Below are 115343 nucleotides of genomic sequence, written 5' to 3' on the forward strand. Positions count from 1 at the left end.
AATCTGCAGGAGGCCGTGTCCAAGGGCGAGTTCCGAGAGGACCTCTTCTACCGCCTGAACGTGGTCTCCATCTTCATGCCGCCCCTGCGCGAACGGCGCGAGGACATCCCGCTCCTGGCTTCCCACTTCCTGGAGAAATACACCAAGGAGAACCAGGTCAACATCACCGGCTTCTCCGGTTCGGCCATGGACTACCTGACCGCCTACGAGTGGCCGGGCAACGTCCGCCAGCTGGAGAACGTGGTGGAGCGGTGCACGGTCCTGTCCAGGGGCGAGATCATCAAGGCCGAGGATCTGCCGCCCGAAATCAAGGACGAGGAGGCCCAGTTCAAGTCCGCCGTGGACCTGCTGCCCGGCAAGCTCAACCTGGCCGAGACCATGGACAAGATTGAGGGGGCCCTGGTGAAGCGCGCCCTGGTTCGCACCGAGTTCGTCCAGGTCAAGGCCGCCGAGATGCTCGGCCTGTCCAAGTCCAACCTGCAATACAAGCTCAAGAAATACGGCCTGGCCGGAAAGGCGAAATAACGCGAGCAAGTTCACTTAGGAGGACTCACATGTCGTCCGGTCCGATAACAAGACGTAAGTTCCTGGCTATGGTCGCTTGCGCGGCAGTGGTGCCATACGCGATGCTCAACCGGACCGAAGAATTAACCGTGACCAGGCAAACCATTGCTGTGCATACGCTGCCTACTCTCTTTTCCGGCTTCACCATCTGCCACCTCTCGGACCTCCACTCCCGTGAATACGGAGCCGGAAATCGAGAACTGCTCAGGATCATCGACGAACACAAGCCCGACTTGATCGCCATGACCGGTGACATGATCGACAAACGGCGCTGCGACGAATCCGTCTGCCTGCACTTGTGCCGTGAGGCAGCCCGCATAGCGCCTGCCAAGTTCGTAACCGGCAATCACGAAATGACCAACTTTCACCAAATGATACAACACCGCCTGAGGGATACGGGGGTCGACTTCCTGGACAACAGGAACACCATCCTGCAGCGCGGAGGGGACAAAGTATACTTGGCCGGAGCCGGGGAATACAATTATTATGGCAAACAGAGTATTAAATTTTCCATGAACGGCATCCCTGAAGACGCCTGCTCCATAGTCTTGTCACATCACCCCGAGATCATGGAAGAATTCAGCAATCGCAAAGCCAACCTCATACTCTCGGGCCACACCCATGGCGGGCAGATCCGCCTGCCCTTCGCCGGTGCTGTAATCGCGCCGGACCAATGGGTGTTCCCTCGCTACACTGACGGCCTATACCGTAAGGGCGGCACTGCAATGTACGTTAGCCGGGGCCTGGGAAACTCCATCATCCCACTTCGGCTCAACTGCCCGCCGGAGATCGCTTTTCTGACCCTTGAACCCGCCGCCTGAAACAAGTAGACAAGCAACATCCCTCTCCCACTTTAACAAGGTACAGACGATGTTTCTACTCGACGCCCCTTATGTTTCCGATTTCCTGCTCAAGTCCGTCAAGGGGTTGAACCAGCCCGTGCTCGACACGCCCGAGGCTCGGCGGTTTGCCGCCGGAGCCGGGATTGAGCTCATTGACGAAATCGAATTCGCGGCGCGCATGGCCATGGGCCAGCGCATCTACGCCAACTCGGAAAACGGGCTGGCCAAGCTGATGGACTGCGGCTGCAACGACGACCTGGCCAGGCGCATCGGCGTTTGCAAGGACAAGGCCCTGTTCCGCGAAACCGTTGCCGGGGTCCATCCCGACTACCGCTTCATGCGGGTCCCCCTGGAGGAACTGGAAACCGTCGACGTCTCGGCCATGCCGTATCCGTTCGTGGCCAAGCCCGCACGCGGCTTCTTCAGCCTCGGGGTGCACATCGTCAACACCCTTGAGGAGTGGCCGGACGTGGTCCGGGCCATTATGGCCGAGCGCGACGCCCTGAACCGGGAGTACCCCGAAGCCGTGGTGGATGCGGGCGAGTTTCTCCTCGAGGAGTCCCTCCGGGGCGAGGAGTACGCCATCGACGTCTACTTCGATGGAGCGGGCGAACCGGTCATCCTGAACATCCTCCACCATCACTTCGTTTCCGATGACGATGTCTCGGACCGCCTCTACTACACCTCCGCCTCGATCATACGGCAGTGGCTGGAGCCGTTCACGGCCTATTGCGCCTCCATCGGAGAGGCCTGCGGCCTGCGCGATTTCCCCATCCATCTGGAGGTGCGCGTGGACGAGGCCGGAGCGATCAACTCCATCGAGGCCAATCCCCTGCGCTTCGCCGGATGGTGCGTGGCCGACCTGACCTTCCACGCCTGGGGCTTCAATCCCTACGAATACTATTTCGCGGACAAGAGACCGGACTGGCCCGCGTTGCTGGCCGAACACGAGGGCCGGGCCTGCGCCATGGTCATCGGCGACGTGCCGCCCGGCGTGGACCGGGACGCCATCGTCTCGGTGGACCTCGACGGCTTCGCGGACATGCTCGGCGGCGTGCTGGAACTCAGGCCCATCGACCACTCCGAGTACCCGGTATTCGCCTTTGCCTTTCTCGGCCTGCCCGAGGCGGACCTAGACGGCCTCAAGGAGCGGGCCACGAGCGACTTCTCCCGGTTCCTGGTCACGGGCTGATCTCCCTTTTCCCGGCACAAAAAGCATTTCCCGTCTGGTGAAAGCCGCTGCGCCGTGGTACCGTGAAAGCGGGTTTCTCCATGAAAACCCGTCACGGAGGGAATCATGCGCGCAATCATCGCCGGGGGCACCGGCTTCATCGGACAATCGCTCATCACGGAGTTGCAGGAAAACGGCTGGGACATCGTGGTCCTGTCGCGCTCACCTGGCAAGGTGGCCTCGATTTTCGGCAGCGGCGTCATCGGCATGCGCTGGGACAACGGCGACTGGCCGGACCTGCTCGGGCCGGAAACGGTCATCGTCAACCTGGCCGGGGAGAACATCGCCGCCGGAAGGTGGACGCGGGCCAGGAAGGAACGCATCCTCAACAGCCGCATCAAGGCGGGCGAACGGATCGTGGAAGTGGTTCGCAGGAGCGGCGTCGCTCCGGCCGCGCTCATCCAGGCGTCGGCCGTGGGCTACTACGGCCCGCGCGGCACCGAGCTTATCGACGAGACCGCGGACTCGGGAGACGGCTTCCTGGCCGAGGTGACACGCCGCTGGGAGGCGTCCACCCTGGCGCTGGAGGAGATGGGCGTGCGCAGGGTGATCATCCGCACCGGCGTGGTCCTGGGCAACGGCGGCGCGCTTGAACGAATGCTGCCGCCGTTCCGGTTTTTCCTGGGCGGTCCCCTCGGCAGCGGGCTCCAGGGCGTGTCCTGGATTCACATGGCCGACGAGGTGGGTGCCATCCGCTTCCTGATGGAAAATGAAGAGACGTCGGGCGCGTACAATCTGACCGCGCCAACCCCGGTGCGTTTCCGCAAGTTTGCGCGCATTCTGGGCCAGACCCTGAACCGGCCCCACTGGCTCAAGGTTCCGGCCTTCGTCCTGCGGCTCCTGTTTGGCGACATGGCCGACGAGGCGCTCCTCTCGGGCCAGTTGGTGCTGCCCGCACGGCTGCTCCGGGCCGGGTACGGCTTCCGCTTCCCCAACCTGGAGGAAGCCCTGGCGGACCTGTTGGTCTGATCCCCCACTTGAATCCGCCGCCCCTCTCCTTTATGAAAGGGGTTGCGGTACGCTTTTGCGAGGAACTTTCACTCCATAGGGAGACTCATGCGCGGACAGATTCTGATCATCGACGACGAGGAAGGCATCCGGTTTTCCCTGCGAGGCATCCTCGAGGACGAGGGGCACGAGGTTATTGAGGCGGGGTCCGGCGAGGAGGGATTGGAACTGCTCGGCACGGACATCCCGGACATGGTCTTCCTGGACATCTGGCTGCCGGGCATGGACGGTCTTGAAGTGCTCGAGACCATCGCCGGACAGTACAAGGGACTGCCGGTGATCATGATTTCCGGCCACGGGACCATTGAAACGGCGGTCCAGGCTCTGAAAAAGGGCGCCTTCGACTTCATCGAGAAACCCCTCTCCCTGGAAAAGGTGGTCGTGGCCACCCGCAACGGCCTGGAGTTCTCCCGCCTGCGCCAGGAAAACCTCGCCCTCAAAACCCGCATCAACTCGGAGCAGCCCGTATCGCTCACCGGCGAGTCCGAGGCCATCAGGAATCTCAACGACGTCATCTCACGGGTGGCGCCCACCGAGTCGTGGGTGCTGATCACCGGCGAGAACGGCACGGGCAAGGAGATCGTGGCCCGGTCCATTCACAACCAGTCCGGGCGCAGCGACAACCCCCTGGTTGCGGTCAACTGCGCGGCCATTCCCGAGGAACTGATCGAATCCGAACTCTTCGGCCACGAAAAAGGCGCTTTCACCGGCGCGGAAAAGGCCCAGGTGGGCAAGTTCGAGCTGGCCGACGGCGGCACCCTGTTCCTGGACGAGATCGGTGACATGAGCCTCAAAACGCAGGCCAAGATACTGCGCATCCTCCAGGAGCAGGCCTTCGAGCACGTGGGCGGGCGCAAGACCATCACCGTGGATGTGCGGGTCATTGCGGCCACCAACAAGAACCTGCCCCACGAGATCGAAGCGGGCAATTTCCGCGAGGACCTATACTACCGGCTCAAGGTCTTCCCTCTGGAGCTGCCGCCCCTGCGCGACCGGTCCGGCGACATCCCCCTGCTCATCAAGGACTTCGAGGAGACGCTCATCCAGCAGCACGGCTTCAAGCCCATCGCCTTCACCCCGGAGGCCCTGGAGGTGCTCCAGCACTACCCCTGGCCCGGCAACGTGCGGGAGCTCAAGAATTTCGTGGAGCGCATGTTCATCATGTATGCCGGAGACCAGGTCACCCCGGACCGTCTGCCGCCCGAGTTTCAGGTCGCTGTCCCGGAAAAGCCGACACCGGTCCCCACCGAGCCCGATGCGCCAGCAGCCGAAGGCGGCTCTTTCGATGCGCTCATCGCGGACGGCCCCGCCGACCTCAAGCAGGCCCGCGCCGACTTCGAGGCCCGGTTCCTGGAGGCCAAGCTCAAGGAGTGTGACGGCAACATCTCGCAGTTGGCCAAGGCCATCGGGCTGGAGCGCAGCTCACTCTATCGCAAGCTCAAGGCGTACAAGATCCAGATCGACTAGATTCGCCCCACCACGGCGGAAAACACCCTTGCGGGCCCCTATCCCTTTACAGAACCGCCCATCGTGGTAATACTCGGGGAGAAGGGACGGTGCGCGGTGCCCGTCCCCCTACACGGAGGCTGAGGCATGGCTTGGGACCCGGAACGGTACGAGAAGTGGTTTGAAACGCCCGAAGGGACGTTCGCCCTGGAGCGGGAGATGCAGTTGCTGCAATCCGTCCTGGCGGGCTGGCCCCGGCGCGGCCACAAGCTGCTCGAGATCGGCTGCGGCACCGGCCTGTTCCTGGAGACCCTCTATCAGATGGGTTTCGACGTCAGCGGCATCGACTCCAGCCCGGCCATGATCATGGCCGCCCGCAAGCGATTGGGCAACAGGGCCGACCTGCACCAGGGTGACGGCGAACTGCTCCCGTTCTCCGACAACGAATTCGACTACGCCTTCCTCTGGTCCGTGCTGGAATTCACCTCCGACCCCAAGGCCATGCTAGAGGAAGCCCGGCGCGTGGCCGAAAAGGGACTGCTCATCGGCTTCCTGAACAAGAACTCCCTCTACTACACCCTGAACGTCAAGGGCTCCGGAGGTTCCCTGGACAGCGGACACTGGTTCACCTGGTGCCAGATGCAGGACCTGATCAAGGAAGCCACAGGCTTCAGGCACACCCTGGCCCGCTCGGTCCTGCCCGGCCCCATGCGCACCTGGAAGAATACCGGCCTGAGCCGCCGCCTCAATTCGACCCTCTGCCCTCCCTCCGTGGGGGCCTTTTCCGCAGCCAGAGTGGACTTCGTCAACATGAAGCCCCTCACGCCCCTGTTCGCCTGGAAGACCGAACCCGCCACGTAGCCTCGCGCCACGCGCGAGCCCCAGTACATCCAGCTTAAGATACTTTTACATTCTTTAACCGGTTTTCACGCCCGGTTAAAACCGTGTTTACGCCTTTCGCCTAGGGTTGGACCCGTCACAAGGCAAACAACCTATGGAGGATTCCATGCGAAAAAACACGACTCACAAATGCATGCGCCTCGGCGCACTCACCCTGATCATGGCCCTGTTCATGGCCGGAACCTCTGCCCTGGCCTTCGGCGGCCCCATGGACGGCCCAGGCCGCAAGGGCCACGGGGATTCCATGAAGGAGCACTTCCTCTCCCGCGTGGACTACACCATGCAGGAGCTCCAGCTCTCCCCTGACCAGCAGGCCAAGTACAGCACGATCCGAGCCCACATGGCCAAGGCCCTGAACGAGGCCGAAGCAAGGCGCAAGGCCACTCGCGAAGACATTCGCAATGAACTGAACCGTCCCACCCCGGACCTGCGCAAGGTGGCGGCGGCCATGAAGCGGGAAGCACGGATCATGCCCGACACCATGACCATGCAGATCGACAGCCTGCTCAAGGTCCACGACATCCTGAACAAGAAGCAGCAGGCCCGCCTGGTCGAGATGATCAAGGCGCACATGGGCCCCATTCCCATGCGCAACGCCGACGGCCAGCAGCAGAAGATGGGCCCCGGCGGCACGCCTCCCCAGGGCGGGATGCCCGGACGCGGCGGCCCTCAGGGCGGTCCGCAGGGCGGTTTCGACCCCATGTCCTAAAGACATAAGAATACGGACAGGCCGCAAGCACAAACGCAGCCTCCTCTCCTCATTGAACGGCACCCGCTTCTCCCGGCGGGTGCCGTCATTTTTTGGGGATTCAAACGATGTCCGGCTTTTAAAACCGGGGGTGCGGCTACTTGTGCACCGTAAGGACGCCCGCCCAGCCACTCATGAAAGGAATGCATTCATCATAGCCCCCTTCGCGCTCCAGGAAGGCGGCAGTACCGCCCCGCGCCATGAAATGCCGGAAGCAGGTGTGATGCGTCTCCCCGGCCATGCGCTCCACCAGCCGGATACCCCACCCGGTCCAGCGTGAGGTTCCCTTCGGCGGCAGGACGTAGTCGGCAACGGCGACCACCCCGCCGGGCCGGACCAGACGCATGGCCTCCCGGAAGATGGCCCGGGCCGTGGCCTCCGGCTTTTCGTGCAGGGCGAAGCTGAGGGTGACGCCACCGAACGCGCCCTCCGGCAACCCGGTGTCCGAAGCGTCACCGCGCAGAAAAGGGATGGCAGGATGCTTGCGGCGGGCCACTTCCAGCATGGCCCCGGAGACGTCCACACCCAAAGGGCGCAGGCCGCGCCGGGCCGCCAGCCCGGCCAGCAACCCCGTGCCGCAGCACAGATCGACCATGGTCCCGCCGCGCTCCAGTCCGAGGGCGTCGAGAGCCCCGGCATGCAACGGACGCAGGAACGGCCCGATCAGCGGGTCGTAGAGGGTGGCGTAACGGGCATATTCGTCCACTGGCGTCACTTGGGAAGCAACTCCCGGTTCACCTTGACCACCTTGGCGATGGCCGCTTCGTCGTACCCCTTTTGCCGGAGCAGTTCGAGCAGCGCCCCGGAGGCAAGCAGTTCGCGCATCCGGCGGTCATAGAGGTCCCGAAGACGGCGGCCTCTCTTATCGGGCGAAAACACTGGCCGGACCGTAAGCGAACGAATCGGCGAGATGACGAAAGGCGCGATGGGCAACCTGGAATCGTCCATGGCCCGTTTGAGCAGCAGGCTGTCCCCGAGAATGAAGGCCACCTCGCCCCTGTCGAGCAGGTGATAGGCGGAACTGAGATCGTAGACCAGCAGCGGGTCGACTTCCACCGGCAGGAAGCGGACGAGACCAAAACCATTGAGATAGGCGACCTTCTGCCCGGCCAGGGACGTGGCGTCCTTGAAGGGCGTGCACCGCCTGTAGGCTGCGGCCAGATCGTAGGAGATCAGGGGCACCCGGGCGGGAAGCGCGCCCCCGCCGTCGGCCCGGACGTCCAGGGCGCAGTCGACCCCGCCGCTCTTCACCGCCTCCAGAGCGCGGGCATAGGGCATGGGCCGATGGTCCAGGTCCACGTGCGCACCCTCGAAGACTTCCTTGAGGATATCCGTCAGCAAGCCGGTCCGCCCCGGCATGACGGCATGCCCGAGATACGGCATGCCGAAGACGCAGGTCTCGCGCCCCACCAACCGATCCTGTCCCCGGGCCGGAGCAGGCGCGGCGACCAGTGTCATAAGAAGAATGAGAAAGAGAGAACGCAGCATGTTTGGAGTATCCGGCAAAAGTCCGGGGAATTCAAGCCCGCCTGGGGCCCCCTTGACGAGGCCCCAGGCGGGGAGCTGCGGCGCAGGAGGAGTGGAGGGCATCCCTGCCGAAGATACTCGCCTATGCCCTGAAGAAGCAGCCTTCCCGAAGCTCGCCTACCGCCCTCCGGCCAACCGTCGCCAGCAGTCGCGTCCCCACGCAGCCTTTGCAAAACGATGAGACATGCGACTTCACCCACCGTCACCGGCAACATACCAGCCGTTTAGCTATCGCGAGCTTCATTTGACCTCTACTGTTACCGAATAGGGGCTATCTTGCGCAAAGGAGCCCTCACCCTGCATTCCTCCGCTCATGACCGTAATGCCATACGGAGAGGCTGTATACCTGCCCTGACCAAGCATCTTGCCCAAGGGAGCATGCTTTGCATTGGTCACCCCATAATCCAAAAGAGCGGCCTTGAACGTCCCATCATCATTAGTCTCCCCGGTCGCCGCAATCTCCCCTGAGAGGTTCTTGATAGTAACCGATGCATGGGCCAGAGGCGCTCCATTGCTAACGGCATGCACGATGTGAGTCGTCATGAAGCGGACGTCCCGTAATTTACCGCCATCTAGCTGCATGTTGATGCTTTCGCGCGACGCGCCGTCCTTCATCACATTATCCGTGAAGACTCCTGTGGCAACGAAATACTTGGCATCCGAACGAATCGTCCTGTATCCGGGGAACTCCTTCAGCCGGATGAACTCGTTGCCGGAGAACTCGGGATAGCCTTCAGAGGAACCATAAGAATCGGCGAGAAGAACATTGGCCCAAGAACTCGACATAGTGTTATGCTCAAAACGAAGACCCGAGGACTTGTTGTTGCCGCAGACGGCCACCGCAGGAACCTTAGCATTCCCATCCGCAGAGACACCCGTAATGACATTATCTTTGAAAAGCATCTTTTGCCCCTCATCTATGGCGGCCCAGACAGCACGCCCCCAACTGTCTCGTCCCTCTACGGAGCGGACGGCGCCCAAACAGACAAACCTGTTGTTCTCTATAAGAATATTATCTGCTCCCCAGTGAGTTCTATACGCTGCGGCGGCACTCGTTCCCTTGTACTCCGAGCTAAGTCTCGTCGTCATCACCTCGACATCGTTGCTCCGGACAATACCATTGGCAGTATTAGAAACCACACCTATGCCTATCGGGTGCATACCCACCCCTCTGATGACGTTGCCTTCGCAGAGCCAGTAGTCGTTCTCCCAATCTCCCTGGCCATAGTAACATACTCCGAAAGAGTTGGTTGCGACGCTGTCGATATTGATGATGTTATTCTGACAAACGGTCTTATCGTTTCCGGGAGAGATCCCCCCCTGTCTGACGCGTTCCAGGAAATTGTTGTACACTTCCATGTTGGAGCCCCGCTCAACGCCGATGGCTGAGAAGCCATGCTTGCGGTCGAGCACGACAGTACCCTTGTCACGAACCACGTTGTGGTGGATGCTCCCGCTCCCCCAAGGCATCACAATGGCTACCGTTTGCGCCGAATGATATTCCAGGGTCAGACCTGCCAACTCGATGTCGGCGATGCCGCGAGAGAGGTTTATGGGGCTGCTCCCTTTGAATTGTTTGTCTCCCTTCGAGACATTTTGGGATTGTACGATGCGGCCATTGATTACCGCGTTGTCGCTCCTATGATACCCCTCGCTCGTTACGCCGTGGCTCTTTCCTTTCGCGGCAGTGCCATACTCGACAGTATGACCATTCAAATCCAGAGTGATGTGTGCCCCCTTGAAAACAAACGCTGTGCCCTCGGAGGAGACGTCGTTTTGCAGAACGTATCGGGTACCAGGCTTGTCTAGGTCCATCGGACCGGATATAGGCTCCACCTGCTTTCTATCAAATTTATGATAGGTCACATCATCAAGACCCAGCTTTTCCCGGGCATGGGCATAATCGATAAAATCGACTTGGGCCAAAGCAATCTGCGGCGCAAAGCCCAAGATAAGGGTCAACGACAGAATCGAAGGGAATAGAATTCTTCTGAACACAATTAACGCCTCCTTAGATAATACAATCCCCAGCCTCTCTCCGGGAGGTTACCCCATTTCATTCGCACAGTGCTCCACTCCGGGAGTATCCCGGGTGCGGCCAACCTCCTGACAAGCGTTAAAACGCCTTCCCGTTCCAGTACATGCCTAGGCTAAAAGGGCTGATCTTCCAACTTAGATATGCAAAACCTATATTTGCCAGAGCTTTCCGACTGGATGCTGTCCACGTACTCTATTTCATGCCTCATCTGCTCGCCAAAACGCTGGTTTACCAATCGGTTAAGGTTATCCACACTATCGGAGGTCCAGTCAGAGCCCTTCACGACACGAAGGACAATGAAGTCGATGGCCTCCTGGATTATCTGCAATTGTTTCACGCCCTTCGCCTGCATGGCAAAATTCTCGGTCAATGATATGCCGGAAATATATTCCCCGTCTGGCGTGCGTACATAATCCGCAATGCGCCCCTCCAACGATTCGATTAACGGATATGAACGGCCACAGGAGCAGGGCTCGGAACGGATTCTCGCGGCGTCGCCAACCTTGTACCGAATTATTGGCATACCGTAGTTGGATAAATCAGTAACGACGACGGCCCCAACCTCACCGGGAGCCACGGGGATGCCGTTGGGGTCGACGCACTCGAGAATGATGGTGTCCATGTTGATATGCAGCCCTTCATGCGCCTCACATTCACTGGCGATAAGACTTACTTCCTCACAGCCGTACCGGTTGAAAACCTTGGCCTTAAAGGCCTCCTCTACGAGAGAGCGCTCAAAATCATGGAGCACCATTGCTGTCGAAATGATCCCTTTGGGCTGGTAGCACTGCAAGCCGTTTTGCTTCACGAACTTGGCGAAAAGATACAATGAATGGGCGTGCCCGAATAGCTGGGTCGGCCTTTTCTTCAAAAGGGCCTCGTGAAATTCGAGCATGGCTGCATGGTCCATTTTAAGCGTATCCAGGTAGACCATCCTTCCGAGCAGAGCATTGCGCAACCAGAGACGCCAGTTGTCCTTATAGGTGGGGTTTCCCCAAATGGCACCGATGGCCTCTCCCTGACGCCAGCCACACCACATGTCGTGGCGCACCGCACAAGCCCGCTTCCACTGCTGGCTGTCTTCGTCGATATACAGGGACAAGGAAACCCCGGTGGAGCCGGAAGTTGTCTTGTTGCGCAACTTGCTCCGATCATGAATGCCGGAAATCATATTGTCGCCTTGATTGCGGATGGCATCCTTGGTCAGAACCGGCAACTTGGACAAATCAGCCACAGTGGTGACGTCTTGCGGGCGCACTCCAGCCTCATCCATCATCTCCTTGTAATACTTTGTATTGTCATATGCGTGAGCTATCAGGCGGGTAAGCCTTGAATCCTGCTCAGCTAGAACAGCCTTTAAATCACGGTATGGAGCGTCTACGAGCTTTTTCAGGTGCCGCAAGTAGGGGGAGGATTCTTTCGCCGCCCAAAGGGGGGCAATAATGCCTCGGCTCACATGGGAAAAAAAATCTCTATTATACTTGACGCAATCACTCATAACAACTCCAATTTATTCAAAAATCGCAAAACCAATTTCACCGGCAGACTCAAAAAATTGCCATTATAGCGGAGCCACGCCGTGCGTGCCCGATAACGCACTCTTAAATTCAATCTCCGATTCGGGAATACTAAATATTACACCCTCCCCACCGCCAGAGGCAACATGCTTCCGAATGGAATAAATAACCCCTTCAAGAAGGATGCGACTGATGGACTCAGCGCAACTCACCAAATCATAAACAAAATACTTCTCGCATTCGGAGCCAACTTTACACGCGGATAGACGGCTCACGCCATCTTCAATCAGCCAGCCGGAGTGAATGAGGCTTTCTCCGCTTGTAACGGTGACAAGAGTATCTCCCGCATCAAAATGATCCAATGCCATCTTCAGGTGAACGGACTCTCTTTCGATGTTGCGACAGTCATCCCCAAGCAGGTCGTCATATCGATTGAAAGTAACCATATGGACGCAGGCCTCTAATGCTGACTCCATGGCAACCTTCTGCGTTGCAACAAAATAGCTCCGCGCCGAGGCCGCCCCCGATTTCCACCTCGGCAAAGCCTTTTGCAAGACAAGGCCCACACCGACAATTGCCGCCATCTTACCGGCCAATTTTCTTGGAATAGAATCTTTCCCGACTAGCCATGGCTGATCCAGGCCTGCCCGCTTTATCATGGCCTTAAGCCTTTCCTTAGCTATAAACGCGAGATATACTCTCCTTGAGAAATACAGCTTGGCCTGCGATACGGATTGGACTCCATTACTGAACTTGCTCTTGTAGGCGTCTTTTCCCGGCGTTAAATCCAATTTTTCATAACCTGACTCAATCAGGTGCTCCATCAGCTTGAGCAAATAGATTTTTCCTGGCGAATTCCTTGATTCGGCTGGATCAAACGTTGGCAACGTAAGATAAAATGTCGAGTCATCATGAAAGCCATAATGAATCGCAACAGGGCGTCCCTCTACTTTCATGACAGATAGATGCGACAACTCGGAATTCTTGAATGCTTCTTTCAAAAAGACACTTCGCAACGGATCCTGTCTAAATGGGGCTTTGCGATACAAGGCAATTTTTCGAAATTCATATTGATTGGCCAACGCCCCAACCAGTTCATTAACTTCGTCGGGAGAAGTGACTCGATAAAAAGAAAACCCAGCCCGCTTCAAAAACCTGTTCAATTGGTTCTTGTTCGACTTATTCTTTCTCAGCTTCCGATAACGCGCGTCATCCAACAGCGAATAGATTGGAGACTCCTCGCTCTCTAGGGAGACAAAAATATCATGGGCTTTGAGCACGTCGGAATGTCTCCATCCCGTGCCGAGTCCCGGAGGAAGCCACCCCCAATCCCAACACCCTGTCCCGATCAATCTTTTCAACTCTGTCAGACTGTTTATTATGAATTCTTCCAAGAAATTATCCAATGCCAAAAAGCCATGATATTCAGCCAAGTTCAAACCGACATGGTACAGCTTTCCAGTTCCCCCCTGGCGGCATACAAACAGCAAACCTACGAGCTCGTCATTGTCCCCTCTTCCAACGAAAAGTATCGGATCAAAATGTCTCAAATAGACTTTGAACCACGAGATGACAAAATCAGGCTCTAGAAAGACGGTGACATAGCCGCATTGGTCGGCGAGAGACTGCCATTCCTCGACAAAACGTTTATCCAGAAGCAGGCGTAACGCCTCTGAGTTTTGAAAAACTGTTAGTTCCATTTCCCTCTCGCAAGCAACGCAATAACAATTAATTTGCATATAGCTGTCGGCTCATGACAACGAAAGCAAACGCCATGGTCTTAAACAGCTGACGGGCTCTCTATGCCCACGCAAGAAAAACTCTTCTCACAAGGGCATTTCACCCAAGGTAATCCAGCTCCCCGCCCCCCGCTCAACAGGTCTTCTCCCCGGGCTTAACCAAGTACTTCAACAGGGATATAACCTTATCCGGGAGTACCATGCGCAATGCAGCCTTCCACGACCTTGTGGAAATGGGGTACATTGCCAAAGAGGCAAGCATCAGACCGGCTGCTTTAGCGCTTTTTTGCCTGCTCTTCTGAAACATTGCGTATGTGCAGCAAGTCATCCCCCAGGCCTCCAGAATTGCGGGGACGGCCAGACCCCGACGTATTTTCTTGTCTCTTAAATGCCTCTTCATAATATTGAATGCGGATAAAATCCGCTTTTCTCTATTGTCGGACATATTACCATGCCCGACGCGGTAGTACGTCAAGCATTCATCCAGAAAATCGAATTCATATGCCTGTGCCATCCTAATCCAGAGATCATAGTCTATCCCCATAGACAGGGTCTCATCAAATCCACCGATTAACTCCAGGCTGGTTCTTCGCACCATCGAAGAAGAAAAACAGATGAAATTGTCTACATATATCCTGTTCAATATCCTCCCCCGGTACAACGGGGGATGGTTGTATTCCGAAATAGCTCCATCTGGGTCTAGCAAACGCCGCTTGCTATAGACAACCGCGACATCCGGATTGTCGAAAAGGGGTATCATTTTCTCAAGTTTTGTTGAATCCCACATGTCATCTGCATCGAGAAAGGCAATGACTTCACCTGAAGATTCTCTCACGCCTCTGTTCTTTGCGACGGTCTGCCCGGCGTTCTCCTGATAAACATACTTGACCCCATATCGATCGACATACGGCTTGATCAGTTCAGCGGAATTATCTTGAGATCCGTCGTCAATAACGACAATTTCAGTGTTGTCGTATGTTTGGCCAATAGCCGAATCCAATGCGCATTGAATGTACCTGCCGTAATTGTATGTCGTAATCACAATGGAACATTTCACGCCATTCCCTCTCCACATCTCATATCAGCCTCCGGTTAACAGTCCGGCAGTACGATCGCCCTATGCAGCAACAATGTATAGCTATGCTCTGCTCTCAGATAACGCCAGGTCGCGCCTGACGAGATTCAGCATGATCGCGGTGTATGCAATAATCCAATACCATGTATAGCGGTACAACATGTGTCCCGCGAACCCTTGGAACAACAACAGCACAAGGCAGATCATATTTGCCTTGGCGTACTCGAACAGCCCGCTTTTCTCATATTTGATCACTGCGATGTTCCTTTTGATGCAACCAACCACCAGTGCCCCGAAAAGGATAATGCCCAAAATGCCCAATTCTCCCATCACCTGGCCGTATAAATTGTGTGAACGCAACCCATACGGCCCCCCGACGAGAGCGCGGGCGGTTGCGAATCCTCCCACACCGTATCCGATTGGCCGCCTGCACATCAGCTCGAACCCATTGACTAATCCGAGAATCCTGCTTTCTGCCGAGACGGTTGCGCTTTCCACAGTCTTTTCGGACATGTAGTCGAGTTCAATCTCGTCCTTGGAATAAATCGTACTGAGTATGCGCTCCTTTTGTGGGCCGGGCGTGAATGTCCAAATCACGACGAAGGCCACTCCCAGCAGGACAAAGTTTCGAAAAGAGTGCTTGTTGGCAAGAATGTAGATGACGGCAAGAAACGCCAAGCTGGCGAACCCAGTTCTCGAACCGGTCAGCACAACACAGACAGCCGAAAGGACAAACAACCCCAGGAGAAGGGGCTTGACAATGCGCCGGAACGGGATGGCCGAATCCCTGAATAACGCATAAGCGTAGGGGATGGTCAGGCAGACCGTTGAAGCGAAAGAGTTCGGATTGTTATACGTCTGCCCGATACCCACCATACGCACAAGTCCCATCCGGTACACGTACCGACCATTGGTATATTCTATTAATGATTTTAACTCATAGACGAAAAATATCATGACGACGGCGGTCATGAAGCAGGCGAACTCCTCCCTGGTTTTGACCGTATTCACCATCAAAAAAGAAACGAGGCATATTTTGAAAAATTTATACGATATATCCTGCCATGCCGCGAAATCATATGCCCAAAGTCCACTTGCCAGGACCAGCCCTAGGAATCCGAGCAGCATCTTGCCGCCTGAAAAGGGCATAAACTTGCCCTTATGGGTAAGGGCAAAGCAGATCAACATGGCGATTGCCCAGGTCTTCTCCAGTTTTATCAACTCTAAAACCGGATATTCTTCTGGCAACCGACAAATATAAATAAACAAATATCCCAACAACATCCAGCGCACGATTTATTCTCTGCTAGTTTTCTGTTCAATAATGATGGGAACAGGTGAACCGGTTATCTCCCAAGAAGAATTTCAAAACGGGATAGCCTTCCGCTGGCATGCGCTCTGAAAAGCGCCTCGGAACACCGTCCGGTCCAACTGCCGTAGTAGCCGAAGCTGACGTCAAAACGCTTCAAGGAATATAGGTCGTCACCGGGCACATTGAGACCGGGCATGGTGGTGGTCGCGGCTATGAAACCCGCTTTTTTCACCACTGAAATCACCCTATCGTCGAAATCGTTTCTCGTGCCGTTCGGATAGGAAAACAACGAAACCTTCGAATGGATCATATCTTCGAGCATCACCTTGCCCTCCCCGATCTCCCTCTGCAGTTCCACTTCGTCAAGTTGTGCCAGCAAAGGATGGCTGATGGTGTGAGCTCCGACGTCGACCCATTTGGACGAAGCCAACTCACGGCATTCGTCCGGAGTCATCATGACCCGTTCGACTCTCTTGCCCTCTGCGACCTTGCCGACAATTGCCAACCGGTCCTCATGGGACATTTTTTTCAAGGAAGCATGCAGTCGACAGGCCACTTCTTCCCTACCGGCCACCCCTTTCCAGGTATGCCGCCCCAGGCCCACCGAAGTCAGATCGGCCTCAGATGAACTTCCTCCAAAAACGGCCATGTCAAAATCGTAAAACCACAACGAGCCATTTCGCACGGCGTCCATTGCCACGAAAACGGTAGCCGGAACGCAGTATTTCTCCAAGATGGGATAGGCCGTGGTCCAGTTGTCCCGAAAACCGTCATCAAAAGTAACACATACGCAGTTTCTGCTCGAAACGCCTTCACGAAGACGGCTCACGGCCTGCTCCAACGAAATCACATCGAAATACTCTGACAAAACACGCATCTGTGCATCAAAGTCTTCGGGAGACACACTCAAAAAGCCATCTGGCGCAATTCGATGATACGTCAAAATGGCAATCCCATCCTGCGGCCGCACCAGGTTTGCAAAACAACATGCCAGTTGCTTTAGGCCCTGTTTGCAGCGTTGCCGAACATCCATGGTCGTCTTAACCTTCCATTCGTTCTTTTATCGTTTTCCTGGCGCGCAGCCCTTTTTCCAGCAACAAACTCTTCAAGTGCCTTTTGGAAAACAGCCAGCTATTGACGAAATCATTTGAGCCAGTCGCCCAATGCCGCTTGCTTTCATTGGCCTCTCCTAGAAGATGAAACAACGTAACACCATGCTCACAGGCAAAAGGATAAATTTCATACTTGAGCAACTCTCCCGGACGCAGCTTTGCAAAAGAAGGATCATAGCCGATTTTATAACCGACAAAGGTATTATCTCGAATATAGAAACAATTGAATGCCACGTCGGACTCGCCGAATTTCAGGAAAGAAACCGAAAAATCCGTACTGCTCTTTCCAAACAATTTCATGAAGAAATCACGATATTTCTCTGAGAAAAGCCCTGATCCATTTTGCTCCTGCCATGTCTTGGCTGACAAGCGCTGTAGGCGATGTAATGCGCTTTGATTAGTTAGTCTTACCTCTTCGGTTGCAACCTCATATTGTTTGTTCGCTTTTCTTTTCGTGCAGTTGAATGATTTGCGGAAGGAAGTGGAACAGCCTGATAGGAATGCGGGGAAACCATCCGGCATGCCCACGTAGAGCGAAGGGAACCGGTGTTCCTCGTAAACATTTGTGAAACCTTCCTGCCCCCTACTGATAAACCGCCAATCCTGGCCGGTTGTTTCGATGGCGGGCACATTCAGCAACTCAATCTCACCGGAAAGCGCTTCATCAATCTGCAGCAACAGTTTGGCATCCCCATACAGATCGTCCTCGAAAAGAAACGACACATAGGGAGTAAGGCCGTTGGCGGCATAGGAAAATTCATTGACGGTGATCGGGCCAATACGTCTGCGCCCCATTACTCCGGGCACGATTCCCACGACATCGCCGTCTCTCCGGATGACAACAATTCTGGCGTTTCCTTCGACACAAAACGCAGGGTACCAACAGTCGAACCATTGGTAGGAGACAAAAGGGAACCAGAAACCCTTCGCTTCCGCAAGCCTGTCCCAATCTCCCTGCAGAGCCGGCGAGTCGCTCCAATCGTCGATCACTTCCACTTGGTACTGCAATCCTCTTCTCCTTTTTCCAACCATGTCCTGGCAAGGGCACCATCAAAATAGGTAAGGTATCGATTGACTATAACGTCTTCCGCAAACAGCGCCGCAGCCCTCGACCTTGCCGCTTGCCCCATTTCCTTCCGCATGGATTCATTTTCAAGCAAAAGCCGTATGGATTCCGCCATCCCGGAAGCATCTTCAGAGGGGACGAGGAATCCTGTCTCACCGTCCACGACCACTTCACCATTGCCGCCGACATCCGTGGCCACGGCCGGGATACCCATGGCCGCGTACTCGACCAGTGCATTGGACAACCCTTCTGATCGGCTGGACAATACCCCGATCGACATCCCCCGTATCAACGGAAGAGGATTCTGGCACTCTCCCAGGTAATAAACGACGCCATTAAGCCCACGCTGTGCAATCGCCTCACGCAGCCAGACTTCCCGATCAGGCAGAGCCCGTCCCACTATCACAAACCTCACATCGGGGAGTTCGCCATGGATCAACGCCGCCGCATCCAAAAACAACGTATGGTTTTTTACCGGCTTGACGCTTGCGACAATGCCCACGATGAGTTCCGCATCGGGGAGTCCTTCGTCCACGCCATCCGCTCCAGGGCTCTCCCCCCTCAGATTGATGGGGTTCGGGATGACGGAGATCTTGACTGGATCGATCCATTCCTTTTTGCCCACGATGGCGCTGGCAGTAACACTGTTGGACAAAAAACGCGGGACAAGCCTGGATATGATCCTGGCCTGCCAGACAGATCTGGGAGTCCAGTCGTGTCCCATATTCCTTCGATTCCCGATCAATCGTCCTCTGACTCCGGCAAGGCTTGCCGCAATCGTTGCCACCAATTCTCCTTCCGGGAAATACGCCAGGATCAAATCCGGAGGGGACTCCCGGAACAGACCTGCAAGCATTGAAACCCGCCTCAAAAAACTGAACGGACCCGGCGGAATCGAGTCTTCAAGCACAACTGGCGACGTATTGACACCGGCAAAAGCTTTGTCCACCTGCGGCCGGTTCACGACCACGAACTGCATTTCATATCCCTGCCGGGACAATCTATCCAAGAGGAAGCTGACGTGTTGCTCTGTGCCACCGACAGCGCCATTCCAACTGGCGATGACTACGGAAATCCTTCTTGCCATCACATCACCCCCCTCCTGAAACGATGCGCCATCTTTCCGCGCCCAAAAACCATGTCACGAAGGAAAAGGCGAAGTACGTAATAGTCGGTTCCCGTATAAAGGTAGCCGAGCTTGGAAGTGGTCTTCTGCATTGCGATGGTAGCCATGTTCCAATCCAAATAAGCTCGAGTCGCTCCAAGGTCCTTCAAATAGGACAGGGCATGGTAATGCAGGGCTTGGTGAATCCCTTTGCCGTACCAGGAAGCCAAGGTCATAACATACTCGAAGACATACTCATCAGGCTTCAATCGAAATGCGCTTCCCGCCACCTTTTTCATGTGACGATTGGCCCACAACACGCTCACGGTTTCGTTATTATTCGTTTTGGCCAAAAACAGCACGTTGCCATCGAGCATCCCCCGCTTCCACCGCTCCAACATATTCCTTGCACCGAACGCTTCCGTCGAACAGATTCTATCAATATCCTGCTCGTCTCCAACAGTGAATTCAAGCGGGACCTTGGCCTCGGGCCGTGGCACGCTCCAAGTCGACAGGTCGACGACATCTATCCTCAACTGCCTGAGCCAGAATATCTCCTTACAGTTGCGCCACAGTCGGTATTTGTCCAACCGCTTTCCTGAAAAACGGTTTAACCGGTCAATGATGGAAAGCCTGCGTTCGGGTACACTTTGCCGCTCCCGCTGATTCCCCCTTTTCCCTCGCAGCAACTCCAGCAAGAAACCGCCCCCCAACCCCAAATGGACCGTGGCAAAAATCGACATGCGCGTCAGCACCCCGGTCACAGTTCCTCCATCGGTCAGTCGATACGATTCCCGGCAGATCAACGCCAGGTAGGCAGCGAGCGGAATCAGGAGGAGGCCTCCCAATAGTATGGGAAGGGACGTCAGCAATCCCAGCAGGATGAACACCGGCGCCGCCATACACAGCAGGGCGAAGGCCGGAGGCACCAGCGAATTCATGGAGAGCGAATCAGGATGCTTCCTCCACAACCGACACCGCCCTGCCCCGTAGCGCTGCATCTGACGAAACAGGCCGGGCAGAGTCTCTCTGGGATAATAGCTCACCTTGAGCTTCGGGCTGGTATACGATTTGAAACCAGCTTTCTCCACCCGAAGGTTGAATTCGACGTCCTCGCAGGCGTCAAAATCCTCGTCCACATACCCGATCGTCTCAAAAACTTCCCGCCCATAGGCGGCGCCGTTACTGACGGGACTGGCAAAGCCCTCATGCTCACCGTAAATAAGGGAGCCGCTTCCGTGCCCCAAACGAGATCCCCGAACAGAAGCCACTGCCTCCTGAAACGGCGTCCCCCCCGGAGCATCCAAGGTCTGGGGCCTTCCCAGGCAAGACGCGCCTGTCCGCTCCACTATTTCGGCGAGATTACGAAGGAGCTTGAAATTTGGGATATGACAATGCCCGTCAATCACTAGAAAATACTCGCCCTCGCCGTTCTTAAAACCGATGTTCCTGCCAGAACTGGATTTCCTGCCAGGATTGTCGAGCAACCTCACATTGCCGTACTGCTCGCAATAGCTGGAAACAATCTCCCTCGTCGCGTCCTCAGACCCGCCGTCGACCACCAGCACCTCAAACCTCTCCTCCGGGTAATCCTGGCCCAGAATCTGTTCAAGCGTGGCCGCGATGAATCGTTCTTCATTGAAGACAGGCACCACCACCGAAATAAACAAGGAACTGTTCACTGCGAGCAACCTTTACCCACTTGTTTCACTCTTGGGGCATCCGGGTTCGGCAACAGCCCCCGACAAGAGACACAAATTTGCCGAGCATTGCCACCTCCCCGAAGCACTAGGGCTACCGGACCACTCATCGTTCTACCCCGACAATTGCTGAATATAATTTCTTATACATTTCAGACTGTTGCGCGTATGTGAACGAACTTTCAACCATCTTTTTGCCGACTTCCCCCATACTACGGCGCAATTCACTGTCTGAGCACAACCGCCCTAAAGCCTTGCTAAGGGAAGCCGCGTCTTCCGGTTCGACTAGCAAACCGTTTTTCCCATCCTGAACCAACTCGGGAGTCCCGCCGACTCGTGTTGCCACCACGGGCTTGGAACAGGCGAAGGCTTCCAGGATAACGTTGGGGAGTCCCTCGGTCAGGGATGGAAGGCAAAAGATATCGACCGCCCGCATGACACTCACCATATCCTGACAAAACCCTGGCAAGAAGAATCGGCCTTCCAATCCTGCCTCCTGAACGGCTCGCTCCAGTTCATCGCGCAATACGCCTTCACCAAATACGGCAAAATATACGTCGTCCCGCTCCACCGCCAACCACTCTGCCGCCAGAATCAAGGTCCGCTGATCCTTTTCCGGGCTCAAGCGACCAGCAGAGACCACAAGAACTGCCCCCTCAGGCACCCCCAAACGGCTGCGGATGTCCGCTCCATCACCCTGACCCCAGTTACAAACATCAATGCTGTTGTGGATGACGGATATTTTGCCGGGGGAGACGCCGAACGAAAGGATCTTACGACGCTGCCCTTCCGAAACGGCAACCACATGATCCGCGAAATGCAGGAAGATCTTGTCGAGAAATTCGAAAACGCGAATCTTGAAGCTTTCCATAGTCCACCCCCGCGATACCGCGATCGTGGGAATGGAAACCATCCAGCATGCGATCCTCCCGAAAATGTTGCCCTTGTGACCATGTGTAACCAAGATATCGGCATCCGCCTCGCGCAGCATTGCGACGATTTCCTTGATGTTTCGCCAACTAAAAGGAGAACGGGTCGGAAGGGTCAGACAGCGAAAGCCGCGTCTCTCGGCTTGAATGCGCAGGTCGTTGGGACTGCCGTCCTCTTCGTAGCAGACCAGGACCATGTCGTAGCTCTCGGGCGGCATTCTCTGGAAATGCTCGAGAATCTGACGCTCTGGGCCGCCGACGAAATTGGAGTCCCGCAGGTGGACTATCGTCATTCTATGCTCCACGCCGGCTCCTTGCGGCTTTGTGCCAGGCGGCGTCGAGTACGGTCGAGATAGAATCCCAGGTGTACGTTTCGAGGACCTGCTGCCGACCTTCCCGGGCAATACCGGCATACTCCTTGCCGGAGGCGAGGATATCCGTCACGCAACTTGCGAACAAAGCCGGATCGTCCCTCAACAGCAAATGTATGTGGTCCTCAAGCGCCAGTCCTTCAGCTCCCACCCGGGTCGAAACTACCACTTTCTCCATGGATAATGCCTCCAGGATCTTCAAGCGGGACCCACCGCCGATACGAAGCGGAACTATGTACACGGCAGCATCCTCTATATACCCACGCACATCGTCGACGATGCCGGTAACTGTCACCCCCTCCGTCTGTTCCCATTGTGCTTTCAGTCCCTCGGGGGGGTAGCGTCCGACGACATAAAATTGCGCCTCAGGATTCCTCTCGCGGATCAGGGGGAAAATCTCCTCGACGAAATAAGATACGGCATCCTGATTGGGACGCCAGTCCATGGAGCCGGTAAACACAAGGTTGCCTTGCTTCTGCTTCCCTCCCCGGGGCGAGAAGTAGACCTCGTCAACGCCATTGGGGACCACCGAAACCCGCCCGGCGGGGGCATGGCGGCTAAAAAATTCCGCATCGTTGTCAGACACGCAAACAACATGGTCGTAACGGCCTGCAACATCCTTCTCGTAAGCGGCCATTTTCTTCCACTGCAGGTAAATGTAGGCCTTTTTAAGGAGATTGCCTTCGTTCTCGAAATAGCGCCCCCAGATTTGCGACTCGACGTTATGCGTGGAAAGGATGGTAGGGTAGACGCCCAGCAGGCTGCGAATATTTTCCGTATAGGGCGTCCACTCGCAATGGATTAGATCGATCTCGTTCTCATGCAAGATGTCGTTGACCTTGCCCATCATGGGTTCGGAATAATGCCGGGAAACGATGTATGGTTTGGAGGAAACCAAATTGCCTAGAAGCTCGGCGTAAAATCTCAACCCCCGTTTGGGAGTGAACGCCTTGTCAATAGGATGGCAGCGAATGTTCGGACATCCAGGAAGCTCAACCTGGTTGCCGTGAAACACATAATGAATAGTGTGAGACGCCTGTAGCCGGGAAAGCAGATTATAAGTCCTGAGCCGTTTCCCAGTATTGGTCGGGTGCGGAAAATCTTCATCTATCACAAGAACATTCATGAACTCACTCCAAGTAGATTCAAGGATCAGACCGTTGTTTCCAGCACCGTTTCAAGAGGAGCGAACCGGTACTTCCGGATCAGCTTCTGCAGCTTGCCCCAGGTCCTGCCAAGATTGACATAATGCCGGAAGCGCGACTTCAACCCTGCTCCGCAGACTCGAGGCTGCTCAGGATCTATCTCCCAAGGGTGAAAATACACCACTGCGGGACGGCCTTCCTCATTATTCAAACGTCCCATGGCCCTGTCGATAAGTGGGAACGGCAACAGACGAAAGTATCCTCCCCCGGAAAAGGGCAAATCCAACTTTTTCCCCATAAAGCGAAATGGGTACGTCGTTATCGGGAATTCATCCAAGCCGCCTGCTTCCCGATCGATCCTGTAAGGGAAACGGGGTGAATTCGGAATACCATACACGTCATGATAGATTGGGAACACGCTGGAATCGTAGGAAAACCCGACTTCTATCAAGATATCGAGAGCCCACATGGATCTCTCTGTGATGGAGTAACTCGGTGCCCGATACCCGGAGACACCCACCCCTGCTGTATCCTCCAGCAGCTTCTTCGAACGCGTGATATCCTCTCGAAAGGCGTCAGGGCCGATGGCGTAAACCAGCTGGTGCCCATACCCGTGGCAGGCCAACTCATGTCCGTCTGCCACAATGCGCCTCACAAGCTCCGGATCTCTCTCCGCCACCCAACCCAACACAAAAAACGTGCCCTTTACCCCATACATGGCAAAGAGGTCCAAGATTCTTCTCGTGTTGTCAGCCACCCTGAACGGATACGAATCCCAATCCTTCGGGTTGATAACCCTTTCGAAGGCGCTGACCTGGTAGAAGTCCTCCACGTCGACCGAGATCGCGTTGATAACCGGGGATTGGCTGTTGCATTCCATTAATTGCTCTCACAATGCATTGCGATTTTCATGTTCATCTGGGTATCGAATTCATCCGGCAATCTCGCTCCCGTCCGGCCTACTTGGGCAAATAATCCCGAATGACCGGATAAAAATCAGCCACAAACCGCTTCAAAACTAAAGAAGCTTCTTCGCTTCCGCTCTCCACCGGCATTGATAGCCGGACAAAAGCGGCATCTTTACGCATGGCGACCAAAGAATTCCATATTTCCGCCAGCTTCAGGGAGTATTCATTGGTGATGACGCGTCCGCTTACCTGAAACCAATAGTAGAACGATACGGTTGTCGCGCCCTTGCTCATGACCGAATTGACAACCTCAATCTCCCCTCCGTCCCGTAGCGGGACATCGACTGCCGTCATCGAGTCCAGGAACCAGCCAGAGCTTGGCAGGCAGTTCTTGGGTGAATGAATTCCCCCATCCCCCTTACGGCCGCCGTGATAACCTATGTACAGCGTCACCCTGTTGCCCATAGCATCCTCGTAATCTCGGGAAAGGTAGTCCGTTGGCCGCAAGATAGCCAGAACGCTCTTAGAAAAGGAGTCCTCCCTAACCATACGCCATTCCCCAACGGCAAGAGGAAACTCCGAAAAGGGCTTCTCAAGCAACACAGGCCGGGGTTTCACCAAGTGGATGTAGGCCCCCGCCGCAACCAACAGGCATAATATAAGCAAAGCTCTACGATTCATTGCGCTTCTCCCCGATTTTCAGGGCGGCCCCGAGCAGAGCCATGATTATCATGGCCACGAAAAAGACCATGAAGCCGGCAAACTCATGAAAAAAACCCTCGGCGGCCACTCGACCATAGTGTTTTGCCAGGATGCCTGTGACGAATACCCTAAGGATGTTTGTGGCCACCGCCACAGGCAGAGCCGAAAGAATGAGCACCCAGCGTTTCCAAAAATGACGCTGTGTCATGAAGGCAAAAGCCACGCTAAGCGCGATGAGCGACATAAGGGAACGTAGGCCGCTGCATGCGTCTGCCACCTCCAGCACGATGTTCGGTAGAATGATGATGTTGCCCTCACGCATGACAGGATACCCTGATGCCACTAAGCCCTTAACCGATACCTTAGCTACAAAAAGTTTGAGAGGCATTGTCATGGAATCATAAATAATCGCCGGGATGGGCACCATGAGTAAAAGATACAGCAACGGCAGTCTGACGGTCGTGAAGACCTCCCACCCCAAAAGGTAGATGACCGCACCCACGGTTATGACGACCATTGAGGAGCGCATGGAGAAATACTCGGTGGCAAGTGAGCCCAGCAGTAACTGCGCCACGCCGAACAGGACCACCAGGAGCCCCCAATTGGCAGGAACCACCTCGGCTCTGAGAATCCGATCCCGGTACGCCCAGAGAAAATAGCCGGAAACCAGAGGCACAAGGAATCCGTGGGAATAATTATCATCCCGCATCCAGTCGGCGACCATGTCGATGATAATCCGGTTGCACACCAGCCCCATGATCACGAAGTACGCGGCAACGTACCATTTATTCTTTTCCAGCCATTCGGAAACCGTCACGTGTCCTCCAGTGAAGTGCATCTATCTTACGATCGCTTCCGCCTAACCCTGCGGACGACTGATGCCCACCGTGACCGTCTTGGCCTGGTGGCGGATGGTGTCAATCGGCCGGGTCATCTCCTCAATGGCCTTGTTCAGGACCGTAAGGATGTCGGCCAGCCGGGCCTCGGCCATGCAGATGTCCTGGGACTGGTTGAGCAGCCAGAGCATGTAGTTGGCCAGACTGGACGCCACCCGGGCGGGCAGAGCCGAGTCGGTGGCCCCTGACGCCATGCGGTCCACGCACAGGTTGAGCTGCGTCAGGATGGCGTTGCGATCCCACTTGGACGGGTCCTCGATCATGGCGCCGATCATGGTCCGCGCCGTGCGGAAGGGCTCGGCGTGAGCGTCGATGGCCTTGGCGGCGGAGATGCCCCACCAGTGTCCGGCCACGGTCTCAAGCACGAAATCCAGGCCTCCGCCCACGCGGGGTACCTTGATGGTCGCCTCGGCCACGCCGTCGAAGCGATTCTCGTCCTCGGCGCAGAAAACGATGGGCGAGCCGTTGTGGGCCTTGAAGATGGTCGTCTCCTTGACCGTGTCCATGACCACCAACTCAGGCAGGTCCGAGGCCATGACCAGAGTCAGGGGCTCGGTGGACAGGTCGATGTGTTTCTTGTCCTCGGTCACGTCGCAGGGGATGGACTTGTAGCACAGCTCGGAGAGTTTGATACGCACCTCCTGGGCCGCAATGCAGTTGGCGCCGTTGCCCACCAGCGCCCAGTAGCGATGCACCGGGGCGTACTTCCGGGCCACTTCGGCGATGGCCTCCTTGTTCGCCAGCACGCTGTCGATGGCTTCCGGCAGCCCCTCCAGGGAATCCATGTCCCCGACGATGGCCTGCGCGTCCATGGTGCCGAGCACGTCGGCCAGCCACAGGGAAAGGAGCTTGCCCGCCGCCACCTGGGAGTAGAACGCCTTGGTGGAGGCCACGGCCATTTCCACGTCGCGCCCGTTGCTGGTGTAGATGTAGGAGTCCGACTTCTGGACCAGGGGCGAGTTGCGGCGGTTGACGATGCAGTTGACCCACGCGCCCTGGTCGCGGCAAATATCCACCACCCGGTTGGTGTCGGTGGTGGTGCCGGACTGGGAGACAGGGATAAGCAGCACGTCGTCCATGCGCTCGTCTCCGATGAAGCCGATGAGCTCGGAGCCGGTGTAGGACTCGATGGACAGGTCGCTGCCCTTGAGCGCGCGCCGCAGCAGCGAGGCCACGGCCATGGCGGCCACGGCGGCCGTGCCCTGGCCCACGCAGACGATGCGGGAGAGCGGCGTCGCGCCGCCGGTGATCCGCTCGACCAGGGCGGGACCGTTGCCGAATCCCTCCGGCAGGAAAGTCACGCTGCCGTTTTCACGCAGATACTTTCCGTGCAGGGTATTGCGCACCGAGTCCGGGGCTTCGTGGACCTCTTTCTCGATGTAGTGGTTGTATTTGCCCCGGAAGATATCCCGGGAAAAGATCTCGATTTTCTCCTCCTTGAGAGGCACGCCTTCCCCGTTATCCAGGTAACGGGCCTCGGGCACGGCGTCCACCGGGTCGGTATCACGCAGGATCACGGACACGCCGCCCTGCCGGTGTACGGCCATGGGGTAGGAGGAACGGGCCCGGGCGGCCATGCCGTAGGCCTCGCTGGCCACCAGCCAGCCATCCTGGGTCTTGCCCACGTAGAAGGACTGACCCGACCCTTTCTGGGCCAGGAACTGGGAGTCGAAATCGGAAAGGTTCTGCATGACCACGGCCAGGGAGCCTTCGCACCGCTTGAGCACACTGCGGAACCGCTCCTCGGCGCCGCCCTCCTCCGGTGCGTCCAGATGGAAGAGTACGGGCAGAATCTTGGCGTCCGTGGAGATGGCCGCAGGAATGTGCGCCCCCTTGGAGAGCACGGTCTCTTCCACCAGGGTCCGGTAGTTGTCCACGTCGCCGTTGAGCACGAACATGGTCTTTTCCAGGCCCGTGGACACGTCGCCCTCCACCAGGCCGTCCACAGGGTGGCAGTTGGGCACGGAAATGATGCCATTGGAGGCCCAGCGGGTGTGGGCAATGATGTTCAGGGTCTCGAGTCCCTCGGCCATGACCCAAAGCAGCTCGTCTTCAAGGATGAACTTGCGCAGGGCTGCGCCGTTGTCGCCGAGCTGGCCAACGAGCTGGGCCACCTTGTACAGGAAACGACAGGCAGTCCGGCCGTCGTCAAGCTTGCGCACCAGCACCTGCCGGGTGTCGGCGTTGGCGATGGAGCAGCGCTCCGCGAACTGCGCCTTCTGTTCCTTGGTCAGGCTCAGTTCCGGGTCGCAGTCCTTGGGCAGGATGAAGGCCACGGCTACGCCCGCGGAATCGCGCCCGCGCACCTCAAGCTTGTCGATGGACTCCAGGACCTGCTCCATGCCCCAGGCCAGGAAATGGCGGTCGCGCGCTTCGGTGTCGGCGCAGACACTGCCGGGCATCAGAGCCAGGGTGCGATCCACGTTCTGGAGCACTTCCTGGTCGATCTGCCAGAGGTAATCGTCGAGCTGTTCTCTCAACGCCTCGAGCTCATCCGTCCTCGGGCCCTGCTCCAGCTTGACCGCAGCCGCGTTGCGCAGGCTGCGGATGGAGTCGCGGACCGAAACGAGCGCTGCCTTCACCTCGGGATCGGCCACCAGCCGCATGTGCAGGCCGAAGGACATGAGGTCGTAGAAATGCTCGGCCAGCCTGGCCAGAGGCACGGACGCCTCCATCAGGTCATTGCCGGAGACCACGCCTTTGAAGACGGGCTCCAGATCGAGCACCCACTGGACATCGGTGTCCAGGGTCCACTGCCGGTTACTGAGAAAACTTGCGATGCCGCACATGGTTGTATCCTTGCTTAGCGCTTGTATTTGTCTTCAAAACGCACGATATCGTCCTCCCCGAGATAACTTCCGGTCTGGACCTCGATGAGTTCAAGGGGAATTTTGCCCGGATTCTCGAGACGGTGCACGTGCCCAAGGGGGATATACGTCGATTCATCCTCGCTCAGCACCAGTTCGGCGTCGCCGTTGACGACCTTGGCCGTCCCCTTGACGACCACCCAGTGCTCGGCGCGATGGAAATGTTTCTGGAGAGACAGGACCTCGCCCGGCTTGACCACGATGCGCTTGACCTGGAAGCGATCGTCCACGGCGATGGACTCGAAGCTGCCCCAGGGCCGATAGACCGTCTTGTGGGAGGTAACCTCCGCGCGTCCGGCGGCCTTGAGACGGCTGATGACCCGCTTCATGCCGTCCAGCTTGTCATGCGGGGCCACGAGGATGGCGTCCGGGGTCTCGACCACGGTGGTGTCCTCCAGACCGAGGGTTACCACCAGCCGGTCCGAAGAGCGCACGTAGCAGTTATGGGTGTCCTCGGCCACCACGTCGCCCAGCAGGCTGTTGCCCGACTCGTCCTTGTCGTGGATTTCGTGCAGGCTCGACCAGGTGCCCAGGTCCAGCCATTCCTGATCGATGGGCGCGACCTCTATGCCGGAGACCTTCTCCATGATCGCGTAGTCGATGGAGTCCGCCGGACACTGCTCAAAGGCTTCCTTGTCGAGGCGGATGAAGTCCAGGTCGTCGTAGCGTCCGGCCACGGCCTTCTCGCACGCCTCGAACATGGCCGGAGCATGCTCCTTGAGGGCGTCCAGATAGCTGGAAGCCTTGAACAGGAACATCCCGCTGTTCCAAAAATATTCGCCCGACGCGACGTATTGCTCGGCGGTCTCCTGATCCGGCTTCTCCACGAACTGCCGAACCTCGGCCACGCCGTCGGCCACGTCCGCGCCCTTGCGGATGTAGCCGTACCCGGTATTGGGGTGCGAGGGGGTCACGCCAAAGGTGACGAAACGCCCTTCCTCGGCCCGCAGGCACGCAGCCCGGACAGCGTCGTTAAGGTTGCCGTCCCGGCCGATGGCGTGGTCGGCCGGAGCCACGAACATGACCGGGTCTTCCTCACGGCAGAGAAAGGCGGCCACGGCCACGGCGGGAGCGGTGTTTCTGCCCACCGGCTCCAGGACCAATTGGCCGGTCACGGATTGCCTGCGCAGCTCCTCGGCCACCAGGAAGCGATGATCCTCGTTGCAGACGATGATCGGCCCCACGGCGTCCTCGAAGCCACGGGCGCGCTCCAGGGCCTCGCCGAAAAGCATGCGCCCCTCGGATACCTCGATGAACTGCTTGGGATACAGCGTGCGGGACATGGGCCACAGGCGGCTGCCCTTACCTCCACAAAGAATGACCGGTTGCAACATCGTTCGCCTCGTTCAGGAATATCGGGGATCTTCCAGCAGAGCCAGAATCCCGTCGGTTTTCTCTCGCATGAGCGCCGCGTCGCCCCGGGCCTCCACGTTCAGCCGGACCACCGGCTCCGTGTTGGAGGAACGCAGGTTGAAGCGCCACTCGGGAAATTCCATGCTCAGCCCGTCCACCCGGCTGATGATTCCGGCATCCTCGCCATACTCCTGCATGAGGTGATCAAGAATGGACGCGGGATCGGACACCCGGCGATTGATCTCTCCGCTGACAGGATAGCGCGCGGCATAGGCCGCCACCTTTTCCGAAAGCCTCACCCCGCTCGCCCCGAGCAGCTCGGAGACCAGCAGCCAGGTGAGCATGCCGCTGTCGCAATAGCCGAACCGCTCATAGTAATGGTGGCCGCTCATCTCACCGCCGTACACCGCGCCCTGTTCCCGCATGGCCTGCTTGATGAACACGTGCCCGGTCCGGGTCAGCACCGGCGTGCCGCCGAGCCTCTCCACCACCTCGATGGTATTCCAGGTGAGCCTGGGGTCATGGATGATCTTTGCGCCGGGGTGATGCGCCAGGATGGCCTCGGCGAGCATGGCGACGATGTAGTACCCCTCCACGAACCTCCCGTTCTCATCGAACAGGAAACAGCGGTCGAAGTCTCCGTCAAAGGCCACGCCGAAATCGCACCCCTCCCGAACGACCGCCTCCGAGGTCTCCTGCCGCTTTTCCGACAGGAGGGGGTTGGGCACGCCGTTGGGAAAAGTACCATCGGGCTCATGGTGCAAACGGATGATCTCGCAAGGGAGCCGCTCCGCCAGGGCGTCCACAACGGGCCCCGCGCAGCCGTTTCCGGAGTTGACCAGAATACGAAGTCCCTTCAGACTCTCCGTATCCACGCCCTCCAGGAGGTCGTTTACGAAATTTTCCCGCAGGGAGCCCTCGGACGCCTTGCCGGGACGCGATGCCTCGAAAGTTTCTCCGCTCCCGACGAAATCCCTCAATGCACGGTAATCGGTCGCCGGGTCCAGGGGACGCGCCTCGCGGCCAACGAACTTCATGCCGTTGTACTCGGCCGGATTGTGGCTGGCCGTGACCATGACGCCGCCGTCAAAGCCGCCCGAAAACGCGGCGTGATAAATCTCTTCGGTCCCGCACAGCCCGATGTTCAGGGTATCGGCCCCGCCCGCGTTGAGTCCGGCGATGAGCCCTTTTGCCAGCTCGGGACTGGTCAGCCGCATGTCGTGGCCGACCACGACGTTCCTCGCACCGGTGACACGGCAAAATCCGCGTCCGATGCGCTCGGCCAGATTTGCGTCCAGCTCCTCCGGCACGACGCCTCGCACGTCGTAGGTCTTGAAACAGGCTGTCATGACATCGTCTCCCGGTTGGCGATCATCAGGCGTTCTTGAGCCCGTGCTTCTTCATCAGATCGTAGAACGTCGGACGGCTCACGCCGATGGAGGCGGCGGCCTTGACGATGTTGCCCGAAAACTTGTCCAGGGCCCGCTCGACCATGTCGCGCTCGAGCAGGAGCCGGGCCTCCTTCAGGGAGATGTCGTCCATCTGAAGCTTTTGGCGCATGGCCTCGTCGCCCTTCATGCCCAAGTCCTCGGGCATGATCTCCGGACCTGTGGCCATGATCACGGCGCGCTTGACGCGGTTCTCCAGCTCGCGGATGTTGCCCGGCCAGTCATACCCCTTGATGCAGTCCAGGGCCTCCTGGGAAAATCCCTTGTTGGTGGAGCGCTGGCCCACGGACACGGATTTCAGGAAATAGTTGGCCAGCAGCTCGATGTCGCCGCCCCGCTCGCGCAGAGGTGGCAGGTTAATGGTCATGACGCCGATGCGGTAGAAGAGATCCTCCCGAAAGGAGCCATCCTCCATGGCCTTCTGGATATCGATGTTGGTGGCGGTGATAATGCGCACGTCCACCGGAATCTCCTTGCGGCCGCCCACCCGGGTTACCATCATCTCCTGGAGGAAGCGCAACAGCTTGACCTGCAGGGTCATGGGCATCTCTCCGATCTCATCCAGGAACAGGGTGCCCTTGTCCGCGTATTCCACCTTGCCCTTGAGCATCTTGTTGGCCCCGGTGAACGCGCCCTTCTCATAGCCGAACAACTCGGACTCAAGCAGGTTCTCGGGGATGGCACCGCAGTTGATCGGGATCATGTCGCTTTCGGCGCGCAGGCTCTTCTTGTGGATGGCCCGGGCCACCAGTTCCTTGCCGGTGCCGGATTCACCGCAGACCAGAACCGGCACGTCCGAAGCGGCCACGCGGTCGATCTGGGTGAACACGGCCTGCATGGCCGGGCACTCGCCCACGATGCCGGTCTCGTTGACGCTCTGCCGACGAAGCTCCTGGTTCTCGCTCTCGATGTTCTGGAGATACATGGCCCGGTCGATCATGACCTTGAGCTCGTCCAGATTGACCGGCTTCTTATAATAGTCGTAGGCACCGAGACGGACCGCCTGCAGGGCCGCGTCCTTCTCCTCGTTGCCGGTGATGACGATGATCTTGGCCGTGGGGTCCATGCGCAGCATCTCGCCCAGGCAGCGCAACCCTTCCTCGATGCCGTTCTCATTCGGAGGCAGGCCGAGATCGAGGGTGACCACCGGCGGGGAGTGGCGCTTGAACATATTGAGCCCTTCCACGCCGTCGCGGGCAAAGATCAGCTCGTAATTCGATTTGGACAACCCCCATTTGAGCTGCCTGCGAATCTCGTCGTTATCGTCTACTATCAATAGGTTCTGCATTGGAGACAACCTGTGCGTTGGTCCTGGTTACGCTTCCGCATCCACGGGAGGCAGGGTGACGCAGAAAATCGCTCCCCCCTCCTCCGGGCTGGAGGCGACAATCGAGCCGCCATGCGCTTCCATGATCTGTTTGCTCTGGTAGAGCCCGATTCCCATACCCTTCTTCTTGGTGGTCTTGAAGGGCACGAAGAGTCCTCCCTCAAGCACTTCCTCATCAATACCCGAGCCGAAATCGACCACCTTCATGACCGGACCGTCCTCGTCGTCCACATGGACCTGGAAGCGGGCGTTATTTCCGGCCTCCATGGCATTGAGGTAGAGATTGAGAGCGACCTTCTTGAATTCTTCCACATCTATGGCTACCCAAACGGATTTCCCGATGAAATCGATCTCGGCAGAGGGGATCAATTCGGCGGCCTCTCTGGCCACCGTCAAGAGATCCACCTTTTTCAGACTCAGGGATCCCTTGCTTGGGATATTGGTCAACTGGGCGATCAATGTATTCATTCTGCCCACGATATTCCCCAGGGAGTCGAGCATGTCCTGCTGAAATTCAGGATCGTTGATGTACTCCCGAGCGTTGGCCTCCAGCAGCGACAGGGGGTAGACCTGATTCTTGAGGTCATGCAGCACGAACGCCGCGACCTTGCCGAAGGCCTCCATGTCCCGCGCCTCGGCCAACTCGTCGCCCAGGCGCATGTTCATGAGCACGGCGGCGGCCTGCCTGGCCACGGCCTCCATGAGCTCCCTGTCTTCCTCGTCGTAGGTCTCGGACTTGTTGATGGCTGAACTCAGGACGATGAACCCCACCAACGAATCCGCGGTGTAAATGGGTACAATGAAGCTGGCGTTGCCTTCACGCAGGAAAGCCTCCAGCTCTCCACCCAGGTCGGGAGTCTCCCGCCGCAGGTCAAGGAGGCGCTTCTGGCTCTTGAGTTTCCTGACCAGCGGAGACTTGGCCGGAACGACCAATTTGGACTCATCCATCTCGTGAAAGCTGATGGGCACGTAATCCGTGCTGTGCCGGCCCAGAAGAAAAATACAACCTCCCACTACGCCGAACGTCTCGCAATAGAGCACGAGAATATTCTGGAAGAGCTCCTCGCGGCTCCGGGAATTGGTCACCTTATCCGTGAACTTCTTCCATTCGATCCTGTAATCATACTTCTCACCGTAGAAATGGCGCTGTATAGCCAGCCGGAATTTCCTTCGCATGGACTCCGACAAGACCACGATGATCAAACCAAGTACGCCTATGAAGGCGACCATGCTGACGGCATAGGTGTTGAACTTGTCGCCGAAGAGCTTGATCCCTTCGCCCACGAGTCCCACAGCCACCAGGAACAAAGCGCAGAAGAGAACCACCAAGGAGCGATATGCCATACTCTTGGAGATGACTATCCGTTCCTCGCTTCCTCTTCGCATCTCGGAGTAGACAACCATGGCCAACCCCATGAGCACGCCTGCAGCCCTCGTGGCCAGGTATCCCGTATCGATGGCCCGAAAAATGATGGACTGGCTGTAATAGAGAACGTGGCAGGTGATGACCGTACCCGCGCCGACGATGGCGAACTTGATCTTCCATTTTACCCCGTGGGGTGCGTTGGCCAGAGTCGCTTCCAGGTTGAACAGGGATACGGCCAAAAAGAGAATGATCTGCAAATAGAAGAAAAATGCCACCGGCTCCAGGAACAGGACTTTTTCCACATAAAAGTCAGGTGAATAATAAAAGTTGTGCACCGGGAAAAGCGCAACGAGAGCCAATGGGACAAGGGAAAAGGCCAGAAGCAGCCTCTGGGTAGAGGAGAGGCTGGAAAAAGAAAACTCACGGCAATAGACATTAGAAAAAAGGATACTGACCGGACAGAACAGGGCCATGCAATATAAGCCAGCGTGACTTATGGGCATGAAATCGGCGGGGGCCTTGAGCAGCATGTAGTCGACGACGCCCAATGCGGCGACAAGCCAGGACAGGATGAGAAAGGCAACGGCACTGCCCTTGCGCTCCGCTCGAATGATTGCCACCGGAGGAAACAGGATCGCCGAAGCAATGGCGGCGATTTGGACTACATCACTTAGCATGCAGGCCCCTCTGAAGAGCAAAAAAAAGCGCCCGAACCGTTGCCTGCGGCAACCGCTCGGCCTGCGTAACCGGATACCCCCGGTTCTACGCGCTCTGCATGCCAAGCCAGTCCCTTAGACTTCACTATTACAGGCTTATAAGACAATCCTGCCTTCATCGCGTTCCCTCGCAAGCGCATTGACCCCATGCAGCCGCTGTATCAAGTTTATTGTCCGTTCACCTCCGTTACGCTTTGCTCAAGCCGCTTGCCTTCAGTATTGCCAACTCAACGTCAGCCCAAGCGTGTTGGAGGTATAATCGTTTGCCGACCCTTGCTTGTCGCTGTTCTTGAAGCGATAAGAGAGGCTGGCGCTGGTGCTGGCTGACAAGCTGTAGCTAAGTCCCAACATGGAAAAAATGTATTTATCGCTGTCCGGATTGCTATGCATATCCACATATGCATTGTACCGCAGCGCGAGCCGCTCTGTTAGGCTGTGAGTTCCTCCCAGACTCGGCCGCCAGTAAGTCGACCTACTGATAGAATCGTTGTTTTCATAGTCATTATAAGCCAAAGAACACGTAATCTCGCCCCTGTCATATTGCTGGGACAAGCTAACTTTATGCGTAAATGTATTTAGTGTATCTGCCGAACTGGGGTCCTCTGAAAAATACATGGAAGTGGAAGCCGAAGCAGACAGGGTCCCGGAAAAAGCATGAACCAGATTCAGACTGTACGGATTGTACTGCTTGTTCGAGGCTCCCTGAATGGTAAAATCCGTATAGGTCGGCTTCCAGTTTAGTTCTACGTACGACCCTTCTGCATATGAGTACTTAGTACCAATTACTAAGTTGTAGCGCTTGAACCCTCCCTCTTCAAAGCGAGGATCCTGCATTTCAAAGCCTGCTCCCCCGGTAAGTGACCATCTTTCAGTTAAGTCATGGGTGAGATCGCTGAACAGGCGGTAGTTGCGCTTGTCCACGCTACCTTCCTTGGAATACCAGATGTCCCGAAATTCCCCTCCCGCAGTCAAATTGGTCCTCTCCTGAAGCGGAATCACAAAATAAGGTTTGACTCCGAAGGTATTCTGGTCCGTCGTGTTGACGTTGGTGTCACCTTCGGGCACATCCCCACGCGTGACATCCCGGAACACTTTCTTATAATCGTCCGATACTTCTATGAAAAAGAGCTCTTTAAGTGCCTCAACCTTGGTCAATGCGTTGAGGTAATGATTTTTCTCGTTGCTGCTGTTGCCTTCCTGATACTTTTTAAACTCAAAATCGTACGACAGGTTGGCGAACACTCTGGAATGCTCATAAGTCGCACTCAGCCCCGGTTTAATAAGCCAAAGAAAATCACTTTTCGCCTGTTTTGTCTGAGTTACATTGTCGTTATATTCACTACTAACAGAAATCCTTGGAGAAAATTGAAAATCCGCCGCGCACGCCACTCCCCCGTACAAAAGGGAAAACGCCAAAACCCAATAAGCGCATCTAGCTATACTTAATCTTAAAACGGGCACGCGAACCTCACCACGGGAGTTTACGATGAATATGAATCAGATAAGCCTACCCCGCTATACAACCGTATTGCAAAGAGGTAAAGGTATGAATCTGCCCTACTCACCCCCGAACAGTAGCCTGTACGCCCAGCTTCTCTTCGCGGCCTGCCTTTTCTCACCCTCGACTCGACTCATAGCTTCCATCTGTTTCTGTGCTGCATTATTCCAATACATGGCCTTTACACTCTCCAAGCTATCCTGAAGGACCCGCACCTGTTTCTCCAAGGCCTCCATTCGCTCCAACACCACAAGCGGAATCTCGGGGCTCTTTGGCAGCATATCGGTTCCACTTTCTAACCGCACGACACGTGCTTCCAGGTCATTCATCAGCTTTAGTACTCTGGAAGCCCGCTTGGGGAGCTTCCTGGCCTTGCGCGCACGAGCTCCGGCAGCATCCTCGATTTCAGAACGTTCCGACTGCCAATACTGCCGTTCAAAATCAAGATCCTCTGCAATTTCGTTTACGTCCTCAAGGAAGATATCCCGCTTCTCATTGGCAAACGCGTCTATAAGAAGATAATCGCACAAAATATTGATTAACCTTGGTATGCCGCGGCTCAGACCGTGGATTTCATCTAAGGCATCAGGCGTGAAATTCACCGCGTCCCTGTTTCCGGCGGCTTCCATACGGTAATAGATATACTCCGCCACCTCATCCCGGCCCAACGGCTTCAAATGGCACCCGATCTGAATACGTTGACGGAGTTGTAATAATTCAGGGCTATTGAGCGTATCGCGTAATTCAGGTTGCCCGACAAGAACAATCTGAAGCAGCTTGCCGCCGTCGGTCTCCAGATTGGATAGCATCCTGATCTCTTCTAGCAGTTCTGCTGAAAGGTTTTGAGCCTCATCAATGATAAGAACCGCCCGCTTGCCTGCAGCGTACTGGTCAATAAGAAACTCGTTTAGGTCCCGCAGCAGCGCGGCCTTGGAACGGCCCTCCGTCTCCAGGCCGAAATCGTCGTTGATCATGGTCAGCAACTGGTGGGAATCAGCCTTGGTGTTGAACAACTTGGCCAGAGTCACGTTATCGAGGTGCCGCTTGATGAGCTCCCGGATCAACGTGGTCTTGCCAGCCCCGACCTCACCGCTAAGCAATATGAACCCTGCCCGCTCCTGAATGCCATAACGAAGATACGACAAGGCCTTACCATGGGAATTGCTCATGAACAGCAAATCCGGATTTGGCAGCAGATCAAAAGGCTTAGTCTTAAATTGGAAAAAATCTTCGTACATGTTTTTTCGTAATCCTAAGAGGCGGAGTAGTATTTGTATTTGGCATAGCCGCTGTAACGATTGCTTGTGCTCGCTTCAGAGGCATGCGTGTAGACGACTCCGGCCACATTGGCCCCACTCAGGGCCTCCAGGGTTTCGCCCAATTCATACTTGGACAGGCGGCCTTCCTTGACTACGAGAACGACCATATCCGCCAGTCGCGCTAGGGTCCTTGCCTCAGCGAAAGGCAAAACCGGAGGAGTGTCGATGATCACATATCTGTCGGAATAGCGCCCTTTAATTTCACGAAGGACATCGTCCATGCGCTTAGAGGCCAGCAACTCGCCAGGATTGGCCATGGGAGTTCCAGCAGGCAGGAACGAGAGCTTCCCAATTCCGGTCCTTATCATCGCCGTGCTGATATCCGTTCCTCCCAGGAGGCAATCAGACAATCCGTAGGAAGTGTCCATGCAAAGCAAATTGCCACAAGAAGGCCTACGGAGGTCCGCATCCACCAGAAGGACGGTATGGTCAAACTCCTGGGCCAAGCTGATGGCGAGGTTAACCGCGGTGACGCTCTTCCCCTCGCCCACGGTGCCACTGGTAATCAGAATGGTATTCTGAAAACCGTCTTTCTTGGTCAGCCTGACCAGATTCTGCTTCAACTTTCTAAATTCCTCAGCCGCCGGAGATACTACATCGTTCATGGCGACAAGCATGTGCTGATTCTTGACCCTGTCCAACACCTCTTGGGGGATACTCTTGCTGGAAGGCGATTTCGCAGCAGGCCGCTCCAGCCCGTCCGAGCAGTGCGACGAAGACACGCTTGGCCGAGTGCTCACAGCCTCCTCCCCACGCCGCTTCGTCGCCTTTTTCAATGCCTCTTCAATCCTGCTCATACAACTACTCCGTCACTACCCGACGAAAAACGTCGAAACCTTGGCGATAACATTGTCAACTAGTCCCAGATGGAGGGTCTCCACTAAAAAAAACGAAAGAGAAATGAGGATGCCAGCCAAGCCGATGGAGTAAATCAGTCGGTTGTGTCCGCGTTGCAAAGCCAGGGATTCCTCATTCTTCACCCTCGGCACTACGGCCAGCACCGGAATGCCGAACTCCTTGAGGTCGTCGAGGGTTTTAATGGAAGGATTAATCAAATCGATCAAGATGATAATACCCACACCTAGCCCGATGCCGGCCACTATCCCTAACAGGATAATAAGCGGACGGTTGGGGCTGGAGGGGGCGGAAGGCACAACCGCCGGATCAAGGACACGAAAGGTCATCGCCTTGTCTTGTAGTTCCATTTCCTTGGATACCTCGGAACGACCATAGCGAGAAACCAACTGTTCATAAATAATCGTCTCGTTCCTGCGCTTCCTCTCCAGCTCCGCCAGTTGGGAACGCGCGCCGGGGATCTTCTGGATTATCTCCTTGTTCTTATCAATCTCTTCTTGAAGATTTTTTTGCCTATTTTCGAGGGATGCCAACTCGACCTTGATGGACTGGTATTCCGGCGACCGATACACGGCATCCAGCTCCCGCTGCCCATCAGTTCTTATCTGCCGTCGATTCTCAGCAATAGCGGCTTCCAACTGCCTGACCCGGGGATGGTTCTTAGTGTATCTTCCCAGCAACGTCTCTAGACTCTTTTCCTGTTCTTCCAACTGCCGCTTAAGCGGGGTGTTGCTGAGGAGCAGGTTGCGCGACGTGGTCAACGCGTTGACACGAATGCGTACCCCTTCCATTTCCTGTTCAGCATTCTCAATTTCCGCTCTCAACGCGGGCTCGTTGGAGGAAAGCACCACGCCCGCTTCGAGCTTGTAGGCGTCGATCTCCTTCTCGGCAGCGTCAATACGCTTTTTGAACACTTCAATCTGCTCCGCCAGGAATTGTGTGGCCTCGAAGGATTCCTTGCGCTTGGTGGAGGTGTTTTCCTCAATATAAAGCCGAGTCAAAGTATTAACTACGTTTCTCGCCAGCACTGGGTCCGCATCGGCAAAGGAAATCATGAAGACGCCACGCTTCTCGTCCAAACGGATCCTTATCCGTTGCTGCAAACTCGCTATAAGACCATCCAACATCCTGTCCGTCTTGGCATTTAGATCAAGATCCAAGGCCTTGATCACGTTAAGCAACATACTTCTGGAGAGCATCGTCACTTTGATGGCTTTGATCTTCATCTCCATGGAGGGCGTAATCGCGATCCCTTTGACCAAATCACTAATCACGTTTTGCTCTATGAAAACGGTCGACTCCGCTTCGTATTTTTTGGGAATCACATAGCAGGTGATTATGGCAGAGAACATAATTGGTAAGGCGATCAGGACGAGTAGCCCCTTGCGCTCAAGCACAAGGGACACATAGCGCATAACATCGAAACCGCCTTCATTGGCGAAGGCATCGGAATGAGGAGAAGGCATCTATACGATTCCTAGAAGAAAGTTTCTTTGGCTATGACGTAATCACCAGCTTGAAGCAGGATGTTCTGCTGCAACTCGCCTTTCTTCATCAGATCCTCCGTCTTGACGGTGATCCGCTCCTTCTTGCCATCGTTGGTCCGGACGATGACCAGCTCATCCTCGTCGGCGTATTTGTTGAACTCACCGGCGAACAGCAGCGCATCAAGAACCGTAAGACCTTCCCGGAACAGGATTGCCTTGGGCTGGGCCACAGCACCAATAATGTATACATTTTGATCATACTTTACCGGAAGATAAATCGTATCCCCAGGTTCAAGCTGAATATCCTTGCCAAATTCTCCTTTGCTAAACACTCCGGAGAAATCGGACATTATCTTCTTACCGTCCCGATAGACATAGGCCTTGGTAAGATCCGCTGTCGCCAAGCTGCCCAGCGATGCGAGCACATGCAGCAGAGTGGTGCGTTGGGACATCTCAAAGACACGGGGATCAACCCCTCCGCCCACGACATATACCCGACTGTTGACACTCCGGATCAAGGAAACATTGACGATAGGTTCCTTGACCAGCAGGGAGATCTGTTTGACCATGAGTTTCTTCAGTTCCGGAATCGTCAACCCGGAAGCCGTAACGTCATCCACTCCGGGCATAGAAATCTTTCCGTCCGGGCGCACGATCACCTGTGAATTCAACTCTGGCTCGCCCCAAACATGAACGGAGAGAACATCGCCTTCACCGATAACATAATCGTCGGCCCTGCAGACCGCAGGCACCAACAATGCCGCCAATACCACCACCAGGATCACTCTTTTCACAATACTCTCCCCTTTGCCCTTTGTCGTAAGGCTAACGCCCCAACTTTTTCATCATCACGGAAATGGTATCGAACATGATGCGAAAGTCGAAAAGCAACGTGTAGTTTTTAATGTAATACAGATCGTAGCGAAGTTTTTCAATGGCGTCTTCAACCGAGGCGCCATAGGGGTACCGCACCTGAGCCCAGCCGGTAATACCGGGCTTAACAAAATGCCGTTCAGAGTAGTAAGGAATGATTTTCTTCAAATCCTTGACAAACTCGGGCCGTTCGGGACGCGGACCTACCAGACTCATACTGCCTTCAAGGACATTGAACAACTGAGGAATTTCGTCGATGCGGGACTTCCTGAGAAAAGCGCCCAGCGTGGTGATACGACTGTCGTTCTTCCTGGCCCAGACCGCACCGGATTCCTTTTCGGCGTCCTGGCGCATGGAACGAAACTTGTAGATAACGAAAGGCACGTCGCCCTTGCCCACGCGGACCTGCTTAAACAGGATCGGCCCAGGGGAATCGAGTTTGATGGCCAAGGCCACAAGCGGAAGAAAAGGCGAGACCCCCAAAATACCCACCAGGGAAAGCGCAATGTCGATCAATCGCTTGACGATGCGACGCAGGCCGACAATTTTGAATCCCTTGGCAAAGATGAACCAGCTGGGAGTAATGTTTTCCAACATAAGCTTCTTGTTAACGCGCTCGTAAAACTCCGGGGCGTCAAGAATCTCCATGCCGCTCAACTTGCAACTGAGCACCTCCTGAAGGGGGAAAGAACCCCGACGTTCACTCAGGGACACAACAAGTTTATTCGCCTTGACCTGCTTGGCTCGCTCCAAAATCCTGTTGCTGGGATTGTCCACCTGCGCGGCCGTATCGGCAAATTCGCCAGGGGCGCATTCGATATAATCGCGGAACTGGTAGCGGCCACCTGAAGCCAGGGCAAGACCACGCATCTCATCGGCTAACTCGCCGTTGCCCACAATGACCACGCGATGCGCAAGGCCGGGGATCTTCTGCCAATGCCGGGAGAGAACGATCCAAAAAGACTGGAACAGACCGAAAAGACAGAGGATGAACATGACCATTTCTTCCAGACGCAAGAACAGGTCGGTCTGCCAGTAGATCAAAAAGGCCACGTTGGTAGCGAGGATGAGGCTGATGAACAGGCTACTGTGCCCGTCTGCCTTGTCGCGCATCTTCACGTACAGAGCGAGATGGACGATGCAGGACGACACAAGTATTACTCCCGCCAGAGCGGCCAGGTCGAAACAACGCCCCTGGCAGACCGAGAGCATCTCCGACACGTCGTTGAACACGAACATCGAACAGAAAACAAGTGCAAGGGAAAGGAATAGGAAGTCCTTGAATACCCTTATTGATGCGATTGCAACCATGACCGTCTCCCTTTGATCAAAATGCGTTTAATCGCCTTTTATTTTCTTGAGCAATTTTTTTGCGTCAGCAGCCATGTCGCAACCATCGCAGTTGGCCACCTGTTCCAATTTGGCGATGGCCTGCTCGTTTTTTCCGGCTTTTTGGTAAGCATACCCCAAGTGGTAGGTGATATCGGGGTTGTCAGCCTCGATCGAAGCGGCTTTTTCCAGTATGGACACGGCTGCGTCCTGCTTCCCGTTAACTGCCAGCGCGTAGCCAAAGGTATCCATAACCGACGTGCTCCACGGCATCTGAAGGTACGCCTTGTAGGCCAGACGCAAGGCCTCGGCCGAAGTCCTTTCGTCGTCAAGATATACCATGGCCAGATTATTTAATGCAGGCACATACCGATCAGACAGTTCCAGCGCCTTGGTGTAGTCTTCCACGGCCTTGCTGCGATTCCCGAGACGACCGTAAACGTCGCCACGCAGAGAGTACGCTTTGAAAGCCTTGTCATTCTGTTTGATAACCGAATCGAGATAGGTCAATGCCTTGTTGTAATTCCCGATGGCGGAGTAGTATTTGCCAAGCTCCTGGAGCAACACGGGACTGGGGCCGCACTTACCAACGCCCTCTTCGAGAGCCTTGCGCCAGTCGTCAAAATGATTGGCGCGCATGTTGACGTCAGCCAGGACAAGGTAGCCTTCCGGGGATTTGGGGGCGAAATCACATATCTCGCGCGCCGTAGCAACCGCTTTGTCGAAATCCTTCATCAGCACAAATGTCCTGACACGCAGACCGAGCCCGGCATTACGATTCAACTTTTCCAGGTTGTCGCTCATGGCCAAAACTTCGTCGAACCGCTTCAGGCCGAAAAGCGTTTCCGCTTTCTGCCTTATCAGCGATTCATCGTTAGGATTCTCCTTGAGTCCTTCATTCAGGATGGCCAGGCTCGCTTCTGTATTACTTGATTTCAGCTTGCTGCCTGCGTAGGCAAGATAGGCGCTGGGATTGCCGGACTTGACGGCCTCCTTGTAAGTGGCCTCCGCCTCGTCAGCCCGCCCCAAGGTATCCAGGACCACGGCCTTGGCCAACTGCGCGCGCAGGAAGTTCGGATTATTCGTGAGCAATTCATCATACTCGATGAGAGCGTCCTCTGATTTCTTTTCGGCCAAAGCCATGGAAGCCAGCATCATGTACGCAGTCGGATTCTTAACATCCAGTGCCTTCGCCTTGGAAAGAAGCGTACGCGCCTTGTCCGGATTCCTTTCCATCAATTCCATCCGCGCCAAGTACACGTACAAAGCGACATCTTCCTTCTTGCCCGAAAGACCTTCCTCCAAAACCGTCCTGGCAAGATCTTTGTTGCCGTTACGCAAATAGAAGTTGGAAAGAACCAGACGCGGCCGGAGGTTATCGGGAGCGGCCTTTAGTGCACCTTTCAGAGCCGCCTCGCTTTCCTCCATGTCCCCCATAGAATAATGCAACGCGCCCATCTTCATGAAAGCCGCAGCGAAATGAGGATCTTTTTCTGTGATTTCCTTCAATTGCTCAAGGGCTTTGCCGGTGTCACCCTTAGCCAAATAGGCATCACCTCGAATCACGCTGGCAATGACATTGTTTGAATCGACCTCAAGGATTTTCCGTGCTTCTGCGATGGACTCATTGTAGCGTTTCTGTTGCAGCAGAATCAGGCTGATCATCTCTCGCGCTTTCAGAAACTTTTGGGATCTGTCGGCAGCGATGCGCAACTGGGTGATCGCGGTTTCCAAGTCTCCCATGCCGTAATAGCTCATGCCGAGAAAGAAATACGACTCGGCATCGGGCCGAATGGCGATGGCTTCGTGGAATGCGTTTACCGCCGCTCCATAGTCTTTGAGAGAATACCGCAACATGCCTTCCAGCTTCTTGCCGAAAGGCACTTTGGGCGCGCCTTCACTCAGCTCTCGTACCAGTATCTTGACTTGAGCATAATCGCCATCCTCCAGCACTCCTTTGGCATAGGTGTACTTTGCGTAGGCATCTGTAGGATGGGCCTTAACTATCTGCTTGAAAATTGACTTGTACGCACCGGTGTCGCCATGCATCTGTGCGAGCCTTGCCTTGAAATACAGCCCGTTCCTGTTGTTGGGCTCCCTTTCCATCAGGCCGTCCACGATCTTTGCAGCCTCGGCTTCGTTTCCCTCGATGACATAGAGCTGGGCAAGGGCGAGCTGGGAATCCTCTCGGGCGGGCTCCAGTTCAATGGCCTTGGCAAAGCTCTTTCTGGCGTCATCATACTTGCCGACGCCCCAAGCGGCCCGTCCCAGCAAGGTATATCCTTCAGCCGAGTCAGTAACCTTACTCACAAACTCGGAAAGGTAGTCGAAAGCCCCCTGAAAATCCTGTCTGAAAAGCTTCAGCCTGCCATTCTCCAAAAGTAGGGCTGAGTCGTAAGGATTCTGCCGGGCGTATTTTTCAAACGCCTTTTCCGCCTGGTCCAGCTTGCCGGACATCAGATACGCTTTCCCCAGAGCGAAGCGGGCTTCCATATTCTCCGGAGAATTATCCAGGGCGGTCTTGAAGATAACTATAGCCCCCTGATAATTCTTCTCCGCCATATAATTTTTCCCCTCGGACATGAGGTCCTTGTCAGGTCCCTGTCCACAGGCATAAAGCGCACTACTCAACACGGTAATAATGAGAAGAAAACAAACGCGAAATTTCAAAACAGCCTCCAAACGACATTAGGCTTAGTGATATGAACTGATCCTCTCCCGTAGGGTCTACTTTAAAAGCGAGATTCATGCCAAACAGCGCTAGATTATTTTAACCCAACCATATCAAATGGATATTATGCATTTCTTGTTTTGACGTCTTTTTGTACGGCCACCTTTGTCTGGCAAAAGCGGACACAACAAACTTCCATGACATTACAAGAGAATCTTTGATTTTTTCAAATCAAGCAGCAAATAGCCTTTCGCTACCATAATCTACAACTGCTCAAAATAAATGAATTAATTCTTTAGGTTGGTTGCCTTACACTTTTCAACAGGCCTCAGAATGTCACTGACTAAATATTATGAAATTTTCTATTCTTTAGTTAAAACCAGTCAAATACACGGTTGCTTGGAGAAATGAGGGAGAAAAAAGCAATCCGTCCAGAAAACCGAAATCACGACCCTGCTATCACGTATACCTATCAATTAGACGGACGCGGAGCGCTCTCCTCTATTTCAGGAATTAAAACCATGTCCTGCTTTCCCAGACTCGCCACTCAGAATCCAACTGGCTTGAGGCCCTCACAGGCGACGGACTGAAGAATCCGAATCAGCACAAACCATGAAGCTGAAGATTGGTAATTTGAGATCTCAATAGATACCATGCCGGAATACATCCTGCATACGCAGCCGAACATGCGTCGGGAATAAACGATATCTCTCAGCATGGAACAGGATTATGCACTGCGGGAGCGCCTCCCCGATTCGCAACCGTAAAAGACAACACAGGACTCAGAAACGACGAGGTTAGTAAATCATGAGACGAGAGACATACGCCATCCTGGCTCGGACGCTTCCATTCCTTATCTATATGTCCTTTGTGGCACTGTTGGAAATTCCGACACTCTTCGGAAGCCAAGCCATGAGTCAGGGATTTCTCATCGAATCCTATCCGCTTAAGATCAGCATGGCCGCAGCAGCACTCTTCCTGTTCAGGAAATCATACACCGATCTGAAATTGAAGCCCCTTGCAGACGCAAAAATGACGGCCCTGAGCGTGGGAGTGGGCCTAGCGGTATTCATTGTCTGGATTAACCTGAATGTCCCATGGGCTATCCAAGGGGAATTGACCACCTATGACCCTACAGGTGACTACCAGGGACTTTCGCTCTGGCTCATTCTCTGCTTCAGAGTCATGGGCGCAGTCCTAGTAGTCCCTATAATGGAAGAATTGTTCTGGCGTTCGTTCCTAGTCCGATACTTGGCCGGCAAGAACTTCGTGGAGGTTAAACCGGGGACCTTCACCCTATTCTCCTTCTCAGTCACGGCCCTCCTTTTCGGGCTTGAACACCAACTCTTCATCGCCGGAATCGTAGCGGGAATCGCATACAACTATATCTACTGGAAGGCTAAAAACCTCTCGCACTGCGTCCTTAGCCATGCTGTAACCAACACGCTCCTGGCCGCATACGTCTTACTTACCAGGAGTTGGCACTTCTGGTAGCCATGGAATTGTAAAAAGAGCCCCAAAAACATGTCGACATCCTTAACACATTGCGCTTCAGCTTGCGCACAGAAAGAAAAAAAATACATAAAATCATATCGTTACAGTTTGGCACGCTACCTGCAATGTTCTAGCCAGTTTCGAACCAAATACCTAGAAGGGGCAAAACAATGAAGAAGTTGGCTTTTTATTTCATCCTGGCAGTGGCCCTGCTTACTGTGCCCGCCGCGGCTCAAGCAGAAGTTATCGATGATTGGTCGTTGAACCTGACAACTCTGCAGGACCAAATTGATGGCCTGTATGGCGTTGGCAATGTGATTGTTTCGGATATCGACAACATCACTTACATGACGGCACAGACCACCAATACTACTATTTATCAGGACCTCAATGCCGCTCTGCAGCCGTACGAAGGTGCCAGCTTCACGGTTGATTCCTTGCTGGAAACTGTGGCCATCCACACCACCTCCAGCTCCATCCCGAGCAACGAGTCCACCTACCCCTTCGAAACCAACTACATGCTCTGGTACGAAGGCACTGGTCTGAGCGGCTACATCACCAACGTCGCTTTTGATGGCACCAACTACACGTTCGATTACGTCTACACCAGCGGTTCCATCACTCTGTACTGGGGCGATCCGACTTCTTCCGAGTACTTCGAAATCGCTGAGCTGAGCCTGGTCGACGGTGCTGGCGCTGCTATCACCGACAACAATGGCGGCTTTAACAACAGTGGTGGTACTGACCTGACTGCCCAGTTCACTTCGAATCCTTTGGGAACCCTCATCGACTTCGACCCCACCCTCTTCGGCATGGAAGGCGTCTACCCGAACCTTGACACCTTCCTGGTCTTCGACTTCGCCAGCAACCTTGTTAATGGCTCTGCGACGATCATCGACGGACAGTTGGTTGCGAGCATCGAATCCTCGGCCACCATTACCCTGGTTGCCACCCCTGAACCTTCTACCTTCCTGATCCTGGGTCTCGGTCTGCTCGGCCTGGTCGGCTTCCGCAAGAAGTTCACCGCCTAGTTAACCCTACCCCCCAAAATGGTATCAAGCGGGTGTGGCCAAGCCACACCCGCTTCATACGTTTAGGGGCAACAACCTATTTTGATTTTAGCATCTCCACGCAGCTCCGGCATCGCCTCCTCCCACTTCCCTCCCTCGAATCCCTAATAGTGACCACACTCTCGACTACGTGGTAGCGAAATTCCTGTTTGCCCCCCTATTCTGACAGCAAACAAAGAGACCAAAGCCAAGCCCCCATCTTTCCCACGCATCATACTTATCTAAATCAATGCAGCTTGGTATTACGCATGTCGGTTTTCCGAACAACACCGACAAAGCGCATGCCCACCCGGAAAACCCGCTAGCCAACATGAGCGATTGCGGCATCAGGCCACCGCCATGAAGCAAACGAAAAGGCCGAGCGAGGGAGTCGCCCGGCCTTACTGGAATAGTTTACTGATTGTGAGTCGCTAAAAGCTATCTACCTGACGCCTGTACGTCCCGTAATGAATCGGCTTCCCGAAGCCGGTCCGGAAAAGCATGACCAGCCCCTGATTCCAGACGTCGGGGAAAAGTTCGGCCATATCGCCCCAGACCGTGGACAGCATGGTCTGATGCTTTTCGGAGAATGCCTCAGGCCCTTCCAGCAGCCAGCGGAGCCGGAACAGGGTCACTGCAGTCATCGGCTGCATGCGCAGGTTGTAATGCGTCAGCGTGAGCCAGACACGTTGCAGCGCCCGACCGCCCTGAAGGAAATCCTTGGTCTCCATGCCGGGTACGGCCAGAAGGCCGGCACCACCAGAACAACGAATACCCTTGGCCGCGACAGCCGCGCCAACCCGGCTCATGCCGAGCATGCTGGCCACGCGCATGACTTTCCAGGACTTGGTCAGCCTGAGAAACCACTCTCCGGCAAGCCCTGCCTCAAGGTTTTTCAGCGGGAAGCCATCGCGAGTCCGCATCGCCTCTTCAGGCGTGAAGCGAAGCATCTTGATCAAATGCTCGTGCAGATCCTGCCGCTCCATGCGGATGCGGTCGGCAATAAAGATGGCGTTGGCCAGCTTCTTGAGCTTTTCAGCTGAATTGATCCAGCTCAGATGCCCGCCGGACTCGTCTGCAACGGTTGCCAGACGGTTGAAAATCCCATCCGGGATCTGTCGCTTGGAGAATGGTTTCCGGTTGGTGTGACGACGCCAGATGGCATCCACCAGCATGTCCTCTCGCACCTTCTCGACAGGCTTCAGCAGGATGGAGGCTGCCAGGCTGGGATTGTCCGGTGTCGGCCCCATGGAGACTGCAGGCTCCAAGCCGCAAGCCTTGGCCGCAATGACGGCATTCTCCACGGAGCAACCGGCAGATATGGCCGTGGCCACATTTTGTACATCGAAAAATGAATCATCGACTTTCAGATCCATAAGCAAATCAATGGACCGGTCCTGGGCTTTGAAATGCCACGGCTGGATATTGTCGCCGGACGGAGCCTGAATGGCAGCGCGCAACAGATATTCCCGTACGCTTTCCCAACCGGCCTCGTCCGCAGGACTTCCCGGCGCGGCCATGGGCTCGCAACCCACTCGCTTGGCCCGTTTGAGCAGCACCGATTCGAACAGCCACGCCTTGGCGCGCTGCATGCGGGAGCGGTTGCCCCTGCGCAGCTTCCCTCTGCGAAATTTTCGCACATAAGGGTCGTATTGCAGATAATAGGGAGCGCCCTTGACGCCCTTCCTGTCGAGCAGAAGCCGCAGGGCTTCCGTGGCGGCAAAGGCGGAGCACATCTGGCAGCCGATGTTCATGGACGGCCCCTTGCCCAGATCGAAATCCACCACCGAGGAATCGAGATACTTGGCATGGGTCGAAGCCGGGGCCAGCCCCATGGCGAAGTTGATGTACTTCCGCGTCTCGGGCGTATCGTCGTTGACGTCGAAATATTCGTCAAAAGACATGCCGTTGGGCGTAAAAACGAGCAGGGCCGAACTGTAGCCGAGCGGCCCGGCCGTGATGACCGGAATGCCCAGATCCCGAGCGCGGTTGAAGAGCTTACGCCGGATGTCGAAGACGAAGAAATCCAGGCCGTCCACAACCACATCCACGCCGTCGAGGAAACGATCCAGATTCTCGTCGTTCACCCCATCGGGAAACGGGGTGACATCCAGGTAAGGGTTGACCGAATAGGCCTCACCTACCATGACGTCGAGCTTCGATTTCCCGAAGTGCTGCACTCGGGCGCCGAACTGCCGATTCATGTTGGCGGGCTCAAAGCAATCCATGTCCGCCAGGTGAAAGTTGCCTACGCCGCTGCGCGCCAGCGTCATTACGTGAACGCCGCCCACGCCTCCAAGGCCTGGGATTGCCACTTTGGCATGAATCAGCCGATCCATGTCGGCAGCGTCGAGAAAACCGATGGAACGGGAAAAAGCCTCTTCATTATAGGCATAGATGTCGTTAAGACCCCATTCCCGGGCGATGGCCTTCAATGGAGCAGAAGGATCATTGTCCGCCATGACTACACCTTCACGGCATAGCGCGACTTGATATCCTCCGCACTATGCAGAGCCTTGTGGTACAGGGCTTCGATGAACGCGTACTGCTCCCCATTGAGGGATTGCAGAATCTCGGGACGCTCCTGAAGAAAATACCGCGCGGCGTCGTAGTCCATCGGGATGTTCCTGCGACCGCTGAATGTCATGTACTTATCCAGCGGACTGCAGTGAATGCGCTTGAAAAAGGAATAGAGGTCCGTTTCGAACTCCTGATCCTTGAACGTCTCCTTCAGCTTGTCCCAAAATCCATCGTAATTGATGCGCAAGCCCACGGCCGGAGCTCCCACCGGTTCGTAGTACCGCTCTTCGGCAAAATCCTCGAACATGAAGATCGCCTTGTAGAAGGAGACGTGCTTGGGGTTGACCATGATCAGGATGTCGTTGATGCCGGCCTGTGTCGCGTACTGGAAATAGGCCTTGCCCAGGAACATGAGCAGGTTGTGCCAACGCCCCTCCTTGGGGGTCGCCAAAGCGCAGATCTCCGCCACGGTGCGTCCCTGTGCGCGCAGTTCGTCGATCTCCTTTTTGTACAGGGCGTCCATGGGCAGCCCGAACAACTCGGAGTCCTCGACCTGGGTCAGGGTGGAAATCACGTCGAGATAGGTCTTGAATACGAAGACACAGGTGGTGGGGAGCAGGCTGTGAATACCGTAGTGCAGCCTGGCCTCATGCGGCTTCTTTATGTAGCCCACCGATTCGTACTCATTGTATACGATGTTGAACGCCTGGCGATATTCGTCCAGGGTCTCCGATATCTTGATGGCGGGCCTGTCGATGTCTTCGATTTTGTTTTTTGTCAAAGATGAACGCCGGATACGAATCGTCCGACGCTTTTCGATAGCCTGTGCGCGTTCTTCACGGCTCCTGTTATCAGCCATGAGCCTTCCTCCACTATAAATCCGGTGGTTGCTTGATCAGGCAGCCTCAATAATCATCCGCGACACCAAGTCTACGGACATGTCATTGGCTCCTTCAAAACATCCTGCCAGATTCAGGCTCGTTTGGCTACTGGCCCACATCCGTTTACAGTAAAAAGACACAGTGTGGGTGGTTTCCGGCACAGTGAACACCACTTCGAAATAATCGGCAAAGGCGAGCTTTTCCGCCAGCACGGAGTCGACGCTCCTGAAAGATATGCGGAGGCCGCCCTCGGAGATGTCCTCCACGATGACCGGATAGCTGCGCATTTCATTGTCGGAAAATCTTACACAAGAGACGCCAAGTATTGACACTTGTTTACGTGGAAACTCCCTTTTTTCCGAAAAATCCGGACTCCCTGCGCCGACTTGGAGATCAAACAGATACCTCGAAACCAATGATCGAAGGTATTCAGGGACATCCATTCCTTCTTCAGTGGCTAGATATTCCAGCGACTTCTCGTCATCTCTCGAGATATCGAAGCAAATTCGCCTCATTTCCGACATGTCGGCCCACCCCTTCGGCACTGTGAACATGATAATAGCCTTGTTCTTCCTTACAGCTATCTTTTTATGAAGAACTTGGAAAACTGTCTTATTTATGCGATAAATATGCCAAGGAAGACGCAGTGTGACGATTTGACAACAACAAGACGCAAATCTTGAGAACGGGCTGGGCAGGCGATTGTCCCGGCTCACAACAACGGCAAACAATCAGCAACGGTTTTTAGGCGGGCATGCAGAAAAAATTCGGAGAACTTCCCTTGCGTCCCATGCCCGGAGAGAGCCCCGGGACCTTGGAAGGACTATGGAGGATGCTGGATGAGGCGGAGGCGTGGGCCATCCCCTTGCCCGACGGTTCGGGCGCATTCATCGCCGTCAGCGCATCCTCCGCCCTAGGACAGACATTCGGTAACGCTCCCTTTAACGCCTACGGACTTTACGGCCCCGGCGTTCACATGGCCGACCTGGAAGAAGACGTCTTCGGCGCACTTTTCTCTCGCCCCATCGACCCGGAGACCTTGTATGTAGTGACGGACGGCTCCGCTCAGTTGGGATGGCTGACCTGGGCCGAGGCCGTCGCAGCGCTGCTCCCATCTCTGCTGCCCGGCGCAGGGGATTTTATGAGCAGTGACTACGTGGCGTTACCGGACTCGGAGAGCGTATATACCGCCCACAAGGCACTCTTCGACAAACAGGAACGCGTGGTGCTGGCTCTTGACGGCATGGGCCAGGTCAGCGGAGTGCTGACCGACAGGGACATATCCAAGCTCATCGAGCGCGGCTGTGACCTCTGGAACACGGCACTGGCGGAAAAAGCCCCTCCTGCCGTGACGGTGACAGCCTCAACTCCCCTCAAGGAAGTACGCCGCCGAGGCAATACGGCAGAAGCGGCTCTTCTGGTCGTCACCGACGACGCCGGACACCCCCTGGGCACCATCTCGGTGGATGAATGCACCCGAGCCCTGGTCTCGAACGCCGGTACGGCCGACACCCCGCCGGACGAGACAGTTTTCATGGACACCGTGCTCACCGGCTCGTTGCGAACGGGAATCGTGGGCACCGACGAATACCTGAACATCATCTATTATAATGAAGCCATCACCGATTTCGTTCGAAACCCGGACCGCCTGAAGCTGGGAGGGCCCATATGGGAGGTAATCGAGGCCTGCGCCATCTCGAGGAACTCCTTTGCGTCCGCCTTGGACAACGCAAAACGGATGGGAGAACAAATAATTACGAACTGGATGCGGATAAAAGGCGTGATGCAATGCATTCAGTGCCGCCTCCGCATGGTGAACCGCAACGGGCACACAGCCGGTTTCGTCCTTTCCGTGCAAGACATAACGGCACAACAAAATGCGGAGGAAGCCATTCGCAAACTGGCCTACCATGACAAGCTCACCCAGTTGCCCAACCGCCTCCTTTTCGACGAACGCCTGGACCGGGAAATCAAGCGGGCCAAGCGAAACAACAGCCGATTCGCGATCATGATGCTTGACCTGGATGGATTCAAACGAGTCAACGACGACTTCGGGCACTCCATCGGGGACCTTTTACTGTGCACCGTCGGAAAAAGACTTTACACTTCTGTACGGGAATCCGACACAGTAGCCCGCTTCGGCGGCGATGAATTCATCTTCATCCTCCCCGACGTGGCCTGCGCGGACGATGTGGAAGGCGTGGCGGAGAAAATGCGTGCGGCCATTCGGGAACCGTGTATCATTGAGGACAGGGAATTCGAGGTCGAGGCCTCCATAGGGTTTTCCATCTTCCCGGAAGACGCTATTGATTCCAAAGAGTTGCTCGACCTGGCGGACGCAAGGATGTATAAGGATAAGCGAAAGGGTACAGAGTAAGCCCGGGACGACCCGTACCTCGGCTAACAACCGGAAAAGGCCCCGCGTGTGTCGTATGTTTTTTGCAAGGATTTCAAACATGTTTGACAGATTCCAAAACCCTGCGATCTTCTATGCGGTCTTGGCTGTAGCATACCTCGTCGGATGGGGGGTATTCTGCGCCGTAGCCCCCGCGCACGTCGCCTGGACAGACACCCTGCCGCTCCTCCTGTATTCGGCCTGCTGCCTGGCTGTGGCGATACTGGCGTTTCGCATTCAAGGCATCAGGCTCGCTAAGCTCTCCATGTCCGACCCGAACACCAACCTCTACAACGAGCGTTTCTTTCTCAACGCCTTGAAGCTGGAGTTCAGCAGAAGCCACCGCCACGAGCTCCCGCTCTCGATCATGGTTTTCTCCTTCGGAGACATCAATGAGACGGCCAAGCAACTGGAACGCAATGTGAAGGATATCAGAAAGTTATTCATTCACACCGTCTCCGAAACCATTCGCAGCAGCGACATCTTCTCGGTACTGGAACAGGACAAATACTCCATCCTCCTGCCGAGTACGGATGTGGACGGCGCCAAGGTGGCGGCCAGCCGGCTCAAGGAAGCAATCGCAACGGAATTGAAAAAAATACGCCTGGGACAGCGAACCACCATGCCGTTCGGCATCTGCGGCACCTCGAGCAATGGAGCCGAGAGCTCGGACGAACTGTTCGCCGGGTCAATGCAGGCCTACTCAGTGGCCCGGAATTCCCCAAGAAATACGGTCGTAATTTGCGGAGAAGCCTGCAGGTAACGGAGACCCGCCCGCAGGCGGTAGCGGGATAAAATGCCTACATAAGATAGCGCTGCGAACGGCCGTCCAGCGAAGAGAATTCCGCGCCGATGCCCACGATTTCACTGACCTCGATATGCCGGGGCTGGCATTCGATGGTCATCGGTTCGGCGTCGCCGGAAAGACAGAAGCTGACAGTGAACATTTCAATTTCGTCAATAGCCCGGGCGAACAGGTGGCCCTTGTCCTCGACTTCCAGCATCACACCTGATGCGGAAATATTACGTATCACTGCGGGCAAACAGAATATTTCGTTCCCCCGCTTCTGAACATAAATGACCGCCCGCAAAGTGACGGAACGCCGTACGGAACCGCGTCGCTCTTCTTCGTCGGCATTTCCTGCATCCAGACATCGGCGGAAAGCCTCCACGGCATCGGGACGTACCCCGCTCAGCCTGAGATTCTCCCTGATGACCACTTGAAGATATTTCCTGCACTGCTTGTCGAGACTCATGCGAAACTGCCTGCAAATTCAGTGCCTGCGACACTGAAAACAACTGCCGTCTCCATCCGATACTCCGGCGCGATTGACGAACGGCAAGACAAGGGATCAGTTGCCCCGCAGGCTGAGGTTGTGCTTGTTGAGCAGTTCGTAGAGGCGGGCTCTGGAAAGTCCGGACATCTTGCATGCGGTCTTGGCTGAGTTATCGCTGAGCATGACCAGTTGATGAAGATAGCTCTGCTCCATGGCGTCAATGGTCTTTTTCCTGACCTCTTTCAGCTTGGGCAACGTGCCGTCTCCATCATGCACGGGCAGGGTAAGGTTGTACCCACTGGGCGTCACGTGAGGCTCCGGGCTGCGAATCTCCGCATCCTGAACCACCTTCGACATCCGCAGTTGCTGCGGCAGGTGATAGAATGTCAGCCGGTCGTCGAACATGGCCTTGTGCACGGAAATCTGGAGAACGTTGACCAATTCGCGCACGTTGCCGGGCCACTCGTAGGCCTTGAGCGCGCTCATGAAATCTTCGCCCACTTCAAGGGGGCGCATCTCCTTTTCCTCGCAGATGATCCCCAGATAGTGGTCCACCAGCCTCTCGATGTCACCCTCCCGCTCCCTGAGTGGAGGCAGGCTGATGACAAAGGCCTGCAGACGAAAATAGAGATCCTTGCGGAAGGTCCCCTGATGAACCATGGCCTGGAGGTCCCGGTTGGTGGCCGCCACCAGGCGGAAATCGCTCTCCACTTCATAGGCGGTGGACAGGGGCCGGAATTTTTTCTCCTGAAGCACCCGTAGGAGGGACTTCTGGATGGCCAGGTCGAGGTCACCGATCTCATCGAGAAAGATGGTGCCGTTGTGCGCCAGCTCGAAGAGTCCCTTCTTGGCTTTCTCGGCTCCGGTAAAGGACCCCCGATCATGGCCGAAGAGCAGGCTCTCCGCAAGGTTGACCGGAAGGTTGGTGCAGTCGACGATGATATACTTGTTCTTGGCGCGGCCGCTGTTGGCGTGGATCGCCTTGGCAAAAAGCTCCTTGCCGGTTCCGGTCTCCCCCTGGATGAGCACGTTGGCATCGCCCAGGGATGACTGGGCCACCTTTTCGATGCACTGCTTGATCTTGGCGCTATCGCCGATGATCTCTTCCCGGGAAATCTGGCGCTGTACGTTGTTCTTGCGTTTCAGCTTGATCAGGCTGCCCACGACTTTGGAAAACCGCTCCAAATTGACCGGCTTGATCAGGTAGTCCGTGGCCCCGGCCTTGAAGGCCTTCTCAATGTACTGGGTGCTCGACTCCCCGGTCAGCATGACGATATCGGTTTCCGGCGCGGAGTTGAGAATGGGCGGAATGGAATTGATGCCGTTCCCCTCAGGCAACAGCACGTCCAGAAAAATGATGTCCACTGGTTCGCGCTGCAAGAACTCCAGTCCTTCGGCGACGGAAAAGACCGCCTCGCACTGGTGTCCCTCCTTGATCGCCATCAGCTTGAGCAGTTGGCCGATCATCGGATCGTCATCAATTACCAGAATCTTGCCCAAAACGAACCCTTGAATACTCCCGGTCAGTCAGCCCGGGAGCCGTACGTAACAGTTTTTCCATACCTTTCTTCGAGTCCAATAAAACCAGACAGCAGAAGATACATCCTAAATACCCACACAGCCACTTCCTGTCCATAGGAGATTCTCCCGGTCTGAACTCCCATCGGGCTTAAGAGGGAACCATGGTTTCACAGCAGGTTGATTTTACGAAGGAAAAACGGATGTATTTTTTTCTGGGTTTTCCGGACAATCCGCTCGTACGAAGCAAGTTCGGCGGGTTGCGAAGGACGGGGACAACATTGGCCTTCAGCATAGAAGCCGGGTCGGGTTCAGCCCGGGCAGCCCAAACCGTTGGCCGTGAACACCGGCTTGCCCCTGGAAATGGTCATGGCTGCAAAAGGAAGGAATGGATCGGAGTCGTCCACCAGGACCAGGTCCGCACGCCTGCCCTGTTCGATCCGACCCCGGTCCGCCAGCCCGGCCGCTACGGCGGGCCCTTCGGAGACCAGGGACCAGGCCGAGGGAAAATCGCAGACGCCCTCGCGCGCCAGGGCGAAGGCGGCCTGGAGTTGGGAGGGATAATAATAGTCGGAAGTCAACGCGTCGCACAGTCCCTCGCGGATGGCGTCGCGGGCCATGAGCCGGGCAATGTGACTTTTGCCGCGCAGGGCGTTGGGCGCACCGAGCACAATGGCGTCCCCCATATTTCGCGCCGCACGGGCCGTGACCTCGTCAAGGGGAAATTCCGAGATGGAGCAGCCCAGCCCGTTGTACCAACTTCTGACCTCAGGGTCCGGATCATCATGGGAGGCCATGGGGATACCCTCCTCCCTCGCGATGGAAGCCAGCCTCTCAATCCCGGCGGAGACCTCCTCGCGGCGGGCGTGCACCCTGCCGAGCAGTTCCATGAACTCGTCCCTGTCCAGGCCGGTGCGGTGAGTATAACCGGACATCTTGTCATGGTTGTCCACATGCCCGAACATGTGGTCCACGTGGTCGTTGAAGGCGAGCATGTCGACCATGCCCCGCCGCAGCCAGGAGGCGACCTCGTCCAGGGCCGGAAGGTTGTACGTCTCGAAGCGCAGGTGCAATAGGGTGTCGCAGCCCAGGCGCGGCTTGAGCTTGGCATAGTCCTGCAAGAACTCCAGGGCCGCGTCCCGCCCCCGGAGCCCCGGCTCCCAGGAATAGGTCAGTCCGTGGAAGGCGGTGGTGATGCCGTTGGCGGTCATGGTCCGATCCGTGTCCAGCAAACCCAGGTCCCTGCTGAAGGAGACCCCGGGACGAGGCATGATATGCCGCTCGAACCCGTCGCCGTGCAGGTCCACGATGCCGGGCAGGGCCAGCAGTCCGCCCGCGTTGACTGTCCCGCCGTTGTGGGGACCGGCGGTCCCTACTTCGGTGATGACACCGTCCTCCAGCCTCAGGTCCGCTTGCCGTATTTCGCCGCCCGGAAGCAGCACTCGCGCGTTCAGTATGTTCATGCCTATCTTTTGGCCCACTCCCCGCTATGAAGAGTGAAGTTACGTGAACGGTTACGTTACGTTTCGGACAGCCCGCTTCCCGAAGGAATAACGGGCCTGCCCGCGCCGGAGAGAGCCGATGGCGGATTGACCATAGTCGCGACGCGGAGAGCGGCGGGAAGCCATAGGTACCTGGAAAATTTGTCCAGACGGTGTTTGCTTCCCCACATGCCGCCGTCAACTGGGCGTAGCGGACCTCGGCTTGCCCCTCACGGGACAGCCTGTCTGAGCCGAATTGATGAAATGGTGATGCCGTCCGAAAAAACGGGACCCTGCCTACGCTAGCCGAGCAGTGATGCGTAATCGTCGATGTGACGCCGAGCAGAGAGGGCCGGGTTGCGATAGGCCCAGAACGGGATGCCCGTCGCGTCCGCCGCACCCTGGTCCATGATCGAATCGCCGACGAACAGGGCCTCTTCCGGAGTCAGAGCGAAGTGGTCGAGGATCAGCCGGGGGCCGTCCGGGGAGGGCTTGCCGCGCGCCACGTCGTCTGCGGTGACGATCAGGTCGAAGCGGTCAAGCAGGTCGTTGGCGCGAAGGATTTCGTACTGCTCCTCGCCTCCGTTGGTATCCACGGCCAGGAGCTTGCCGGCCCGGCGCAGGGACTCCAGGAATCCGATGATGCCGGGCTGCAACTCGATGAGCGGGATCATGCCGTCAAAGGGCATGGGCAGCTTCGCGGCCATGGCCCTGTCCAGCAGTTCCGGCGGCACCATGTGGGCGAGGGACTCGTCAATGGTGTGGATGAAGCAGTACTCCTCCAGTTCCGCGTCCATGGGACCGAGGCCCACTGCGCGGCGCACATGGTTGAAGTAATACATGGTGGAGGCCCAGGATTCGATGAGCACGCCGTCGCAGTCGAAGATCACTGCCTTGGCGGCGGCCAGCTCGGGAATTGTGGAGAAGTCGGTCATACTGCCTTTTTCATGGAATGAAGGTTGCGGGAAACAATGGCTGCGAGCCGCTCTCCGGCATCCGCCAGATCGCCGCTGTTGTCAACCCGCTCCAGCCGGGGATGGGACACGGGGTAGCGCTCTCCGCGCGCCAGCCGCCGCTCGATCTCCACGGGCGTTTCCCGCCCCCGGGCCAGCAGCCGTTGGCGCAGTATGTCCGGGTCCACCTCCACCAGCACGGGCAGCAGCTTCGGGTAGCGGCCCACGGCCTCGCCCAGGTAGGCCCTGGAGCCGTTGACCACCACTGGCAGCCCGCGCGACAGCCACAGCCCGATCTCGGAGCCGATACCGTAACGCCAGCCATGGCTGTCCCAGTGCAGGGCGAACAGGCCGTTGTCCAGCCGCGCCTGGAACTCCGCCTCGGAGAGATGCACGTGGTTCTCGCCCCCGGCGGACGCGGGCCGGGTGATGTAGCGATGGGCAAAGAGCGCTCCTGAACCGGCCAGCCGATCGCGGGCATCCGCCATGACGCTATCTTTGCCGCTCCCCGAAGGGCCGATGACGTAAATCAGTTCGCCGGTCATCCCTCCGCCTCCTTTCCCATGGGGAACCGCTCCACGATGGTAAAGGGCTCGCCCGGGGACTCCTGGCGGAACAGGCAAAGTTCGCGGACGGGATGGGCTCCCTCGCGCAAGGGCCTGGTCTCGAATTCCAGATACTCCAGCAACGCTGCCCGCCGTTCGCGATCAGGGACCGCATCGGTGAGCGTCAGGTGAAAGCGATACTCCTCCAGGACGTATGGATACCCAAAGCGGACGAGGAGCCTGTCCTGGGTCGGCGTCAACCCCCTGGCCCGGCGGCGCGCCATCTCCGCTTTGGAGGGCGGTTCGCGGAAGGGATGGAGCGCAAGCAGACAGGTCTCGTGCAGGGCGCGAAGCCCTTCCATGCCTGCCGCCTCCGCCGGGACCAGCGCCAGGAAAGAGCCGAGCACACGCAGTTCCAGAGGCCCGAGATCAATGGGGGCCAGGTTACGAGCGCACGCGGCCACCTTGTCCCGGAAATCCTCGGAAGAGCATCCCCTGCAGAGAGGGAAAGGTGGGACGAGAGTGCCGTGAAATCCATACAATCGTGGAGCCTGGGTCAGGATCTGCACGATCTCCCGGTCCAGGCCCGGCACGCCGGGCTGGCGTATCTCCCTGCCCGTAGCCGCGCTCCGTCCGAGCCACCTGCTTCCGAACTGCTCCAGTTCGCTCCCCTCTTCCGGGGCATAGTATACTCCGTATCGCGCCGCCATGTGCTCACTCCGTCTCGCGTTCATATTTGTCCAGAAATTCCTCGATGGCCAGATGCCGGAAGTCCGGCAATGCCGCGCCGATCCGCTCATGGGACCAGTCCCACCACGCAAGGCGGACCAGCCGCTCCCGCACCTTGGGTTGAAAGCGGTCCTTGATGTGCCTGGCTGGCACCCCGCCGACCACGCTGTAGGGAGGCACGTCCCGCGACACCACGGCCCCGGCCGCCACCACCGCGCCGTCGCCCACATGGACACCGGGCAGCAGGATGGCCCCGTGCCCGATCCAGACGTCGTGGCCCACCACGGTCCGCTGTTTCCGCCGCCACTCGAAAAGACCGGCGTCGTCCGGACCGAATCCGTACTGGTCGCTGCGGTAGGTAAAATGATGTTGGGAGGCCCGCCACATGGGATGATTGGTGGGCCCGATACGAACCTGAGAAGCGATGGACGCAAACCTGCCGATCTCGGCATGCGCCACGTCGCACTCAGGGCTCAGGTAGGAATACGCGCCCAGCGAACTCTCCAGGAGCAGGCAGCCCTCTCCCACTTCCGTGAAAGCATCCAGCCGGCTCTTCATCAGTCTCGCGGAAGGGTGTACCCGGGGTTCGGGCCACGAGCCCACGGCATCGGTTTCTGAAGCGGAAGGAGGGGTGTCATTCGGCATGGGCGGACCATATCCCGACCCGGCTTCCGGGAAACGACAACCTGTCGCCAAATGGGTGACAAAGGTGACGCCGATGTTACGAAAACTTGAAATAACGACCAGTTGCGCACAAGTCGCCCACTTGTCTAATGCCATCGCCGCCGCCCTCTCCTATGTCTGCGGCACAGGGGAACGGCACGGTGCCGAACCTCTGAAACTGACAAGAGAAGATCAATGCGACGGCTCGACCACCAACTGCACCCAATCGCTGGCGAAAAGACAGATGCCGAACTCCACCGGCACGCCGTCCGTGTCCACGTTGACGCTCTCGGTGACCAGCACCGGGCGGGTTCGGGGCTGTTGCAGTTCCCGCGCCTCGTCCCGGGAGGGCATGCGGGCGATGACCTTGGAGGACATGCGGGCATAGTCCGCCACGCCGAACCGCGCCAGGGTCCGGGTCACGGATTCCTCCTGACGATATGCCGCGATGAAGCCGGGAAACCGGCGGGCCGGGAAAAAGGAGATGGACAGGCTGATGCGCCGTCCGTCCGCCTCGCCTGCCGTGACCAGGCGGATCACCTCGCTGCCCTGCGCGATGCCCAGGGCCTCGGCCACTTCCGCGTCCGCCTCGGCCTGTCCGGCCCGAAGAAGCAGGTTGCCGGGCACCCGACGCTGCTCAAGCAGGTTCTCGCTGAACCGGGTTCGCCGCTTGACCGGATAGCTGATGACCGGCTCGCGCACGAAGCTGCCGCGCCCCTGCTCCACGCGCAGTACCCCTTCCTCTTCCAGCGCGGCCAAGGCGCGCCGGACCGTATGCCGGTTGACACCCCAGTGGGCGGCCAGCCGGTTCTCGGACGGCAGCTTGTCGCCGGGCGCGAGCGCGCCCGAACCGACGTCGTCCTTGATTTTCCCGTAAATGCGCCGCCACAGGGCGACCCGTTCCGTGTCAGGGCTCATGCATCCCTCCCGAAGGTGATCCTGATGCGAGACCACGGACCGGCCTCCCTGTCCAGCGCGCCAACCCACTTTTCACGAAAATGAAACCCGACAAGCACAAAGACCCCACCATCGCACGGCGGCAATATTGGATGGGCGTCCTCGCCCGGGCCGGAGCCCCGGCCCTGGAGGACGCCTTGAACGGACTGGACTCCCGGCCAGCCTACACCCTGCTGCGTGCTCCGGAGACAGGCATGGCCATGATCCGGGCCAGAGCGGACGGCGCGGGCCGCCGCTTCAACCTGGGCGAGATGACCATAACCCGGTGCTCCCTGCGCCTCGAGGGCGACGCCCCGGTGGTGGGACACGGCTACGTGGCCGGACGCAACCGGCGGCACGCCGAGCTGGCCGCCCTGTTCGACGCCCTGTTCCAGGCCGATCCGGACGCGGAACTGCATGACCGGATCATTCCGCCCCTCCAAGCGAGGCGGGAAGAGGCCCTGAAGCGGCAGGCGGTCAAAACCGCCGCCACCAGGGTGAACTTTTTCACCATGGCCCGAGGCCAGGACAAGGAGGACTGATGATGCAAGGTCAAACGGAAACCGTTTCACCGGGTCTGGAAAGCCCGGTGATGGACAGCCAGCGCATCTTCCGCGCCGTGCTGGCCACCATGGCCCGCCCCGGCACGGTCACCGTGCTCGGCAACTGGCCCGATCCGCCCCGGCCCCTGCGTCCGGCGGCGGCCTCGGTCTGCCTGGCCCTGGCCGACCTGGACACCCCCATGTGGCTCGGAGAAAACCCGCCCGCGGAGGTCTCCACCTACCTGCGCTTCCACTGCGGCTGTCCAGTTGTTCAGGACCAGGAGTCCGCCGGGTTCGCACTGGTTCTGGACGGCACCCGGCTGCCCGACCTGTCGCGTTTCAACCCCGGCCACCAGGAATACCCGGACCGCTCGACCACGGTCATTATCCAGGTGAACCGGCTGGAGGTCGGGAGCGGCGTGCGCCTGACCGGCCCGGGCATCAAGGACGAAATGCGCCTTGGCGTGGTCGGCCTTGAAGAAAATTTCTGGACCGAGATGGGCCGGAACCACGCCCGCTACCCGCTTGGGTACGACGTAATCCTGGCCACGGACACGGAGATCGCCTCCCTGCCCCGATCCGTCAGGGTGGAGGTCTAAATGTACGTCGCGGTAAAAGGCGGCGAGACCGCCATTCGAAACGGCCACCGGCTCATGGCCGAGGAACGGCGCGGCGACGTCGCCATCCCCGAACTGGAAGTGGCGCAGATCCGCGAACAGCTCGGACTGGCCGTGGACCGGGTCATGACCGAAGGCTCCCTGTACGACCCCGAACTGGCGGCGCTGGCCATCAAGCAGGCCCAGGGCGACCTGGTGGAGGCCGTGTTCCTGCTCCGGGCATTCCGCACCACCCTGCCCAGGCTGGCCGTGTCGGAGCCAGTGGACACCGCGGCCATGATCGTGCGCCGCAGGGTCTCGGCCACCTTCAAGGACATCCCGGGCGGTCAGATTCTGGGCCCGACCTACGACTACACACACCGGCTCATAGATTTTTCGCTCCTCGACCCGGCCCGGCCCGATGCCGTTGACGCGCCTTTAGACGCGCCCAAAGAGGACGGCGCGCCCTGCTCGCGGGTCATGGACCTCCTCACCCGCGAGGGGCTGGCGGCGACGCCCGAGTCCGACGACTGCGGCGAGGTGGGCGACATCACCCGCGAGACCCTCGCGTTTCCGGCGGAGCGCGACGTGCGGCTCCAAAACCTGGCCCGGGGGGACGAGGGGTTCCTGCTGGCCCTGGGGTACTCCACCCAGCGCGGTTTCGGCGACACCCATCCCTTTGCCGGGGAAATCCGCATGGGCGAGGTGGCCGTTTCCGTCGTCCCGGAGGAACTCGGCTTTGAGGTGGAGATCGGGGACATCACCGTGAGCGAGTGCGAAATGGTCACCAGCTTCAAGGGCAACAAGGACGAACTGCCCAAGTTCACGCGCGGCTACGGCCTCGGCTTCGGATACTGCGAGCGCAAGGTCATGGCCATGGCCCTGGTGGACCGCGCCCTCCAGGCCAGGGAGCTGGGCGAGGACCTCGACGTCCCGTCCCGCGACGAGGAGTTCGTGCTCTATCACAGCGACAACGTGGAGGCGCAGGGCTTTGTCCAGCACCTCAAGCTCCCCCACTACGTGGATTTCCAGGCCGACCTGGTCATGGTCCGCACCATGCGCGACCAGATCCTGGCTCGGCAACGGGCCGAATCACCGACCGACGACAAGGCCGTGAACGGAGACGCCGTCATTGAACAGTCCCAGGACGAAAAGGAGAAGGCCGCATGAGCTTTCAGGAAGAGCCGGCCCACTGCGGAGCCGCCGTGCGCGACGAGTACAACTTCGCCTACCTGGACGAGCAGACCAAGCGGATGATCCGCCGCGCCCTGCTCAAGGCCGTGGCCGTGCCCGGCTATCAGGTGCCCTTCGCAGGCCGCGAGATGCCCATGCCCTATGGCTGGGGCACGGGCGGCATCCAGGTATCGGCCTCCATCCTGGGTCCTAACGACGTGTTCAAGGTCATCGATCAGGGCGCGGACGACACCACCAACGCGGTGTCCATCCGGACCTTCTTCGCCAAGGTGGCCGGGGTGAGGACCACCGAGCGCACGGACGAGGCCGACGTCATCCAGACCCGCCACCGCATCCCGGAGACGCCCCTGACCGAAGACCAGATCATGGTCTACCAGGTGCCCATCCCGGAGCCCCTGCGCTGGATGGAGCCGCGCGAGACCGAGACCCGGACCATGCACGCCCTGGAGGAGTACGGCGTCATGCACGTCCAGCTCTACGAGGACATCGCCCGCCACGGGCGCATCGCCACCAACTACATGTATCCGGTGGCGGTCAACGGTCGCTACGTCATGAGCCCCTCGCCCATCCCCAAATTCGACAACCCCAAGCTGCACCAGAGCCCGGCCCTGCACCTCTTCGGCGCGGGCCGCGAGAAACGCATCTACGCCGTGCCGCCCTACACCGACGTGAAGAGCCTCGACTTCGAGGACCATCCCTTCGAGGTGGAGAAGTGGGACGAGAGCTGCGCCCTGTGCGGCGCCGAGGACAGCTACCTGGACGAGGTCATCCTGGATGACCGGGGCGGGCGCATGTTCGTCTGCTCTGACACCGACTACTGCACCCGCCGCCGCAAGGCCGGGCACCTGGGGCCCATGGGCACCCGGGATGAATTCAGCGAACTCACGGACAGCAAGGACTGAGAAACACCATGGGCAAAAGCGCAAGGCCGCTGGTCAGCGTCAGCGGCGTCAGCAAATACTACGGCGACATCTGCGGTTGCCGGGACATATCCTTCGACCTCTGGCCCGGCGAGGTCATGGGCATCGTGGGCGAGTCCGGCTCCGGCAAGTCCACCCTGCTGGACTGCCTGTCGGCACGGCTCAGCCCCACCTCGGGCCGGGTCGGCTACCGCTCCCGCGACCTGGGCGAGGTGGACGTGCACCACGCCCCCGAGCCTCTGCGGCGCAAGCTGGCCCGCACCGAGTGGGGCATCGTACGCCAGAACCCCCGCGACGGCCTGCGCCTCGGCGTCAGCGCCGGAGCCAACATCGGCGAGCGGCTCATGAGCGTGGGCGCACGCCACTACGGCGACATCCGCTCCACTGCCCTCAAGTGGCTGGACGAGGTGGAGATCGACAGGGACCGCATCGACCACCTGCCCAGGACATTTTCCGGCGGCATGCAGCAGCGGCTGCAGATCGCCTGCAACCTGGTGACCTCGCCCAGCCTGATCTTCATGGACGAGCCCACCGGCGGCCTGGACGTCTCGGTCCAGGCCCGGTTGCTGGACCTGCTCAGGACCCTGGTGGCCAAGCTGAACCTGTCGGTGATCATCGTCACCCACGACCTGGCCGTGGCTCGGCTGCTGGCCCACCGGCTCATGGTCATGCAGCGGGGCGAGGTGGTGGAGGCCGGGCTCACGGACCAGGTCCTGGACGACCCCCAGCACCCGTACACCCAGTTGCTCGTCTCATCCATCCTGCAAGGCTAGGAGCAGACCATGTCCCATACCATGATCAACGTGACCGGCCTGTCCAAGGCCTTCACCCTGCACACCCAGGGCGGCATCGTCATCCCGGTCTTCAACAACCTGGACCTTACGGTCCGCTCGGGCGAGTGCGTGGCCCTGACCGGCTCCTCCGGCGCGGGCAAGTCCTCGCTGATCTGCGCCCTGTACGGAAACTACAAGGCAGGCGGCGGAAGCATCCTCGTCCGACACGCCGACGGCATGGTCGACATGGCCGCCGCCCTGCCGCGCGACGTCCTGGACATCCGCAAACGGACCATGGGCTACGTCAGCCAGTTCCTGCGCGTGGTGCCTCGGGTCCCGGCCCTGGACGTGGTGGCCGAACCGCTCTTCAACCTCACCGGCGACCGGGAGTCCGCACGCAGCAAAGCAGGGGAACTCCTGGCCCGTCTGAATATTCCGGACACCCTGTGGTCCCTGCCCCCCGCAACCTTCTCCGGCGGCGAACAGCAGCGGGTCAACATCGCCCGGGGCTTCATCGTGGAGCGCCCCATCCTGCTCCTGGACGAACCCACGGCCTCCCTGGACGCGGCCAACCGCCGGGTGGTGGTCGGACTCATCCATGAGGCCAAGGCGCGCGGGGCCGCCGTGGTCGGCATCTTCCACGACGAGGAAGTCCGGGACGACGTGGCCGACACTCTTTTTCACATGACCGCCTTCAAGGAGGCCGCATAACATGAACCGCATCCTTACCAACGCCCGCGTCGTGCTGCCCGGAGAAATTCTCCGGGGCACGGTCGTGGTGGAAAACGGCCGGATCACCGCCGTGGACTCGGGCAACACCGCCATCCCCGGCGCGCAGGACCTGGACGGAGACTACCTGCTGCCCGGATTCGTGGAGCTGCACACCGACAACCTGGAAAAGGAACTGGAGCCCAGGCCGGGCGTGTTCTGGCCCGACCCCGTGGCCTCGGTCCTGGCCCACGACGCCCAGATGGCGGGCGCGGGCATCACCACGGTCCTCGACGCCGTGAGCCTGGGCGAATACCACGACGGGCCCAAGCGGTCCCGGATCATGGACCTCTCGGTCAAGGCTATCCGCAAGGCCCGGACCATGGGCGTGCTCAAGGCCGACCACCGGCTGCACCTGCGTTGCGAATACTCCGACCCGAGGGTGCTGGAGATGCTCGCCCCCCACGTGGACGACGAGGCCCTGCTGCTGGTCTCGCTCATGGACCACACGCCGGGCCAGCGCCAGTTCACCGACCCCGCCCAGTACCGCAAGTTTTTCGCCAAGCACTCCTGGAACGACGAGGAGTTCGAGGCCGTGTCCCGCAGGCTCCAGGCCATTCGTGAGGACTGCGCCGGGCCCAACCGGGCCGCCATCGTGGCCCTGTGCCGGGAGCGGAACATCCCCCTGGCCTCCCACGACGACACCACCGGAGAGCATGTGGCCATGGCCCGGGCCGAGCAGGTGGCCATCTCGGAATTTCCCACCACCCTGCACGCCGCCACAGAGGCGCGCAAGGCGGGTATCGCCATCGTCATGGGCGCGCCCAACGTGGTCCGGGGCGGCTCCCACTCGGGCAACGTGGCCGCCGCGGAGCTGGCCGAGGCGGGCCTACTGGACATCCTCTCCTCGGACTACGTGCCTGGCAGCCTGCTCTCCGGGGTCTTCGTGCTCCACCGCGCGCTGGGCCTGCCCCTGTCCGAGGCCGTTTCCAAGGTCAGCCGCAACCCGGCCCGCGCCGTGGGGCTGGACGACCGGGGGGCCATCGCGCCCGGCCTGCGCGGCGATCTGCTCCGGGTCCGCGTGGTGCAGGACGTGCCCGCCGTCATCGAGACGTGGTGCGCGGGCAACGGTCCGGCCGCCTCGGACATCACCCGGAACGCGGCCTGAAAGGATGCCCCCGGCTCCCCTTCTTCATGGGAAGGTAACAGAGCCATCATAGGGTTGTTTCCCTGGACTGATATCTTTCGGAGTTGAAATGGGCGGTGCGCCTGACGCACTCCCCGAAACGAATATCCAGCGCGGAGGCGTGACATGAAATCCATCAATCTCGAATCCCAGCGGTCCAGGGAAGCCATCCGGGCCACCAACCTGTGCAAGGTGTACCCCAACGGCACCGAAGCGCTGAAGGACGTCTCCCTGACCGTGCGCGACAATGAATTCGTGGTGGTCATCGGCCTGTCCGGCGCGGGCAAGTCCACCCTGCTTCGCTCCCTGAACCGGCTGATCCGCCCCACTTCCGGGGAGCTCGCCCTGTTCGGCGAGGACGTGACCAGGGTCAACGGACGCCGCCTCAAGCAGGTCCGCCGCCGCGTTGGCATGATCTTTCAGCAGTTCAACCTGGTGCGCAGGCTCTCGGTGCTGGAGAACGTGCTGGTGGGCCGCCTGCGCTTCAACGCCTCTCCGCTGCGGCACGGCATGAGCCTGCTACGCCGATTCCCCAAGGCCGAACGGGAGTTCGCCTTCGACTGCCTGAAGCAGGTGGGCATTGAGGACCTGGCCTTCCGCCGGGCCGATGCCCTGTCCGGCGGCCAGCAGCAACGGGTGGCCATCGCTCGCGCCCTGGCCCAGGAGCCCGAGGTGTTCCTGGCCGACGAACCCATCGCCTCCCTGGACCCGCGCAGCTCCGAGCTGGTCATGCAGACCCTCAAGCGCATCCACGAGGAGCGCGGCATCCCGGTGCTGGTCAACCTGCACCACATCGACTTCGCCCAGCGCTACGGCAAACGCATTCTTGGCATGGCCAAGGGCGAACTTATTTTTGACGGCGGCTGCCGCGACCTGAACGAGGAGGCCGTCTCCACCATCTATGGCGACAAGGCGGAGGAAGCTCTCCAAGAGCTTTCCGCAGCCTAGCGGATAACTGTGATCACAACGACTTAGAGGACCCCGGCAAGCCGGGAGGGTATCAACCTTACAGAGGAGAAAATCCACATGACTTCCAAATTGACGAAACTGTTCGTGGTGGCCGCGCTGATGCTGGCCTTTGCCCTGCCCGGCCTGGCCAACGCCTCCGGCTCCGACGCCTGGCCCAAGACCCTGAAACTCGGTTTCATCCCGACCGAAGGCGCCGCCGACTCGGCCAAGCGCGCCAAGCCCATCGCCCAGCAGCTGGAGAAGGATCTCGGCGTCAAGGTCGAGGTCTTCACTGCCTCCGACTACAACGGCATCATCACTGCCATGGCCAACAAGCACATCGACCTCGCCTACTACGGTCCCAAGAGCTACGTCGAGGCCTCCGAGAAGGCCAACGCCGAGGCCGTCGTCCTTGAGCTGAACAAGCAGGGACAGCCCGGCTACACCGGCATCATCATCACCCGCAAGGATTCCGGCATCACCGCCATGGACCAGGCCAAGGGCAAGAGCTTCGCCTTCACCGATCCCAACTCCACCTCCGGCTACCTGGTGCCCAACGTCATGTTCGCCCGTGACATGAAGATCGACCCCAACACCTACTTCAAGGAAGTCCGCTTCTCCGGCTCCCACGGCGCGTCCATTCTGGCCGTCAAGAACGGCTCCGTCCAGGTTGCCGCCACCAACAACATCGACCTCGACCGCATGATCGAGAAGGGCGCCGTCTCCCTGACCGACTTCAACATCATCAAGCGCTCCGACCTGATCCCCGGCGCGCCCATCGCCGTGCGCAAGGACCTGCCCGAGAGCCTGAAGGTGGCCATCGCCGGCTCCCTGCTCAAGATCAACGACAATCACGAGTCCCTCCAGACCCTGCAGAACGGCGGCTACCGCCACACCGCCGACTCCAACTACGACATCGTCCGCTACCTCAAGCGTCTGAAAAAGCAGTTGGCCCAGAAGAAGTAACCATGCACCACGATCTGACACTCGAACAGGTCACCCCCAGGAAGAGCTTCTCCCAGAAGCTCGCCCTGGGGGGGCTGCTAATCATCATCCTCGCGGTGCTGACGGCCTCGTACATCTCCACGGACATCAACCCGCTCAAGCTGTACGCCAAGCGCCAGAACGCCTTCGAATATCTCTTTGGCAGGCAGCTCAACGACGCGGACAAGCAGGCGGCCATGGACCAGGCAAAACGGCTGCCCGCCATCATCGCCTTCGAGGAGGCCTACCAGGACGTCAAGGCGGAGTATGTTGCCAAGGGCAGGGAGCTGGACCCGGTGGCCATGCAGCGGGAGGCGAAGAAACGCGCCGATGCCCGCATGGAGGCCATGTCTCAGGCGGACCGCGACGCCATCGTGAAAAGCGAATACGACCGCATCGCCGATGAGAAGTCCGGCGGCTACTTCCCGCCCGAGACCGCATGGTCCCATCTCACCGAATACACGACGGCCCTGGTCGAGACCGTTGCCATAGCCATCTGGGGCACGCTGATCGCCTTCATCGCGGCCATCCCCATGGCCATGTTCGCGGCGAGCAACACCCTGGAGCTGATGGTCCAGGGCGACGGCATGGTCCAGCGCCTGATTCGCCGGTTCGGCCAGTTCGGAGCCCGCCGCGTCCTTGATTTCTGCCGCGGCTTCAATGAATTCGTCATGGCCCTGATATTCGTGGCGGTCATCGGCCTGGGGCCGTTCGCCGGCGTACTGGCACTGGCCATCCACACCTTCGGCATTCTGGGCAAGGTCTTTTCCGAGGCCATCGAACAAATCGAACCCGGCCAGGTGGAGGCAGTCACCGCGTCCGGCGCGGGCCCGGCCCAGATCATGGCCTTTTCGGTCATCCCCCAGATCATGCCGCTCATCGTCAGCTACACCCTGCTACGCTTCGAATCCAACGTGCGCAGCGCCACCATCCTCGGCTTCGTGGGCGCAGGCGGCATCGGCTTCCTCATGTTCGACAAGATCAACGGCTACCTCTACCGCGAGGTCTGCACCATGATGATCATGGTCATCATCTCCGTGACCATCATCGACTACCTCTGCGGCATACTTCGAAGGCGATTCGTGTAAGAGAAGGTCTCTCCCGAAACAATGAGCGGAATGGCCTGCGCGGCGGATCGGGAAGGTCCGCCGCGTGGGTCGTCCCCGGCACTCCGGCCAAATCGCGAGCCAAACGGATTATGCCTCCGCAATAGGCCTTCCACGGGCGACGGTAACCGCACAGTACAGGCAAGACTTAACCGCCGTTCACCACTATCGAGATCCCCCAAAAGGCCTATCCCAACACCCTTAGACTGATTATAAGGGCATGATGCCACGAACCCTTCCCTCATCCCCGATACCCTTCGGCCATACCCGTTCTAGCCACGTGCGGCTTCCGTTAGCGGTCACAAAAACTTAACCTCGTCCGAAGTTGCCGCTATTGGTTTTTTATGTGATAATTAATAAATATCTTAATACCTAGTAAGGATAAGAATTACGGCAGCACCATTAGAATCAGCATAATGGAGTTGAGGAATCAAAGTTTGGCGTCATGTCCCACTCTGACTTTGGGCAAGCAGACAAAGAGAGTGCTGCAAGCTGGTCAAGGAGAACCTAATGAAAAAAGCTGATCCTTCTAAAATATTGTTCTATTGCAGCCTCTACTCAACAATCCTGTTGTTGACATTAAGCATCGGCCTTTATTGCGGAATTAAAAAAAATTTTGTGTACGGGCTATACCACAAGATCTTCAATGATTTAAAGCTGCTCTACGCAGAGAAATCCACGTTGACAGGTACGACCCCCTCACATTTCCTCCAAAAGGCCAGAAAGCCAGGGGCCGGGGTAACCATTAACGAAGTCGGCGGAAACGACCTGATCCTTCTCAGCGGTTTTTTCGACAAAAGCAATGAACTTCGCCTAATTCGCAGGGATGGCACCGTCCTCAAAAAATGGAAAGTCGCCTACAGTCACTTCTTTCCCAAACCCGACTTTTTCCCGACAGCTCCCAATACGGATTGGAACATTGATACCCATGGCGCCTTAATCCTTCCGGACGGCTCAGTGGTTTTCAACTATGAGTATGGAGGCACTGTCAAACTCGACAAGTTGGGTAACCTTGTCTGGAAGGTTCGGAAGAGCACACACCACTCCCTTGAAGTAAATCATGATGGCAGTTTTTGGGTCCCAGGCAGGATTTACGCAAGTCCGGAAGACAAATCGAACCTTCCCTTTCCATGTCCCCATAAGCTCGACAGCTTGATAAAAATATCCAGAGGGGGAGAGGTACTACGGGAGATCTCTGTCCCTGGGTTATTTATGAAAAACGGACTGGAATCTCTGCTCACTTCAAACGGCCGCAGGCTTGAGCGACACATGCGGTGGGACGAAGAAATTGTTCATTTGAATAAGATTGTCGAATTATCTCCCTCGCTCGCTCCGAAATTTGACAAATTCCAATCAGGAGACCTGCTCCTTTCCCTGAGGACATATAATATGCTTCTGGTTGTCTCCCCAGAGAGTGAAACCATCAAATGGTGGCATATCGGCCCCTGGAAACGCCAACATGATCCGGAGTTTGCCCCGGACGGCACAATTACGGTTTTCAACAACAACAGCTACTATCTCACCGACGCTGCCGATTTCTTCTCGAATATCATAAAGATAGATCCGATTACAAATGAATCACATGTTATCCTCGGCCACGAAACTGGCGTGGACTTCGCATCGAAAGTACGGGGCAAGCATCAACTTACGCCTTCAGGGGGGCTGTTCATTACCGAATTTGAAGGAGGGCGCGTCTTTGAAACAGATAAATCCGGCAAAATCATCTGGGAATATATCAACCGTTACGACAACGATAATGTTGCCGAAATCACCGAGGCCAGGGTGTATCCAGCCGACTATTTCGAGGTCAAAGAATGGGCGAACTAGCTTTCCCACAAGTCACTTTTCGCCACATTCCCTCTTGACGCAAGGACCCTATTTCATTTTCATTCCTGATGAACGAAATCCCGTGACCCACTCAATCACACTAAATGAAACGCTAAAGGACAAGGGTAGAAACATCATATGCTCCAACTTGCAACAAAACTCTGCATCCTGTTTCTGACACTCTGCATCACCCCCCTTGATGCCCACGCATACATCGGACCCGGAGCCGGGCTTTCGGCCATCGGTTCCTTCCTGGCTCTGGTCGCCGCAGTAGTGGCAGCCATCTTCGGATTCCTCTGGTATCCGATCAAAAGGATGGTCCGCAGCCGCAAGGCCAACGCCAGCGATAACAAGGAGAACTAGCCGTGCTGTACGTCGGGGTGGCCATACTGGTCTTGGGATTCGTCGTTCTTCTGAAGGCGTTCGGGCTGGTGGACAAGGCCAACAGGACCATCGCCTGCTCTAAGGAATCGGTTGATATCATCCGCAACCCCGGGTTGGGTGACGACGACAAGGAGAAGGCGCTGCAGGCCAACTCCAAGCAACTTTTCCTGCTTTTCTTCCAATTGACCCTGGGGTGTGCCGCGGCGCTGCTGCTGCCCGCCGCCGTGGTCTGGGGGTTGGACAAGGCCGGGCTCATGTCCTTTGACGAGGTCGTGGCCTTTACCCTTTCCTGGGAGTTCCTGCTCGGCACCACGCTCCTTATCGTCGTCCTTTTCTATGTCATGCGGAAAAACAAGAGCGATCATGACTACGAGATCCGCTACTCCCTGTTCGACCGCGCCCTGCACCATATCGCCTTCAAGGCGGTCATTCCGCAACTCTCCCTGGCCGACATGGAAGACTCCATGTTCAAGGACGAACTGGCCAAGGCCGAAAACAAATCTCCGGTTTTCATCACCGGCCTCCCCCGTGGAGGCACCACCCTGGTCCTCGACATGTGCTTCAGCCTCAAGGAGTTCGCGGCCCATCGCTACCGGGACATGCCCTTCCTGCTCGTCCCCATGCTCTGGGACAAGTTCTCCCACAAGTTCCAGAAGGGCGACGAAAAACGGGAACGGGCCCACGGCGACGGGATGATGGTCAGTGTGGACAGCCCGGAGGCCCTCGAGGAGATGGTCTGGAAACCGTTCTGGAAAAAGCAGTACGGCAAAGATCGGATTTTCCCCTGGGGCACCAAGTCCGACTCCGCCTTCGACGAATTCTTCGACAAGCACATGCAGAAGATCATCGCCTTGCGGCAGAAAGCCACGGGTGCGCATTGCCGTTACGTCTCAAAGAACAACCTGAACATCTCACGCGTCGACTACCTGACCAAGACCTTCCCTGAAGCCAAGGTCATCATCCCGTACATGCACCCTCTGGTGCAGGCGCAATCCCTGCTGAAGCAGCACCGCAACTTCCTCGGCATCCACAAGGACGACCCGTTCGCCAGCACCTACATGGAAGGGGTCGGCCACTACGACTTTGGCGACAACATCCGCCCCATCGATTTTAACGGCTGGTTCGACAACCGGCAGTTTAAGGACTTCAACACCATGAACTTCTGGATCGAATACTGGACCGTGGCCTACGGGCAGCTCCTGTCCAAGGCCGGCGGCAACGTCTACCTCCACTCCCATGAAGCCCTGTGCCAGGACACGGAAAACGTCCTCGCCAAGCTGGCCGACATCCTGGATGTCGACGATCGCGAGGGCTTCATGAAGAACGAAGCGATGATCTGGAAAACTCCGCCGCCCGAAGTGAGCACGGAAGGCATTGATCCCGAGTTACTCAAAAGGGCAGAGGGGCTTTACAAGCGGCTGCGTGCCAACTCTTTGGTGCCGGAGGACTACCCAAGTTAACGAAATTTACGCGCTGCGCACTCGGTTACGCACATCATATACTAAATGAGGTCGTGGTGGCCGTCACCGAGGGCCAACTCGACTTCGGCACCTGGGAGCGCATCTTCTACGGCGAATTCGACGGACGCAGGGAGAAATCCGTGCTGATCAAGATCATAGGAGAATAAGGACGATCAAACCGAGTCAGCGTCCGTGACGCAGATCGGAAACCGCCCCGGTAAGAGGCGCTCGAAAAGGGGTGTTGCAAGACATAAAAACCGAACAATCCAACAACATATAATAGACATGACGTTTTCGCACGCATAGGCTGAGTGATCTTCTACGCCGATTCTTTCAACGTTCGGGAGCGTCAATATGGGTGAGCCGCCAATCCAACTCAAGGAAAAGAAAATCATTAAAAGGGCTCTCAATCTCTTTCTTTTCCTTTTTCTGCTCTTCGGCAGCCTCCTTGGGGGGATGGTCGCCATCTACTACCAGGCGCAATTAAGCAACACCATCTCCCGGCTCAAGGAAGAAGAGGTGGGCACGCTTGAGCAACAGGGCAAAAGTATTGCTCATGATTTCGATGACATAATAAGCGATCTGTCATTTCTGGCGGGGCAGAACGAACTCAGGGAATATCTCGATACGGGAGACCCGCACCTCTTGCAGAAGATAGCACGGGAGTACTCCGAATTTGCCCTTTGCAAGAAGATGTATGATCAGGTCCGTTTTCTGGATGCCACAGGCATGGAGATCGTCAGGGTCAACTACAAAGCCGGGGAGACCAGCATCGTCCCTCGATCCGAACTGCAAAGCAAGGCGAAACGCTATTATTTCACCGACGCCATCAAGCTGAAGGCCGGTGAAATATTTGTTTCTCCCCTGGACCTGAACATTGAACGGGGGCAGATTGAACAACCGCTGAAGCCGATGATGCGTTTCGCCACGCCCATCCTGGACTTCAAAGGGGAAAAACGCGGTATCATACTAGTCAATTATCTTGCGGGAGAGCTCCTGGAAACGATACGAACCATGTTCGATACCGGTCCCGGGCACCCCATGCTCATCAATAATGAAGGCTACTTCCTCTTGAGTGAAGACCCTGCAAAGGAGTGGGGATTCATGATCCCCGAGCGGGCAACAAGCAACTTCGCCTCCAGTCATCCCGAGGAGTGGAGCAAGATCACGGCCGCCAAGACGGTCCAACTGAGAACGGACCTGGGGCTATTCACGGCCAAAAAGATTTTCCCGATCCGACAGGCCCGAGTCTCCCGAGAAGGCTCTCACCAATCCCCCCAGGCAACGATTGCCGGGCGAGCCCCGGATAACTATTTCTGGGTCCTGATGACGCACGTACCCCAGGAAACCATGCTGCGGGGCATTTCCCAACTCCGGGTCAAGCTGTTCCTGCTTGGAGCGGGGCTCTTCGTCGTCATCTCACTGATAGCCTGGCTCCTGGCCCTGGCCATAACCAAGCGGCGGATTTACCAGAGCCAGCTTGTCACCATGGCGCTGTACGACTCCCTGACGGAATTGCCGAACCGCAAGCTATTTGCCGAACGCCTGGAGAGAGCGCTTGATCATGCGAAGAGGCACGGCCGCCGAATGGGGCTGCTCTATGTGGACCTGGACGGCTTCAAAAACGTCAACGATTCACTGGGCCACGAGGCAGGAGATGAACTCCTGATCCAGGTAAGCGGAATATTGACCGGGACCACCAGAAAATCCGATACTGTCGCGCGTCTCGGAGGAGACGAATTCGCCGTTATCCTGACGGAGATCAATTCCATTGAGGATGCCGTGTCGGCAGGAAACAAAATCATCGAATCCCTGTGCGTCCCCTTCAAGCTCAAGTCCGGCACCATGACAATCGGGGCCAGCATAGGCGCATCCGTGTATCCGGATGACGCCGACACCATCGAACTGCTCATCAAGAAAGCGGATAAGGCCATGTATACGTCAAAGGCCAACGGGAAGAACAACTGCACGCCCGCAACCGAAACGACGTAGCCCTTTGCTGTCAGCCTCTCTGCTTCGATTAAAGGCAAGGCCGCCTGAAGCAGAGCCCGTAACACAGGCTATGCCGGAGGTCCGGTTCGCCTGACAATGGAGCCGGTTGGGATCAGGGCCGAACGAAGCGGAAGGAATTCGGTCAACAGGATCTAGCGGGTCTCCGCCAGATAGCCCAGCTCGCGGGAAAAGTCGTCGGTGTCCATGGGCTGGCCGTGCAGCAGATGCCCAAGCCGCATCATCTGTCCGGCGGGAAAATCCTTGGACCAGCGGTCGTAGTAGCCGGAAAATCCATACATCCAGAGCAACTCCGAGGCCTGGGTAAAGACCTGCCCTGCCAGAGCACGCCAACCGGTGCTGGTCTCGATGCGCCAGACAGGGTGCTCCGCACCGCCCACTTCGCGCTTGCCCTTGAATTCCACCACAAGGTCCAGCATGCCGCCGGGCCGGGGCACGACAGTCCAATAATAGACCCAGCCCTCGCCGCCCCATTCGAAAGCCAGGTGGCGGTACTCGGCGTCCTTGTCCGGAGCCGCTTCCAGGCCGTGCGCGTCGCACAGGCAGGCGAACAGATCCTTCAGGGGCTCGGAAAAGGTGGACCGTACGCTCAGGTCGTAGTGGGAACCGTTGTGGACAATGCGCGACTCCAGCCATCCCGCCTTGGCCTCGGTCAGAAAGAACTCGAACTGCTCACCGGACATGCATACCTCGTTCTGGGTTGGGGTTGCCGGAGTGTACACGACAAACGGCGGGGAGGCAAAAGGACAACCCCCGGAAAATCCACCCGCTTCCGGGGCTGGCGGGGAGGCGCTACAGGGCCTCTGCGGCCCGCTCCATGTAGTCCACCTCAGCCTTCAATTCGTCCATTCTCCGGACGCTCAGTTCCGCGTCCTCGCGCCGCGCCGCGTTCTCCAGCCGAATGGCGGCCCGCCGGACCCTCTCCGCCCCGATGGTCCCGGCAACGGACTTGAGGGTATGGGCCTGGAGCGCAGTCTCGCGCAGGGCGCCGGAAGCGACTCCCTGCCCAGCGAGGCGGCACTTCACCCGTATCTCCTCCAGGGCCTTGGGGATGAGGAAACCGACGTCGTCGAACGAAACGCCGAGGGCCTCGGCGGCCATGGCGGGATCAAGCACCGGGGCTTCCTCGGGCTCGACAGTTGGAGGTGCTTCCGGGACGCTTCCGCCGCCCACGACCTCTCGCAGGGCAGAGCCGAGCTCGCCCAGCCCAACGGGCTTGGTCACGAACCCGTTCATGCCGGACCGCTCGCACCGCTTGCGGACGTCGTCCAGGGCATGAGCGGTGACGGCCACGATCGGAATGTCAGAACGACGGACAGGGGCGGGCCCGCCCTCACCGCTGCGGATGCACCGGGTGACATCGTACCCGTCCATGCCAGGCATCTCCAAATCCATGAGGACCACGTCGAAGTCCTTCTCCGCCAGGAGCCTGAGGGCCTCGGCCCCATTCTCGGCCACTTCGGTCACCATGCCGATCCGCTCCAGTAGCACCTTTTCCACCTGGATATTGACGGGATTATCCTCAACCAGGAGCACTCGGGAAGATCGCACCGGGGGCGGCTCGCTCCATGACGCGAAGCTCGGCTTCGAAACGCGGGCGCCATCCCCCGTCTCGAATCGGGCCGTGAAGACGAACTCGCTGCCCCCCCCTCCCGGATTGGCAAGGTATATCTCCCCGTCCATGCGCTCCACCAGAGTCTTGCAGATGGACAACCCGAGCCCGGAACCGCCGATGGAACGCGAGGAGGAACCAGCGGCCTGAATGAAGGGCTCGAAAATGGTCCGTGCCTTGTCTTCCGGGATGCCCATGCCGCTGTCCTTCACCGAAAAGCGGACCCACGTACCGCCTGTCCCGTCTCCGCCATACGGGCCGGCCGTCACCCGGATGGAGCCCCGGTCAGTGAACTTGACGCTGTTGCCGAGAAGATTGATGAGCACCTGCCGCAGCCTGCCCGGATCTCCCTTGAGAAAGCGGGGCGTGCCCGCCATTATCTCAAAGTCCATGTCCAGCCCCTTTTGACTGGCCTGGAGGCGCACGGTCCGTACTGCGGAAAGAACGACCTCCGGCAGGTCGAAGTTCTCGCTGGACAGACGCAGCCGCCCGGCTTCGATGCGAGAAATGTCCAGGATATCTTCGATTATGCCAAGGAGATGCCGCGCGGACTCCCTGGCGGTTTCGACATACTCGCGCTGTTCCCCGGAGACCGGAGTGCTCAGGAGCGCCTCGGTCATGCCGAGGATGGAATTCATGGGGGTACGAATTTCATGACTCATGGAGGCCAGGAAGTCCGACTTGGCCCCGTTGGCGGCCTCGGCCCGTGCCCTGGCCTCCTCAAGCTGGCGGTGCTTCTTTTCGATGATCCGCTTGTTCATGAACTCACGCAGGAAGCCGCCACGGGTTATACGCCCGATGATCAGCGAGACCCAGGTGAGGAGAACCACGTTGAGAAGATGAAACCTGGCAGAGACGCCGGGCGGCGCGAACAGGACCATGGCCCCGGTCAGTGTGCTCAACCCCACCGCCTGAAGCAGGAGAACCTGCCGCTGAGACAGGATCAGATAGGCGGGCGGACCGAGCAGGAGCAGATATACGGGGTCGAGGGTCTGCCTGACGGAAAAAGAGATGCAGACCACCACGACGATATACACCAGGAGAAAAAACAGGAAGCATTGCCAGGCCCAGGAATGCCTCGGGCTAAGGTCGGCGGGGCCGGAAAGCCCCTTCAAAGCGAGCAGCAGGGCCCCGGCTCCGGCAAGGCCCACGATGCGTACGAACGCCAGCGTCCTCCAAAGATCAGGAAGCCTGGTGCCAAACGAAACATAGTCCATGGCAGAGAACAGGATCAGCGCCACGATCACCAGCCATGCCACCGGCTTGAGCCTGCGGCAGTTGGAAAGAGTAACAGCGCGGTGAAACTCCGCCGCCATTTCCTCGGGCGGGCCTGGTTCCCGCAGCAATGCAGCAAGCTTTTCCATCGCTACCCCCTGGAGTTCAGGAGTAATCCGCCGTCTCCTAGCGGCGGGTCCCCCTCGTCAACGGGACGTGCCCGCAACCGAAGAGAGGTTACAATTATACTCCAACGAAAACTCCAGCGAAAGGAAAAATCTCCTTAATACGATCAGACTGCTTTTGCGCTATCCTCCTCGGCTGCTGCCCAATCTTCGTATCCGTTCCCCCATCGACTCAGGGAGTCGATGACCGGCATCACGGACCGGCCCAATTCCGTCAGGGAATACTCAACCTTGGGCGGCACCTGCGGGTAGACCTCGCGGCTGACGATGCCGTCCGACTCCAGTTCCCGGAGCTGCTGGGTGAGCATCTTCTGGGTGATGTTTGGGATGGACCGCTTCACCTCGCTGAAACGCAACGTGCCCTCGCTGCCCAGCCGGTAGATGATGATCGGCTTCCACTTACCGCCGATAACCTGGAGCGTCAGCTCCACGCTGCAATAGTATTGCTTGCCCCGGCACCACTTCAGCCCGCATGTCTTGGCCATGTTCTTTCTTTTCTCCCTCACCGCCCTCCCATTTTCGGGGCGGCCCATGGTTTCCATTTGGTAACTACGATACTTTATTGTGCGTACTTGATCTTTTTGCACCAATAGCAGAGAAAATGAGCATCGTAAATAACGCCCGACAGGGCAAAGGAGCGACGCCATGCACGCCATAGAAGCGATCAAGACCCGGCGGTCCATCCGCAAGTACACCGATGCCCCCGTATCCGAAGAGCTGATCCGCGAAATCCTGGAAGCGGCCATGCTGGCCCCGAGCGCGGGCAATCAGCAACCCTGGCAGTTCGTGGTGGTGGACGACCGGGAGATCCTGGATTCACTGCCCTCCATCCATCCCTACCTGTCCATGGTGCGGCAGGCTCCCGTCGGCATCCTGGTCTGCGGCGACCAGAGCAAGGAAAAATATCCGGGCTACTGGGTGCAGGACTGCTCCGCGGCGGTCCAGAACCTGTTGCTGGCGGCGCATGCCCTGGGGCTCGGCGCGGTCTGGACCGGCATCCACCCCATGGAAGACCGCGTTGCCGCGTTCCGGGAACGGTTCAACCTGCCCGACGAAGTGATCCCCCTGGCCTTCATTCCCCTGGGCCACCCTGCCCAGGAGGTCAAATCCGAGAGCCGCTACCGGGAAGACCGGGTCCACAGCAACACATATTAAGAAGCGTCGAGAATTGTCGACGCGTCAAGGAGAACTCCATGAAGATTCTGGCATTCAACGGCAGCCCGCGCCGGGGCAAATGGAATACGGCGACCATGCTCGAAAACGCGCTGGAGGGCGCCCGCTCCGCCGGGGCCGAGACCGAACTGATCAACCTCTACAAGCTCGACTTCAAAGGGTGCTCTAGCTGCTTCGCCTGCAAGCGCAAGGACAGGAAGGAGACCGGCGTCTGCGTACTCCGCGACGACCTCCAGCCAGTGCTCGAACAGGTCCGCGAGGCCGACGGCCTGCTGCTCGGCACACCCGTGTACTACGGGGCTGAGACCTCGACCATGCGCGCCTTCATGGAGCGCCTCCAGTTCCCCTACCTCAACTACGAGAACTACGCCGAGTCCCACTTCCCGCGAAAAATCCCCACCGGCCTGATCTACACCATGAACGTCAATAAGGAGTTGGCCGAATCCATGGGCTACCCCGCCGTGTTCGAACGGGCCCGGAACTACCTCGCCATGCACTTCGGCTCCTGCGAACTGCTTGAGGCCAACTACACCACGCAGTACGATGACTACGCCAAGTACGAAGCCAACGCTCCGGGCGAGGACAAGGCCGCCTACCGCGCGGCTCACTTCGAAGACGACTGCCGCAAGGCGTATGAACTGGGCGTCCGTCTGGCCTCCGGCATTCCGGCCGACAAATAACAGATCAATATACTAGGAGAAAGCATCATGAAAGTCGTCGCATTGAATGGCTCCGCCCGCGAGGGCGGCAACACCGCCGACATGATAAAACGCGTCTTTTCCGTCCTTGAAGCGGAAGGCATCGAGACCGAACTGATCCACATCGGCGGCAAGCCGCTTCGTGGGTGCATCGCCTGCTACAAGTGTTTCGAGAACAAGGACCGCCGCTGCGCCGTGAACAAGGACGCCATGAACGACTACATTGCGGCCATGGACTCGGCGGACGCCATCATCCTGGGCTCGCCCACCTACTTCGCCAACATCTCCGCCGAGATGAAGGCGCTCATCGACCGGGCCGGTCTGGTCGCCCGGGCCAACGGGGATATGTTCGCGCGCAAGGTGGGCGCGGGCGTGGTGGCCAACCGCAGGGGCGGAGCCATGCAGGCGTTCAACGCCCTCAACGCGCTCTTCCTCATCGGCCAGATGATCGTACCCGGCGCGGACTACTGGAACCTGGGGCATGGCCTGCAGAAGGGCGACGTGCTGGACGATGCCGAAGCCATGACGACCATGGAGTGCCTTGGCCGGAACATGGCCTGGCTGCTCAAGAAGCTGGCGGATTGATCTCTGCGCAGGGCTTTGACGGCCTCGCACAAGAGCGAGTAATCGAAAAAGCGGCTGCCATCTGGCAGCCGCTTTTCATTGATGTTGAAATCAGATGTGGAAACCGCCTTCGGCGGATTTTCCAGGTGATTTCGCCTCCGGCGGCCAAAGGGCTATGACCCTTTGGAATCCCGCTGTCGCCTGCGGCGAGGATCACATTGCAAATCAGAATGATGCCATCTAGCGCCCCAAAAAAACCAATTATCCTTAACTCATCCAGACACACTGCCCAGCGTGGACAGTAGCCGCCAGAGCAGATTTAAAATCAATTATTCAAGTATATTGCAGCGTTCCAACTCTGCAAAAACGTACATTGGCGACATAAGTGACAGGGGTTATGTGTCCGATTATGTGTCCGATTTCCTACATACTGTCATCGTGTTGAAATCACGGGGAAATCAGGATATTGGGTCCGCTTTTTGGCAAATGATGGCTTGAGTTAAGTGAAGCACCTCAAACTGCTCAGTTTCAACTGACTGAGACTCTTGAAACTACGCGCCCAGGACGCTGGGCAGCGCATTAGTATAAAAGCCCCGGCGGCAATTCCACCGGGGCTTTTGGCTTTCTTTTGCCGGAGTCAGCTTCCATCGGTAAGCATAATGGTTGGCGCTTTGTCCGGGCATATCATTCTTGCCGCTTCGAAAGCCGCTTCCTTGGTCTTCTTGGTTATTATTGGCCCCGGGCCACTGAAATTATCCCAAGTTGGCGAGTCACTTAATATACGCCTTTTACCGGCCCATATTGTAATCCGTTTGACCATGTGTCGCTGGTCGCCAACCAAAAATAGTTCTTTTTTCGTCGAGTCATAAACCTGCTTCATGCGTACCTGAGCTTCAGCTGTCAGGGAGATGACCAATACATAGTGGTATCCATCCGTGGGGAGAGGTTGCCAGACTTCGCCACGCAAACGCCACACCTCGATATTTGTCACATCACTACATGAAAGCACCAATCTAGATTCTGCCCATGCATTAGTGGAAATGAGGAGGACGACGAAAAAAATGGCCTTTAGGAATCTCAACTTAACCTCTTATAAAATATTGGACACTCGAATTGTCGGCACCACCGTACATGAGCATAACAACCCAAGGCAATGGAATTTCGCCGAATTTCGTAAATTCAAATGACCGGGACTGTCCCGGATACATATGTCCAGTATCTCTCCAAACATCACCATCGACTTGAACTTGCGCGCCGGACAAAAAGGGTCCGAGATTCTTAACCTCAACAACTATCTTCTGTCCTGTACTGAACGAATGCGTCTCTCTGCTGCCATACCCATCAAGAACACCCATAATGTTGACGCCGATGTAGTGCTTTTTAATCTCGCACTTGCAGTTTGGGTGCGGTCTTTCAGGCTCCGAGATGTATTTCAATCCTGCCATTGCCTTGCATTTGTCACACGCATTCGGTTTAGGATGCACTGTCCAATAGTAGCCTTTCATATCCTCGCCAACTGGGGAAGATTTGCTAGCAACGCTGCTCATATGCTTGGGCATCCCATAAATCAGTTGGTCATCCCGATGTGTTGAACCCATTTTTCGGCCATTTTCATTTCTCCTTGTAAGTGATTTTCGGAACTGCGCCCAATGCGCTGTTCAAAGTTGCGAAAACCGTAACACGGGTTTTTGAGGCCAAAGAGGTAGAACACCAATATGTCCGTAAAATGCAGTCGTATGTCGGCTAAATGCACGGCGTGGTCGATGAAATACACCGTAAAAACCGCATTATTCGCTTGACATGTTTTGATAACGGTCTGAATCCGCCGGGTGGACGGAAGAAGAACAAAGAAAAAGGACACCAATCTAATCGATTGATGTCCTTGTTTCATTCTGGCGGAGCCGACGAGACTCGAACTCGCGGCCTCCGGCGTGACAGGGCGGACGCCCGGATCAGGCGGGAAGGGTCACGGTGACCGTGGTCTCGCCCGGCACCGAGGTATCCAGGCCGATGTCCCCGCCATGGGTGCGGGCGATGAGCCGGGCGGAATAGGTGCCGATGCCGGTGCCGCCGTTGTTGCTGGCCGTGGTGTAGCGGTCGAAAAAGGTCTCGCGCACGGCCATGGGTACCTCGCCGCTGTTGCGGATGGATATCCGGGCCGCGCCGTTGCGGCACAGGACGACGGACACGCTCCCGCCCGGCGGCGATGCCTGGAAGGCGTTGAGCAGCAGATTGGAGAGCATGGACTTGAGCAGCGGCTCGTCGGCCAGGACCATAAAGCCGTCCTCGTCCAACTCCGTCTCCACCTGGATGCCCACGCTGATGCCCTTGTCGCGGATCAGATTGCGCAGCTCGCTCTTGACGAACTCCACCACACGGAGCACGTCCACGATGTCCTTGCGCAGCTTGTAACTCCCGGACTCCATCTTGTAGAGCTCCAGGGACCTATTGATCAGTTGAAGCATGGAGTCGCCGGCTTCCTGGATCGTGTCCAGCATGACCACCTGCGTGGGATTGAGCCCGCCCTGATCCTTTACCTCCTGCGGCAGCCCGACCACCGCGCCAAGCGGCGTCTTCAGGTCGTGCCGGGCCATGCGCTCCACGTCCTCGCGCAGGGCCTCGGCCCGCTTGCGATCCGAGATGTCGCGGCCCACGCCCTGCATGCCGATGAGCTCCCGCTCCTCGTTGAGCAACAGCCCGAAACGGGTCTCCAGCCAGACAGTGGTCTCATCCGCGCACTGAAATTCCAGATCCATGATGGTGGACGGGGGCTTTCCCTCGCCCCCCATGCGCTCCACGAGCCTGTCCATGGCCTCGTCGAAGACACGGGCGGACTGGGGCGCCAGAAAATCGGTGATGGGACGACTGAGCACGTCGTGGCGCATGAACCCGCGAAGCGTCTCGTCGGACGGGCTGACGTAGGTGAAGCGGCGCCCGGCGTCCAAACCCATGATGATGTCGGTGACGTTCTCGGCCAGCAGACGATACTGGCGCTCCGACTGCTTGAGCGCCTCCTCCATGAGTCTGCGATCCGTGACGTCCGTTCCCACGCACAGGATCTCGGACAGGCAACCGTCCCGGTCCAGAACCGCTTCGTTGGCCCAGGCCACCCAGACCATCTCGCCGTTCTTGCGCGTGTTGAGAATCTCGTTGAAGAGGTTGCCCGAGGGGTCGTGAAGCAGCCGGTGGATATGCCGCTTCAGGGACTTGCCTTCCTCGGACTGCTTCGGAATCAGTGTCCCCACCAGGGGGTTGCCGACCAACTGCCCCGGGCCGTAGCCAAAGAAACGCTCGGCGTATTCATTGCAGAAAGTGATGGTCCCGGCGGTGTCGATACGCAGGATGATGGACTTGGCGTTCTGAACCAGATGGCGATACCGCTCCCGCTCCTTGGCTCCCTTGAGAAGAAAATGCACGGTGGCGAGCAGCAGTCCTGTAGCCAGCAGGACCAGGAAACCGCCGCCGTAAAGGATGTTTCCACTGTTGGGGGTGCTGGTCCAGCCTCCTTCCGGCACGGCGCCGAGCTGCCAATGCCCCTCGGGGACCGCCACGTTCACGGACACGGGCAGGTCGTCGAAAACAGTTTCCCGACCACGGAAGACGGTCTCCCGTCCTCCCTGATCCTGGGAGCGGACGGCCACGTTCAGGGACAGGCCGTCCCCATCGGCCCCGGAATCCCGAAACAGCGGCTCCACATCCACCTCTTCCATGACCACGCCCCAGTATCGACTGCTCCCGCCCCCGGGAGGCTGAAGATACACCGGCACCGCGAGAACGAGGGTCTCGCCGCCCCGGGCGTCGGGCGCAGGCAGGGTCATCTGGGAGGTGCGGTGGGCCATGGCCCGCAGGACAAGCTCGCGGACCTGGACGGGCACGTCCGTAAGCAGGTTACGCCCGGACCACTTTTCCCGGCTCTCGGGGGGATAGACCAGGGTGACACTGTTTTCCCTGGCCGCCACCACGCTCCTGACTCCCGGTGTGCGCTCCATGAGCCCGGAGACGAACGCTTCGAAATCGGCCTGGCCGGAGCGGGGCGCGGCGACAAGCAGAGAGCGGACGGCTTCGCCCAGCCGCCGCCGTGCGTCGAGCCTGTCTTCCAGCTTGGCGCGGAAGATCGAAAGCTTGTGAAAGACCTCCAGGCGCTGGCCCCGGGAGTGCCGCTCCTGCTCTGAGGAATACTCGAGGAACAGGGCTGCGCCCAACGCGAGGCCGACGATCAGGGGGATGAGATAGGTTATGCGTCTTGACATGAATTCCGGCAAAAAGAGGTTCCCGCACTCCGCACCCTGCGGAATACGGCTCACATTCTACCAGAAGGTGAAACTAAATCAAAAGGAATGTGGAAAAAAAGGGGCGGCGCTATCCGATGGCGCTGACCGCTTGTCCGGTCCCGGTCCACAACTCCGGCAGCGCGGTCAGATGCACGTGGGGAACGAACAGGGAGGCCTTGGTCCTGGCCCTTGGATGAGCGGCGCGCATCTCGCGCACCAGCCGCAGGTTGCGCGAACCGATGGGGTCGAAAGTGTAGGCCACGGTTTGCTTTTGGTCGCTCAGCAGATCGAAGACCACCCGCCGGGAAAGATCGTACATCTTGTCCAGGTGATCGTCTGATGCGGGCCACGGCAGCAGCCTGTCCGCCAGGCGCAGGGACCTGGACCACTCCTTGGAGCGGGCCAGTCGCAGGCTGCCCTTGACGATCTGCTTCTTGAGCAGGAAGGGAAGACGCCCCTTGTCCATGGCCGTGAGCAGGGTCCGGTCCGTGTCGCGGTTGGGCCTGCGGAACAGGGCCAGGGCGGACTCCCGCTCGGCCTGGAACCGGTTGTCGGCCTGGGCCTCCACGTAGACGTGGGAGAGCTTGCCGCCCGAGGGCATGGTCCACAGGGTGTTGGGAACGTAGTAGTTGTGGGCCACCACGTCCGCGGCCAGGTGGGTGAGATAGCCGTAGGCGTAGGCGGTGACGTGCGGGCCGGACGCCGAGTTGAGCAGCTTGAGGCCGGTCACCCAGTTGTGGCTGTGACCGGGATTGAACTCCGTGCCCTTGCCGATGAAGATGTCCGCCGACAGGCAGCCGTAGAGAAAGGCCTCACGGTGATGGGAGAGCAGGCCGCCAAGGAGCGGCGGCAGGCAGCCGAGGTGCGCCAGCACGGTGTTGCCCAGGGCGAGATGCACACCCGGCCCCCAGGCCAGGGCCTCGCCCGGCGCAAGTACGGCGACGACCGCCAATATAAGTATCGAAAGGATTGCCTTCATAAGAATGCGTCACACCCCGCAGAAGGAGTAGATAAGGCCACGGGGTCAAAAGTCAATGAGTATTTTGCCCTCCAGTCCGGGCGGAAACCGCCCTGAAACCATGTCTTCCGCCGGGGACAAAACAAAAACTTCCACTGAAACGGAGGGTTCGGACCCGCGCCTGCGGCAAGGCCCCTTCGCCGCCCTGCCGGGCCACTTTTCTTTGCCGGACTACTCTTCCATGCCGCCGGACTCGATCTCGTCAATAAAGGCGTCCACCAGTTCGGCGTCCAGGGCGTTGCCCGCCAGTTCGCCGAGGATGCGAAAGGCCTCGCCCGGGGTCCTGCCGCGCTGGTAGGGCCGGTTGGTGGTCATGGCGTCGAAGCAGTCGGCCACGGCCAGGACGCGGCCCCCCAGCGGGATTTCGTCCCCGCACAGGCCGCGCGGATAGCCGCGCCCGTCCATGCGCTCATGATGGCAGTAGACATAGTCCAGGACAGGCCCGAGGAAGTCGAGGTTGCAGAGGATGTCGTAGCCCCAGCGCGGATGGGAGCGGATCTCCAGAAGCATGTCCTGATTGAACGCGGTGCCGTCGCTGGAAAAAATCTGGTCGCTAAAACCGATCTTGCCGATGTCGTGAAGGATGCCCGCCATGCGGATGTGCTCGGTCTCGTCCTCGGGCAGACCCAGGCGGACGGCCAGCCGCTCGGCATAGGCCCCCACGCGCTCGCCGTGCCCTTCGGTGTAGGCGTCGCGCGCCCCCAGAGCCCCGGCCACTGCGGTGACCGTGTTCAGGGTGTTGGCCTTGATCCGGTCGTTGAGCATCTCCAGGTGCTGCTCCCTGGCCTCGATGCGGACCATCATGAGGGATACGGCCTCGGCCAGCTCGCGCACGTCGTCCGGGTACTGCGGTCCGGTCAGTTCGAGAATCTCCTGCGAGTAGTTGCCCGCGGCCACATCCTTGATGGCCCGGAGCAACCGCTCCTGCCCCTTGCCCGGCGTCACAGGTCAGCTCCAGGAACCGGCGTTTCCGGCCACGAACTCCGCAAAGGAACGCGCCGGGGTCCCGGACAGGAACTCCACGGCCTTGGTCACGTTGCCGGCCATGCCGAGCTTGACCACCCGGCTCAGGCTGACCAGCATGTTCACGGTCCAGGCCGAGGTCTGCTCGGCAACCAGCCGCTCCACATAGACTTCTTCGCTCACCGGCGCATAGGCGACCTTGACGCCCGCCCCCTCGGAGATGGCCGCGGCCACGTCCGCACCGCTCAGGCCCTCGGGGCCGGTCAGGGCGTACATGCGGTTCTCGTGCTCTCCGGGGACCGCAAACAGTGTCGCGGCGCAGTCGGCCACGTCTCGGGCGTCGATGTAGCTGACCGTGGAATCATCCTCGGCCAGCTCCAGGGAACCGGCGCGAATCATGTCCGCCAGGTCCGTGGTAAAAATCTGCATCAGTGTATTGGGCCGCAGGATGGTGAAAGGGATGCCCGAGTCCTCCACGAACTGGTCGATCATGCCCTGCTCCCGCCCCAGCCTCCAGTGGGCGTCGGATGAGGCCGCGTAGCGCGAGCACTGAACGATGTAGCCAATCCCCGCCGCTTTGGCCGCCGTCACGGCCAAGTGCCCTGCCCGGCTCATGCCCTCCATGAGCGGCACGTCCAGAAACAGCTTGTCGCAGCCGGCCATGGCCTCGGCCATGGAGTCGCTGTCGGCGAAGTCCATGTTCTCGCCGTGGACTCCGGCCACGGCCTCCACGCCGTCCGCCGCCAACCTGTCCATCAACGCCCTGCCTATCTCGCCGGAGGCTCCGGCCACGAAAACCTTGCTCATATCAAATGCTCCGATCCATCGAACCGATGGAGATGGTTACGGTATTTCAGACCGCGAAACGCTACACCAAACAGCGGTGAATTACCACCGCCCAGCGGGGAGAATTGCGCGTGGGACGGACAAGTGGAAATGAAATCAGATTTTGAAGCCGCCTTCGGCGAAGCTACCCAAAGGGGAAACAATACGGCCAGACACAGCATCCCGGCACGGACCATGCGCCCGCACGGCTCTGAGCGAAGCGAACATAAAAAGTTTGGGAGGGTCCAGGGAACCCTTTTCAAAGGGTTCCCTGGCCGCCGGAGGCATTCCCCCGCACGGCCTAACGCTCGGGCTGGCCTAGCATGAAGATACCGAAGGTGGCGAACAGGTTGGGCAGGAAGGTGATGACCCGCCCCTTGGTGTCGTGGTGGTGGGTGGAGATGGCTACCTCGCGCACGATGGGCACGCCGAGCTGGCGGCAGAAGCGGCGAAAGTCGATGATGGGGATGACCCGGATGTTGGGCGTGTCGTACCACTCGTAGGGCAGCTCCTTGGACACGGGCGCTCGGCCGGTGAAGAACATCTGAAAACGGTTCCTGATGTGCGTGAAGTTGGGAAAAGAGACGATACACTGCCGCCCCACGCGGAGCATCTCGCGGATGAGCGTGGCCGGGTCGTAGACCTGCTGCAGGGTCTGGGAGAGGATTACGTAGTCGAAGACGTTGTCCGGGTAGTCCTCGATCTCCTCGTAGATGTCGCCGTGGATGACCGAGAGGCCCTTGGCGATGGCCTGTCCGGCGGCCTCCTCATCGATCTCGATGCCGGTGCCAAGGGTGGACTTCTCATGCCGCAGGTGGTCCAGGAGCGAACCAGAACGGCAGCCGAGGTCGAGCACCTTGGAGCCCGGCTCGATCCAGGAGGCGATTACCTGAAGATCAAAGCGCATCGCAGCTACCTCCGTTGGTGAATCCGGCGGGACACGCGCCGCCCTCTTCCCCGGCCCTGCCAAGGAACCCGGCGATGAGCGAATTGAGCCGCTCGTTGGGCAGCAGGAAGGCGTCATGGCCCCACGGGGCCTCGATCTCGCAGAAGCAGACGTCCAGGCCGTTCTTTTTCATGGCCTTGACCATGTCGCGGGACTGATAGGTGGGGTAGAGCCAGTCCGAGGTGAAGGAAACCACCAGGTAGCGGCAGGAGGCGCGGGCGAACGCGGCCACCAGGGAGCCGTCCCCGTGCTGGTTCTCCAGGTTGAAATAGTCGGCGGCCTTGGTCAGGTAGAGGAAGGAGTTGGCGTCGAAGCGGTCCACGAACTTGTTGCCCTGGTAGCGCAGATAGGACTCCACCTGAAAATCGGCCTCGAAGTCGAAGGAGAGCTGGTGACGGTCCTGCAGGCGGCGGTCGAACTTGTGGCGCATGGACTCGTCCGAGAGATAGGTGATGTGCCCGACCATACGGGCCACGGCCAGGCCGTGCTCGGGCCGCCCGGTTTCGTGGTAGTCGCCGCCGTTCCACTTGGGGTCGGCCATGATGGCCTGGCGGGCCACTTCGTTGAAGGCGATGGCCTGGGCCGAGTGCTTGGTGGTGGTGGCCAGGGGCACTGCTGCGCGGACCCGGTCGGGGTAGCGCACGGACCACTCCAGCACCTGCATGCCGCCCACGGACCCGCCGATGACGGCCTGGAGCGTGCCGATGCCCAGATGATCGACAAGGCGGCGCTGGCAGCGGACCATGTCGCCGATGGTGACCACAGGGAACCCGGTGCCGTAGGGCTTTCCGGTCTTCGGATCGGGCGAGACGGGCCCGGTGGAGCCCATGCACCCGCCGATGACGTTGGAGCAGATGACGAAATACTTGTCGGTGTCGATGGGCTTGCCCGGCCCGACCATGATCTCCCACCACCCGGGCTTGGGGTCGTCCTCGGAGTGCACCCCGGCCACGTGCGCGTCGCCGGTCAGGGCGTGACAGATCAAGATTGCGTTGGACCTATCCTCGTTCAGGGTGCCGCAGGTCTCGTAGGCCAAGGTCACGGGCCCCAGGGTCCGCCCGGACTCCAGGACCAGCTCGTCCCCTTCCCCACCGAAGGTGAAGGTGCGCTTTTCCACCACCCCGACGGAACGGGCGGCGTCATGGTTATCGATATATTCGCTCATGATGGGCTCAAGGTAAGGCGGAGCGGAGGCGGGGTCAACATTTCCGCCCATCACAACCGCTAATGGCAGGCATAAGGGAGCCCGGCTCAGGATCGGACAACGCCCGCGTAGGCGTCCAGCCTCTCTTCCAGCGTGCCCGTGTGCAGTTCGAAAAGGTGGTTGTCGAAATCGTGAAAATAGAGCGAACGGCCTTCCCCCTGTATGCGGGGACGCTCCTCCCGCGTGGCCACGCCTATCTCCCGGACCCTGTCCCGATACTCGTCGAACTGCTCGCCGGGAATCTTGAAGGCGATGTGGTTGTAGCTCGTCGTCGGAAGCGGCTCGCCCTCCATGATAGCCAGCCAGATGCCTCCGATGAGAAAGAACCGCTCGGGCGAAATGGAGTGGGTGTCCGGACCGCTCGCGTACACCTCCTCGGCGTCGAATATCCTTTTGAGAAACTCCGACATTCGCTCCAGGTCGCTTACGATCAACGTGAGGTGGCTCAGCCCTTCGACCATGGCAGCTACCGCCCGCTCACGGTCTCGCCGCCGAAGAGTTTCCAGGCGAGCATGCCCCAGGTGAGGTTGGAGACGTTGGTGTAGCCCCCCTCCAGCATCTGCCTGACCACGGGTGGGGAGCGGTGGCCGGTCATGCAGACCACTATCACGGGGTTGGTGGGGTCCGGGGCGACCTTGGCGAGGTCGGCCAGGGAGGCTGGATACGGCACGTTGTAGGCGCCGGGGATGTGAAAGGCCTCGTATTCGCCGGGGGTGCGCACATCTATGATGGTCGGCGCGTTCCCCTGGTTGAGCATGGTCTTGAGCGTCCACGGCGGAAGCGGGGACACGCCGAAGCCGAGCCACCAGCCCAGATCCCAGAGGACGAGCAGCCCGATAATCAGAAGGATTGTCGTCAATACACGCATGGCTTACCCCAGTTCGAATGAAGTGACGCCGAAAATCCTGTCTTTCTCCATGGCCGGTTCGCCCCCGGTGTACATGCGCACCGTGACGAAGATCTCTTTCAATGCATGCCGTCCGGCCAGTTCCATCGCCGCTGCGTTGGGTTCGATGACGTCGAGATAGAACGGCTCGCCGGGGATGGTGGCGATCAGCGCACTGTAGAGGCGCTCCGCGACGTCGCCGTCGTCGGCAAAAAGCGGCCCGATCTTGTACCCCGAGACGCAGGGACGGATGACACCGAATCCGGTCAGGCGGTCACCGTCCAGGACACCGAACCCCCGCGCCCCCTCGGCCTTGAGCCAGGCGCGCAGAAAGTCTTCCCGCTCGCCCGGAAAACAACACCGATCATAGGCGGCGATCCGTTCGAAATCCACCCCGTCCAGCGCAGTCACTCCTTCCGGCGTCTCGCCGCCGCCCACGCCCTCGTACCGGGCCGAGCGATAATACGACGTGAACCCGTCGCGACGATAGGTGGCCTCCTGCTCGGTCACCGCGTCGAGGCCGACGTTGCAGCCCTCCAGATGCGCCATGGCGTGCCGCCACAGCCGAATGCCGTAGCCCTTGCCGCGCGCCTCGGGAACCATGATGTACAGCCCGACAAAGCCGAACCCGCCGCCGTAGCGGACCGCCGAGATGACGCCCACGGGCCGGCCGTCCAGTTCGGCGATGAAAAAGCCCTCCGGGTCGGCCGCATGAAAGCATCCGGCGTCCGACAGGCCGGGGTTCCACCCTTCATCGGCGGCCAGGCCGACGGCAAAATCAACCTCGCTGCGGGTCATGGTCCGCAGCGTCAGGGCGTCAGCCATCGTCGCCCCCCTTTTCGATGGTCACGGCCAGCCTGGAGTCGGGCTTGAGCAGAATGTCACGCTGCGGGAACGGGAACTCGATGTCGTACTCGTGGAACAGCTTCCAGATCTTGAGCATGATCTCGCTCTTCACGTTGGACACCCCGCCTTCGGCGTCGCGTATCCAGATGCGCAGCTCCAGATCCACGGAGCTGTCCCCGAAGCCCGACAGGAGAACCGTCGGGGACGGGTCGCGGAGCACGCGGCTCACCCCTTCGGTGGCCCGCTCCATCAGCACCATGGCCGTGTCCACGTCCGACCAGTAGGCGATGCCCACCGGAATGCCGATGCGCACGTTGCGGTCGTTGTGGGTCCAGTTGACCACCTCGCCCGAGATGAGCAGCTCGTTGGGGATGAGGTGCTCCTTACCGCTGCGGGTCAGGACCGAGGCGTAGCGCCCGCGCATGTCGCGCACCACGCCGAACACCCCGCCCACCTCGATGGTGTCGCCGGGCTTGATGGAGTTGTCCATGAGCAGGATGATGCCCGCCACGTAGTTGGAAAAGATGGTCTTGAGGCCGAAACCGATGCCGACGCCGAGCGCGCTGGAGAAGATGGCCAGACTGGTCAGGTCGATGCCCACGCTGGACATGGCCGCCAGCACCGCCACCGTATAGAAGGAGGTCTTCAGCGCCTTGCCCAGCAGCACCTGCAGGGACGGCGTCAGCCCCTGGTTGCGCTGGATGCGGCCCTCGAAAAACTGCGAGACCAGGGAGGCCACCTGGATGAAGAGAAAGGCCAGGGCCAGACCGTTGATGACGCCGAGGGCGTTGAATGAGGCATCGCCCACCGTGAAGTTGAGCCCGCGCAGGAAGTCGGTGACCGGCGTCAGCAGTCCGAACACGCTCAGGGCGGCCACGGTCCAGATGGTTCCGGCCACGCCCCGGGCCACCGCCCGGTTGGGCATGACGGAGGTCAGCAGCCGGATGGCGATCCACGCCAGGGCCAGATCGCCCGCCGCGTTGAGCAACCTCCCGTTGTAACCCAGGGCCGAGAACACGCCCTCGCAGACCAGCATGACCACAAAAAACCCGGCCACGTTGCCGATGTCCACCAGAGCGCGCAGCACGGAACGCACCAGATGGTTTGCATGGCTCCTGTCCACTGCTGCGAGCAAACGCTTTTCGAATCCTCTCCAGGCCAGGACGCCCAGAAGATAAAAAGCCAGCACGCAGCCCCACTGGGCGGCGGTCTCCCAGGTCAGGACGTTGGTCTTCAACCAATCGAGCAGGAAGGCGGCAGCGGCCTCTATCCTCTGTTCCATGAAACTTCCCTCATTGTTCCACCGCTATCAGGCCGCAAGGGACAGATCAAGCAGCACGGCGAGAAAAAGGACCACGGCGATGACCCCGTTCATGGTGAAGAAGGCCACGTTGACCCGGCTCATGTCGTCCGCCTTGACCAGCAGATGCTCGGCCATGAGCACCACGGCCACTGGCACCGCCACCAGGAAATACGCCCAGCCCAGCGCGGCGGCCCAGCCTGCCAGCAGAAAGAGCGCGGCGGCGAAGACATGACTCAGGGTGGAGACGAACAGGGCCGCGGGCACGCCCAGCCGCGCCGGGACCGACCATAGCCCGTGCTTGGCGTCAAAGGCCGCGTCCTGGCAGGCATAGAGCAGGTCGAAGCCTGCCACCCAGAGGATCACGCCGCAAAAAAGCAGGGCCGCAGGCAGGGTGAAGACCGGGTCCACGCAGAGCCAGCCCGCCACCGGGGCCAGCCCCAGGACAGCGCCGAGCACGAAGTGGCACCAGCGGGTGAACCGCTTGCAATAGCTGTAGAAGGCCGAAAGCCCCAGAGCCAGGGGCGAGAGCGCCAGGCAGAGCGGGTTCATCAGCGCGCACATGACTACGAAGACCACGCCCGTGCCGAGGATGAACAGCAGGGTGAACGAGGTGGATAGCTCGCCCGTAACCAGCGGCCTGTCCTGGGTGCGCGGGTTCTCCCGGTCGATGTCCAGGTCCGCGTACCTATTGAAGGCCATGGCAAAGGAACGCACCGCGACCATGGCCACGGTGAGCACGAGCATGTTGTACAGGCCCGGCCACCCTCCGGCGGCCAGGAACGCGCCCATGTAGGCGAACGGCAGGGCGAACACCGAGTGTTCTATCTTGATCATCCGGCAGATGACGCCGAGGTCTTTGACGATATTCATGGAAGCCTCCCGGACCCCATCCACTCTCCTTTCCAAAATTTTTTGGCGCGCTTCGCGGGGGCGGAGAGGAGCGGGAGTCCGCGTCTCTGGTCGGCCTGGTCGGGGTGGCCGAGGTTATTGATTCAGTAAAAAACGACTCCAGCCGCGACGAACGTTCGCACGCCGCGGGTATGGCGCAGGCCGGGCCGCAGGGGGAACCCGGGCCAGCCGAGCCTTTTCTCCTCAGTAGCGGCTGACCAGCACGGCCCCGGCGAGGACCAGGCAGATACCCGCCAGGCGCTGCCAGGTGATGACGCGCACGTCAAAGGCGATCAGGCCGAAGTGATCCAGGATCAGGGCGGCCAGGAACTGCCCGGCCAGCAGCCAGACCATGCTCGAAGTCGCGCCGAGCTTGGCGGCCAGGATGATGATCACCGAGACGAAAAACGCCCCGCACAATCCGCCCAGCCAGGACCACCACGGCGCGCCCGCGGCCATGGCCAGGGTCGGCACCGGGCGCAGGGCAAAACAATAGACGGCCAGGGCAATGGTGCCCACGGCAAAGGAGACCAGTGCCGCGACGATCGGGTCGCCCAAAGCCTCCCTCAGACGCAGGTTGATGCCCGCCTGTACCGGCATGGTCGCGCCGGCCACCAGGGCGAGGAGAACGAAAATCCATTTCATGTCCGGCAGGATAGCCCCGTTTTCCGGCTTCGTCCACGGCAAATCCCGGGCCACGCGGCATTGCGGAATTGTCTGATGTTCGTAACCGGAGCGACATTCATGGAAAAATGTTTGGCGATAGGACCATATCTGTCGAAGAAACATGCTTCCAGATAAACTCGAGAGGACACATCATGACCGATACCCAACGTCGAGAGATCAAGCACCATCTCATGCAGGGCCTGGATTCCCTGTCCACCCTGGGAACAGGCCACAGCCTGATCGTGGAGAACTGCCCGGACGAGACCGACTTCGCATCCCAACTGGCCGAACAGGGCGTCAAAGTGGCCATGGAGCGCCGCCGCATGGCACGCCTGCTTGAGTTGGAAACCGCGCTCAAGCGGCTCTCCGAAACCGACTACGGCATCTGCGACGAGTGCGGCGACGAGATAGGCGTGGCCAGACTCAAGGCCAACCCGTCCGCCCGGCTGTGCGTGGTCTGCCAGTCCGCCCTGGAAGACGGCGCGACCCACTAAACGCAGCCGCCCGCACGGGCGCTCGGGGAAGATGAACAATGGCTGAATCACGGTTCAAGGTGGACATGCACGTCCACTCCCGGTTTTCCACCCGGCCGTCCCAGTGGATACTGCAGAAGATCGGCTGCCCCGAGAGCTTCACCGAGCCCTCGGCACTCTATGCCGTTGCCAAATCGCGCGGCATGGACCTGGTGACCATCACCGACCACAACACGGTCCGGGGAGCCCTGGAGATCGCCCACCTGCCGGGCACCTTCATCAGCGAGGAGATCACCACCTATTTCCCGGAGGACCGCTGCAAGCTCCACGTCCTGGCCTACGACATCACCGAGGCCCAGCATGAGGACATCCAGCGCCACAGGGAAAACGTCTTCGACCTGGTGCCATACCTGCGCGAACAGGGCATCGTCCACGTCCTGGCCCACCCCCTGTTCGCGGTCAACGACCGGCTGACCCCGGCCCACTTCGAGCAGGCCCTGCTGCTTTTCGACGTGTTCGAGGAGAACGGCACCCGCGACGCCCGCCAGAACCAGGTGCTCCGGGACATCCTGACCCGGCTCACGCCACTGGACATGGAACGCCTGGCCAACACCTACGGACTGGAGCCCCACGGCGAACGCCCCTGGGAAAAGGGCATCATGGGCGGCTCTGACGACCACAGCTCCCTGAACATCGCCCGCATGCACACCGTCTTTCCCGGCGCGCCCACCGTGAACAACGTGCTCGAATCCATCCGGCGGCACACCACCCGGCCCGGCGGCACCGCGGCCACGCCCCGCACCATGGCCCACAACCTCTACGGCATCGCCTACCAGTTCTACCGCTCGCGCATGGGCGACATCGGGCATGCCGCCAGCGAACACATCTGCCTGCGCTTCGCCAAGGGCGCGCTGGAACCCGGCGGGAGCAAGGACGAGAACCGCACCCTGATGGACCGCTTCCTCAGCCTGCTTGGGCGCGGCAAGTCCACCCTGCACCGCCAGTACGGTCCCTCCGACTCGGTTCAGCATATGCTCCTCAAGGAAGCAGGCAACATCATCGTCAAGGACCCGGAACTGATGAAGATCGCCCGGGGCCAGGAGACCGACGTGCTCAAGCTGGAGCGCGAGTGGTCCCGCTTCGTGGCCATGGCCGCCAACAGCGTGCTCTCCCAGTTCGCGGACCGGACCCTCAACTCCCTACTCGGGGCCAACCTGTTCGACGTCTTTCACTCCATCGGCTCGGCCGGGTCGCTCTACGCCCTGCTGGTCCCCTATTTCGTGGGCTACGACCTCTTCTCCAGCGAGCGCAAGTTCTCCCAGACCTGCCTCTCCCGTTTCCGCAGGAAGCGGGAAAACCGGGAGGCGCGCGGGCTCAAGATCGCCCACTTCACCGACACCTTCGACGAGATCAACGGCGTGGCCCGGACCATCCGCCAGCAGTTAAAGATGGTCGCCCGTCACGGCAAGGACATGACCGTCATCACCTGCGGGGCCAAGGCCGACGTGCCCGGCTCGGTGAGCTTCGCCCCGGTGGGGCGGTTCACCATCCCGGAGTACCCGGAAATAGCCCTGGCCTACCCCCCGTTCCTGGAGATGCTCACCCACTGCTTTGAGCAGGAGTACGACTGCATTCTGGCCGCCACGCCCGGGCCCGTCGGCCTGGCCGCCCTGGCCATCTCACGGATTCTCAAGCTCCCCTTCCACGGCACCTACCACACGGCCTTCCCCGAGTACGTGGGCGCGTTCACCGAGGACGCGACCCTGGAGGACGGCTGCTGGCGCTACATGAGCTGGTTCTACGACCAGATGCAGGTCATCTACGCGCCCAGCGAGTCCACCAAATTCGAGCTGGCGGACAAGGGCATCGACCCGGAAAAGATCGTCACCTATCCGCGCGGGGTGGACACCGTCCGCTTCCACCCGGACAAGCGCAACGGCTTCTATCACAAATACTCCATCCAATCGCGCACCAAGCTCCTCTACGTGGGCCGCGTGTCGGTGGAGAAGGGGCTGGACGTGCTCACCGAGGCCTTCGTCAAGGCCGCGAAGATGCGCGACGCCCTCCAACTCGTGGTGGTGGGCGACGGGCCGTACCTCAAGGAAATGCAGCGCCGCCTCAAAGGGCTGCCAGCCACCTTCACCGGCGTGCTCAAGGGCGAATCCCTGGCCCAGGCCTATGCCAGCGCCGACCTCTTCGTCTTTCCCTCGGCCACGGACACCTTCGGCAACGTGGTTCTGGAGGCCCAGGCCTCGGGCCTGCCGGTCATCGTCACGGACAAGGGCGGTCCCTGCGAGAACGTGCTGCCCAACGAGACCGGCCTGATCTTCCCCGCCGGAGACGCCGACGCTCTGGTCCGGGCCATGGTCCACCTGCTCGATACGCCCGAGCGCATCGAGTACATGGGCAAGCGCGCCAGGAAGCACGTGGAGAACCGGACCTTCGACGCCACCTTTCTGAGAACCTGGGAAATCTTCGGCAGCCACGTGGCCGCATAGGCTCGCGGCCTGCTGCCGGGACCATCCTCCTCTCCCGGTCCCATCCGAAGGACGGGTACGGCCATGCCCGTCCTTCGGCATTTTTCCCCCACGCCGGGGGCTCTCCCTGCCAGGGAGAGTCCTTGGCACCGGCTTTTCGCCCCGCCTGAAATGCATTACACATATTTGTCATTGCCATTTTCTGAATTGGCAACATTTCTGTCTAATCTACAGCCTGCCGACGCCCCACACCTCCGGAACATACCGACATAAGGCCAACAAACCCGCTGGCACCCTTATTGCTTTGTAACAAGCTCACATTGGGTATTTTTATGCCAAAATTGTAAAGTCTTGTTCCGAGCCGGAACTGGGAACGGGCTTATTGGAAAGGCCGCGCCGGGCGGTCTCCTTTGGTGTAATCTTTTTACTTTCGTTTCCTTGGAGGGTTGGAATGATTCAAAGCGGCGATACCGCCTTCATCCTCGTGTCCGCGGCGCTCGTGCTGCTGATGACCCCCGCGCTGGCGCTGTTCTACGCGGGCATGGTCCGCAGCAAGAACGTGCTCGGGACCATCATGCAGTCCATCATCATGATCTCGCTCATCACGCTCGAATGGATTTACCTAGGCTATTCCCTGAGCTTCGGCCCGGACGTGGCAGGCGTCATCGGGGGCCTGAACCACCTGGCCCTATCCGGCGTCACCGCCGCGCCCAGCCCGGATTACGCTCCCACAATCCCGCACCTCGTCTTCATGATCTACCAGTGCATGTTCGCGGTGATCACCCCCGCGCTGATCACCGGCGCGTTCGCCGAACGGGTGCGCTTTCTGCCGTTCATCTGCTTTTCCGTGCTCTGGTCAGTGCTCGTATACAACCCGGTCTGCCACTGGATATGGGGCGGCGGGTTTCTCGGGGCCATGGGCGTGCTCGACTTCGCGGGCGGCCTGGTCGTCCACCTGACCTGCGGCGTGGCCGCCCTGGTGGCCTGCATCGTCATCGGCCCGCGCAAGGGATTCGGCAAGCGCCAGTTCATTCCGCACAACCTGCCCATGACCGTCATCGGCACGGGCCTGCTCTGGTTCGGCTGGTTCGGCTTCAATGGCGGTTCGGCACTGGCCGCTGACGGCATCGCGGCCACGGCCTTCGTCTCAACCCACATAGCGGGCATGACGGGCATGCTCACCTGGACCCTGGTCGAATGGTACCACGTGGGCAAACCCACCACCCTGGGCGCATGCTCCGGGGCCATCGCGGGTCTGGCCACCATCACCCCGGCAGCCGGGTTCGTCAGCCCCAACTCCGCCGTGCTCATCGGCCTCATGGGCGGCCTGATCTGCTACACCGCCGTGCTGGCCAAGAACCGGTTCGGCTACGACGACTCCCTGGACGTGGTCGGCATCCACGGCGTGGGCGGCCTGGTGGGCACCATCGCCCTGGGCCTGCTCGCCTCCACCGCGGTTAATCCCGGCGGAGCGGACGGCCTCTTCTTCGGCAACGCCTCCTTCTTCCTGTCCCAGCTCACCGGCATCGGCGTGGTGGGCGGATACACCCTGGTCGTCTCCTGGGTCCTGCTCAAGGGGATCAACGCCTTCTCGCCCCTGCGCATGGAGGAGAACGACGAGGAAATCGGGATGGACACCTCGGAACACAGTGAAACCGCCTACCAGGCATAGTTAAGGAAGAATGCAATGAAAAAGCTGGAAATCATCACCCGCAACCACAAGCTGGACGACGTCAAGGAGGCCCTGACCGGCCTCGGCATCAAGGGCATGACCGTCACCGAGGTCAAAGGCTTTGGCCGCCAGGGGGGCCACAAGGAGGTCTACCGGGGCGCCGAATACCAGGTGGACTTCGTGCCCAAGATCAAGATCGAGACTGTCGTGGAGGAAGGAATCGTCCCGCAGGCAGTGGAGGCCGTGTCCAAGGCGGCCCGCACCGGCAAGGTCGGCGACGGCAAGATCTTCATCTCGCCCGTGGACGACGTGGTCCGCATCCGCACCGGCGAATCCGGCCCGGACGCGGTCTAGAAGATTAGTCGCATCATTCGCACCGAAGGCGCGAGAGAGGGGATGCAAGGGGCTCACCCCCTTGCCCGCCGGGGGCGACAAATCCGCAGGACAGCGGATTTGGACGTGGCGAATCAAATCACCCGAAAATCGCCGCCGTAAGGCGGCTTCAACTCCTGATCTCAGACTCCACAAGCAACAAGACAGACGAAAAAGGGCCTGCCGCAAATCGCGGCAGGCCCTTTTCACATACGTTTGGTGAACCGGCTATTCCTTTTCCCCTTCCTGGCCTGCGGGCTCGTCGATGTCCCGCGTATAACCGCAGCCTTTCTTGGGACAGGCGATGTGCTCGCCCTTGTCCTTGGTGGTCTTGCGGGTCAGGATGGGATGGCCGCACTTGGGGCACGGCTCGTTGATGGGCCAGTTCCAGACCGCGTAGTCGCACTTGGGGTAGGTGGAGCAGGAATAGAAGAGCTTTCCCCGGCGTGAGGACTTTTCCACCAGCTCGCCTTCACAGCCCTCACGCGGGCAGGGAACGCCCGTGGAGAACGGCGCGGCATAGGTGCAGTCCGGGTAGTTGGAGCAGGCGATGAATCGGGAGCCGGTGCGCGCCTTCTTGAGCAGCAGCTCGCCGCCGCACTCGGGGCAGGTGCCGACCACCTTGGGCTTTTCCGACTCGACGACCTTGATCTTGCCGTCCTCGTCGCGCTCGAAATTGACGATGTTCTTGCAGTCCGGGTAGCCGGTGCAGCCCAGGAACTCGCCGCGGCGGGACTGCTTGATGGCCATGGGCCGTCCGCACTTCTCGCACTTGACGCCGGTGTCCTCGGGCTTTTCCCGCTCCACGATCTGGATGTTGCCTTCCTCGTCGCGGGTGAAGTTCTTGATGGTCCGACAGGTGGGGAAGCCGGTGCAACCCAGGAACTCGCCTGTCCGGCCGAACTTGATGGCCATGGGCTTGCCGCAGTTCTCGCACTTGATGTCCGTGACCTGCTGGGAGCGCCCCATCTCGGTGCGCGCCTTGTCCAGGGTGGGATAGAAGTCGCCGCCGAAATCCTTGAGCAGCTTGACCCAGTCCTGCTTGCCCGCGGCCACGTCATCCAGCAGGTTCTCCATCTGGGCGGTGAAGCCCACGTCCATGAGCGCCTGAAAATGTTCGGAAAGCTGGTCCGAGACCGTGAACCCGAGCTCGGTGGGCACGAACCTCTTCTCCTCCTGACGCGCGTACTCGCGGTCCAGGAGGGTGGAGATGATGGCCGCGTAGGTGGACGGCCGCCCGATGCCGAGCTCCTCCAGGGTCTTGACCAGCGAGGCTTCCGAGTAACGCGGCGGCGGCTGGGTGAACTTCTGTTCCTTTTTCAGCTCGTTGAGCTTCAGGACGTCGCCCTCGTCCAGCTTGGGCAATTCGGTGTCGCCCTCGGAGCCGGCCTTGTCCATGGCGGCCAGAAAGCCGGGGAAGAGCAGCCGCTCGCCCTTGGCGCGCCACAGGGTCCGCGGGGCCGAGACCAGGACCGTGGTGTCCCAGAAGGTGGCCACGGCCATCTGCGAGGCCACGAAGCGCTGCCAGATGAGCCGATAGAGCCGGTACTGTTCGCCGGGGAGGTACTGCTTGACGTCTTCGGGCACGATGGTCACGTCGACCGGACGGATGGCTTCGTGCGCGTCCTGTGCGCCGCCCTTGGATTTGAAATTGCGGGTCTTCGGCGGGTAGTAGTCAGCGCCGAACCGGTCGAGGATGAGTTCCTTGGCCGCGTCCTGCGCGTCCTTGGCCACGCGCACGGAGTCGGTACGCATGTAGGTAATCAGCGCGGTGGTGCCCCGGGCTCCCAGCTCAACACCTTCGTAAAGGCGCTGGGCAATGGACATGGTCCGCTTGGCCGAGTAGCCCATGCGGCGGTTGGCGTCCTGCTGGAGTGTGGAGGTGATATACGGCGGCAGGGGCGAGCGCTTGCGCTGCTTCTCCTGCACGGAGTCCACCTTGAACTCGCCGTTCTCCAGGGCTTCCTGCAGGGCTTCGGCCTCGGACTGGGTGCCAACGTGGTTGACGCCGGGCTTGACCGCCTTGTCCTCCAGCTTGTGCAGGTCCATCCAGAAGGGCGGCGGGTTCTTGCCCTCCAGGAGCACCTTGAACGGCCAGTATTCGTCGGCCTTGAAGGCGCGGCGTTCCTTTTCGCGCTCCACCAGGATCTTGAGCGCCACGGACTGGACGCGCCCGGCGGAGATGCCGCGCTTCACGTTCTTCCAGAGGATGGGGGAAATCTTGTAGCCCACCAGGCGGTCCAGGATGCGGCGCGCCTGCTGGGAGTCGAACAGGTTCTCGTTGAGGTCCTGGGCGTGTTCCAGGGCTTCCTTCACGGCGCGGGAAGTGATTTCGTTGAACTGGATGCGCCGGATCTTGTCGTTGACCGGCTTGATCAGCTCGGCCACATGCCAGGCGATGGCCTCTCCTTCGCGGTCCGGGTCAGGGGCGAGGTAGACGGTGTCGGCCTTCTTGGCCGCCGCCTTGAGGCGTTTCACCACTTCTTCCTTGCCTTTGATCACCTCGTACTGCGGGGTGAAATCGTGCTCCTCGTCCACGCCGAGATCCCGGGTGGGCAGGTCGCGCACGTGGCCCACGGAGGCGTCCACGATATAGTCCTTCCCCAGGAACTTGGAGATGGTCTTCACTTTGGCGGGGGACTCAACAATGATCAAATCTTTGGGCATATGGGCCTCTTAGCCGTCATACGGGGCTTATGGCAACCCCTGTTCGCGTTTTGCCTTGGCTGAGGGGGGTCTATGCCCTTCAAAACGCGTCACCGTCAAGTTTCTTTTTAATATGTATATGGACGACACCTTTTTTCGCACACTCGTCACGGTTCGTTTCCGGAGCGCCACGGAATCGTCGGGAACCCGGCCCGTGCACCGCGTAGATTGGGTACACTTTCACGAAAACCCCATTCATCAAGAGGAGATACCCATGACAACCGAAAGCCTGAATCGACGCGATTTTCTGAAACTGGGCATGGCCGCAGGGGCCGTTGCCGCTGCAAGCGCCCTGCCCAGGGCGGCCTGTGCCGCTCCGGCCAACTGTTCCCTGGGCGAGTGCCTGGAACTGACCCCCGAAGCCATGGCCGAGGCCTCCGGGCCGGTCTCGGCCTCCTGGCGCTCCATCCGCCTGACCGCCGCCGAAATCCGCAACCCCGCCATCCGCACCCGAGTGGAGGCGATCCTCGACACCCCCGCCCCGACCCTGACCAAGGGCATGGGCAGCGCCGAGAAGAAGGCCATCCACAAGGAGCTGACCGCCAAGGGGCTACTCAAGGACGTGGCGGAAAAGGATTTCCTGCCGCCCGTGGCCGACAGTGCCAAGGCCCCGCAGCCCTTCTACGCCGCGCCGGGCAGCGGCTACGGCAGCCACCACGCCTATCCCGGCGGCCTGGCCACGCACACGGGCCTGAACACGCGCGTGTCCCTCTCCATCTACGACGGGTATCGTGAAGTATACGACTACATGCTCGACCGCGACGTGGTCATCGCGGCGCAGCTCCTGCACGACCTGCACAAGCCGTGGGTCTTCCAGTGGGGTGGGGACGGCGAGTCCCGCTCCGAGATGAAGCTGGCCGGCACCGGCGAGCACCACCCGCTCGGCGTTGCCGAGTCCATCGTGCGCGGCCTGCCCGCCGAGGTCATCGTGGCCCAGGCGTGCGCCCACAACCATCCGCGCACCGAGGCCGACGAGGCCCAGGTGGTGGGCTGGATTCAGGCCGCCGCCATCATCGCGGGCGTCGACCCGGTCAAGCGCGGCCTGCTGGCCGAGGACGGCAAGACCCTGCCCCTGCCCCGCCGCCAAGAAGGGTTCGTCACCCACCTGGGCGACCACGACTGGGTCCTGACCGTTCCCGCGGCCCAGTGGCTCGTCCCGGTCATGAAAAAGGTGGCGGTCCGCGACTACAAGCTCTCCGAGGGCGACCTGGACAAGAAGCCGTTCAAGCAGTTCCGCAACTACGTCTTCTCCCAGGCGACCATCATGTCACTGTACGAAACCTACGCCGCCAAGGGCGAGGCCGAACTGGTCCGCACCGTGCATTCCATAGTCACCCCCGCCTAGGGGACGTCAGCCAAAAGCAGCCCGCAGGGGAGAGGACAATCCGACCGCACAGCGCGTTGCAGCCGCAACGGGTCGGGTTGATTCGCTCCCCTGCACCTTTTCCTCAGGGGGAACCTGTACGCGGATGCCCTTGGCCGACTCCGCCACCCGCGTCGCCCATGGGGTCGGGCGCGGTCCAGCGGCTGGTGAAGGGGTCGCTTTGACACACTTGTAACAGTCTTTCCTGCCTTGGAAACCAAATGAAACCGCCCCGGACTGGCCGGGGCGATGTCTTTAGTCCTTCTTCAACTCCGGGTGCCGAGCATAGAACCCTTTGAGGGGTTCCATGGGGATATGGCAATGCGGGCATTGTTCATCCGGCACTTTGGAAAAGGGCAAAGCGACTTCGCAACGAGGGCAGATAAACGTCTCTCCATAGTCTCGCTGTCCCTTGCGAAGTGATGCGACGAGCATGACGAGACCAACGGCAAACATGATGAAGCCGAGAGGGATATTGTACTCGCTCTCATCCCAACAGTAGCCATGCCAGCATGCATAGGGAATCAGCCATGTAGCGAAAGCCCAACTCATATTAATGATACCAAAAATAAAAAGGAATTTATTAATTCTTCTTTTTGGTACGCTTGTTTTGCACCCCATGTTCATCCCGGTACGCATTATATAGTTTTCCCCCAATGAACTTACCCGCTTGCACTGCCTGCCCTTCCGTTGTCTCAGGCGGCATGTTCGGGTTCACCAAATCATTCATTTCACGTGAGCCCTTATCCGAAAAGACAGGATGCGCTCTGGCTGTGTCGCCGACGGAGATAAAACCGACCAAGAGAATGGCACTTTATTTTCTTTCTATCTTGGCAGGTTGATAGTATTTTATAATCCAAAGAGATGCGGCTATCCACCAGAGCCCTAAAGCGCCAAGAGCGAAACGTTTAGTCAAAGAGGCTATCGCTGGCGACATAAACCAAGGCAACATTAAAATGCCGCACAGTGAAAGATACATTGCAACTATCCATTTACAGACTCGGATCCCTTTGCTCGTCCCATACGCACAGCCAAGTACTAAAATCCAGCTAGCCACAGAAAGTGCGGCAAGAATTATATCCGATGTATAAAACAAAAGATTGATTGTTTTATATATTGCTGGAACAGCATAGCTAGCGATTGCAATATAAAACACAAAATCCCTCACCATTCCTCCAATTATTTTAAATGCAAGCGAGGCAGGCATACCTCGCCTGCATCATCTACTTACTTCCGATTTGTTCCTTGGCCTTTTGTATGTGATATTGGATTGCACCTTTATCTGTCTTGTGTCGATAGGCACTGAAAACCCCATCTAGAAAACCAAAGCCTTCAGCTTCTTTCTCAAGATTGCCTCGCATAGCCAAATCGTTGCTGTCCGTATATTCCGCCTTCTCTTTTCGCAAAGCGGCTTGTACCTTCCTCTTAGTTCCGTACGCTGAAAAGACAGATTCGATACCGGGGAAGTACTCTGTGATAATCCTTCCTTCGGGAATTTCGTCGCCATATTCATTTTTCAACAACCCCAACGGGTCCGTCCCGTTCACCGGATCGTCCAGGCAGTAGCCGTACCAGTCGTCATCGCCGCCCGCGTCGCCCATGGGGCGGGGGCGGTCCAGCGGCTGGTGAAGGGGTCGCTTTGACACACTTGTAACAGTCTTTCCTGCCTTGGAAACCAAATGAAACCGCCCCGGACTGGCCGGGGCGATGTCTTTAGTCCTTCTTCAACTCCGGGTGCCGAGTATAGAACCCTTTGAGGGGTTCCATGGGGATATGGCAATGCGGGCATTGTTCATCCGGCACCTCGGCAAACGGCAGGGCGGTCTCACAACGAGAACAAATGTACATCTCTCCATAGTCTCGCTGTCCCTTGCGAAGTGATGCGACGAGCATGACGAGACCAAGACAGGCGATTCCAATACCGAGCGGGACATTATATGCCTCCTGATTCCAGCAGTAGCCATACCAGCAGCCGGTGGGAGCAAATGCAACCAGCACTCCCCCGAAAGAGTTGACGATTCCGCCAGCAAACAACAACTTGTTCACTCTACGCATAACTATAAATCTTTTTGTATCTTTTCATATCCGAGTTGCCCATAGTGCTTCGCTGCATTTATTATTTGCCCTTCCGTTGTTTCAGGCGGCATGTTCGGGTTCACCAAATCATTCATTATCCGTGGGACCTTATCCGCAAGGACAGGATGCGCTCTGGCTGTGTCGCCGACAGTCTTTCCAACATCCTTTGCCATTTTGCCGGCCGTTTTCAAGGCGTGCCTGCCCTGTCGGAGCAACGAAGGCGCAGCCACCGATGGATCTGATTACGCTAGCCGAAGCATACTAGCCACTGCCTCCGATCGCTAATATCAGGTGGAGCGCTTCGGGCGATAAGCTTGCCTACCTCAGGTCAACTATGCACTTGCCGCAAGGAGATCAGCGACGTCAGAAAAAACAGAGTAAGAACGTGCGAGAGGCATATAATGAGGGTCATAATGATTGATTCTATCCAGTTGGAAGAAACAACAAACTTGTCCACAGAATTCCCAACAACACCAATTGCTAAAACAATACAAACAGCCGCACCTTCCGAGAGATTCAACATCTCTCGCGTGCCGCCTGTTGCCACGCTGTAAAGAGATGGTGCAATCATGCTAAATGAAATGGAAAACGTTAAAACAAATGCAGCCATAGGGACATAGACTTCTTTGAAAAAGCTAATGGCAAGCCCAGAGACGGCAAAAGCCACGATGACTGGAACTGAAAACAACACAAAAAAGGACAAAGACTTCATTGTGACCATCTGCCGCAATAAATGGGTGATACCACTCTTCCTACGATTCAGCATTGCAATCAAAAATGGAGTAGAAATAAATATACCAACAAAGTAAGATAGCAGCGGAGAAGATGATAAAAACACAACGAATAGATACAAGATCATTATAGGCAAAATATAAATAATGTAATCAAAAACAATACCCATTACTGCCAACATGCCGTATTTCCTTTAATCAAACTCTAAGTCAAGCCGCATACAGGAAGATCGCTCTCAGCATGCGGCATGACATCCCATCATCATTCCTTGCTTGGCAACGAGAGAGAATCTTTGTGATAGCTTTCAAGCACGGACCGCCTATCCTTACGCATCTCTTTAAGATTGGAGTCAACCTTGTCCGTGTACCATTCCCAACCATCAGTGATGGCATTAATGTACCCCGGCCTGCCATCCATGAATTCATTTGCCACAGCAGTCCCTACCCTGTTGATTGCGGGAGCATACTGTAGCAATTGTCCACCTGCGTTGATCAATCCTTGCATCGCAAACAACCCCAGCGGGTCCGTCCCGTTCACCGGGTCGTCCAGGCAGTAGCCGTACCAGTCGTCATCGCCGCCCGCATCGCCCAGGGGGTCGGGCGCGGTCCAGCGGCTGGTGAAGGGGGCGGAGTCCCGCCAGCCCGAAGGCCGATCGGACTGTGCTAGCTCAGGCTACTTTCTGCCGATGATGAACGATTTGAGCCATCCTAAAAACGATTGATATTCAAAGTTGGTTTCCGTGAGGAGCCCCGCTGCCATGGCTTTAGTAATGGAATCATTGTTCTTATCATAAGGGCAGTAGTTGAGACGCGCCAGATGGGAATGCAGTCGTTTCATAAGCTCATCATGTTGAACTTGAGAATTTGTCGCCTCGCACCTGACGGCCATATTTTCGTCCGTTGTGAATTTGAGAAGTCTTCCATCGTAGTCATAGCCACTGTAGACTTTGTCAGTGACATCATAATGTTCAAGCTCTGATCCAACATCTTCATTGCGCAACAAAACAATGCAGTCTCCGTCGCCGAAAATAAAAATTGGGAATACTATTTCTGGGGGCATAGTTACTCCAGGCGGGGTGCGGCCATGCCGCACCCCGTTCTCACTCTAGAATCTGTCTTTGTAAGACTTGTCAGTTTTCTTAATTTCCCATGGCCTATGTCGTCCAATACCTTGTCCTTCTTTGGTTTTTCCTGTTTTTAGATCAATTCCCCGACGATGGTAGTGAGGTAGTTCTCCAACCTTCTTACCTGTTCTGTTTCCCAAGGGGGCTATTCGCCAATTCTTGCCGAATTTGAATTCCTTGCCTGCTTTGTAGATGCGGTACGTTCCCTTTCCGGCTTTGGTTATTGCCTTTCCAATCGGGAGGACGGGTATCAAATCCATCACCGGATCAATGTCCGGGTCGGCAAGCCCTTTCTCGTCAATGGGCATTCCGTTTTCGTCATACGTAACACCATCAACAGTCTCCCCTTTCAGCCCTCGTGGATCATAGGTGTTCACCGGGTCATCCAGGCAGTAGCCGTACCAATCGTCATCGCCGCCCGCGTCGCCCATGGGGTCGGGCGCGGTCCAGCGGCTGGTGAAGGGGTCGTAGTCCCGCCAGCCGAAGCGGACGAACCCGAGGTCGCGGTCATGCAGGCCGCCGGCGAAGCCGATGGGGATGCGCAAGGCCGGGTTGGTGTCCTCGATAATGCCGCCGAACGGATCGTACAGGATTTCCTTTATCACGTTGCCGTCCATGTCGGCAACCACCCTGAGGGAGCCGACCTGGTCGCAGAACAGGTAGGCGATGAAGCCGTCCTCGCGGCGCATGGCATAGGGGGTGCGCTCGTCCTCGACATAGGCGAACTCGAAGGCCTGTTCGCCGTCATGAAATCCGGCGAGGCGGATGAAATCCCGCCAGGCGTACGCCTCGGTCAGGCCGCCGTTGCAGTACTTGGCCACGCGCCTGCCTTCATCATCGTGGGCGAACTCGAACACGGTCCCCTCGTCCTCCTTTTCCGCCCGGAGGAGCCTGTAGTCGGGCGCGTATGCGTACGTGGTGTAGCGGCCCCCGTTGTTCCAGATGGAGCGGAATCCGTTTCCGTCATGGGTGTAGCCGTTGTTCCCAGCCGATTGCAGCCGATTGTCCAGCCGGTAGGAAAAGCGGCGCAGGTCCCGCCCGACGGAGCGCGGGAAACAATCCTGGATACGGCGGCCCTCCCTGTCGTACCAGCACTGGCAGACCTGGCGTCCGTCAAGCCGGGCTTCGGTCAGGCGGCCCGCCTTGTCGTAGTCATAGGTCCACACCATGGCCCTGCCCGCCACGGTTTCGATTTTCTCCACGATGCGACCGTTCAGGTCGCGCTTCAAACTGTACTCGTATGGTGCGGTCATGCCGTCCTCCAAAGTTAGGGTTTCTCCGGGCCCGGACACGGCGTCCGGGCATCGGCGCAACCCTACCCCCGGCTTTCGGGCTGGGGCGTAAACGGGTGAGAATGGCATGAGAACGGGCGAAAAAGGGGCAAGATAAGGTGTTGACATGGGTGCGGGTCAGGCGGGATTCGCCTCCACGGTCACACACCTGTCCAGAGCTTTGGCACAGCCGACAATGGTTCGCCGCACGCCTTGCCAAAGGCCCCGCCCGCCGTATAGATAACTTCTAGACTTAATAATCCGAAAAAATTGCTCTTTTTGAAGCCTGCCCACTTCGGGCGAAATTTCGGGTAGTTACATCTCCCTGTGTCGTGATATACGGAGGCAGAGCAGGTGAAAAATACGATTTCTTCAATAATTCGTTAAACCAAATGAAAAACGGGCCGATAAGGCAGGAGAGGCTTACCGCCCGGAGTTGTTGGACATTATGCAGGACAGAAAACAGGAGTTGGCCGACAACGCGGCCGAGGTAAGAGAAGCGCTGGCCCTGGCGGCCAGGCGGGCAGGGCGCGAGCCCGGGGACGTGACCCTGGTGGCGGTGTCCAAGATCAAGCCAGCCAGCGACGTCCGCGCCCTGGCCGAAGCCGGACAGATGGATTTCGGCGAGAACTACGTGCAGGAGGCCGTGGCCAAGCAGGAAGAGCTGGCCGACCTGGACCTGCGCTGGCATTTCATCGGCGGGCTGCAGTCCAACAAGGCCAAGTTCGTGGCCGGAAAGTTCGCCCTGGTGCACAGCGTGGATTCGGCCAAGCTGGCCCGGGCGCTGGACAAGAAGGCTCTGGAGCGGGACACCGTCCAGGACATCCTCCTCCAGGTGAACATCGCCGGAGAGGTGCAGAAGTCCGGGGTAGCGGCGGAGGAACTGCCCGCCCTGGCCGAGGAAGTCATGGGGATGGAAGGCGTGCGCCTGCAAGGGCTGATGACCATGCCCCCGTTCTTCGACGACCCGGAGCGGGCGCGGCCCGTGTTCGCCCGGCTCAGGGAGTTGAAGGAAGCGCTGGAGAAACAATTGGGAACGAGCCTGCCCCACCTGTCCATGGGCATGACCGGCGACTTTGTCCCGGCCGTGGAGGAAGGGGCGACGCTGGTACGAATCGGAACGCGAATTTTCGGAGCGAGAGCGCCCAAGGGGTGAGCGACCTCCCGGCCTAACTGACGCAAGGAAGCGAAGGTATGGATTTAGGAACAATAATCGGCATTGTGCTCTCGTTCGGCCTGTGTGTCGCGGCCATCCTGTCGGGCTCCAGCCTGATCATCTTCATTTCCGTGCCCTCCTTCCTCATCGTCGTGGGCGGCACTATCGGCGCGGCCATGGTCAACTACCCGCTGGGCTACGTCATCGGCGTCATCGGCGTCATCAAGAACACCTTCTTCTCCAGCCTGGAGGCACCGGTGGAGATCATCGAGCGGTTCAAGGACTACGCCAACCGCGCCCGCCGCGAAGGCATCCTCTCCCTGGAGCCGCTGATCAAGGAAATCGACGACGAGTACATGCGCAAGGGCCTCCAGCTCACCGTGGACGGCCTGGAGCCCCAGACCATCCAGGAAATCCTGGAGACCGAGATCACCTACCTGGCCGAGCGCCACTCCACCGGCGCGGACGTGGTCGCCGTGCTCGGCACCCTGGCTCCGGCCATGGGCATGATCGGCACGGTCATCGGCCTGGTGCAGATGCTCCAGACCATGTCCGACCCCTCGACCATCGGCCCTGCCATGGCCGTGGCACTGCTGACCACCCTCTACGGCGCCATCCTCGCCAACCTCGTCTTCAACCCCATGGCGGGCAAGCTCAAGGCGCGCTCCAAGGAGGAGCAGCTCCTGCGCGAGATGATCATGGAAGGCATCCTGTCCATCTCCAAGGGCGAGAACCCGCGCATCATCGAAGAAAAGCTCAACAGCTACCTGCCGCCCAAGGACAGGGTCTCTTCCGACTAATCTTCACCACCCGAGAGGGACGCATCATGGCAAAGAAAGAGAAACCACTCATCTGCGAAGAGATGCCTCCGTGGATGATCACGTTCTCGGACGTCATGACGCTCATGCTGACCTTTTTCGTCCTCCTGGTCTCCATGTCCCAGATCGACGCCCGGCGTAAGCTGGTGGCGCTCGGCTCCATCATCGGCACCTTCGGGTTCCAGGACGCCAGCTACGAGGTCTTCTCCAAGAAGGACACCCGACGCACCGTGGAGCCCGGCCCCATCGACGAGGGCGACCTGGAGCCTCTCAAGGAGCTCAAATGGGAGAACGTGGACAAGGACATCAACTTCCGCTCCAACCGCTTCGTCCAGATCCTGTCCATCAATTCCCGGATGCTCTTCGCGCCCGACGGCGCGACCCTGACGCCCGAAGGCCGCGCCCTGCTCGACCGGTTCATGCCCGTGCTCGCCCAGGTCCGCTATCCCCTGCTGCTGGCCGGGCACACCTCCGAACTGCGCGACGAGCTGGGCATCAACTACCAGCCCGGCGACGACGAGCAAATCCCGGACCTCTCCTGGAAGCTCTCCCTGAACCGCAGCCTGGCAGTCTATACCTATCTCATCGACCGGGGCATGCGGCCCGACCAGCTGAGAGTGGAGGCCTTCGGCAAGTTCCGGCCCTTCTACCCCGAGAACACGGCGGAGAGCCGGGCCAGAAACCGGCGCGTGGACATCGTCCTCGACAAGCGCAGCGTGGACCCGGGCGACCGGCTGCGGCAGCTCACCCCCAAGGAGCGTCCCAAGGACGACAGGCTGGACGTGAACGGATTCGAGTTCGACTTCAGGAACCCGCCGGACAGGGAGTAGGGAATGGGCAAGAAAAAAAAGGAAAGCTGCCCGCCTCTGGCGCTCTGGCTGGTCACCTTCTCCGACCTGGTGACCCTGCTGCTCACCTTTTTCGTGCTGCTGTTGACCATGTCGTCCATGGACAACGCCATCCTGACACGAGTGACCCTGCATACGGCGGACCTCGGCCTCCTGGACAAACGCGGCTCGGGCCGGGTCAACGCCAAGGAGCGGCTCATCGTGGACCTGATGGAAAAACCGTGGGAGATCCTGAACAAGAAGCAGCGCATCAAGGACCTGCTCTTCCCGGACGACGTGCTCCCCGACGAAATCTCCAAGAGCGAGCTGGACAGCAACCTGGATGTCCTGGCCAAGCCGGACGGCGTGGCCCTGGTCTTCTCGGACGACCTGCTCTTCTCCCCCGGCTCCACCGCGCTGTCCGAGCGGGGCGAGTTTCTCATCGACCGGCTGGTACCCATGATGACCCAGACCGCGGCCCCCATCAACGTGGCCGGGTACACGGACGTCTCGGACAACACGCAGACTCCGCTGGAGCTCTCGGGCGACCGCGCCCTGTCCGTACTCGCCTACCTGGTCAAGGCGGGGCTGCCGGACCAGCGGCTTTCCCTGTCCGCCTACGGCGGGAATTTCCCGGTTCTGGACGAACTGGGACGGCCCGTGGATTCGGCCAAAAACAGGCGCGTGGAGATTTTATTGAAAACGGCAAGACCCGTAGGCGGTTACCAATAACCCCGCAAGGGACGGAGGCCTGTCCGGCCGGCGCCGGGCCACTGCCACCGTCTAAACTTTGTCTGGAAAACCCGATGGAATCGGGCTATGCATCGACAAGCGAAAAGAAAAAAGGATGTTCGCCATGGCTGACGAAGAACTCCGTGAAGAAGGGAAGAAGGGCGGCAAGCTCAAATGGATCATCATCGGCGTGATTCTGCTGGCCTTGCTCGGCGCAGGCGGCTATTTCGGCTACACCATGTTCCTGGCCCCCAAGGACGGCGACCAGGCCGCAGAGCAAGCTCCGGCCGAGGATGACGTGAAACCCCTGGAGACCCTGGAAGGGACCCTGGTGCCCCTGCCCGTGTTCCTGGTCAACCTGGCCGACCCCCTGGGGCGGCGCTACCTCAAGCTCGGCATGGAGGTGGAGGTCCGCGACCCCGAAACCCAGGCCGCCATGGGCAAGTATGAGGCCAAGATCAAGGACACGCTGCTCCTGCTCCTCTCCAGCAAGACCTACGATTCGCTCTCGACCATGGACGCCAAGCTCCAACTCAAGCAGGAAGTGGCGGACAGGCTGAACCAGATCCTTGGCAAGGGCAGCGTTCTGCGCGTGTACATCACCGAGATGGTCATCCAGTAGCACGCATCTTGCAGATTCGCCTGCGGACCGTCCCGCTTTTGACGGTCGCCACTGGAAAACGTTTTCACGAGGTGTAGTGACATGGCCGAAGATCAAGATAAACTCGCTCAGGAATGGGCCGACGCCCTGCTGGAAGGCAACGACCCCGCCGCGACCGACCCCGACGATCCTTTTGGAGGGCTCGAGAACGTGACCGACCCCGCCGATGCCGGTGGGACGGAGGTCTCCGCCGACGAGGCCCTGGCCGACGAATGGGCAGCAGCCCTGGCCGAGACCGAACAGGATGAAGTCAAGCACGAGAAGGAACAGGAGTTCCTCTCCACCCAGACGCACGACTACGACCTGACGGACATGAGCGCCGACGCCAAGGCGCCCAGCAAGTCGGGCAAGCGCGACCTGGACTTCATTCTGGACATCCCCCTTGAGGTCTCCGCCGAACTGGGCCGGACCAAGCTGCTCATCAACGAGCTGCTCCAGCTGGGGCAGGGTTCGGTGGTCGAGCTGAACAAGCTGGCGGGCGAGCCCCTGGAAATTTACGTCAACGGCAAGCTGGTGGCACGCGGCGAGGCCGTTGTCATCAACGAGAAATTCGGCATCCGGCTGACGGATATCATCAGCCCCATCGAGCGGGTAAAGCAGCTTGGATAGCGTGGCGGTCAACGCGACGGCGGCCACGGCCGGGCACAATGCCACGGGCACGCCGCTCCCGGCGGTGGACATCGGGTCCTCCGTCCTCGTCACTCTGGGCTACCTCTGTCTGCTGCTCGGGGTGATATTCCTGGCCTACTGGCTGCTCAGGCGGCTGGGAGTCCAGGGCATGGGCGTGCGTTCGGGCAATGGCGCGCCCCGCCTGCTGACCCGGCTCATGCTCGGCAATCGCCAGTCCGTGGCCGTGGTCCGCTACCGCGACAAGGACATGGTCCTCGGCGTGACCGAGGAGCGGGTGACACTGCTCAGGGAGTTCGAGGCCGACGACGCAGCCGAAGAAGCGCCGGCGGACACCGGGTTCGCGCGACTGCTCAAGCGCAAGACGGACGAAGAAGGACAAGGGTGATGCGAAAAAGCAGCTGGTGGATACTGCTCCTGTGCGCGGCATGCGCGGCGCTGCTGGTGCCCGCCCTCGCCCTCGCCCAGGCACCTACGGTCCCCAAGCTAACCATGGAGCTGGCGGCAGGGCAGGCCGAACCCGGCGAGGTCTCAACCCTGCTGGAAATCCTCTTCCTGCTCACCGTGCTCGGCATGGCCCCGGCCATCATGCTGACCATGACCTCCTTCACCCGGATCATCATCGTCTTTCACTTCCTGCGCCAGGCCATGGGCACCCAGCAGATGCCGCCCAACCAAATCCTGGCCGGTCTGGCCATCTTCATGACCGTCGTGATCATGATGCCCGTGGGCAAGGCCATCAACGACACCGCGCTCCAGCCCTATCTCAACGAGGAAATCCAGTTCATGGAGGCCCTGGACCGGGCCCAGAAGCCCGTGCGCGAGTTCATGTTCAAGCATACGCGCGAAAAGGACCTCTCCATATTCTACTCCATCACCAAGGAGCCCCGGCCCAAGACCAAGGAAGAGGTCAACACGCTGATGC

General features: G+C 58.7%; 104 protein-coding genes and 1 pseudogene (2 of these 105 only partly in view). 42 read left to right on the forward strand and 63 right to left on the reverse strand.

Going from position 1 to position 115343, the window contains the following annotated elements; all coding sequences use genetic code 11:
* The 7 genes from GM415_RS03125 to GM415_RS03155 form a co-directional block, all read left to right on the forward strand.
* On the forward strand, window positions 1–525 hold the 3' portion of the coding sequence (locus GM415_RS03125; protein WP_158946379.1) for a sigma-54-dependent transcriptional regulator. It extends 855 nt beyond the left edge of the window; 525 of the gene's 1380 nt are visible here — the last part of the coding sequence; its start codon lies beyond the left edge, outside the window; it ends in the stop codon at window positions 523–525.
* A gap of 29 nt (window positions 526–554) precedes the next feature.
* Window positions 555–1385 (forward strand): metallophosphoesterase, encoded by an 831-nt coding sequence (locus GM415_RS03130; RefSeq protein WP_158946380.1) that lies wholly within the window; start codon window positions 555–557, stop codon window positions 1383–1385.
* A gap of 49 nt (window positions 1386–1434) precedes the next feature.
* The gene (locus GM415_RS03135) at window positions 1435–2598 is read left to right on the forward strand and encodes an ATP-grasp domain-containing protein (RefSeq protein WP_158946381.1); all 1164 of its coding nucleotides are present in this window, start codon (window positions 1435–1437) and stop codon (window positions 2596–2598) included.
* Window positions 2599–2703: 105 nt separating this feature from the next.
* On the forward strand, window positions 2704–3606 hold the full coding sequence (locus GM415_RS03140) for a TIGR01777 family oxidoreductase (protein ID WP_158946382.1): 903 nt from the start codon (window positions 2704–2706) through the stop codon (window positions 3604–3606).
* A gap of 87 nt (window positions 3607–3693) precedes the next feature.
* The gene (locus GM415_RS03145) at window positions 3694–5112 is read left to right on the forward strand and encodes a sigma-54-dependent transcriptional regulator (RefSeq protein ID WP_158946383.1); all 1419 of its coding nucleotides are present in this window, start codon (window positions 3694–3696) and stop codon (window positions 5110–5112) included.
* 126 nt (window positions 5113–5238) lie between these two features.
* A complete protein-coding gene (locus tag GM415_RS03150) occupies window positions 5239–5952 on the forward strand; it encodes a class I SAM-dependent methyltransferase (RefSeq protein ID WP_158946384.1) in 714 nt (237 codons plus the stop codon).
* A 145-nt stretch (window positions 5953–6097) separates the two neighbouring features.
* A complete protein-coding gene (locus tag GM415_RS03155; protein WP_158946385.1) occupies window positions 6098–6700 on the forward strand; it encodes a Spy/CpxP family protein refolding chaperone in 603 nt (200 codons plus the stop codon).
* Between the two features lie 136 nt (window positions 6701–6836).
* On the opposite strand, the gene GM415_RS03160 is transcribed toward GM415_RS03155, so the two are convergent.
* The 28 genes from GM415_RS03160 to prsT all read right to left on the reverse strand — a co-directional run bounded on the left by GM415_RS03160 (window position 6837) and on the right by prsT (window position 44989).
* A complete protein-coding gene (locus tag GM415_RS03160; RefSeq protein WP_158946386.1) occupies window positions 6837–7454 on the reverse strand; it encodes a class I SAM-dependent methyltransferase in 618 nt (205 codons plus the stop codon).
* Window positions 7451–8227, reverse strand: coding sequence for a type 2 periplasmic-binding domain-containing protein (locus tag GM415_RS03165; protein ID WP_158946387.1), 777 nt, complete (start codon window positions 8225–8227; stop codon window positions 7451–7453). Before GM415_RS03165 ends, GM415_RS03160 begins: the two co-directional genes overlap by 4 nt.
* A gap of 279 nt (window positions 8228–8506) precedes the next feature.
* Window positions 8507–10264, reverse strand: a complete 1758-nt coding sequence (locus GM415_RS03170; protein WP_158946388.1) for a carboxypeptidase-like regulatory domain-containing protein — start codon at window positions 10262–10264, stop codon at window positions 8507–8509.
* A 152-nt stretch (window positions 10265–10416) separates the two neighbouring features.
* Window positions 10417–11802 carry a phenylacetate--CoA ligase family protein gene (locus GM415_RS03175; RefSeq protein WP_158946389.1) on the reverse strand — a complete coding sequence of 462 codons (1386 nt, stop codon included), beginning with the start codon at window positions 11800–11802 and terminating at the stop codon, window positions 10417–10419.
* Between the two features lie 63 nt (window positions 11803–11865).
* Window positions 11866–13521 carry a GNAT family N-acetyltransferase gene (locus GM415_RS03180; protein ID WP_158946390.1) on the reverse strand — a complete coding sequence of 552 codons (1656 nt, stop codon included), beginning with the start codon at window positions 13519–13521 and terminating at the stop codon, window positions 11866–11868.
* A 172-nt stretch (window positions 13522–13693) separates the two neighbouring features.
* Entirely contained in the window at window positions 13694–14617 is a 924-nt protein-coding gene (locus tag GM415_RS03185) for a glycosyltransferase family 2 protein (RefSeq protein ID WP_158946391.1), read from the reverse strand.
* Window positions 14618–14698: 81 nt separating this feature from the next.
* The gene (locus tag GM415_RS03190) at window positions 14699–15919 is read right to left on the reverse strand and encodes an O-antigen ligase family protein (RefSeq protein ID WP_242012427.1); all 1221 of its coding nucleotides are present in this window, start codon (window positions 15917–15919) and stop codon (window positions 14699–14701) included.
* Window positions 15920–15981: 62 nt separating this feature from the next.
* Window positions 15982–16980 carry a polysaccharide deacetylase family protein gene (locus GM415_RS03195; protein WP_158946393.1) on the reverse strand — a complete coding sequence of 333 codons (999 nt, stop codon included), beginning with the start codon at window positions 16978–16980 and terminating at the stop codon, window positions 15982–15984.
* Window positions 16981–16987: 7 nt separating this feature from the next.
* Window positions 16988–18067, reverse strand: a complete 1080-nt coding sequence (locus GM415_RS03200; protein WP_158946394.1) for a GNAT family N-acetyltransferase — start codon at window positions 18065–18067, stop codon at window positions 16988–16990.
* Window positions 18046–19212 carry a glycosyltransferase gene (locus GM415_RS03205; protein WP_158946395.1) on the reverse strand — a complete coding sequence of 389 codons (1167 nt, stop codon included), beginning with the start codon at window positions 19210–19212 and terminating at the stop codon, window positions 18046–18048. Before GM415_RS03205 ends, GM415_RS03200 begins: the two co-directional genes overlap by 22 nt.
* Entirely contained in the window at window positions 19212–20912 is a 1701-nt protein-coding gene (locus tag GM415_RS03210; RefSeq protein WP_242012332.1) for a glycosyltransferase family 2 protein, read from the reverse strand. The genes GM415_RS03205 and GM415_RS03210 overlap by 1 nt, the downstream gene beginning before the upstream one ends.
* A 124-nt stretch (window positions 20913–21036) precedes the next feature.
* Entirely contained in the window at window positions 21037–22152 is a 1116-nt protein-coding gene (locus GM415_RS03215; RefSeq protein WP_158946397.1) for a glycosyltransferase, read from the reverse strand.
* Window position 22153: 1 nt separating this feature from the next.
* Complete coding sequence (locus tag GM415_RS03220; protein WP_158946398.1) at window positions 22154–23356, reverse strand: glycosyltransferase; 1203 nt, start codon at window positions 23354–23356, stop codon at window positions 22154–22156.
* A 26-nt stretch (window positions 23357–23382) separates the two neighbouring features.
* On the reverse strand, window positions 23383–24255 hold the full coding sequence (locus GM415_RS03225) for an XrtA system polysaccharide deacetylase (protein WP_158946399.1): 873 nt from the start codon (window positions 24253–24255) through the stop codon (window positions 23383–23385).
* A 79-nt stretch (window positions 24256–24334) separates the two neighbouring features.
* Window positions 24335–24964 carry an exosortase C-terminal domain/associated protein EpsI gene (locus GM415_RS03230; RefSeq protein WP_158946400.1) on the reverse strand — a complete coding sequence of 210 codons (630 nt, stop codon included), beginning with the start codon at window positions 24962–24964 and terminating at the stop codon, window positions 24335–24337.
* The gene (xrtA, locus tag GM415_RS03235; protein ID WP_158946401.1) at window positions 24954–25802 is read right to left on the reverse strand and encodes an exosortase A; all 849 of its coding nucleotides are present in this window, start codon (window positions 25800–25802) and stop codon (window positions 24954–24956) included. The genes GM415_RS03230 and xrtA overlap by 11 nt, the downstream gene beginning before the upstream one ends.
* A 42-nt stretch (window positions 25803–25844) precedes the next feature.
* The gene (locus tag GM415_RS03240) at window positions 25845–28670 is read right to left on the reverse strand and encodes an SIS domain-containing protein (protein ID WP_158946402.1); all 2826 of its coding nucleotides are present in this window, start codon (window positions 28668–28670) and stop codon (window positions 25845–25847) included.
* A gap of 14 nt (window positions 28671–28684) precedes the next feature.
* Window positions 28685–30082, reverse strand: a complete 1398-nt coding sequence (locus GM415_RS03245) for a mannose-1-phosphate guanylyltransferase/mannose-6-phosphate isomerase (protein WP_158946403.1) — start codon at window positions 30080–30082, stop codon at window positions 28685–28687.
* A gap of 12 nt (window positions 30083–30094) precedes the next feature.
* Window positions 30095–31450, reverse strand: coding sequence for a phosphohexomutase domain-containing protein (locus GM415_RS03250; RefSeq protein WP_158946404.1), 1356 nt, complete (start codon window positions 31448–31450; stop codon window positions 30095–30097).
* A gap of 25 nt (window positions 31451–31475) precedes the next feature.
* Window positions 31476–32837 (reverse strand): PEP-CTERM-box response regulator transcription factor, encoded by a 1362-nt coding sequence (gene prsR / locus GM415_RS03255; RefSeq protein ID WP_158946405.1) that lies wholly within the window; start codon window positions 32835–32837, stop codon window positions 31476–31478.
* Window positions 32838–32864: 27 nt separating this feature from the next.
* Window positions 32865–34919, reverse strand: coding sequence for an XrtA/PEP-CTERM system histidine kinase PrsK (gene prsK, locus GM415_RS03260; protein ID WP_158946406.1), 2055 nt, complete (start codon window positions 34917–34919; stop codon window positions 32865–32867).
* A gap of 252 nt (window positions 34920–35171) precedes the next feature.
* On the reverse strand, window positions 35172–36419 hold the full coding sequence (locus tag GM415_RS03265) for a TIGR03016 family PEP-CTERM system-associated outer membrane protein (RefSeq protein ID WP_158946407.1): 1248 nt from the start codon (window positions 36417–36419) through the stop codon (window positions 35172–35174).
* A gap of 96 nt (window positions 36420–36515) precedes the next feature.
* The gene (locus tag GM415_RS03270; RefSeq protein WP_158946408.1) at window positions 36516–37694 is read right to left on the reverse strand and encodes an XrtA/PEP-CTERM system-associated ATPase; all 1179 of its coding nucleotides are present in this window, start codon (window positions 37692–37694) and stop codon (window positions 36516–36518) included.
* 14 nt (window positions 37695–37708) lie between these two features.
* Complete coding sequence (locus tag GM415_RS03275) at window positions 37709–38572, reverse strand: XrtA-associated tyrosine autokinase (RefSeq protein WP_158946409.1); 864 nt, start codon at window positions 38570–38572, stop codon at window positions 37709–37711.
* A gap of 15 nt (window positions 38573–38587) precedes the next feature.
* Entirely contained in the window at window positions 38588–40096 is a 1509-nt protein-coding gene (locus tag GM415_RS03280) for an XrtA system polysaccharide chain length determinant (protein ID WP_158946410.1), read from the reverse strand.
* An 11-nt stretch (window positions 40097–40107) separates the two neighbouring features.
* A complete protein-coding gene (locus GM415_RS03285) occupies window positions 40108–40911 on the reverse strand; it encodes a polysaccharide biosynthesis/export family protein (protein WP_158946411.1) in 804 nt (267 codons plus the stop codon).
* A gap of 31 nt (window positions 40912–40942) precedes the next feature.
* The gene (locus GM415_RS03290) at window positions 40943–42301 is read right to left on the reverse strand and encodes a TIGR03013 family XrtA/PEP-CTERM system glycosyltransferase (protein ID WP_158946412.1); all 1359 of its coding nucleotides are present in this window, start codon (window positions 42299–42301) and stop codon (window positions 40943–40945) included.
* Window positions 42302–42328: 27 nt separating this feature from the next.
* Window positions 42329–44989, reverse strand: coding sequence for an XrtA/PEP-CTERM system TPR-repeat protein PrsT (prsT, locus tag GM415_RS03295; RefSeq protein WP_158946413.1), 2661 nt, complete (start codon window positions 44987–44989; stop codon window positions 42329–42331).
* Between the two features lie 808 nt (window positions 44990–45797).
* On the opposite strand from prsT, the gene GM415_RS03300 reads away from it, so the two are divergent.
* Complete coding sequence (locus tag GM415_RS03300; protein ID WP_158946414.1) at window positions 45798–46484, forward strand: CAAX prenyl protease-related protein; 687 nt, start codon at window positions 45798–45800, stop codon at window positions 46482–46484.
* A 170-nt stretch (window positions 46485–46654) separates the two neighbouring features.
* On the forward strand, window positions 46655–47515 hold the full coding sequence (locus tag GM415_RS03305; RefSeq protein ID WP_158946415.1) for a PEP-CTERM sorting domain-containing protein: 861 nt from the start codon (window positions 46655–46657) through the stop codon (window positions 47513–47515).
* Between the two features lie 449 nt (window positions 47516–47964).
* Here GM415_RS03305 and GM415_RS03310 read toward each other — a convergent pair whose 3' ends face one another.
* The 3 genes from GM415_RS03310 to GM415_RS03320 form a co-directional block, all read right to left on the reverse strand.
* Window positions 47965–49995: a ThiF family adenylyltransferase gene (locus GM415_RS03310; RefSeq protein WP_158946416.1), complete on the reverse strand. Its 2031-nt coding sequence runs from the start codon at window positions 49993–49995 to the stop codon at window positions 47965–47967.
* 2 nt (window positions 49996–49997) lie between these two features.
* On the reverse strand, window positions 49998–50834 hold the full coding sequence (locus GM415_RS03315) for an N-acyl amino acid synthase FeeM domain-containing protein (protein WP_242012333.1): 837 nt from the start codon (window positions 50832–50834) through the stop codon (window positions 49998–50000).
* Window positions 50835–50948: 114 nt separating this feature from the next.
* Entirely contained in the window at window positions 50949–51488 is a 540-nt protein-coding gene (locus GM415_RS03320) for a PilZ domain-containing protein (protein ID WP_158946418.1), read from the reverse strand.
* Between the two features lie 200 nt (window positions 51489–51688).
* On the opposite strand from GM415_RS03320, the gene GM415_RS03325 reads away from it, so the two are divergent.
* Both GM415_RS03325 and GM415_RS03330 read left to right on the forward strand, forming a co-directional pair.
* Entirely contained in the window at window positions 51689–53311 is a 1623-nt protein-coding gene (locus GM415_RS03325; protein WP_158946419.1) for a diguanylate cyclase domain-containing protein, read from the forward strand.
* 79 nt (window positions 53312–53390) lie between these two features.
* Window positions 53391–54092, forward strand: coding sequence for a GGDEF domain-containing protein (locus tag GM415_RS03330; RefSeq protein ID WP_158946420.1), 702 nt, complete (start codon window positions 53391–53393; stop codon window positions 54090–54092).
* Between the two features lie 37 nt (window positions 54093–54129).
* On the opposite strand, the gene GM415_RS03335 is transcribed toward GM415_RS03330, so the two are convergent.
* The 8 genes from GM415_RS03335 to phnF all read right to left on the reverse strand — a co-directional run bounded on the left by GM415_RS03335 (window position 54130) and on the right by phnF (window position 61413).
* Complete coding sequence (locus GM415_RS03335; RefSeq protein WP_158946421.1) at window positions 54130–54585, reverse strand: PilZ domain-containing protein; 456 nt, start codon at window positions 54583–54585, stop codon at window positions 54130–54132.
* Between the two features lie 96 nt (window positions 54586–54681).
* Window positions 54682–56106 (reverse strand): sigma-54-dependent transcriptional regulator, encoded by a 1425-nt coding sequence (locus GM415_RS03340; protein WP_242012334.1) that lies wholly within the window; start codon window positions 56104–56106, stop codon window positions 54682–54684.
* Window positions 56107–56435: 329 nt separating this feature from the next.
* A complete protein-coding gene (locus tag GM415_RS03345; RefSeq protein WP_242012335.1) occupies window positions 56436–57587 on the reverse strand; it encodes an alpha-D-ribose 1-methylphosphonate 5-triphosphate diphosphatase in 1152 nt (383 codons plus the stop codon).
* Window positions 57588–57907: 320 nt separating this feature from the next.
* Window positions 57908–58540 (reverse strand): HAD family hydrolase, encoded by a 633-nt coding sequence (locus GM415_RS03350; RefSeq protein ID WP_158946422.1) that lies wholly within the window; start codon window positions 58538–58540, stop codon window positions 57908–57910.
* On the reverse strand, window positions 58537–59103 hold the full coding sequence (gene phnN / locus GM415_RS03355; RefSeq protein ID WP_158946423.1) for a phosphonate metabolism protein/1,5-bisphosphokinase (PRPP-forming) PhnN: 567 nt from the start codon (window positions 59101–59103) through the stop codon (window positions 58537–58539). The genes GM415_RS03350 and phnN overlap by 4 nt, the downstream gene beginning before the upstream one ends.
* Complete coding sequence (locus GM415_RS03360; protein WP_158946424.1) at window positions 59100–59813, reverse strand: DUF1045 domain-containing protein; 714 nt, start codon at window positions 59811–59813, stop codon at window positions 59100–59102. The genes phnN and GM415_RS03360 overlap by 4 nt, the downstream gene beginning before the upstream one ends.
* A gap of 4 nt (window positions 59814–59817) precedes the next feature.
* Complete coding sequence (locus GM415_RS03365; protein ID WP_158946425.1) at window positions 59818–60477, reverse strand: DapH/DapD/GlmU-related protein; 660 nt, start codon at window positions 60475–60477, stop codon at window positions 59818–59820.
* A 210-nt stretch (window positions 60478–60687) separates the two neighbouring features.
* On the reverse strand, window positions 60688–61413 hold the full coding sequence (phnF, locus tag GM415_RS03370; RefSeq protein ID WP_158946426.1) for a phosphonate metabolism transcriptional regulator PhnF: 726 nt from the start codon (window positions 61411–61413) through the stop codon (window positions 60688–60690).
* 80 nt (window positions 61414–61493) lie between these two features.
* Here phnF and phnG point away from each other — a divergent pair, with 80 nt between their 5' ends.
* From phnG to GM415_RS03445, 15 genes and pseudogenes are all read left to right on the forward strand, one after another.
* Window positions 61494–61973, forward strand: a complete 480-nt coding sequence (phnG, locus tag GM415_RS03375; protein WP_158946427.1) for a phosphonate C-P lyase system protein PhnG — start codon at window positions 61494–61496, stop codon at window positions 61971–61973.
* Window positions 61973–62572 carry a phosphonate C-P lyase system protein PhnH gene (phnH, locus tag GM415_RS03380; protein ID WP_158946428.1) on the forward strand — a complete coding sequence of 200 codons (600 nt, stop codon included), beginning with the start codon at window positions 61973–61975 and terminating at the stop codon, window positions 62570–62572. The genes phnG and phnH overlap by 1 nt, the downstream gene beginning before the upstream one ends.
* The gene (locus GM415_RS03385; RefSeq protein ID WP_158946429.1) at window positions 62573–63739 is read left to right on the forward strand and encodes a carbon-phosphorus lyase complex subunit; all 1167 of its coding nucleotides are present in this window, start codon (window positions 62573–62575) and stop codon (window positions 63737–63739) included.
* Window positions 63736–64665, forward strand: coding sequence for an alpha-D-ribose 1-methylphosphonate 5-phosphate C-P-lyase PhnJ (locus tag GM415_RS03390; protein ID WP_158946430.1), 930 nt, complete (start codon window positions 63736–63738; stop codon window positions 64663–64665). Before GM415_RS03385 ends, GM415_RS03390 begins: the two co-directional genes overlap by 4 nt.
* 8 nt (window positions 64666–64673) lie before the next feature.
* Window positions 64674–65456 (forward strand): phosphonate C-P lyase system protein PhnK, encoded by a 783-nt coding sequence (gene phnK / locus GM415_RS03395; RefSeq protein WP_158946431.1) that lies wholly within the window; start codon window positions 64674–64676, stop codon window positions 65454–65456.
* Between the two features lie 9 nt (window positions 65457–65465).
* Window positions 65466–66167 (forward strand): phosphonate C-P lyase system protein PhnL, encoded by a 702-nt coding sequence (gene phnL / locus GM415_RS03400; protein ID WP_158946432.1) that lies wholly within the window; start codon window positions 65466–65468, stop codon window positions 66165–66167.
* Between the two features lies 1 nt (window position 66168).
* Window positions 66169–67332 carry an alpha-D-ribose 1-methylphosphonate 5-triphosphate diphosphatase gene (locus GM415_RS03405; RefSeq protein WP_158946433.1) on the forward strand — a complete coding sequence of 388 codons (1164 nt, stop codon included), beginning with the start codon at window positions 66169–66171 and terminating at the stop codon, window positions 67330–67332.
* Window positions 67333–67476: 144 nt separating this feature from the next.
* Window positions 67477–68298: a phosphonate ABC transporter ATP-binding protein gene (phnC, locus tag GM415_RS03410; protein ID WP_158946434.1), complete on the forward strand. Its 822-nt coding sequence runs from the start codon at window positions 67477–67479 to the stop codon at window positions 68296–68298.
* Window positions 68299–68376: 78 nt separating this feature from the next.
* Window positions 68377–69264, forward strand: coding sequence for a phosphonate ABC transporter substrate-binding protein (phnD, locus tag GM415_RS03415; protein ID WP_158946435.1), 888 nt, complete (start codon window positions 68377–68379; stop codon window positions 69262–69264).
* A gap of 2 nt (window positions 69265–69266) precedes the next feature.
* Window positions 69267–70370, forward strand: a complete 1104-nt coding sequence (gene phnE, locus GM415_RS03420; RefSeq protein WP_158946436.1) for a phosphonate ABC transporter, permease protein PhnE — start codon at window positions 69267–69269, stop codon at window positions 70368–70370.
* 528 nt (window positions 70371–70898) lie between these two features.
* Window positions 70899–72215, forward strand: a complete 1317-nt coding sequence (locus GM415_RS03425) for an arylsulfotransferase family protein (protein WP_158946437.1) — start codon at window positions 70899–70901, stop codon at window positions 72213–72215.
* A gap of 138 nt (window positions 72216–72353) precedes the next feature.
* A complete protein-coding gene (locus tag GM415_RS03430; protein ID WP_242012337.1) occupies window positions 72354–72578 on the forward strand; it encodes a hypothetical protein in 225 nt (74 codons plus the stop codon).
* Between the two features lie 2 nt (window positions 72579–72580).
* Window positions 72581–74059 (forward strand): sulfotransferase, encoded by a 1479-nt coding sequence (locus tag GM415_RS03435; RefSeq protein WP_158946438.1) that lies wholly within the window; start codon window positions 72581–72583, stop codon window positions 74057–74059.
* A 47-nt stretch (window positions 74060–74106) separates the two neighbouring features.
* Window positions 74107–74226 (forward strand): annotated as a pseudogene (locus tag GM415_RS03440) (YjbQ family protein); the annotation flags it as partial.
* Window positions 74227–74413: 187 nt separating this feature from the next.
* Window positions 74414–76051 (forward strand): sensor domain-containing diguanylate cyclase, encoded by a 1638-nt coding sequence (locus GM415_RS03445; protein ID WP_158946439.1) that lies wholly within the window; start codon window positions 74414–74416, stop codon window positions 76049–76051.
* 152 nt (window positions 76052–76203) lie between these two features.
* Here GM415_RS03445 and GM415_RS03450 read toward each other — a convergent pair whose 3' ends face one another.
* From GM415_RS03450 to GM415_RS03460, 3 genes are all read right to left on the reverse strand, one after another.
* Window positions 76204–76752, reverse strand: coding sequence for a hypothetical protein (locus tag GM415_RS03450; protein WP_158946440.1), 549 nt, complete (start codon window positions 76750–76752; stop codon window positions 76204–76206).
* Between the two features lie 109 nt (window positions 76753–76861).
* The gene (locus GM415_RS03455; protein ID WP_158946441.1) at window positions 76862–79045 is read right to left on the reverse strand and encodes an ATP-binding protein; all 2184 of its coding nucleotides are present in this window, start codon (window positions 79043–79045) and stop codon (window positions 76862–76864) included.
* A gap of 143 nt (window positions 79046–79188) precedes the next feature.
* On the reverse strand, window positions 79189–79566 hold the full coding sequence (locus GM415_RS03460; protein ID WP_158946442.1) for a winged helix-turn-helix transcriptional regulator: 378 nt from the start codon (window positions 79564–79566) through the stop codon (window positions 79189–79191).
* Window positions 79567–79726: 160 nt separating this feature from the next.
* Here GM415_RS03460 and GM415_RS03465 point away from each other — a divergent pair, with 160 nt between their 5' ends.
* From GM415_RS03465 to GM415_RS03475, 3 genes are read left to right on the forward strand one after another with little or no spacing between them, the layout of a single operon-like run.
* Window positions 79727–80236 (forward strand): nitroreductase family protein, encoded by a 510-nt coding sequence (locus GM415_RS03465; RefSeq protein WP_158946443.1) that lies wholly within the window; start codon window positions 79727–79729, stop codon window positions 80234–80236.
* Between the two features lie 38 nt (window positions 80237–80274).
* Window positions 80275–80934, forward strand: a complete 660-nt coding sequence (locus tag GM415_RS03470; RefSeq protein ID WP_158946444.1) for a flavodoxin family protein — start codon at window positions 80275–80277, stop codon at window positions 80932–80934.
* A gap of 27 nt (window positions 80935–80961) precedes the next feature.
* The gene (locus GM415_RS03475) at window positions 80962–81537 is read left to right on the forward strand and encodes a flavodoxin family protein (protein WP_158946445.1); all 576 of its coding nucleotides are present in this window, start codon (window positions 80962–80964) and stop codon (window positions 81535–81537) included.
* Window positions 81538–82598: 1061 nt separating this feature from the next.
* Here the strand turns inward: GM415_RS03475 and GM415_RS03480 are convergent.
* From GM415_RS03480 to GM415_RS03540, 13 genes are all read right to left on the reverse strand, one after another.
* Complete coding sequence (locus GM415_RS03480) at window positions 82599–83021, reverse strand: hypothetical protein (protein ID WP_158946446.1); 423 nt, start codon at window positions 83019–83021, stop codon at window positions 82599–82601.
* 447 nt (window positions 83022–83468) lie between these two features.
* Window positions 83469–85766, reverse strand: coding sequence for a PAS domain S-box protein (locus GM415_RS03485; protein ID WP_158946447.1), 2298 nt, complete (start codon window positions 85764–85766; stop codon window positions 83469–83471).
* A 109-nt stretch (window positions 85767–85875) separates the two neighbouring features.
* A complete protein-coding gene (locus GM415_RS03490) occupies window positions 85876–86739 on the reverse strand; it encodes a zinc dependent phospholipase C family protein (RefSeq protein ID WP_242012338.1) in 864 nt (287 codons plus the stop codon).
* A gap of 237 nt (window positions 86740–86976) precedes the next feature.
* Entirely contained in the window at window positions 86977–87750 is a 774-nt protein-coding gene (locus GM415_RS03495; RefSeq protein WP_158946449.1) for an HD-GYP domain-containing protein, read from the reverse strand.
* 3 nt (window positions 87751–87753) lie between these two features.
* Window positions 87754–88575: an NmrA family NAD(P)-binding protein gene (locus GM415_RS03500; RefSeq protein ID WP_158946450.1), complete on the reverse strand. Its 822-nt coding sequence runs from the start codon at window positions 88573–88575 to the stop codon at window positions 87754–87756.
* A gap of 319 nt (window positions 88576–88894) precedes the next feature.
* Window positions 88895–89500 (reverse strand): methionine biosynthesis protein MetW, encoded by a 606-nt coding sequence (gene metW / locus GM415_RS03505; RefSeq protein WP_158946451.1) that lies wholly within the window; start codon window positions 89498–89500, stop codon window positions 88895–88897.
* The gene (gene metX / locus GM415_RS03510) at window positions 89490–90704 is read right to left on the reverse strand and encodes a homoserine O-acetyltransferase MetX (protein WP_158946452.1); all 1215 of its coding nucleotides are present in this window, start codon (window positions 90702–90704) and stop codon (window positions 89490–89492) included. The genes metW and metX overlap by 11 nt, the downstream gene beginning before the upstream one ends.
* Window positions 90705–90790: 86 nt before the next feature.
* Complete coding sequence (gene fosX, locus GM415_RS03515) at window positions 90791–91204, reverse strand: FosX/FosE/FosI family fosfomycin resistance hydrolase (RefSeq protein ID WP_158946453.1); 414 nt, start codon at window positions 91202–91204, stop codon at window positions 90791–90793.
* A gap of 5 nt (window positions 91205–91209) precedes the next feature.
* Window positions 91210–91611: a rhodanese-like domain-containing protein gene (locus GM415_RS03520; RefSeq protein WP_199244330.1), complete on the reverse strand. Its 402-nt coding sequence runs from the start codon at window positions 91609–91611 to the stop codon at window positions 91210–91212.
* Between the two features lie 3 nt (window positions 91612–91614).
* A complete protein-coding gene (locus tag GM415_RS03525; protein WP_158946454.1) occupies window positions 91615–92454 on the reverse strand; it encodes a GNAT family N-acetyltransferase in 840 nt (279 codons plus the stop codon).
* Window positions 92447–93757: a mechanosensitive ion channel family protein gene (locus tag GM415_RS03530; protein ID WP_158946455.1), complete on the reverse strand. Its 1311-nt coding sequence runs from the start codon at window positions 93755–93757 to the stop codon at window positions 92447–92449. Before GM415_RS03530 ends, GM415_RS03525 begins: the two co-directional genes overlap by 8 nt.
* A gap of 27 nt (window positions 93758–93784) precedes the next feature.
* Entirely contained in the window at window positions 93785–94648 is an 864-nt protein-coding gene (locus GM415_RS03535; protein WP_158946456.1) for a 4-hydroxybenzoate octaprenyltransferase, read from the reverse strand.
* 222 nt (window positions 94649–94870) lie between these two features.
* Window positions 94871–95311, reverse strand: a complete 441-nt coding sequence (locus tag GM415_RS03540; RefSeq protein ID WP_158946457.1) for a DMT family transporter — start codon at window positions 95309–95311, stop codon at window positions 94871–94873.
* A gap of 173 nt (window positions 95312–95484) precedes the next feature.
* On the opposite strand from GM415_RS03540, the gene GM415_RS03545 reads away from it, so the two are divergent.
* The 4 genes from GM415_RS03545 (at window position 95485) to GM415_RS03560 (ending at window position 100308) form a co-directional block, all read left to right on the forward strand.
* Window positions 95485–95826, forward strand: a complete 342-nt coding sequence (locus tag GM415_RS03545; RefSeq protein WP_158946458.1) for a TraR/DksA family transcriptional regulator — start codon at window positions 95485–95487, stop codon at window positions 95824–95826.
* Window positions 95827–95864: 38 nt separating this feature from the next.
* Entirely contained in the window at window positions 95865–98303 is a 2439-nt protein-coding gene (locus GM415_RS03550; protein ID WP_158946459.1) for a glycosyltransferase, read from the forward strand.
* A gap of 430 nt (window positions 98304–98733) precedes the next feature.
* A complete protein-coding gene (locus GM415_RS03555; RefSeq protein WP_158946460.1) occupies window positions 98734–99954 on the forward strand; it encodes an ammonium transporter in 1221 nt (406 codons plus the stop codon).
* 15 nt (window positions 99955–99969) lie between these two features.
* Window positions 99970–100308: a P-II family nitrogen regulator gene (locus GM415_RS03560; protein ID WP_158946461.1), complete on the forward strand. Its 339-nt coding sequence runs from the start codon at window positions 99970–99972 to the stop codon at window positions 100306–100308.
* A 246-nt stretch (window positions 100309–100554) separates the two neighbouring features.
* Here GM415_RS03560 and topA read toward each other — a convergent pair whose 3' ends face one another.
* Window positions 100555–102993 (reverse strand): type I DNA topoisomerase, encoded by a 2439-nt coding sequence (gene topA / locus GM415_RS03565; protein WP_158946462.1) that lies wholly within the window; start codon window positions 102991–102993, stop codon window positions 100555–100557.
* A gap of 253 nt (window positions 102994–103246) precedes the next feature.
* Here topA and GM415_RS03570 point away from each other — a divergent pair, with 253 nt between their 5' ends.
* The gene (locus tag GM415_RS03570) at window positions 103247–104377 is read left to right on the forward strand and encodes a twin-arginine translocation signal domain-containing protein (RefSeq protein WP_158946463.1); all 1131 of its coding nucleotides are present in this window, start codon (window positions 103247–103249) and stop codon (window positions 104375–104377) included.
* Between the two features lie 273 nt (window positions 104378–104650).
* Here the strand turns inward: GM415_RS03570 and GM415_RS03575 are convergent, their stop codons facing one another.
* From GM415_RS03575 to GM415_RS03600, 7 genes are all read right to left on the reverse strand, one after another.
* Window positions 104651–105034, reverse strand: a complete 384-nt coding sequence (locus GM415_RS03575; protein WP_158946464.1) for a hypothetical protein — start codon at window positions 105032–105034, stop codon at window positions 104651–104653.
* 175 nt (window positions 105035–105209) lie between these two features.
* Window positions 105210–105602 carry a hypothetical protein gene (locus GM415_RS03580; protein ID WP_158946465.1) on the reverse strand — a complete coding sequence of 131 codons (393 nt, stop codon included), beginning with the start codon at window positions 105600–105602 and terminating at the stop codon, window positions 105210–105212.
* Window positions 105603–105618: 16 nt separating this feature from the next.
* Window positions 105619–105996, reverse strand: a complete 378-nt coding sequence (locus GM415_RS17955; protein WP_199244370.1) for an RHS repeat-associated core domain-containing protein — start codon at window positions 105994–105996, stop codon at window positions 105619–105621.
* A 112-nt stretch (window positions 105997–106108) separates the two neighbouring features.
* Entirely contained in the window at window positions 106109–106450 is a 342-nt protein-coding gene (locus tag GM415_RS03585; RefSeq protein ID WP_158946466.1) for a hypothetical protein, read from the reverse strand.
* A 349-nt stretch (window positions 106451–106799) separates the two neighbouring features.
* Window positions 106800–107384, reverse strand: a complete 585-nt coding sequence (locus GM415_RS03590) for a hypothetical protein (RefSeq protein ID WP_158946467.1) — start codon at window positions 107382–107384, stop codon at window positions 106800–106802.
* Between the two features lie 491 nt (window positions 107385–107875).
* Window positions 107876–108262 carry a hypothetical protein gene (locus tag GM415_RS03595; RefSeq protein WP_158946468.1) on the reverse strand — a complete coding sequence of 129 codons (387 nt, stop codon included), beginning with the start codon at window positions 108260–108262 and terminating at the stop codon, window positions 107876–107878.
* Window positions 108263–108307: 45 nt separating this feature from the next.
* Entirely contained in the window at window positions 108308–109579 is a 1272-nt protein-coding gene (locus GM415_RS03600; protein ID WP_199244331.1) for an RHS repeat domain-containing protein, read from the reverse strand.
* A gap of 466 nt (window positions 109580–110045) precedes the next feature.
* Here GM415_RS03600 and GM415_RS03605 point away from each other — a divergent pair, with 466 nt between their 5' ends.
* The 8 genes from GM415_RS03605 to fliP all read left to right on the forward strand — a co-directional run.
* Complete coding sequence (locus GM415_RS03605; protein WP_158946469.1) at window positions 110046–110753, forward strand: YggS family pyridoxal phosphate-dependent enzyme; 708 nt, start codon at window positions 110046–110048, stop codon at window positions 110751–110753.
* 38 nt (window positions 110754–110791) lie between these two features.
* A complete protein-coding gene (locus GM415_RS03610; RefSeq protein WP_158946470.1) occupies window positions 110792–111553 on the forward strand; it encodes a motility protein A in 762 nt (253 codons plus the stop codon).
* A 26-nt stretch (window positions 111554–111579) separates the two neighbouring features.
* Window positions 111580–112401: an OmpA/MotB family protein gene (locus tag GM415_RS03615; RefSeq protein WP_158946471.1), complete on the forward strand. Its 822-nt coding sequence runs from the start codon at window positions 111580–111582 to the stop codon at window positions 112399–112401.
* 3 nt (window positions 112402–112404) lie between these two features.
* Window positions 112405–113130 (forward strand): OmpA/MotB family protein, encoded by a 726-nt coding sequence (locus GM415_RS03620; protein WP_158946472.1) that lies wholly within the window; start codon window positions 112405–112407, stop codon window positions 113128–113130.
* Between the two features lie 124 nt (window positions 113131–113254).
* Window positions 113255–113752: a flagellar basal body-associated FliL family protein gene (locus GM415_RS03625; protein ID WP_158946473.1), complete on the forward strand. Its 498-nt coding sequence runs from the start codon at window positions 113255–113257 to the stop codon at window positions 113750–113752.
* An 81-nt stretch (window positions 113753–113833) separates the two neighbouring features.
* Window positions 113834–114400: a flagellar motor switch protein FliN gene (gene fliN, locus GM415_RS03630; protein ID WP_158946474.1), complete on the forward strand. Its 567-nt coding sequence runs from the start codon at window positions 113834–113836 to the stop codon at window positions 114398–114400.
* Window position 114401: 1 nt separating this feature from the next.
* On the forward strand, window positions 114402–114806 hold the full coding sequence (fliO, locus tag GM415_RS03635) for a flagellar biosynthetic protein FliO (protein ID WP_158946475.1): 405 nt from the start codon (window positions 114402–114404) through the stop codon (window positions 114804–114806).
* On the forward strand, window positions 114806–115343 hold the 5' portion of the coding sequence (fliP, locus tag GM415_RS03640; RefSeq protein ID WP_158946476.1) for a flagellar type III secretion system pore protein FliP. 227 nt of this gene lie beyond the right edge of the window; the window shows 538 of its 765 coding nt (coding positions 1–538); it begins with the start codon at window positions 114806–114808; its stop codon lies beyond the right edge, outside the window. The genes fliO and fliP overlap by 1 nt, the downstream gene beginning before the upstream one ends.

Source organism: Pseudodesulfovibrio cashew (assembly GCF_009762795.1).
GTDB classification, from domain to species: domain Bacteria; phylum Desulfobacterota; class Desulfovibrionia; order Desulfovibrionales; family Desulfovibrionaceae; genus Pseudodesulfovibrio; species Pseudodesulfovibrio cashew.

Coding starts and splice junctions, on each gene's coding strand:
- GM415_RS17955 (WP_199244370.1), bottom strand. CDS start 105,996: ATGGGCGACGCGGGCGGCGATGACGACTGGTACGGCTACTGCCTGGAC.
- GM415_RS03525 (WP_158946454.1), bottom strand. CDS start 92,454: ATGGCTGACGCCCTGACGCTGCGGACCATGACCCGCAGCGAGGTTGAT.
- phnG (WP_158946427.1), top strand. CDS start 61,494: ATGAAACCCGACAAGCACAAAGACCCCACCATCGCACGGCGGCAATAT.
- GM415_RS03325 (WP_158946419.1), top strand. CDS start 51,689: ATGCAGAAAAAATTCGGAGAACTTCCCTTGCGTCCCATGCCCGGAGAG.
- metX (WP_158946452.1), bottom strand. CDS start 90,704: ATGAGCGAATATATCGATAACCATGACGCCGCCCGTTCCGTCGGGGTG.
- phnN (WP_158946423.1), bottom strand. CDS start 59,103: ATGACCGGCGAACTGATTTACGTCATCGGCCCTTCGGGGAGCGGCAAA.
- GM415_RS03585 (WP_158946466.1), bottom strand. CDS start 106,450: ATGCGTAGAGTGAACAAGTTGTTGTTTGCTGGCGGAATCGTCAACTCT.
- GM415_RS03600 (WP_199244331.1), bottom strand. CDS start 109,579: ATGACCGCACCATACGAGTACAGTTTGAAGCGCGACCTGAACGGTCGC.
- metW (WP_158946451.1), bottom strand. CDS start 89,500: ATGCGCTTTGATCTTCAGGTAATCGCCTCCTGGATCGAGCCGGGCTCC.
- fosX (WP_158946453.1), bottom strand. CDS start 91,204: ATGGTCGAAGGGCTGAGCCACCTCACGTTGATCGTAAGCGACCTGGAG.
- GM415_RS03530 (WP_158946455.1), bottom strand. CDS start 93,757: ATGGAACAGAGGATAGAGGCCGCTGCCGCCTTCCTGCTCGATTGGTTG.
- GM415_RS03430 (WP_242012337.1), top strand. CDS start 72,354: ATGCTCCAACTTGCAACAAAACTCTGCATCCTGTTTCTGACACTCTGC.
- GM415_RS03230 (WP_158946400.1), bottom strand. CDS start 24,964: ATGAATCGTAGAGCTTTGCTTATATTATGCCTGTTGGTTGCGGCGGGG.
- GM415_RS03405 (WP_158946433.1), top strand. CDS start 66,169: ATGAACCGCATCCTTACCAACGCCCGCGTCGTGCTGCCCGGAGAAATT.
- GM415_RS03365 (WP_158946425.1), bottom strand. CDS start 60,477: ATGCCGAATGACACCCCTCCTTCCGCTTCAGAAACCGATGCCGTGGGC.
- GM415_RS03320 (WP_158946418.1), bottom strand. CDS start 51,488: ATGTTCACAGTGCCGAAGGGGTGGGCCGACATGTCGGAAATGAGGCGA.
- GM415_RS03605 (WP_158946469.1), top strand. CDS start 110,046: ATGCAGGACAGAAAACAGGAGTTGGCCGACAACGCGGCCGAGGTAAGA.
- topA (WP_158946462.1), bottom strand. CDS start 102,993: ATGCCCAAAGATTTGATCATTGTTGAGTCCCCCGCCAAAGTGAAGACC.
- GM415_RS03555 (WP_158946460.1), top strand. CDS start 98,734: ATGATTCAAAGCGGCGATACCGCCTTCATCCTCGTGTCCGCGGCGCTC.
- GM415_RS03470 (WP_158946444.1), top strand. CDS start 80,275: ATGAAGATTCTGGCATTCAACGGCAGCCCGCGCCGGGGCAAATGGAAT.
- fliN (WP_158946474.1), top strand. CDS start 113,834: ATGGCCGAAGATCAAGATAAACTCGCTCAGGAATGGGCCGACGCCCTG.
- GM415_RS03335 (WP_158946421.1), bottom strand. CDS start 54,585: ATGAGTCTCGACAAGCAGTGCAGGAAATATCTTCAAGTGGTCATCAGG.
- GM415_RS03500 (WP_158946450.1), bottom strand. CDS start 88,575: ATGAGCAAGGTTTTCGTGGCCGGAGCCTCCGGCGAGATAGGCAGGGCG.
- GM415_RS03575 (WP_158946464.1), bottom strand. CDS start 105,034: ATGCGTACCGGGATGAACATGGGGTGCAAAACAAGCGTACCAAAAAGA.
- GM415_RS03245 (WP_158946403.1), bottom strand. CDS start 30,082: ATGTTGCAACCGGTCATTCTTTGTGGAGGTAAGGGCAGCCGCCTGTGG.
- GM415_RS03195 (WP_158946393.1), bottom strand. CDS start 16,980: ATGGATGTTCGGCAACGCTGCAAACAGGGCCTAAAGCAACTGGCATGT.
- GM415_RS03270 (WP_158946408.1), bottom strand. CDS start 37,694: ATGTACGAAGATTTTTTCCAATTTAAGACTAAGCCTTTTGATCTGCTG.
- GM415_RS03545 (WP_158946458.1), top strand. CDS start 95,485: ATGACCGATACCCAACGTCGAGAGATCAAGCACCATCTCATGCAGGGC.
- GM415_RS03175 (WP_158946389.1), bottom strand. CDS start 11,802: ATGAGTGATTGCGTCAAGTATAATAGAGATTTTTTTTCCCATGTGAGC.
- GM415_RS03305 (WP_158946415.1), top strand. CDS start 46,655: ATGAAGAAGTTGGCTTTTTATTTCATCCTGGCAGTGGCCCTGCTTACT.
- GM415_RS03165 (WP_158946387.1), bottom strand. CDS start 8,227: ATGCTGCGTTCTCTCTTTCTCATTCTTCTTATGACACTGGTCGCCGCG.
- GM415_RS03155 (WP_158946385.1), top strand. CDS start 6,098: ATGCGAAAAAACACGACTCACAAATGCATGCGCCTCGGCGCACTCACC.
- GM415_RS03625 (WP_158946473.1), top strand. CDS start 113,255: ATGGCTGACGAAGAACTCCGTGAAGAAGGGAAGAAGGGCGGCAAGCTC.
- GM415_RS03480 (WP_158946446.1), bottom strand. CDS start 83,021: ATGAAAGGCTACTATTGGACAGTGCATCCTAAACCGAATGCGTGTGAC.
- GM415_RS03595 (WP_158946468.1), bottom strand. CDS start 108,262: ATGCCCCCAGAAATAGTATTCCCAATTTTTATTTTCGGCGACGGAGAC.
- GM415_RS03140 (WP_158946382.1), top strand. CDS start 2,704: ATGCGCGCAATCATCGCCGGGGGCACCGGCTTCATCGGACAATCGCTC.
- GM415_RS03135 (WP_158946381.1), top strand. CDS start 1,435: ATGTTTCTACTCGACGCCCCTTATGTTTCCGATTTCCTGCTCAAGTCC.
- GM415_RS03275 (WP_158946409.1), bottom strand. CDS start 38,572: ATGAGCAGGATTGAAGAGGCATTGAAAAAGGCGACGAAGCGGCGTGGG.
- GM415_RS03250 (WP_158946404.1), bottom strand. CDS start 31,450: ATGACAGCCTGTTTCAAGACCTACGACGTGCGAGGCGTCGTGCCGGAG.
- GM415_RS03150 (WP_158946384.1), top strand. CDS start 5,239: ATGGCTTGGGACCCGGAACGGTACGAGAAGTGGTTTGAAACGCCCGAA.
- GM415_RS03485 (WP_158946447.1), bottom strand. CDS start 85,766: ATGTCAAGACGCATAACCTATCTCATCCCCCTGATCGTCGGCCTCGCG.
- GM415_RS03560 (WP_158946461.1), top strand. CDS start 99,970: ATGAAAAAGCTGGAAATCATCACCCGCAACCACAAGCTGGACGACGTC.
- GM415_RS03535 (WP_158946456.1), bottom strand. CDS start 94,648: ATGAATATCGTCAAAGACCTCGGCGTCATCTGCCGGATGATCAAGATA.
- GM415_RS03310 (WP_158946416.1), bottom strand. CDS start 49,995: ATGGCGGACAATGATCCTTCTGCTCCATTGAAGGCCATCGCCCGGGAA.
- GM415_RS03345 (WP_242012335.1), bottom strand. CDS start 57,587: ATGAACATACTGAACGCGCGAGTGCTGCTTCCGGGCGGCGAAATACGG.
- GM415_RS03225 (WP_158946399.1), bottom strand. CDS start 24,255: ATGGAATGCAACAGCCAATCCCCGGTTATCAACGCGATCTCGGTCGAC.
- phnK (WP_158946431.1), top strand. CDS start 64,674: ATGGGCAAAAGCGCAAGGCCGCTGGTCAGCGTCAGCGGCGTCAGCAAA.
- GM415_RS03590 (WP_158946467.1), bottom strand. CDS start 107,384: ATGTTGGCAGTAATGGGTATTGTTTTTGATTACATTATTTATATTTTG.
- GM415_RS03615 (WP_158946471.1), top strand. CDS start 111,580: ATGGCAAAGAAAGAGAAACCACTCATCTGCGAAGAGATGCCTCCGTGG.
- phnC (WP_158946434.1), top strand. CDS start 67,477: ATGAAATCCATCAATCTCGAATCCCAGCGGTCCAGGGAAGCCATCCGG.
- GM415_RS03385 (WP_158946429.1), top strand. CDS start 62,573: ATGTACGTCGCGGTAAAAGGCGGCGAGACCGCCATTCGAAACGGCCAC.
- phnD (WP_158946435.1), top strand. CDS start 68,377: ATGACTTCCAAATTGACGAAACTGTTCGTGGTGGCCGCGCTGATGCTG.
- phnF (WP_158946426.1), bottom strand. CDS start 61,413: ATGAGCCCTGACACGGAACGGGTCGCCCTGTGGCGGCGCATTTACGGG.
- GM415_RS03465 (WP_158946443.1), top strand. CDS start 79,727: ATGCACGCCATAGAAGCGATCAAGACCCGGCGGTCCATCCGCAAGTAC.
- GM415_RS03620 (WP_158946472.1), top strand. CDS start 112,405: ATGGGCAAGAAAAAAAAGGAAAGCTGCCCGCCTCTGGCGCTCTGGCTG.
- phnE (WP_158946436.1), top strand. CDS start 69,267: ATGCACCACGATCTGACACTCGAACAGGTCACCCCCAGGAAGAGCTTC.
- GM415_RS03290 (WP_158946412.1), bottom strand. CDS start 42,301: ATGGTTGCAATCGCATCAATAAGGGTATTCAAGGACTTCCTATTCCTT.
- GM415_RS03330 (WP_158946420.1), top strand. CDS start 53,391: ATGTTTGACAGATTCCAAAACCCTGCGATCTTCTATGCGGTCTTGGCT.
- GM415_RS03570 (WP_158946463.1), top strand. CDS start 103,247: ATGACAACCGAAAGCCTGAATCGACGCGATTTTCTGAAACTGGGCATG.
- GM415_RS03550 (WP_158946459.1), top strand. CDS start 95,865: ATGGCTGAATCACGGTTCAAGGTGGACATGCACGTCCACTCCCGGTTT.
- prsR (WP_158946405.1), bottom strand. CDS start 32,837: ATGCAGAACCTATTGATAGTAGACGATAACGACGAGATTCGCAGGCAG.
- GM415_RS03610 (WP_158946470.1), top strand. CDS start 110,792: ATGGATTTAGGAACAATAATCGGCATTGTGCTCTCGTTCGGCCTGTGT.
- GM415_RS03445 (WP_158946439.1), top strand. CDS start 74,414: ATGGGTGAGCCGCCAATCCAACTCAAGGAAAAGAAAATCATTAAAAGG.
- GM415_RS03460 (WP_158946442.1), bottom strand. CDS start 79,566: ATGGCCAAGACATGCGGGCTGAAGTGGTGCCGGGGCAAGCAATACTAT.
- GM415_RS03540 (WP_158946457.1), bottom strand. CDS start 95,311: ATGAAATGGATTTTCGTTCTCCTCGCCCTGGTGGCCGGCGCGACCATG.
- GM415_RS03520 (WP_199244330.1), bottom strand. CDS start 91,611: ATGCGTGTATTGACGACAATCCTTCTGATTATCGGGCTGCTCGTCCTC.
- GM415_RS03130 (WP_158946380.1), top strand. CDS start 555: ATGTCGTCCGGTCCGATAACAAGACGTAAGTTCCTGGCTATGGTCGCT.
- GM415_RS03180 (WP_158946390.1), bottom strand. CDS start 13,521: ATGGAACTAACAGTTTTTCAAAACTCAGAGGCGTTACGCCTGCTTCTG.
- GM415_RS03215 (WP_158946397.1), bottom strand. CDS start 22,152: ATGACGATAGTCCACCTGCGGGACTCCAATTTCGTCGGCGGCCCAGAG.
- GM415_RS03220 (WP_158946398.1), bottom strand. CDS start 23,356: ATGAATGTTCTTGTGATAGATGAAGATTTTCCGCACCCGACCAATACT.
- GM415_RS03425 (WP_158946437.1), top strand. CDS start 70,899: ATGAAAAAAGCTGATCCTTCTAAAATATTGTTCTATTGCAGCCTCTAC.
- GM415_RS03475 (WP_158946445.1), top strand. CDS start 80,962: ATGAAAGTCGTCGCATTGAATGGCTCCGCCCGCGAGGGCGGCAACACC.
- GM415_RS03360 (WP_158946424.1), bottom strand. CDS start 59,813: ATGGCGGCGCGATACGGAGTATACTATGCCCCGGAAGAGGGGAGCGAA.
- phnL (WP_158946432.1), top strand. CDS start 65,466: ATGTCCCATACCATGATCAACGTGACCGGCCTGTCCAAGGCCTTCACC.
- GM415_RS03390 (WP_158946430.1), top strand. CDS start 63,736: ATGAGCTTTCAGGAAGAGCCGGCCCACTGCGGAGCCGCCGTGCGCGAC.
- GM415_RS03240 (WP_158946402.1), bottom strand. CDS start 28,670: ATGTGCGGCATCGCAAGTTTTCTCAGTAACCGGCAGTGGACCCTGGAC.
- GM415_RS03455 (WP_158946441.1), bottom strand. CDS start 79,045: ATGGAAAAGCTTGCTGCATTGCTGCGGGAACCAGGCCCGCCCGAGGAA.
- phnH (WP_158946428.1), top strand. CDS start 61,973: ATGATGCAAGGTCAAACGGAAACCGTTTCACCGGGTCTGGAAAGCCCG.
- GM415_RS03205 (WP_158946395.1), bottom strand. CDS start 19,212: ATGGCAAGAAGGATTTCCGTAGTCATCGCCAGTTGGAATGGCGCTGTC.
- GM415_RS03145 (WP_158946383.1), top strand. CDS start 3,694: ATGCGCGGACAGATTCTGATCATCGACGACGAGGAAGGCATCCGGTTT.
- GM415_RS03300 (WP_158946414.1), top strand. CDS start 45,798: ATGAGACGAGAGACATACGCCATCCTGGCTCGGACGCTTCCATTCCTT.
- prsK (WP_158946406.1), bottom strand. CDS start 34,919: ATGCTAAGTGATGTAGTCCAAATCGCCGCCATTGCTTCGGCGATCCTG.
- GM415_RS03190 (WP_242012427.1), bottom strand. CDS start 15,919: ATGTTGTTGGGATATTTGTTTATTTATATTTGTCGGTTGCCAGAAGAA.
- GM415_RS03450 (WP_158946440.1), bottom strand. CDS start 76,752: ATGTCCGGTGAGCAGTTCGAGTTCTTTCTGACCGAGGCCAAGGCGGGA.
- GM415_RS03280 (WP_158946410.1), bottom strand. CDS start 40,096: ATGCCTTCTCCTCATTCCGATGCCTTCGCCAATGAAGGCGGTTTCGAT.
- GM415_RS03580 (WP_158946465.1), bottom strand. CDS start 105,602: ATGCCTGCCTCGCTTGCATTTAAAATAATTGGAGGAATGGTGAGGGAT.
- GM415_RS03350 (WP_158946422.1), bottom strand. CDS start 58,540: ATGACCGACTTCTCCACAATTCCCGAGCTGGCCGCCGCCAAGGCAGTG.